The organism is Ureibacillus endophyticus, from assembly GCF_024159215.1.
GTDB lineage: Bacteria > Bacillota > Bacilli > Bacillales_A > Planococcaceae > Ureibacillus > Ureibacillus endophyticus.
On record NZ_JAMYWW010000001.1, the window covers coordinates 3,387,672 to 3,503,014 of the forward strand.

The window sequence follows — 115,343 nt, forward strand, 5'->3', positions numbered from 1 at the left end:
CCATAGAAAGAATATCAAAATTATCTTTATTAATATTAATCGTATAATTCACTTTATCAAATGTCATATTCTCAAACATTTCTTCTTCTTCACTAGGAACACCTAACATTTGATTCAGTTGCATTTGTTCCAACATATATTCTTTAAACTTATCACTTGCAGCACTTAAAGTTAAAACATACTCAGAATCTGTTTGTTCAAATTTAAATTCATCAATAAAAGATTTTAAAGCTTCTAATTGCTCAGCGGCATTTGCTTGATTCGCAGTTTGCCCCATCACCATATCAAATTGATCGGACGGAAGTTTCATCCATTGTTTCGATTCTGAATCTTGCATAAATAACCCTTGTTCAGACATGTACATTTCCATATCTACATTGATATCGTCCCCTGAATCAGGATCTTCCATTGTCATTGTACCATCCATGTACATTGCTAATGGATCGACTATCATATCCATTTTCATATTACTCTTTGTGCCCATTACAAATTTTTCTTCACCAGAACCAAAAGTAATTACTTGGTTCATTTTCATATCTGCACTAACACTTTCTAACTCATTTTGACGTTCAATAGCTTTATCATATACTTCTTGCAAGGTAAGTTCACTTTTACTTTCTTCTTTCGTTCCCGTTTTCGGTTCTGCAGTTTCACTACACGCAGCTAATACGAAAACTAATAGAGATGTAAAAAATGCGTATCCCCATTTTTTCACTACATATCCCGTCCTTTCTATTATATAAGGGTACCATTAAATAACGTATTAGTAATGGTACAGGTGTCACTTTTTATATAGAACACCTAAAATTTGTTTCTTTCTATATAAAAAAAGAGTCCGAAATGCTGATTATCATCACATTTCGGACAACAAATTAGTTTATTCCACGCATCGCTTTTGAGATAAGTGGTGTTACTATTAATAAGATAACTCCTAGTACAATGGACATGCCACCCAATGAACCAAAATACGTAATTTCTGAAACTGCTTCATATAGTCGAACAAGCTGTGCATTAATTGCTTGCGCAGCAGCACTTGTTAAGAACCATAGAGACATGGTCTGCGCAGCAAAGGCAGCTGGTGCCAGTTTTGTTGTTGCAGATAAACCTACTGGAGATAATAACAATTCCCCTACTACAACTAGGAAGAATGAAAGCACTAACCACCATGGACTTACAAGCTCCGTACCACCAGACATTTTTGCTGGAATAATCATTACTAAGAATGAAGCTCCTGCAAAGAATAAAGATATCGCAAATTTCTTAGGAGTTGATGGCTGTTTTGAACCTAGACGAAGCCAAATCCACGCAAACACTGGAGCAAACATAATAATAAATAATGGGTTTAATGATTGGAACCAAGAAGCTTTCAGTTCGAAACTACCTACAGATAAATCTGTTCTTGTATCAGCATATGTTGCTAAAATTGTTGCTCCCTGTTCTTGAATCGCCCAGAACATTACCGCTGCAATGAATAATGGAATATAAGCAAGTAAACGTGATTTTTCCTCTTTATTTGTTTTTGGACTACGATACATAACAATAAAGAAAATCGTCGGTATCGCTACACCAAGTGTCGTAATAAGCAAACTAAATACTTTCATCGTTAAATTATCTGTTACGTAGAGTATTATCCCTATTAATAAAATTGCGACAATTCCAACGACAAAATTACGAACCGCTTTCTTTTTCTCTTCTTTATTCATTGGGTTCGGTACTTCAATACCAGCTAACCCCAAATTCTTTTTCTGTGTTACATAATAAACAATTAAACCAATTAACATACCAATTGCTGCAACACCGAAACCTAGATGGAAACTATACTCTTCCCCAATTGTTCCGACGATAAATGGAGCAATAAATGCACCCATGTTGATTCCCATATAGAAAATACTGAAACCGGAATCTCGGCGGTTATCATTTTCAGCGTACATATCCCCGACAATTGTGGATACATTTGATTTTAAGAAGCCTGTCCCAACAATGATAAACAACATTGAGAATAACAATCCTGTAAATCCTAGTGGCAATGCTAAAATGATATGACCAATCATTATTAATATTCCACCGTAAAATACGGCTCTTCTTGTTCCAAAAACTCGGTCTGCAAACCATCCACCAATTACACCAGACATATATACTAAAGATCCATAAATAGCCATGATCGAGTTAGCTGTAACTTGATCTAAACCAAGACCACCTTCATGTAACTCGTAGTACATATAGAAGATTAGAATGGCACGCATTCCATAGTACGAGAAACGCTCCCAAAATTCTGTAAAGAATAATGTAAGTAAACCTTTAGGGTGTCCGAAGAAACCCTTTTGTGGAACAGATTTAACTATTTCACTTTTGCTATGCATATATAACACCCTACCTGTTTTATTTTTCATTTTTTCAGACAATTCCAACTGAAGTCAGTTGTCTGACAATTGCACTTTACAACAATAAAGTATTTTGAAAGGTTTTTCAATATATTAATAAATAGTTCGAAATTTTAATTTTTTCTTTATTTTCGTTAAAATTACTTTATTTTGCTATTACATGTAACAACTGAGCATATTCTGAAATAATTATTAAGAACCATAAAAAAAGGTAACGACATCATTCATCGTTACCATTTTTCATTATTTAATTACATATTGTTCGAATTTTTTATAGTCAATATCTTTAAGTTCTACAGTAAGCTTCGTTCCATTTTCCTCATATTCTGTAGCTTTCACTAATGCATTTCCATTTAAATACGAGACGATATCTCCTTTATCAAATGGGATAAGCATATCGCAAGTAACATAATTAGAAAAAATATGCTGACGAATCATTTCAATTAATTCATCTAATCCCTCATCTTCTTTAGCAGATAACCAAATATTGTCTCCGCTTACTAATGGATATTTTACGTTTGCTAAGTCGGACTTATTGTAGATATATATAGTAGGAATCCCTTCAATTTCAATATCTGCCAATGTTTTGTTCGTAACATCCATCATAAAACGATATTGTTCATTAGATACATCTACAACATGAAGTAAAAGATCTGCATTCTTTGCTTCTTCAAGAGTGGAACGGAATGCCTTTACTAAATGGTGGGGTAATTTACTAACAAAACCTACTGTATCAGTTAGTAGGAAGCTTTTTTTATCAGCCAACTCAATATTTCGAACTGAAGTATCCAACGTTGCAAAAAGCATGTTCTTTTCAAACACTTTTTTATTTTCTTCTTGTCCAATTTTCCGTAAGATACTGTTCATAATAGTCGATTTCCCTGCATTTGTATAACCAACAAGAGACACAACAGGTAGTTCATTTTTAATTCTTCTTTTCCGTTGCGTCTCCCGTTGTTCTTTTACATACTCTAACTCTTTTCGTAGTCTTGCAATTTGATCTTCAATTTTTCGGCGATCTAATTCTAATTTTGTTTCCCCAGCACCACGGTTTCTAAATCCTCCACCAGTGCCACCGCCTTGACGAGAAAGAGAAGCATGTAAGCCAACCAAGCGCGGCAACATGTATTGTAATTGAGCTAATTCTACTTGCATCTTAGCCTCACGTGTATTAGCACGTCGGTCAAAAATATCTAATATTAGCATTGTACGATCAATGACTTTGCATTCTAAATCATGTTCTAAATTTCGAATTTGAGAAGGCGATAATTCATCATTGAAAATAACGAGATTCGCATCAATTTCATCTATATAGTTTTTAATTTCTTCTATTTTCCCTGTGCCTACATAATGGGAAGGATTTACACGTTCTAAATTTTGCGTGACCTGCCCAACAACTTCAACTTCCAAAGCCTCAGCTAAATTCGCTAATTCTTCCATGGAATAATCAAAGTTAGGATCGCTACCTAGGTTTACTCCTACTAAAATTGCTCTTTCAGTAATTACTTCGACTTCTTTCATATTGCTCAAATATAATTCCTCCCTCGTTTATAGGGTCCATTTAAAATATCGTACCATATATTATATCCTTACAAATAAAAATAAAGACCCTTAAAACAAAATGCTTTAAGAGTCTATAATCCTATTTATTTCTTTTCTGATTGTAGAAGATTTAATGTTTCATTAAATTCTGCTTCAATTTCTTTATTTGGTTTGAATGTAATTAAACTTACGATTACAGTGATTACTAAGTTAATAATGAAACCTGGAACAATTTCATAAATCATCCCTGATAATGCATCACTTTGTCCCCAAACGAAAGCAACAACTGCACCAGCTAACATACCAGCTAGCGCTCCGATATTCGTTAACTTTCTCCAATATAAAGCAAGTAGAATTGTAGGTCCAAATGCAGCACCAAATCCAGCCCATGCAAAACCAACTAAATCTAAAATTGAACTATTTGGGTTCCAACCTAAAATTGCTGCAATTACAGCTACCACTAATACCGCAATACGACCAGCAAATACATAATGTTTATCAGATGCATCTTTCTTAAATAACGCTTTATACATATCTTCAATCAATGCAGATGAAGTAACGATTAATTGAGAAGAAATAGTACTCATAATAGCCGCTAAAATGGCTGCTAACATAATCCCCGCAATAAACGGATGGAATAGAATTTGTCCCATTACAATAAAGATTGTTTCTGGATCGTCAATTGTTTGACCGGATTGTTGGAAGTAAGCAAGACCAACTAATGCAGTACCCATTGCACCAACTAAACTTAAAATCATCCAACCAATACCAATACGACGAGCTTGCTTAGTTTCTTTAACAGATTTAATCGCCATGAAACGAACAATAATGTGAGGTTGTCCAAAGTACCCTAGTCCCCAAGCAACAGATGAAATCACACCCGCAGCAGTTGCTGTTGAAGCAAATAAACTAAAATGCTCTGGGCTCACAGATTTAATTGAGTCAATTGTTTCTCCAATACCACCAGTAAAGAAAATACCAATAATCGGCACTAACACTAGGGCTAAGAACATGATTAAACCTTGTAAAAAGTCTGTATAACTAACAGCTAAGAATCCACCAAATAATGTATATCCTACCGTTACAACAGCTACTAATAATAAACCTGTATGATAATCAAAACCAAATGAACTTTGGAAGAACTTACCGCCAGATACCATTCCAGAAGATACATAGAAAGTAAAGAATACTAAAATGACAATACCAGATAGAATACGAATTAATTTTGTATTGTCTCTTAAGCGGTTATCTAAGAAACTCGGGATTGTAATTGAGTTTTTAGAAACTTGAGTATATACACGTAAACGTGGTGCAACGAGCAACCAGTTAAGCCACGCCCCTACAGTTAAACCGATTGCAATCCATGCTTCAACTAAACCTGCTGCATAAATTGCCCCAGGTAGCCCCATTAATAACCAACCGGACATATCTGCAGCCCCAGCACTTAATGCTGTAACAGCTGGTCCTAAATCACGACCACCTAACATGTAGTCGTTTAAATTTGTTGTTCTTTTATATGCAAACCATCCAATCCCTATCATAGCGAGCATATAAATAACAATCGCTAAAAGTTGAAAACTATAATCTGACATTTCGCATCCCCCTAGATGTAAGCGTTCTATAATAGATGATATAGTGTTTAAAGCAGAATTTTTCGCACACCATATCATTTGATTATAATTTATCATACTTTTGTCACAAAGTATTCAAAAATTTTCTCTAAAATTATTTTCTATATAGTAATACTAATCTAAATAGTCAAAAAACTCAATAACTCAAGTTATTACCACTATATTTTTTCGGTATGATAAACTATTTGCATAAAAGTAGAAAAAGGCGGTTTACTATGGAATACGTTAACATGAAAGAAGAGTTATTAAACCGAATACTATCAAAGAAGCTAGTATCAGCCACTGTCAGTCAACCTAGACAAAAATCGAATGATATTAAACGAATTAAACTTAAACCAGTTGAATTAAAAGGCGTTTACCATATACAAATTGAATATCAATATGAGCGCATTTTAAAACACGAGAACATTATATTACAAGAATTTCCAAATAAACTTGAAATAATATTACAAGACTTCCGACAAATCCATGTTCAATTCATTGATGAGACGATTCAAATTCAATTATCGAAAAAAAATAAAGTACTTTGGAAAACAGAGAAATCCACATCCCCAAAACAATTAAATTTATCTCATAATCGAAAAAAACAATATTTATTAGATGACACAACACCTTATCCATTCCTTATACGTCTTGGCGTTCAAACAGAAGAAGGCAAAGTAAAAAAGCAAAAGTACGATAAATTCCGACAAATCAATCGTTTCGTAGAATTTATAGATGATTCTTTATCTTACTTACCTAAAAATCGTCAAATCCGAATTATTGATTTTGGCTCTGGTAAGTCTTACCTAACCTTTGCACTATACCATTATTTAAAAATAGAAAAAGGATTAAATATTAAAGTAACTGGTTTGGATTTAAAGAAGGAAGTCATAGAGGAATGTAATCGCATTGCTCAAGATTTGCAATATGAAGATTTAGAATTTCTAGTTGGGGATATTAACGATTATAATGATGAAACTGCAGTAGACATGGTCGTTACTTTACATGCATGTGACGTTGCAACGGATATGGCATTAGCTCGTGCTGTGAAATGGGGCGCTAAGGTAATTTTAAGTGTTCCTTGTTGCCAACATGAATTGAACAGACAATTAAATTCTCCAGCGCTTGAAGTTATGACGCAACATGGATTGATAAAAGAGCGATTTGCATCTCTTGCAACTGATTCAATACGAGCTGAACTATTATCGCTAGTTGGATACGATACGCAAATATTAGAGTTTATTGATATTGAACATACACCTAAAAACATATTAATCCGTGCATATTACACAGGGAAACAACCTTCTATTGAACAACGAAAAAATTATGATGCATTTGTACAATTTTTATCAGCTAAACCATTTTTACAAAATGAATTAAAAGATTACCTATAATATGCAAGTTAGTATCTCTTATAATTTTCATACATTAGGCAAGTATATTAGTTAGGGTCAACCCTTTTTAATAACTTGCTTTTTTATTTCCTTTAGCAAAAAATGTCGAAATAAATATTACAGCAATGTAAATTTTGTAAAAACTAATGCACTTTGTGTGTAGATTTTATAAATATTTTGTTATGATTGTCTAGGTTTTATTTTCACAATAAATTTATCCGTATATCAGGGGGCAATACCAATATGTTTAGTTCAAAAAAACCAGATCCATTTTTCTTATCTCTACATAAAATTGCAGAAAACATGAGAGAAGCTGTACATTTTGCTAGAGATTACCGGATCGAATCAATTGCTGATTTAAAAGAACTGAGTATAAAGATGAAAAAATATGAAACTGATGGCGATAAATTAATTCACGAACTAATCGTTATGTTAAACAAATCATTCATGACACCAATTGAACGTGAAGATATTTTAGCCTTAGCTAATAAAATGGACGATGTACTAGATGGGGCAGAACACTGTTTTGCACACTTTGAAATGTTCTCTTTTATCGACCTTGATGAATCGATGAATAAATTCTTAGATTACATTTCAAAAAGTGCTGATGAAATCGTATCTGCAACTGACCTTTTAAATAAAAAAGATTTAATTGCAATGCGTAAACACATCATTCTTATTAAAGATTATGAGCGCGAATGTGATGAAATCTCTCGTTCATCCATTAAACAATTATTCTTAAATGAAAAAGATCCTATCCGTTTAATTAAAATGAGAGACATTTACGATCAACTTGAAGAAATTGCTGATTCATGTCAAGACGTAGCCAACACTTTAGAAACAATTATTATGCGTAATGCTTAGAATCAGGAGATTTTAAAAAATGGATACTATATTAATTATTACAATATTAATTGTAATTTTCGCTTTAGGATTCGACTTTATTAACGGTTTCCATGATACGGCTAATGCCATCGCTACGTCTGTCTCAACACGTGCTTTACCACCGCGTGTTGCTGTCATGATGGCCGCTATTATGAATTTCGTCGGAGCGATTACATTTGTTGGTGTAGCAAAAGCAATTGCTAAAGATATCGTAGATCCCTTTTCTTTAAATGCAACAGCTGACGATACTACAGGATCTGTCGTTATTTTAGCAGCATTAATATCTGCAATTACTTGGAATTTACTAACTTGGTATTTTGGAATTCCATCAAGTTCATCCCATACATTAATCGGGTCAATTGCAGGTGCAGCTATTGCAGCAGCAGGATTTAATATTTTAAACTACAGCGGCTTTACAAGTATTTTAATCGGTTTAGTCGCATCACCATTTATCGCATTCGGGGCTGGTTTTATCGTTATGTCCCTCTTTAAGATTTTGTTTAAGAATTTAAATTTATATCGAACAAATAAAGGCTTTAGAACATTACAAATCTTTACCGCTGCCATCCAATCCTTTACACACGGTACAAATGATGCCCAAAAAGCGATGGGAATTATCACAATGGCGTTAATTGCATCTGGACTACAAACTACAGATGAAGTACAAGCATGGGTTCGTTTAGCCTGTGCCATTGCAATGGGTCTTGGTACTTCCATCGGAGGATATAAAATCATTAAAACTGTTGGTGGGAAAATTATGAAAATCCGCCCAGTTAACGGAGCGGCAGCTGATTTAGCCTCAGCATCTATCATCTTTGGTGCAACACTTGTCCATCTACCTGTTTCTACAACTCATGTTATTTCTTCTTCGATTATGGGTGTAGGATCAGCTCAACGTGTAAAAGGGGTTAAATGGGGAGTTGCTCGTAAGATTGTTATCACTTGGTTAATTACAATGCCGATTTCTGCAATAATGGCTGGAATTATTTACACCATTTTATCTATCTTTTTCTAGTATAATGAATGCTAAACGATGTTTTCGTTTAGCATTTTTATATAGGTTGAACATTCTTAGAAAGGCGGTTTAGAAGTGCAGACGTTCTCTCAATTCATAACAAAACATGTTAAATTAATTATCACAATTTGGATAATTTTGTTCGTAACATTTGCCTTTTTAGCAATCCAGTTACCAAAAAAATTAGAAGGTGACGGATTTTCAGTAGATGGCGACCATAATAGAGTCATGAATGAATTATCAGAAACCTTTGAGCTTCCAGAAAAGTCCATCATCGTCTTATTTGAGGACAAAACGAATACCGAGATAGAAGAAATACTCAAAAATCTAAAGAAAGTTAAAGAAATTCATAGTATCACTTCACCTATTGATAATACACAATTACATAAAGATGAGTATTCTTATGCTATTTTAAATTTTGGGAAAGAAGTAGAAGATTATAATTTAATAGTCGATGAAATAAGAGAACTATTAGATGGCGAACTTGGAGTTTCTATAACTGGTGAGCCTGTCATATCAAAGGATATCAATGTTGCGAGTCAAAAAGATTTAGCAAGTGCTGAAGCAATTGGATTACCAATCGCAGTTATTGTACTACTCCTCGCCTTTGGTACAATTGTTGCATCCTTATTGCCGATTATTATCGGTGCAGTAAGTGTTGTTACATCCCTTGGTATACTTACTTTGTTAGGTAACCAATTCGACTTATCAATTTTTATTTTAAATATTGTTCCAATGTTGGGCTTAGCCTTAAGTATTGATTTTGCCTTATTGTTTATTAATCGTTATCGTGAAGAACGTACCCATTCTTCAATAGAAGAATCAGTACAAATTTCCATTCAAACAGCAGGACGGTCCATCATCTTTTCAGCTGTTTGTGTCATGATTGGTTTAGGTGCAATGGCAGTGATTCAAGTTGAAATTTTCCAAAACATTGCATTAGGTGGAACGATTGCCGTTTTCTTAGCTGTTCTATCCGGAATAACATTGCTCCCTTCCCTTCTGATTGTTTTAGGAGACCATTTAAATAAAGGTCGAATTTTACGAGTAAAACCTGTTAGTACATATTGGAGAACTTTTGCTGGTTTTGTCATGAAACATCCCGTTGCAATTATCATTGTTTCATTAATTATACTTGTTGTCGGAATGCTTCCTTTAAGAGATATGGAATTAAATATTCCTTCTGCAGATTCCCTACCGACCTCTTATGAATCAAGACAAGCATATGACCAATTGCAAGAAACCTTTAATTATGGAAAGGACGCTTCTATCATACTCCTAGCCGAAAGAAAAGATGGGTGGGAAGATGAAGAAGCACTTAACCTGATTTATGATATCCAACAAAAGCTACTTGATGACCCGCTTGTTACTAAAGTGGAGGATATTTTTACAACTGCTCAAGTCGAATCAGTCGATATGTGGCAGTTAACACAACAAAATCCTCAAACTGCCGAGTTATTAAATACAGTGAAAGACAATTTTATAAAAGAAAATCAAATGTTTTTAACCATTACATTAGATGCAGAAAGCACATCCTCTGAAGCACAAGATTGGGTTCGTAAATGGAAAGATGAAGACCTTGGTGTAGACTTTGCTCTTGCCGGTCATCCAAAATTTAATCAAGAAATCTTTGATGAAATCTCAAATAAAATTTACGTTGCTGTTACAATTATCCTTATCACAACATTCATTATCTTAATGATTGCTTTCCGTTCTCTATTAATACCGCTTAAAGCAATCCTTATGAATATTATTGGCCTTGGTTCTGCTTTTGGAATTTTAGTTTACTTATTCCAGTACGGTCATTTAGGATTAGATAAAAGTACCATTGCATTAATCATACCAGTGATTGTATTTTGTTTAGTTTTTGGGTTAAGTATGGATTACGAGGTATTCTTAATTTCCCGAATTCAAGAAGAGTATCAAAAGGGATTTGATAATACAAAAGCTACGGTGGATGGTCTTGTATCAACAAGTAAAATCATTACATCAGCCGCGCTCATAATGATTGTTATTACAGGGGCGTTTGCCTTTACGGATGTTCTACCTGTAAAACAAATTGGGGTAGGTATCGCCATCGCTGTAGCAATTGATGCAACCATCATCCGCTTAATGCTAGTCCCTAGTTTAATGAAACTACTTGGCGATTGGAACTGGTGGTTACCGTTCGTTAAAAATAAGCGCTAATAAAGGAGGCGTCTGAAAAGAATTTTTGAGACGCCTCCTTTCCGCCGAGGATGGTTCAACTACCTTAGGAGCAATAGTTATTAACATTTATCTAATAAGTATTGAAAAGAATGTGCAGAAAATCTTACCTTTCTGCACATCACTTTTTCAGCGTCAAAAATGTACTATGTTCGAAACTATCATTTACTTGTACAGCGGAGGACATTTCACTTTGATTTTTCGGTTCATAGGTTGCAAAGAAAATTTGAATAGCAATTGTCACAAGTATACAAGCTAAGAGAATTACCCCTAAGAGATATAGTGCTGCTCTTTTTCCATTCATTTCAACTATCCCCTTATTTTTTTTGTGTAAAACCTTCCTCTGTTAAATATTCTACTGCTGCCTCACGAGTTCCAAATGTCTCTTCTAAATTATTTTGGTAATAGATATCCCAATTACGTTGATCGTGTACGAGTTTCAAAACAGTTCCACTTTTTGATATCCATTCTTCCTCAATTAAAACATCTACTTCTTCCGATAAATATTCAATAGCATCTCGAATGATTTCTTTTAATTGAATTTTATCAAAATCGCGAATATTGACTAATCCTTTATCGTTCGCTAACTTTTCATATTTTAGTAAATCACCAACATAAACAAATCCGTTTCCATTTGGGTGGAGCTTTTCTACAACGATTGTTTTTTCATATAAGCTGTCCTCAAAATGATAATTTAATCGTTTTAAAGAAATCTCCTTTTTAGTTAGTTCTGGAAATGATTCGATGATGGCTTGTTTTTGTTCAAATGTAAGCATTACGTGAACTCCTTTTTGATTCAATTAGTTTTAATTTACAACAAAAATTAAAACAGTACACCTGTTTTGGTATACTGCTTGTCCATTAAACGGATTTTGTTGCTGCTTCTTTTATTTTCTTACGCTCTTCATAAATATTTTTTACAATTGCTTTAATTACAGCATAAGTAGGAATAGCGATAATAATTGCGATAAACCCACCGATATTACCCGCTGCTAATACAATTGTAATAACTGTTAATGGGTGTACATCTAATGTTTTCCCCATAATATTTGGGGTAATTAAATTACTCTCTAACTGTTGTGCAACGAGAGTAATCACCCCTACCCATACTACTAAGATTGGATCTTGAATAAGCGCTATGACAACAGCCGGAGCTAATGATATCCAAGGTCCAATGAAAGGAATCATATTCATAAAGAATGCGAAAATCGAAAGCAATAATGCATACTCTAAATCGATAATTAAATACCCTATAAACATCATAGCAGCAAGTATTAAACTAATTAACACTTGTCCTTGAACGTAATTTCTTAAAACATCATCAATATCCGATAATGTTTCTTTAACCCATGTACGACGCTCGCCTGAAAATAATTTATATATGTTAGGTGCAAATTTTTCATGGTCTTTCAACATGTAGATAAAGAAGAACGGAACTAATATTAATGTAAACGTTGCCGACACTGTTCCACTTACAATAGATACAATATATTTACTACCCGTCATTGCAATATCTTGAATAGAGTTTGAGACAGTATCCACAAACGTTTCCACTTGTGGAGGTAGTTTATCTTTATTTTCCAAAATAATATCTGCAGTATCCATTATTTTATCACTAATATTTGGTGCATTTTTTACTAAGTTATTTACTTGATGACTTATCGGATTACCAATCATGAGTAGGATGCCTGTTACAATCCCTGCTAATAACAACACAATGGTTAATATACTAGCCCATCGCGGTGCACCCTTTTTCTCCATAAACCGCTGTAATGGTTCAGAAATATAGTATAATACTCCACCAAGTAATAATGGAATAAAGATCGTCTTAATAATGATAATGATTGGGTTAAAAATATCATGTATTTCAATCACATATTTTACTATTAATAATGTGAGTAAAATTCCTATAGCAACTTGGAACCAAACCTTTTTTGTCATTTTCTTTCACCCCTTTCCATATTGTCCCATAAATAATCAATTCCTATTCAATCATTATAAAACTATTTACGATTTATACTAGAAAAAGTGTCGAAATCTTTAAAAAAACCTCTCGAAATATTTTTCGAGAGGTTTAACTTTATAATTTTGTATCATCTATCGAATTTAAGTATTCTTGGATTTCATCAATTACCGATTCAACACATCCATCTTCAAATGGTGAAATTAATCCAGCTTCTTTTACGAGTTTTGTAAAGGACATGGATCCACCTAATCCACACAAGTGAAGATAGTCTTTCCATGCAGATTCAAAGTCTTCTCTCGAGCGTTTCCAAAATTGGAAGGCACATACTTGAGCTAATGTATAGTCAATATAATAGAAAGGACTAGCATAGATATGACCTTGTCGTTGCCAGAATCCCCCTGCTTCTAAGTATGGATACCCCCCATAATCACGATGAGGTAAATATTTTTCTTCAATTTGCTTCCATGCTTGCTTACGTTGGGAAGGAGTCATAGCTGGATTTTCATAAATAACATGTTGGAATTCATCGACTGCCACCCCATATGGTAAGAACAACAACGCACTACTTAAATGAGCAAATTTATATTTTTCCGTTTCCTCTTTAAAGAATAGCTCCATCCAAGGCCATGTGAAAAATTCCATACTCATCGAATGAATTTCACAAGATTCATAGGTTGGCCATAAATATTCTGGAATCCCAATATTACGACTACGATACACTTGGAATGCATGCCCTGCTTCATGCGTTAATACATCAATATCTCCTGAAGTTCCATTGAAGTTTGAGAAAATGAAAGGAGATCCATAATTATCAATGAATGTACAATAGCCTCCACTTTCTTTTCCTTTCTTCGCTTCTAAATCCATTAACTCTCTTTCAATCATGAAGTTAAAGAACTCACCTGTTTCTTGTGATAACTCTCCGTACATTTTCTTGCCGTTTTCAACAATCCAATTCGGTTCACCTTTTGGTTTTGCGTTTCCTGTTAAGAAATTTAGACCTTCATCATAGAACTTAAAATCACTAACACCAATACGTTTTGCCTGACGTTCATAAAGCTTTGTTGCAACTGGAACGATAAGTTTTTGAACTTTATCTCGGAATGTCGCAACCATTTCTGCATCATAATCAATTCTGTTCATATTGAGATAGCCAAGCTCTACATAGTTTTTGTAACCTAATGTCGTAGCAATCTTGTGACGTAATTGAACTAACTGATCAAAAATTGAATCAAATTGTTCTTCATTCTCTTTAAAGAAATTGAAACGAGCTTCCATTGCTTCTTTACGAACTTCACGATCAATAGATTCACCATATGGAGTAAGCTGTGCAAGTGTTAGTGTTTTACCATCAAATTCAATTTGTGCTGAAGCAACAAGTTTATTATATTCAGAGACTAATTTATTTTCCTTTTGCATCAGTTCAATTATTTCAGGAGAAAATGCCTTAATTTGATTTTCTGCTAATGCAAAAAGCTGAGTCCCCCATTTTTCCTCTAATTGTTTGCGGAAAGGAGATTTCACAAGTTCTTGATAATATTCGAAAACAAGTTCTTCCACTTGAGGTGTTATCTCGTCCAAGAAGTCTCGTTCATTTTGATAAAATTCATCGTTTGTATCAATCGATGCACGAATATATACTAGATTTGATTGTGTTGAAAAATCATTACGATACTCGTTTATTTTTTCAATAAGCTGACTTTGAGCTTCCACTGAATCAGCCTCTTTAAATTGTTTGATTAATGCTCTAATTTGCTGTTGCATTTCATTGATGTCTGGTCTTTTATATTCATAATCTTTAAACGTTACCATAATCCGCGCACCTTCCTTTTTCTTCTTTATATCCTCATTATGACTATTCTGACAATTGAATACAAGAGAAAAAAGCTCAAGAAGATAATACGTTTCTTGAGCTTTTGGTTTCTAATTTTAAACTGGAACTACATTATCTAACTTTAAATTGTTGAATTGAATCTTGAAGAGCAGCTAATTCCTCGGATAAATCATTTGATGATTGAGTCACAAGTTGAATTGCTTTTTGTTGTTCTTCTACAGAAGCTGTCACTTCCTCAGCAGCGGCAGCATTATGTTCACTAATTTCAGCAATACCATCGATTGCACGTGTCATAATATTTTTAGATTCATTTAATAAATTAACACCCAATGTTACCTCTTCAATCGTTTGAACGATATTTTCTACAGCTGTCTCAATTTCTTTAAAGGAACTTTCTGTTTCTACTACAGATTTGTTCTGATCTTGAACGATTGAATAGGTTTTCGACATTTCATACGTTACAACGTCTGTTTCATTTATAATTCCTTTTAATGTATTACGAACAAGTTCTGTTGCTTCGCTTGTTTGGTCAGCTAGTTTACGTACTTCTTCTGCAACGACCGCAAACCCTTTTCCATGCTCACCTGCTCTAGCCGCCTCAATGGAAGCATTTAATGCAAGAAGATTTGTCTGGTCTGAAATTTCATTAATCGTACCAACAATTCCTTCAATTTCTCGAACTTTTAATATCAAACTTTCAATTACCGTTTGTACCTTAGTAATCAATTCATACGATTCATTTGAACGAGATTTAAGAATAGTTAAGTTTTCTATTCCTTGTTCATTTGAACTTCTCATAATTTTGGAAGATTGTAACATTGATTGGTTTTTCTCATGTAACATTTCAATCTCTTTTGCTAAAGCAATTGTTGTTCGATTTGTTTCATCTGCATCAGATGCCTGTTGTGTTGCCCCCTTCGCCACTTCTGAAACAGCTTTCACAATATCTTCACCATAGGCAGTTGTTTCTTCTGCCACAGCTGTAAGATTTACAGAGGTCGTTTGTATTTCTACAATTGTTGACTCAACTCCAGAAATGACATCTTTTAGCTGCTCCACCATATGATTAAATCCATTGTTTAATAAACCTACTTCGTCTTTTCTTTGTAACTCCTCAATTTCGACAGTCAAGTTCCCCTTCGAAACCTCACGTACTCTATTTGAAAGTTTAATTAGTGGAATTGCAAAATGCTTAGAGAATAAAATAGTTGCAATCGCTCCAACTATTAAGGCAACAACCATAGTAATAATCATTGTAGTTAATAAATCATTCGCTGGTGCATTGAAATCTTTGTTATATGTACCTGACGCAACAATCCAATTCCAATTTGGATCAAGTTTTGAATAGATTAATTTAGGTGCTACAACCGTTTGTCCCGGTAGTTCAAATTCGTAATATGTAAATCCACCGCCCTCGAATGCTCTATCCTTTACTTCACGAATAAAGTATTTTCCAGAGCTATCCTGATCATCCCATAGATTTTCCCCTTCTCTTGTTGGATGACCAAGTAGTGTTCCATCTTCACCTAAAATATAAATATATCCATTTTCCCCCAAGTCCCCTGGATACGATAAATCACGTTTCCCTTCACTATTCATCTGTCCGATTAAAGCTGTTTTCACTTGTTCCTGCGCTTCTTCTATTTCAAGCGTACCATTCTCAACTTCACGATTAACAGATTCAATCAGTTGTAAGGCAGATTCAACACTATTTTTTATTACTTGTTCCCCTAATTCATCCATACTATTTTTTGCTTTAAAATAACTTACCGCCCCAATAATCAAAATTGGGATTAATAATAGTAAGAAGGAATAAGCAAATAACTTCCCCTGTATTGAACGCTTCAACTATAACACCCCTCTTAATATACTATTTCCCACTATTATTACATATTTATGTAAGTTTACAAATGCTAAATTTCTTGTTTTTGAAATAATTTTCTACTTATAGTCGTTTTCTATTTAGTAAATAACTAATGGAAATTCAATGTTAATTTAGGAAAATTATACTTATATTAAATATAGGGGTTAAAATCAGTTATTCTATTAAAATTCTATTTGCTTGTTTAACTAACACCAATCTGATGCTAGGGAAAGATGGATGAACTTTCTATATGAAGATAACTTTAATCTAATATGAAATCAAAATTCAATAGAGTCACGAAGAAATGTATTTATCTTCCATTATAGAATTTTGCAAGAAAAAACCAGCAGCATTACGCTACTGGTTAAGTTATTTATTCACCTAAATCTGCATTATGGTAAACGCGTTGTACATCATCTAAATCTTCTAATGCATCGATCATTTTTTCGAATTTCACTTTATCTTCTTCTGATAATGTTACTTCTGTTTGTGGTAACATTGTTAATTCTGCTACTGTAAATTCTTCAATACCCGCTTGTTTAAACGCTTCTTGAGCAGCGTGGAATTGATCTGGTTCTGCATAAACAATTGTTACATCGTCTTCTTCAAAAACGTCACGAGCATCTACATCAGCTTCTAATAAAATTTCTAGTACTTCATCAGCAGATTTGCCTTCAATACCAAATACAGCTGTTGAATCAAACATATAAGTTACTGAACCACTCACACCCATGTTACCACCGTTTTTACCGAAAGCTGCACGAACGTCAGACGCAGTACGATTTACGTTATTTGTAAGAGCATCTACAATTACCATTGTGCCTCCTACACCAAAACCTTCATAACGTAACTCATCATAATCTTCGCCGCCAGCACCTTTCGCTTTATCAATAGCTTTATCAATGATGTGCTTTGGTACATTGTAAGTTTTTGCACGTTCTAATACTTGTTTTAATGCTGTGTTCGATTCTGGATCTGGTTCACCTTTTTTAGCAGCAACATAAATTTCAGTACCAAACTTCGCATAAATACGACTGGTATTTTTATCTTTTTCTGCTTTCTTATCTTTAATGTTATTCCATTTACGACCCATCCGATTTCACTCTCTTCCAATATATAATTTAGGGTATTGAATAAACTATCTACTTAAGTAAATGAGACTGTAATATTATACACCAACCTGATATCAAATAAAAAGTCCACAAATTGATAAATAAGTTCCTTAATATTATAAACTTTCTTCGATTTTCTCAAGCAAAGCCTTACAACCATCTAATACTAAATCATAAGTTTCTTGAAAATCTCCCGTATAATAAGGATCTGGCACGTCTTTTTTATGCGATGTTAAATCTAAAAAGCGGAAAATTTTCGGATGTTCAGGTTGTCCTAGCTTTTCACGAATATTACGGACATTATTGCTATCCATCCCAATGATATAATCAAATGATTCGAAGTCCTCTTTTACAAGCTGACGTCCTTTCATACCACTTGTAGAAATGCCATATTCCTTTAATTTCGATTGCGTGCCTTTATGTGGTGGTTCCCCAATATGCCAAGAACTCGTAGCAGCAGAATCAACTTTTATTTTACTGCTTAATCCTTTTTTCTCTATTAAATCACGCATTACGGCTTCTGCCATTGGAGAACGGCAGATATTTCCTAGACATACGAATAATACTCGAATCATTTTACAACCTCCAAGCTTTTTTCATATATTTTTGCTGAGTTTCCAAATGGATCATGTGTAATTCCGTTTTCTACCCAGCCTAATTTTTCATAAAATCCTTCTAAATTACTCTCTAAATAGAGCATCTTAAAACCGAGGCTCTTTGCGACACCTTCAGCATGACGCAACATTTCTGAAGCTATCCCCTTTCCTCTATGTTCCTCTTTTACATAGAGACATGCAAACCAAGGATATAAATCATGCCGACTATTAATATCGTTTCTTAATAATGCATATGTTCCAACAAATTCTCCTTCAACACTTGCAACATAGAAGCGAGGAATTCCATCTGGCCCATTCGCATTTAACATACATTGTTCATAAAAGAGTTTATTGTTTTCCTGCCCGCAATAACCCCAAAATAATTGTAATGCTTCATCAAAACGGTTTGGAATAGTTTGAACATCTAAAATCTCCATTTTTAACCTCCATTAAAAAGCACTCTCCATTAAGGAAAGTGCTTTTACCTATTTTTTAATTTTTGACTTTAACTCATCTGTTAACCTAATAAGTTCTTGCTCTAAGAAATGGGTATATTCTTCACGTGCTTCTTTTCCACTTGGTACTGTAAATGGTTTTCCGTAAATCAAATATCCCTTTTGGCGTTTTAATACTTCCCCTACATTTTTAGGTCCAACATAAGCTGCAGGAACAATTTGTGCTTTTGTTAATTGAGCAATTGTAATTGCACCTTGCTTTAATTCTGTATTTTCTGTTGTACGAGTCCCACTCGGAAATATCCCAACTACTTTTCCTTCTTTAATTAATTGACGTGGAATTTTTATAACACTTGGACCTGGGTTGTCACGATCAACAGGAAAAGCATTTAATCTTGAAACAAGTGGCCCTAATACTTTCATATCGAACAACTGCTTTTTTGCCATAAAGTGTATATTTGTTGGATGTAAAGAAACGCCTAGGTTTAAGATATCGACATACCCATTATGTGTACAAGCGACAATATACCCGCCTTCTTTTGGAATATTTTCCTTCCCATAAACCTTTGCTTTTGATCCGTTTAACGTTAAAAATACATTAACTAATCTTGCTCCAAAATCATATAACGCCACTTTGTCATTCCTACCTTTTTAATCATTTAAGAATTATATTCTCCAATTAGAATATCTAAATCAATGGTGATTTTTTGTATAGAGACCTCTTTATCTAAATGCCAGCCTAATGGAGTCATTTCAAGAAGTTTAGGTATTAGCTCTGGTTCTAACTCACATGTATACGTAATTCTCTCTTGTTGGAAATTTGTAAAGCATTCCTTAAAGCGCTCAACGGTTTGCTTATTTGAATAGGTTTCCTTTTCTGTTTGTGCAAAAGCTTGTTCCCGAATCTCTTTTAAATAGTTTGATTGAGGGACCACTTTTATAACTTTTCCATTCGGCTTTAATAAACGAATAAATTCGTCATAATTAGCCGGTGATAAAATATTCAATATAACATCAAAGGACTGTTCTTTAAATGGACTATTCGCCAAATCTCCTACGCACCATATTTTGTTTTCATAGTATTTTGCAGCGGTTTGGATGCCTTCTTTTGAAATATCTATACCTACAGCTAGAACGGAATCTAATGATGAACAAATTCTTTCTAAATGAGATCCTTCTCCACAACCCGTATCGAGTATCGTTTTGACATCTTTACCTATATAATTTGTAATAGCTTGTTGTAAAGGGTCATACAAACCACTATTTAATATATCTTTTCGGGATTCAAATAAATTTTTACTATACATGGATGTTGTAGGCTTAACCATCAAGTTAACATATCCTTGTTTAGCAATAATAAAAGAATGGTTGTTGTCGCAAATCACTTGTCCATCTTCAGTTACTTCCATGCCCTCTTTACAAATTGGACAGGAAAATACTGTTTGATGTGTCTTCATAAGTGCTATACTTGCAGCTCTTTTTGATACTTTCCCCACATGAATGCTCCTTTTTTCTTGCTGTAAGTATCATACCATTTCATCATATATAATGAAAAACTAAAACTAAACTACTTCCTTTGGGTTATGTTTCTTAATTAATAATACAAATAAACTTCCCAATAAGCAGAAACCTCCTGCAAATAAAAATGCCCACATATACGAATCAAATATTTTAAATATAACTCCCCCAGAAAATGCTGCAACACCTGCTCCTACTTGATGTGCTGCAGTAATCCAACCGTACATCATGGCACTTTTTTGAAGACCAAACTTTTGTCTGGCTAATCCAACTGTTGGAGGAACGGTTGCAATCCAATCTAAACCATAGAAAATCGAGAAAATGACGAGCCAAACGTAAGAGCCTTGTGCTAGTGCAAATGGAAGGAACAGAAGGGAAATCCCACGTAATAAGTAATACCAGAATAGTAACCAACGATTATCAAAACGATCTGATAACCACCCTGATACAGTTGTTCCAATTAAATCGAAAACCCCCATTAAAGATAATAAGGATGCTGCCGTTACTAATGGAATACCAAAACTTACACAATAAGAAATGAAATGTGTGCCAATTAATCCGCTCGTTGATAATCCACAAATAAAGAAACTTCCGGCTAACAACCAAAATTCTTTTACCTTTAAACCTTCAATTAAAGAGTTAATTGCTACTTTAAAGGGATTTCGATTGGATATAATCGGTGGTTCATTTAGTATATGTTCTTCTTGACCATATGGAGTTGTACCAACATCTTTTGGCCAACTTTTCATAAATATAGCTATTATTATGAGCATAGCAATACTTAATGCAAAAATCAGTGCAATGGCTGCACGCCATGAATAGTTTTCTACAAAACTAGCTAATACCGGTAACAATACTAACTGCCCTGTTGCAGTAGCAGCAGTTAAAAATCCAACCGCCAATCCTCTTCTTTTTACGAACCAACGATTGGCAACTTGAGTACTTAATACAGTTAAAAATAAGCCTGAGCCAATTCCTAACATTACACCCCAAATTAAAATTAGTTGCCATTCACTGTTCATTACAAAGGTTAAAGATAAACCAACTGTTAAAATGGCCATTGAATAAAGCATCATTTTTTTTAGCCCAAAAATATCAACAAATGCTGCCATAAAAGGCCCGGAAAATCCATATAAAAATAACCCCACTGCAAAGGCGAAAGAAATAGCGGGACGCCCCCATCCGAATTCTGTTTCAAATGGATCAATAAATATTCCAGATGAAGAGCGGATTATCCCAGCAACAATTATAGATATAAACGTTACCACTAAGATGACCCAGCTATAATGTAATTTTTTCATTAGCTCTCCTAAATTCCCTTTTTCTATTTATTGTACATTATGGAAGTTATATTGTTTATAAGAGTTTAATAATGATATTTTCAGATATATGAAAAACCGAGCCCTAAATAGACTCGGTTAAAAGATTTTTAATTTGTAACTCAAACTTCGCAGACTAAAATCGACAAATAAGCCTTGATATAGTTAGGCAGACCGTTAATCCACTGCTGTAGTTGACTTTTGATTAATTTTTGGATTGTTTTATTTGTCTTTTTTAGGGCATCTTCAAGAAGCTCGATTAATTGCTGTAACGCGACAGCCCAATCCAGTTCGTTGACTTCATCACATAATTCATAAAAAATGCCACCTAATGTTCGTTGATCGTTATGGCAACGATTTTGCCAGGACAAGACGATGTATCTGGAAAACACAACCGTTGTGTGGCTAATGAGTAAATCATACGATATGCCTTGAAATTCTTTCTGAAGGCGTAATAGGGATTTTGTCGTCTTGAAAAAGACTTCAATATCCCAACGCATGCCATAGATACGGACGATTTCTTGTTCAGAAAGCGTACAATCGGTGCTGAGAATCGCAAGCCATTCGCTCTTTTTATTGCGGTTTTGAATAAACACGACCTTTACTTGAATGCCATTTGCCATAGTAGTTTGAATCGATCGCATGATGCCTTTCTTGCCAGAAACAGGTGTGGCAACTTTGTATAGTTCTTTCAGAGATAGCCTTTGATCGTTCACCAAATAGCGTTGATTCGTTGCCTTCACCATGCCAATGACGTCAAGACCGAGTTCAACGATGGATTGAATAAGAGGTTGTTGCGTAAACCATGTATCCATTAACACATAATCAGCGGAAACACCTGCTTGTAATGCTCTTTCAAGCATACTGGGAATAACGGTAGGAGCAGATTCCAACGCTTCTACACGTCGTTTATAGCCGGAAGAACGCTTGTCAATATTCTCGGAAATCCCATTAATTTGTGCATTTTTTGAACTCAGTAACGTGAAGTCAAGTGGCATAAATGTAAAGCCATCCGACCAACCCAAAGTAAGCATACGAAACCCTTTATAGAAGCGTTTCGTTAAAGATGAATGATCCATACAACGCGCAAGAAGTTCTACCTTTTTACTCCGATTCCGATCAAACATAGAATCGTCAATGATCAACACTTTTGGACGCGTTACATCCGTCAGTTGATCGACCTTTTGAATGGCATGCACACTTAAATACGTTAAAAAGCGACGCCATGCAAACTTGGAATGATTCATGAAACGATAAACAGAGTCCTTTGCAGGGTAACGGTCTCCCTTCTTTGAATTTAAAAGGGTGAACCAACTCTTATGATGAAAGATTAAACAAAAAACAAGTTGAAACAAATAGGAAGTTGTAAAGCCAAACTTCTTAGTAATACCGGCTTTTCGAAGATGTTTCACGATCTCTAATTCACGAAACACAGATTTTAATTCTTTTGGTAGTTGATTATTTTGGTCATTATGCTCTATCATAATGGAAGCACCTCTTCTGTTTGGTAGTGTATTCTCGACAAATCCACTATACCAAAGAATGAGGTGTTTTTTGTATCTAAAAAAAGTATGTCAAGGTTCTTATTGAAATCGAGAAGAACCAAATAGCATCAACTATTGAACCTAATTATTTATGTGCGAAGTTTGAGTTTGTAACAACTGAATTTGCTTTTGATTTTTCAGGAGATTTTTTTAAAGTGACATATTTATTTAAATCTAAATAGATTTTCATGATTTCATCTTTTGATAAATGTTTGTCCATTGATTCATTCCAATATGCCTTTAATTCCTTAATTTTAAGAACATCTGTATTACGGGATTGAACTTCCACTTTCTTAAAGGAACAGTTATCCGAAAATACCACTAAAGAATGAATAGGCATTGAATCTGCTAACCCAAGTATCTGTTTTAGCTCTAGGATGGCTATTTTATTTTCTATTAGTGGATTATCAAACTTATTAAGTTTCTCGCGGTATTGTACCTCTGCCCACTCAGGGTCTTGCTCTCTACCATAAATCCAGCCAGTCATTCTTTTAAAATTAATAATATGTATTCCAGATTGATGAACAAAAACTACATCAGCTTTCACATTATTTGTTGGAAGTACAACATTTAATAAAACCTCGTAATCCCCTGGTACTTTTTGTAAGTTCGAAACAAGGTTATAATGGGAACGCACTTCTTTATCTTGCAAAAAATTAAAATAAGAGTAACCTGTTAATTTACTAAACTTACTATTGTCATATATGTATAATGAGATTGCAAAGAACAATCCAATCAATATGATAATTATTAACAACCAACCGATCATTTTCCCCCTCCTTAAAATGAGTTATTATTACATTCATTTTACCAAAATTAGCTTTTAGTGACTATGCAACAGAAGACATACTAGTATGACGGTAATAGTTCGAGATAGTCTATTTTTATTAATAAGATAATGAGAAATTTATTAAACCTGTTCGAAGTAAGCACAATAAAACAGGATTAGATACTTAAAAAAATTTATGATATTCCATGAGGTGATTATTATATGGGGTGGGTAGAAGCAATACAAAAATCTATCGATTATATCGAGGCAAATTTAGTGGATAATTCATTATCCATAGAGAAAATTGCAAAGGTAACCAATTCGTCGGTATATCATTTTCAGCGAACGTTTTTTCTTTTAACCAATATGACTGTTAGTGATTATATCCGAAAACGTCGATTAACGTTAGCCGCAGAGGAATTACTTACTAGTAACCATAAAATTATCGATCTTTCCTATAAGTACGGCTATGAGACACCAGAAGCATTTACGAAAGCATTTCGAAAACAACATGGAGTTACCCCTACAGATGCACGCAAGCAAAAAGGCCACTTACAATCGTATAATCGCCTCGTCATTCAAATTCACGTAAAGGGAGCGGAACCAATGCAGTATAAAATTGTTGAAAAAGATGCTTTTCAAGTTGTCGGAGTAAAAAGAACGTATAATTGTAAAACGGGAGAAAACACATTCGGAATCCCTCAATTTTGGGATGATGTTCATAAAGATGGAACGAATGATTTATTAATTAAGTTAGGTAATGGCCAAATCCCTGATATTTTAGGAGTTTGTACCGTAGAGGAACACCAAAAGGATGAAGGATTAATGGATTACTGGATTGCTGTTACTTATAATGGTGAAGTTCCTGATGGCCTACTATCATATACAGTGCCTGCATCAAAATGGGTGATTTTCGAAGTCCATGGTCCAATGCCACATGCAATGCAAGATGCATGGAAAAAAATCTACTCTGAATGGTTCCCTTCTAACACCTATAGACCAACCGGGACGGCTGAGTTAGAAGTTTATACAGATGATGACCCAACAGCACCAGACTGTTATTCAGAAATTTGGATTCCAATTAAGTAGTACTTCACAAGGCATACAAACAACTATAAACGTTTGTATGCCTATTGATTAATATGGATATTTTTTCACTTTCTCAACCGCTTCAAGTAATTTTTCTGTTACGAGGTCTGATTCTTCAATATGATTAGTAAGAACTTTTTTTGTTTCATCAAAAATCATAGTAGACCGATTAAAGTTATTTAACACTTCTAAATTAGAAGATTTTTGACTTTGAATATGAGATAACAATTCTTGAATTTCAGATTGAACATTAGAAATCATTTTTAATAATGAATAGATTTGCTCTGACGTCTCCGCACTTCTTTTAACACCTTGATTCACAATTTCCATATTATCTTTCGTATTTTCAAATACCTTTGAAATCTGAAATTGTGTTTCTTTCGTTAACTTTGCAATATCTTCTGTACTTTGTTTTGTACTTTCTGCTAACTTTCTTACTTCATCTGCCACAACAGAAAATCCTTTACCATGTTCTCCTGCTCTTGCTGCCTCAATAGATGCATTTAATGCCAATAAGTTCGTTTGATTCGAAAAGTCACTTATTACATGGACAATTGCTTCAATTTGTTTTGACTGTTCACTAAGAAGGTTCATATTTTCTGATGTTTTCCTAGATTCGTTACCTAGTTGGTCAATTAGTTGTTCAACATTTTGTACTGCTTCCCTACTAACTTGGGACAACTTCACCATATCAATTGAAGTATCAATCAACTTATTTCCCGTTTCAAGTGCTTTATCGGAAATCACATTCGATTCAATCGTACTTTCTTCAACCCGATTAAATTCAACTAAAATATCCTTTACCATATTTCCTAATGTAATATGTTGCGAATTAACTTTATCATGTTGCTCTATAGTAGAAACTAGCTCTTTATGTAAGTCGTTTAAAAATATTTGAAATGCATGTTCTTTTTCATCCAACTTTGCATTTAGTTCATCAATTCTCTGTTTAAACAGCTCGATGTCTTCTTTTTTTGATTTAAATAAAGATCCCACCATACATTTCTCTCCCTTAAGATGTATTTAAAATATATCTTTCAGAAGATTATATCATATTTTTCCATAATAAATTACTAGATATTCGAGTAAGGCATGTTTATATTTTCAGAATTTTCGATAATATTATCATTTCCTGGGAAATCGTGTCGAATCAGATTATATTATTCCCGAGATGTAGTTAATTAAAAAAGATAGCATTAGCGCTATCTTCATTTATTCCGTATATTTATTTTTCAGCTGATCGGAACCAGCTCCTCCAATTACCATTAAGGCAAGAGGTAAAATATTTGATAGTAATTTTGGTAAACCTTCTGGAATGATAATATTTGTATTAAAAAAATGATTTAAACCGTATACAATAAGTTTTGCTACTAACAAGAATGTACCAATTAAGAACAGGCAATCAAAGAATGTTTTCCAACCTGGATATGCCAACTTTTTACTATCTTGAATTACTTTTTCCTTCAATTCTTCGTCACTCCTTAACAATTCATCAATTGTGATACCGAATAAATCACTTAAATTAATGATCACTTCGATACTGGGATAGTTCTTACCCGTTTCCCACTTTGAAACTGCCTGACGACTTACATGAATTTTCTCTGCCAGATCATTTTGTGACCAACCTCTTTTTTCTCTTTCCTTTTTTAATCGTTCACTAAAGTTCATATTCGACATCACCAACTTTCCTTAATTTCATTATTGATGGAGTGTTTATCTAAAGTAAAGAGAGTTGAAGGCGCATAAGGAGCAAGCGGTTGTTGCACTTTATTATTCATGCTCGATATCTACAATGCGTATTATCCAATTAGGTTATAAGCTATTTTTATGAACCTATATTTTAAAAATGTAATAATACAAAATCAATTATGCACACTATAAAAATTAATATCGTAAAAATTATTTTTAATTAAAATTTATAATACTAGGTATATTGTTAATAATAATAGTACAGTCTTCCAAATATCTAACAACAACAACGGAGGTTTTACTGTGGACATTTATGAAGAAAATGCTATACCAGCATTTCTTGAAGCAACTCAACTAACTTTTGAGTTGGAAAGTGTTGATGTTTATAACACGTTACTATTTCCTGTTCAAGCAAAGGATTATGATTTCAATCCACAAGTAGAGGTACCTTATAATATAGAAATTGAACAACGCGACCAAAAAAGTGTCGATAAAGGACATTCCCCTTGGAGACTGGACCCACTTTTTACAACCCAAGTATTTGTCAGTTTGCAAATTTCACCTGATGGAATAAAAGGGGAGTATCCAATAGAAGAAGAGAATTTAAAACTCGTTTATAGCTCTGATGATGTTTCAATTGTTGAAGTAAACGATGAAGATACAAATATTACGACTGTTTATTTAAAACGATTAGTTCGACAAGATGAAAGCGGGATTTGGACGGTTGTTGGATACGATTATAAAGAGAAATAAAACCTCGCTATAGCACTATAGCGAGGTTCTTTTATTATTCAATTCCTTTTGTCCACTCTGCAACTTTCTCAGCATTTTCCTCTACCCATTTAGCAGCAGCTTCTTCTGGGTCAACACCACCGTGTATTTCAAGCATGACTTCTTCAATGTCTTCACTTGTCCAATGGAATGCATCGATTACTTTATAAGCTGTTGGCATCTCTTCTTCTAGTCCAACACGAGCGAATGTATTAATTGTCTCTTCTCCACCATATACACCTTTAGGATCTTCTAAGTATTTTAAATCATAAGAAGCAAACTTCCAGTGAGGTGACCAACCAGTAACAACAATTTCTTCTTCATTTTTAATTGCCTGGTCAAGTGCTACAGTCATTGCGCCAGATGAAGATTGTAATAATTCCCAATCAGCTAAGTTCTCATACTCTGTCAGTGCTTTTTCTGTTGCACCCATAATACCAGCACCTGGTTCAATACCAGTAATTTGTTTATTTGCTTGATCTGTTAAATCTTCTATAGAGTTAATATCTGTCATATAGCTTGGTACAACTAAACCTATTTTTGCACCTGCTAAATTTTCACCTAATTCATCTAAATCATCTTTATATTTTTCGTATTGTGAAGCATGTGTATGTGGTAACCATCCAGCAACCATAGCATCCGCTTCTCCTTTTGATACAGCCTCCCACATGATGGCATTATCTAGTGGAGTTAACGTCACATCATACCCTAAATCTTCTAATACTTTCCCAACAACATGAGTCGAAGCAATTTCTGTATCCCATTCAACATACGCTAAGTTAATTTTTTTAGACTCTTCTGTTGCTGTAGCATCACCAGAAGTTTCTTTCGTTGTTTCTCCTTCATCCGAACCACTACATGCTGCTAACATAGCTCCCATACCAAGAGCTAGCCCCATCATTTTTAATTTTTTAATATCCACTCATATCTCCCTTTCTATTATTTCTTTTTATTTAAACTTTGTGTTAAACGATCAATAATAATTGCAAAGATTACTAGACTAAGTCCTGCAACAAATCCATTCCCTACTTGTGCACGTTGTAATGCGGATAATACTTCTCTTCCTAAACCAGGTGCACCAATCATTGATGCGATAACAACCATCGATAAAGATAATAATACTGTTTGGTTAATACCGGCCATAATTGTTGATTTTGCTAAAGGCAACTCAACTTTTATTAACTTTTGCCATCCTGTACTTCCATAAGAATCCGCAGCCTCTACTAACTCTCTTGGCACTTGTCGAATTCCTAAGTTTGTAAAACGCACAGTTGGCGGCAATGCAAAAATTACTGATGCGAATACACCAGGAACAACACCGATACCAAAGAATGCAACTGCAGGAATTAAATATACAAAGCCAGGCATTGTTTGCATAAAGTCTAATATCGGTTTAATAATTTGTTCTGCTACCGAGCTCTTTGACATTAAAATTCCAATTGGTACACCAATGATAATGGCAATAATACTTGCAAAAATAACAAGTGTTATCGTGTTCATTAATTCTTCCCATAGGCCCTGGTTATAAATAAAGAGCAATCCAACTAGTGTAAATACTGCTAAACCAAATTTTCTTCTAGTCGCAAAAAAGGCAATTAAAGCAACTATAATGATAAATATAATTGGTGGAACGGCTATTAACATTTCCGTAATAAATTCCATTGCCGATTTTCCACCCTTTTGGAAAAAATTAAAGAGTTGCGAAAAACTATCTGTTAACCAATCCATTACGTTTTCAGTTAAATCTGCAACAGGAAGTCTTGGCATGCTATCAAGTATATTGCTCAACTAACTGCACCCCCTCCGAATTTGATGAGAGTGCTTGAATAACGACTCCTCTAATTAGTACACCGACTAACTTTCTATCCTTCACAACTGCAACAGGTGTTGGAGATTCAGAAATGATACCTAGTACATCTTGAATTAACATATCAGGTGGCACTGTAGGCATATCTACTCTTACGATATTCATTACACTTTTTTCTCCACGTTTCGAAGCTTCTAATGCATCGTCAGCAGTAATATATCCTATGTAATCACGCTTTTTATCCACAGCTAACAGCACACTGACTTTTTCATCTCGCATACGTTTCAAAGCAACTTTTGGTCCATCTAGCTCAATATTGACGCTCATTGGACGAATCATCGCATTCTCCACAGTTAACACTTTAGATCGGTCAACATCTTCTAGGAATGTTCTAACATAATCATTTGCCGGATTTGTTAGAATCTCCTCACCTGTACCAATTTGAATAATTTTTCCGTCTTTCATAAGTGCTATCCGGTCCCCAATGCGCAATGCTTCGTTTAAATCATGAGTAATGAAAATAATCGTTTTTCTAACCTTTTGTTGTAAATCTAATAATTCATCCTGCATATCTTTCCGGATTAACGGATCGAGGGCAGAAAAAGCTTCATCCATTAACAAAATATCAGGGTCATTTGCTAATGCTCTTGCTAGTCCAACACGTTGTTGCATACCACCTGAAAGTTGACTAGGATATTGATCTTTATAAGGGAGTAACCCCGCGTTTTCTAAAGCCTTTTCTGCTTTCAATCTTCTTTCTTCTTTTGGAATACCGCGCACTTCTAATCCATATTCGGTATTTTCAAGGACAGTTCGTTGTGGAAATAAACCGAAGTTTTGAAACACCATACTCATTTTTTCTCTACGGATAGTTCTGAGTTGTTGTTTATTCATTTTGGAAATATTCTCGCCATCTATGTATATATTTCCACTGGTAGGTTCGATGAGGTGATTTAATAAACGGACTAACGTAGATTTACCACTGCCCGAAAGACCCATAATGACAAAGATTTCACCTTCTTCGACAGTAAAAGAAGCATCGTAAACACCTATAGTGGCACCGGTTTGCTTTAAGATTTCAGTTTTATCTTTTTTCTGTTCAACAAGCTTAAGTGCACTATTTATATGTTTACCGAAGATTTTTGTCACGTTCTCTACTTTTATTTTTCCCATGCCATTCTCCTTTCCTAATATTCTCAAAAAAATTTCATTTGCATTACACAAGTAACAACCTAATGCTAACAAAGGGTTGTTACTATTGTCAAACTATTACCTTTTTACTCTATTTTTTCATGAAGTAGAAAGTTTTGATTTTATAGAGAAATTGATAATCAATAAACACTCATAAAGCCTTTATTAGTGCACTTTTACTTACCTTTTGAAACGGTCAAATTGCTTGTCTCAAACCCACAAGAACTACCATCGAAATAAAAAAATCTATTGGCACTGAATAGTACCAATAGATTAATTAATAAGGATATAAAAATTTTCGAACTCGTTCTAAACATTCATCATTTCCAATAAAAAAGACGATATCATTTTTTTCTATCGTTGCATATGGACCCGGCGAGATAATTAATTCGTCTCCTCTACAGATTCCTACAATTGTAGCCATCGTATTTTGCCAGAAATTAATCGTCCCAATCGATTGAGAAATGTAGGGTGTGTTTTCCATGATTTCTACTTGAAATGGGACAAATGGGTTGATTGAACGAAATCTTTCTGTTCGATTGACCAATCGTTCTGTTGTCTCTTGTAAGAGATTCAATTCATCTCTTTGTCGTTTTATACTTTCAAGCATTTCGATTTGTATTTGTTGGATCGATTGCACTTCTAAAAATTGATGGACAAATTGGGCTGCTTTTTCGTAGGATTTAATCCTAACTCCACTACCTTTTGTAGCTTCTACGATTTCTAAATCTTGTAGTACAGCTATTGCACGTCTAGCTGTTTCTGAAGATACACCGTATTGGCTTGCTAAAGACGATCTTGCATATATTTTTTCACCAACTAAATATTTTTTTTCAACAATTTTGGATGCTATATCCGCAGCTATTTTCTGATACTTCGGTTGCTTGACTTGAACCTTTCGATTTTCCATTATGGCTACACCTTTCAAACGCTGTATATCAAGGATAATATTAGCCGATTCTTTCTATATTATCTAGTTCAAACATAATAAGAACGATCAAGTTACATAATCCACCCAAATTAATCCTCATTTTAATTTTAAAAAAATTGCAATTCAGTTGTTGACCTTCTCGTTACGTCATCCTTTAACATTGAGATATCAGGAGGGGTGTTAATGGAATATACAATAAGCAAACTTGCAAAATTAGCGAATGTTAGCGCGCGAACATTACGCTATTATGATGAAATTAATTTGTTAAAACCTGCTCGAATCAACAGTTCAGGCTACCGTATCTATGGGCAAAAGGAAGTTGACCGTCTCCAACAAATATTATTCTTTAAAGAATTAGACGTAGATTTAGATACAATTCTATCCATTATGAATAATCCAAACTTTGATAAACAAGTAGCATTAGAAAATCACTATAAGCAACTTATTCAAAAACGCACCCGCCTGAACCAACTAATTGAGACGATAGAGAAAACAATAAAACATGAAAAGGGAGAGATTCAAATGAGTAATCAAGAGAAATTTGAAGCCTTTAAAGAACAATTAATAAATGAAAATGAAGAAAAATATGGTGATGAAATCCGTGAGAAATACGGAAAAGATGTAGTTGAACAATCGAATGCAAAATTCCGTGGAATGTCAAAGGAAGATTATGAAGCTATGGAGCAGTTGGGCATTGAAATTTTAGAATTACTTCCAAAAGCATTCGCTACAGGTGATCCTGCTTCAGATTTAGCTCAAGAACTTGCTGAGAAGCATAAACAATGGCTAACGTTTTCATGGCCATCCTACTCAAAGGAAGCACATGCTGGTCTTGCCGATATGTATGTTGCAGATGAACGTTTTAAAGCATATTACGACAAAGCAATTGAAGGCGGGACAGAATTTCTACGAGATGCCATTCATATTTTTACAAATAAATAATCAACACAGGTGTAAGGATATTTCTTTACACCTTTTTTATTTTGCATTGTATTTTAATTTCCATTTTTGGAAATCATAGTGTTAATACTATCTAAAAAAGTAAATTTAAATCTATTAAGCTTCATAAAGGAGATTATAATAAATATGCAAAAATACGAAACGAAGTTAAAGAAAGTCTCTTATAACTATGAGCAGCTAGCATACATAGTCATTAATAAATGCCCTCATTGTAATCTTGATATTCATCCAAAAGCTGAAGACAGTAAAGACTTAGAAAATGAAAACTTTAAAATTCGCGTGATTTCCCTCTCCTGTCCATCTTGTAAAAATTTTTATTTTATTGTAAACGATTTTGGAGATGGTTCATCGACAAATGGGAAATATCTCTTTTCTATTCCAATGTATGGTTTTAATGAGCATTCTTTAATTAAAAATACGTCTAAAAAATTTCAAAGCCTCTACACACAATCCATTAATGCTGAATTACTAGGCTATAAAGATATTTCATTTTTTGGCTATATCAAATCCCTTGAAATTTTACTAAAAGATATTGCCATTATCGAACACCCTGAAGCAGAAGATCAAATTCTCTTTTGTAGCCTTACTACATGTTTAGAACAGTTCCATGCAACAAACATCCACCTGTTTTCTAATAAGTTATTAGAAGTATTAAAATGTGATTATTTACATTATCAAAAATCAGATTCTTTCTTTTCCTATATTGAACTTGTAAAGGATTGCATCGATTATTTCCTACTTTATTTAGAGCTACTATTGAAAACAATCATGATAAATGAAAATAATAAGCTAATAAGTGAAACAAACAGGGGAACATTTAAAACCTCCTTATCAAATTAAGCTGATATAGAATGTTTAAAACATTCTTTATCAGCATTTTTTTAATTTACGCCCTCTAACATCTTTTTTTGCATATTTGAAATTTACCTGGAGAAAACTATAAAAAAGAGGAGATTTTAATTATGCCCAAAATTGTTTCCATAAGTACATATGATCCCCCGCATATTTTGAAACAATCAAATATTGAGCAATTAACGAAAGAACTTTTTCATGATAAAATTCCACAACTCGAAAGATTATTAAAGGTTTTTCAAAATGGTGAAATTGAACAACGTCAATTTTGTGTCCCATTAGATTGGCATAGAAAAGAGCACACTTTTGGTGAACGGAATGACTTATATATAAAACTTGCAACGGAATACAGTGTAGAAGTAATTAAAGCCTGTTTAGAAAATCCTCAATTTTTAAAGAAGCCAATTTCTGCAGAAGAAATTGACGCGATTATCTTCGTTTCGAGTACTGGCCTATCAACTCCAAGTATTGATGCTAGAGTAATGAATAAAATGAAATTCTCTGATCGTATTAAGAGACTTCCAATATGGGGTCTAGGTTGTGCAGGCGGTGCTTCTGGTGTTAGTAGAGCCTTTGATTATTGTCTCGCTCACCCTACAGAAAAAGTTCTTGTAGTGTGCGTTGAATTGGCTAGTCTAACTTTCCAACAAAACGATTTTTCAAAAAGTAATCTCGTAGGTGCCTCACTCTTCGCAGATGGTGTTGCATGTATTTTAGTATGTGGTGACCAAGTATTAATGAATACAAAAAAGCCTATCCCGCATATTTTGAATACTGCTTCTAAATGGATGCCTAATTCTTTGGATGTGATGGGTTGGGATATTAAAGATGATGGTCTGCATGTCGTATTTTCTAGAGATATTCCTAGTATTATTTCGACATGGCTAGGTCCCTTTATTCACGATTTCCTCAAGGAAGAAGGCATCTCTGAAAAACAAATTGATAATTTTGTTGCCCATCCAGGTGGAAAAAAAGTATTAAAAGCATATGAAGAAGCATTGCAGCTTACTGAAGAACAAACTGCTATTTCCCGTACCATATTAAAACAACACGGAAATATGTCTTCCCCTACTGTTCTATATGTTCTAGAACAATTCATGTTAAAGAAAACCGAACCAAATACTCATGGATTATTAGTCGCTCTAGGTCCCGGTTTTAGTGGAGAAGCAGTACTTTTACAATGGAGGGAATAAGCGGATGATCATAGTCGCTATCATTTCTTTTGTCATCGTTCAAAGACTAGTTGAAGTTTTCGTTGCAAAAAGAAATGAGAAAAAAATGAAATCATTAGGTGCATTTGAAGTCGGACAATCCCATTACCCATTTATGTTAGCTCTGCATATAAGTTTTTTTATAAGTTTAATTGGGGAAATTCTTATTTTTAACAGACAACTTTCCCCTCTTTTTATTTGGCTCTTTATTTTATTTTTATTAACTCAAGGGTTACGTATTTGGTGTCTAACTTCTTTAGGACAATATTGGAACACTAAAATTATTATCTTGCCAGGAGCGAATGTTGTAAAAAAGGGCCCATATTTATTTTTTAGACATCCTAACTATTTAGTTGTATGTATTGAAATTCTTGTACTCCCTCTTATGTTTCAAGCATACTTTACTGCGATATGTTTTACGCTATTAAATTTTGCAATGCTTTCAGTTCGCATTCCACTAGAAGAACAAGCATTGATGGAAGTAACAAACTATAAAGAGAAGTTTAAAAAGAACATTTCAACACACGTAGCGAAGGATAATCATAACTAATTTAGATAATTCCAAACTATACTTTAGATTAATTTTAGAATTATCATATAAATAATAGAAATGCCACTTTATTATTAGAAATACCTTTCAATAAGTCGTATAATTCAAAGTGATTATGGTACACAATATTCACAAAAAAGTAGTTTTTTGTAGCTTTTTTCCAAATTATTTTTATCCAAACAAATTTAATTGCTAGCGGTGAGACATTATTTATAATACAATGTAAATTTTTAGTGCTTTTGTAGTTTTTCATCAATACTTTTAGAAAAGGTCTATTGTTTACTATGTTTTTATATATTATGATGTTTTACGTGGGAATGGTAAAATAGCTATGTTTTATTTAACAAATGGCTATTTGTGAAATATTTTTCAAACTTTTTAGTTAAAAAGAAAACTACAATGGAAAAGGAGAATGAAAATGTCAGAAGAATTGATTCAAGCTCAGCAGGCTGTTAGCAAAGAAAAAATAGATATACTTGATCAATTATTAAAACCTGAAGTTCAAGAATCGTTAACGACTTTAGTAGAAGCATTACCAAAATTAGCTGAGGTTGTTACTCTTCTAACTAAAGCCTATGACATGGCTCAATTAGTCGCTACAGATGACGTACTTAAAAATGATACTGTAAACGCAATTAAAGAAGTTTCAGTACCAGTTATCGACTCTGTTAAAGGCTTAGCTTCAGCTGCAATTGAAGCAAAAGATCGTGCAGAAGAAACAAACGAAACAATCGGCTTATTTGGATTACTAAAATTATTAAAAGATCCAGAAGCACAAAAACTGTTCCGTTTTGCCAACGCATTTTTACAAATCCAAGCTGAACGTAAAGCTTAAAGTATAAATCAGTTCATTAATTTAATAAGGACGGAGGATAATCATGTCAAAAGAAATCGTCATCTTAGGTGCAGGTTATGGTGGATTACTTACTGCACTTAAATTACGTCAATTTGCAAGCAACGATGAAGCGAAAATTACCGTTGTAAATAAATACCCGACTCATCAAATCATTACAGAATTACACCGTTTAGCAGGTGGAACAATTAAAGAACCTGCTGTATCTTTTTCTTTAAACAAATTATTCAAAGGAAAAGATATTAACGTAGTTGTTCAAGAAGTAAAATCTTTCAACGTTGATAATAAAGAAGTTTTCCTAGCAGATGGATCAGTTTTATCCTACGATAATTTAGTTGTTGCTTTAGGTAGCCAAACAGGTTTCTTCGGTATTCCAGGACTAGAAGAAAATAGTATGGTATTAAAATCAGTTGACGATGCAAACCGTATCTATGCACATATTGAAAGCAAAATTGAAGCATATGCACAATCAAAAGATTTAGCTGATGCAACAATCGTAATCGGTGGTGGCGGTTTAACAGGTGTAGAACTTGTTGGCGAAATCGTCGATAACTTCCCTGCTATCGCTAAAAAATACGGTGTAGATTTCAATGAACTTAACATTAAGCTAATTGAAGCTGGTCCAAAAATTTTACCAGTACTTCCAGATGACTTAATTCAACGTGCTACTGAGTCATTAACTAAACGTGGTGTAGAATTCTTAACTGGCCTACCTGTAACAGGTGTAGAAGGAAACAAAATCTCATTAAAAGATGGCACTGTAATTACAGCTAACACATTCATTTGGACTGGTGGAGTTGCTGCTCTTCCAATCGTTCAAGAATCAGGTCTTGCTTGTGATCGTGGTAAAGCAACAATTAACGAATATCTTCAATCAACATCTCACCCAGATGTATTTGTTGTTGGGGATGCATCTGTTGCTCTTCCTGCTGATGGTGGTCGTCCATTATATCCACCTACTGCACAAGTTGCATGGCAAATGGGTGAAACAGCTGGATATAACATTTTCGCATTAATGCGTGGTCAAAAATTAGAACCATTCAACCCAATTAACTCAGGAACACTTGCAAGCCTTGGACGTAAAGATGGTGTAGCACTTGTTGGTGGTAACAACATTCCACTTAAAGGCCTTCCAGCTACATTAATGAAAGAAGCAAGTAATATCCGTTACTTATCACACATTAAAGCTTTATACGGTCTAGCTTATTAATACTTAAAATATAAAAAAGAAGATTCCAGGCATTCTGGAATCTTCTTTTTTTAGGCTCTGGATAATGGCTATTTGAACAATATAGTACTAATCATAATGTAGGTTATTTTCACTTACTAGTACCGAATTGTTGTTCGTAGTGGAGGCAGCGAGTGTAGCTGGCGGCATTCACCTTTCGCTACAGAGCTAAACTTTCTGCGTGAAGCGTCGGTCGGAACGGAGAACTACTCTGCAACAATGAACTATTTTACAATACACCATTAATCTCACTATGAAATTAACAATATAGGGGTATAATGGTAAATACGAATTGAAATTAGAAGGTGAGACATTATGAGTGAAACTAAAGCTACTCTTAATAATCCCATTTATCCTGTTATGATTGCTATTGGAGTAGCTCATTTAATAAATGATACAATGCAATCTGTCGTTCCAGCAATGTTCCCTTTACTTGAACGAGATTTAGGGCTAACTTTTACTGAACTCGGGATTATATCTTTTGTATTAAATATGTTTTCATCCGCCCTTCAACCAGTTGTTGGGTTTGTGAGTGATAAGAAACCAATGCCTTTTGCGTTGCCTATTGGCATGATGAGTTCTTTTGTTGGATTAACGATGCTCATACTAGCAGAGCAATATTGGTTAATATTACTTTCGGTATTATTCTTAGGATTCGGTTCGGCAGTTTTCCACCCCGAAGGATCCCGGGTCTCATTTATGTCTGCTGGGAATAAACGAGGACTAGCCCAATCCATTTATCAAGTTGGCGGAAACTCAGGACAAGCATTAGCTCCTTTGATTAGCGCATTTATTTTAGACGTTTATGGTCAACGTGGTGCAGCGATTGTATTATTACTCACAACACTTGGAATTGCGATATTATTAAAAATTTCAAGATGGTATGTTCGTCAATTACAGGCAGAAAAATTAGCAATGAAAAAGAAAAAAGTACTGGTTTCATCACTACCTCCTTTAACGAAGAAACAAGTTGGTATTGCTTTAACACTTTTAATGGTCATTATTTTTGCCCGTTCATTTTACACAACGAACATTACAAACTTTTATGTATTTTATTTAATGGATCATTATGATTTAACACTACGTCTAGGACAAGTATTTATTTTCATTTTTATGGCTTGTGGTGTCGTTGGTACATTCTTTGGGGGCTCCCTATCAGATCGAATTGGTCGAAAAAATGTCATCTTACTATCTGTTGTTGGGCCACTACCGTTCTGTTTACTACTACCATACATGCCGATATGGTTAGTTTTAATCTTTTTAATCATTATTGGCACATTGATAATGATTAGTTTTTCGGTTACAGTGGTTTATGCACAAGAACTTGTCCCAAGTAAAATTGGAACTATGGCTGGTTTAACAACAGGATTCGCCTTTGGTATGGGAGCAATCGGTGCTGTTGTTATAGGATTTTTACTTGATAAAATCGGAATCGCAAGTACGATTCAAATCATCTCCATTCTTCCAATTTTATTAATCGTAGCGTTCTTTTTACCAAAAGATAAAGTAGAAAAACCTGCATAAAAAAGCAGATCGGGCATAAACCCGATCTGCTTTATTTATTACTTTCTCAACTTCTTTTGATAGAAACGAATAACAATGACAAAAAACACAATGGCAATTGCTGCATAGGCAATATTCGAATAGATGTCCATATAATGAACAATTGTTTCCCACTGTTCTCCGACAGCTGCACCGATATTTACTAATACCATATTCCATATTAACGTCCCTAATGTTGTTAGCAAAAGGAAAATACCAAAGTGCATTTTAGCTAGTCCAGCAGGTAAAGAAATTAAACTTCGAATTAATGGTATAAAGCGGCAGAAGAAGACTGTCCAAACTTCATACTTTTCAAACCAAGCATTTGCTTTATGAATATCTCTACTTGTTAATCGTAAAATTCTCCCCCATTTATCTACAAATCGCTCAATACGATGAATTCCTACAATAGCTCCAATTCCATACAAAATAATTGCACCCGCAACAGATCCGATCGTTGAAGCAATGACAACTCCCATAACCGATAAATCGGTTTTAGTTGTCATAAATCCACCAAATGTTAAGATTACCTCTGAAGGAATTGGTGGAAATAGGTTTTCCAACATGATAAGTAGAAAAACACCTATATAACCAAAGTCCTCCATTATGGTTGTGATCCAACTTTCCATTCCTTCTCTCCTTATGTATAAATTATCTCGACACATTAACTATAATGCTACTTTATAATCTAATCCTATTCAAATAGTTTCCTTAGATTTGCATTGTTTGGTTTTTAAATATTTTAAAGTATATGTACGTGTGGAAGTATTCTTTCATTTCCTAAAGTAATTTCTACAAATTTGTATGAAAAAAATAAGCCAACGAATAGTTTTCGTTGGCTCAGACTGTAGACAAAGTCGTTTTCAACGACTTTGTCTACTATTTTTTCTTTATCAAATATTCAAGAACAAAAGCGATATTTAGAGAAAATGTTGATATAGTAATACTTTAACAATACCAACTAATTTTATAAGTAGTGAAAACCACTAAGGAAATATCAAGATTTTGATTATAAATTCCTTTTGTCGACACTCTGAGCCAACGAATAGTTTTCGTTGGCTATAATATAAGACTACTATTTAAAATGATAGGTTCCCCCATTATTTCTTCCATTTTCTAATTTGACTTTCTGAACCGTAGACAAAGTGATTTGGTAAAACTTCATGCACTTTCATTTCTTCGGTAGTTTCCTCATGATTATACGGTATTCTTTGACGTTTTCTTTCTGTTAATGGATCCGGAAGTGGAACTGCAGATAATAAAGATTTTGTATATGGATGAATTGGGTGATTATAAATTTCATCCGCAGAGCCTAACTCTACAATTTTCCCTCTATACATTACAGCAATTCGGTCACTAATATACTTTACCATTGATAAATCATGGGCAATAAATAAATATGTTAAGTTACGTTCTTTTTGTAATTTTTTCAGTAGATTTACTACTTGTGCTTGAATCGATACGTCAAGAGCAGAGATTGGTTCATCGGCAATGATAAAACTTGGGTCTAAGCTTAGCGCGCGGGCGATACCGATACGTTGACGTTGACCACCAGAAAACTCATGGGCATATCGGTTAGCATGCTCACGATTTAATCCTACAGCTTCTAGCAACTCTCCAATACGGTTACGACGCTCTTGTTTATTTTTATAAAGGCCATGAATATCAAAACCTTCTGCGATAATTTCACCCGCTGTCATACGTGGGTTTAATGATGCATATGGATCTTGGAAAATCATTTGCATTTCTCGATTGAACTGTTTCAACTCTTTGCGAGATTTACCAGCATGGATGTTTTTCCCTTTAAATAAAATTTCTCCATCTGTAATATCGTAAAGGCGAATAATAGAACGACCTGTTGTGGATTTACCACATCCAGATTCCCCTACTAGACCAAGTGTTTCTCCCTCATATACATCAAAGCTAATACCATCTACCGCTTTAATAGGATTATTCGAAGGGCCGAAATATTGTTTTAAGTTTTTTACTTCTAGCAATTTATTTGCCATTATTTTCAGCCTCCTCTAAATAGCCTTGGATTCTTTTTTGTATTGCATCTGGAATTGGAATTTGCGGTGCATCTGGGTGTAGAAGCCAAGTTTTCGCATAATGTGTATCTGATACTTTAAACATTGGTGGCTCCATTTCATAATCGATAGCAAGGGCAAATTCATTTCTTGCTGCAAAAGCATCTCCTTTTGGTGGGTGAATTAAATCCGGTGGAGATCCTGGAATTGTACGCAACTCTTCTTTTTCGTTGCTCTTCAAGTCAGGCATCGAACCTAATAGTCCCCAAGTATACGGATGTCTTGGATTATAGAAAATATCATTTACTGTACCATACTCTACAATTTGACCAGCATACATAACAGCTACGCGATCAGCTACATTTGCTACAACGCCTAAATCATGCGTAATGAAGATAATCGATGTATTTCGTTTCTTTTGAATATCCTTCATTAATTCTAGGATCTGCGCTTGAATTGTTACGTCTAGCGCAGTAGTTGGTTCATCCGCAATTAATAGCTTTGGATCTGCTGCTAATGCAATGGCAATTACAACACGTTGACGCATCCCACCACTAAATTCATGTGGATATTGACGGAAACGTTTTTCTGGCATTGGAATACCCACAAGTTCTAATAACTTAATTGCACGCTCTTTTGCTTCAGCACTAGATACATTTTTATTATGTTTTAGAATTACTTCTGTTATTTGTTTCCCTACTCGCATTGTAGGGTTAAGCGCTGTCATTGGATCTTGGAAAATCATCGCTATTTCATTACCACGTACTTTTGACATTTCTTTTTCTGTAAGTGGAACGATATCACGACCATCAAACAAGATTTCTCCACCTGCATAAATTCCTGGTGGTTGTGGAATCAGTTTCATAATTGCATTACTCGTAACACTTTTCCCTGAACCTGATTCACCAACGATTGCAAGAGTTTCTCCTTCATAAAGGTCAAAACTAACGCCACGTACAGCTTTAACAACACCTGCATATGTTTTGAAGTTAACTTGTAAATTATTAACTTCTAGCAATTTCTTTTTCATCGTTTTCACCTTCTTCTATTTACGTAATTTAGGGTCTAATGCATCTCGTAAACCATCACCAACCGCATTGAACGCGAAAATTGTTAGCGAAATAAATAATGCCGGGAAGAATAAACGCCATGGTGCAGAAGTTAAAGCTTTATTCCCTTCAGAAGCCATTGTTCCCCAGCTTGCTGTTGGTTGTGGTACTCCTAGCCCTAAATAACTTAAGAATGACTCTGTGAAAATCGCAGAAGGAATTGTTAATGTCATTGTTACTAAAATTGCTCCTAAAGCATTTGGAACTAAGTGACGCATAATTAAATGTCCTGTACCTGCTCCTAATGTTCTTGCAGCTAATACGAATTCTTGACTTTTAATCGATAGTACTTGTCCACGAACAATACGTGCCATGTTAACCCAACCTGTAATCGATAAAGCGATAATCATTGGGATTAAACCTGGTTCTAGTACAACTAGTAAAATAATAACTACTAATAGATATGGAACAGCTGATAAGATATCGGCAATACGCATCATAATGTTATCAACGCGTCCACCAGCTAAACCTGAAATACTACCCCATAATACACCGATGATTAGGTCAATAATGGCTGCAGTAATCCCGATAAATAACGAAATACGTGCCCCAACCCATACACGAACAAAAATGTCACGTCCTAGATCATCTGTCCCAAACCAATGGGCTGCAGAAGGGGGTGCATTATATATCCCTAATTGCTCACGGTAACTATATGGTGAAAATATTGGTACAAAAATCGCCATTAATACAACAATAGCTAGAATAACAATACCGAAAATCGCCAATTTATTTTGAGAGAAGCGAATCATAACTTCTTTCCAAAACGACACTGATTTATCAGCCAATTTTTCATTTTCATTTGTACGACCACCGACAACTTTAAACATGTCAGGTGAAAGCTTATCAAATTGTTGATGTTGTTGTGTCATTATTTTTTCGCTCCTTTCAATTTAATTCTAGGGTCAATTACACTGTATAAAATATCTACAATTAATACTGCAAATAAAAGGATAATTGAATAGAAAACAGTTGTACCCATGATTACTGTATAATCACGGTTTGTGATACTTGTTACGAAGTGTTTTCCTAATCCTGGGATGGCAAAAATTTGTTCAATAATGAAACTACCTGTTACTACCCCAGCTGTTAATGGGCCTAAGTATGTAACAACCGGAAGTAATGCATTTCGTAATGTATGTTTAAATACTGTAGTCCATTTACCAAGTCCTTTTGCTCTAGCCATTTTGACATAATCACTGCTACTTTGTTCTAACATGCTTGAACGAGTTAACTTAGCAATGAATCCTGCGTGTGTGATAGCGATTGCAGTGGCAGGTAATATACTATAGATAAAACCTTTCCATCCACTTACAGGGAATAAATCTAGTTTAAACGCTAAGAAATACTGCATTAAACCTGCTAAAATAAACGAAGGAATAGAAATACCTAATACTGCTATTGTAGACGACAAATAGTCTGGTAAGCGATTATGGTATAGTGCAGAAATAACTCCCATTAATATTCCTAAACCTACTGAAATTAACATTGCTTCAATCCCTAAAGTTAAAGAAATAGGGAAACTTTCAGCAATAATATCATTTGTTGAACGCCCTTTATATTTCATTGATTCTCCAAAATCTAATGTCACAGTATCGATTAAATAATCCTTGTATTGAACGTACCAAGGATTATCTAATCCATATTTAGCATTTAATTGCGCTTCTATTTGCGGTGGAAAATCACGTTCACTTGCAAAGGGACTACCAGGTGCCATTTGAATTAAGAAAAATGTTGCAGATACGATAATGTACAGAGCAATCAAAATGTATACTAATCTTTTAAAAATATACTTTAGCAAAATCGTCCCCTCCTTATTATAAAAAAATTAATAAGTACAAAAAGCTGCTCTAAATCGAGTTAACTCGATCGAAGCAGCTTTTGTACCATTACAGAGCTGTTAATTATTATTTATTAATATCAACATATTTTAAGTAAATGTTACCAAGTTGGTCTGGCGCCATGTTTTCTACATAATCTTTCTTAACTGAAAGGTTTGTGTAGTAGTAAATTGGTGCGACAGGGAATTCTGTCATAGCAATTGCTTCTGCTTGTTTTAACAGTTCAATACGTTTTGCAGGATCAGTTTCTTTTGCAGATTGTTGTAATAATGCAGCGTAATCAGCATTTTCCCAACCTGTATCATTGTTACCGTTTTCTGCAGAATCAAATTGTTCTAAGAATGAATATGCATCGTTGTAGTCAGCAATCCATCCCATACGAGCTGTATCAAAGTCTAAAGCAGTTAATTTATCTAAGTAAACTTGCCATTCTGAGTTATCAATTTTAACGTTGATACCTAAGTTTTTAACCCAGCTTTCTTGGATATGTTGAGCGATAGCTGAGTGAGCTTCACTAGTGTTAATAGAAATACCAATTTCAATTTGGCTTGGGTCAGTAATACCAAGCTCTTTCATACCAGCTTCAAGAGCAGCTTTTGCTCCTTCAATATCATTATCTTTGAAGTATCCTTCTGAATCTTCAAATCCTGCAACCCCAGTAGGAACCATACCTAGAGCTGGTGTTTGTTCACCTTTAGTAATGTTGTCAATTAAGCCTTGACGGTCCACTGCTAGAGTTAACGCTTTACGGATGTTAACATTTGAAGTGTATTTACCAGTTGTGTTGAACTTGTACCAGTAAATTGCAGAATAAGGTTCGATATTCAAAATACCTTCTTCGTTATAACGATCGATTGCATCAAGTGCAACTGTTCCGAATGGAGCTCCTAAGAAATCAATTTCTCCAGCGTCAAACATTGTAACAGTTGTTGTTTCAGACTCAACCATTGAGATATTTACTTTGTTTAGAGCAACATTTTCAGCATCCCAATAATTTTCGTTTTTCTCTAAAGTAACTGAACCACCATGTTGCCATTCAGTTAATTTGAAAGGACCATTTGTTACATAAGTTTCACCAACTTCTGCATACCAAGTATCATTTGCTTCTGCAGTTGCTTTGTGAATTGGGAAGTATGTTTTAAATGATGTTAATTCTAAGAAGTATGGAGTTGGATTTTCCAATGTAACTTCTAAAGTTTTTTCGTCAACAACTTTAATACCTAAATCCTCTTCTGATCCTTCACCTAAATTATAAGCTTGAGCGCCTTTAATTGGATAAAGAATAGAAGCATACTCTGATGCATTAGCAGGGTTTAATGCCCATTTCCATGCATATTCAAAATCGGAAGCGGTTACAGAATCACCATTTGACCATTTAGCATCACGTAAAGTGAATGTATAAGTTAATTGATCATCACTAATTTTTACATCTTCTGCAGCGGCGTTTACAACTTCACCGTCTTTTACAGTTGTTAAACCTTCAAATACGTTTTGTAAAATAACGCCTGATGTACTATCAGTAGCTAATCCAGGATGAAGTGATGGTGGTTCAGAAGCAATAACTAAGTTAATTTCTTTTGAGCCTTCTCCACCTTTATCCTCTGAAGCACTCTTATCTTCTTCTTTCCCTCCAAAGTTACATGCAGTTAACACTACTGATAAAGCAAGTAACAGAGTAAGAAGGAGAATGTTCTTTTTCTTCATAAAAATTCCCCCTAAATTTTTCGTTAATATATATTTCCCATTTTTCAGAAAACTTTTCTTGGCAAAAATCAACTTTCAGAAAAGTGGACAATTAACATTTATTATATTAACAAAAAGTTTGCAATAAATAAACAAAAAAGAAATTTTTCTGATATATTAATATTTTCCGAATATTATAGGGTTTTTACTTGTAAATAAATTACATCTAAAATACATTTTATGTAAATTATTATACTATTTCAACACTAATAATTATACTTAAAAAATAATTAACAATTTTCTTATTATTCAGAAATATGAGGTATAAAATCGCTCCGTAAAAAAACTGCACCTCCCATGTTAGTAGCCTAACAATTGAGGTGCAGTTTAAAATGATTTTAAGCATTATTTATTCCACTTTTTAATTTGTTCTTCAGTACCATATACAAAATGACCCGGTCTTACTTCATGTAATTTCGCTGTTTGATCCGATTCTTCATGAGAATACGGAATTCGTTGACGCACTTTCTCCGTAAGAGGATCTGGTAATGGAACCGCTGATAAAAGCGATTTTGTATATGGATGAATTGGTTCGTTATAAATTTCATCGGATGTACCTAATTCCACAACTTTTCCTCGATACATTACCGCGATACGATCACTAATATATTTCACCATCGATAAATCGTGGGCAATGAATAAATAAGTTAAATTTCTTTCCTTTTGTAATTTCTTCAAAAGATTAACAACTTGAGCTTGAATCGATACGTCTAAAGCAGAAATCGGTTCATCCGCAATAATGAAGCTAGGTTCTAAACTTAATGCTCGCGCAATTCCAATACGTTGACGTTGACCACCAGAAAACTCATGGGCATAACGGTTTGCATGTTCACGGTTTAAACCAACCGCTTCTAATAATTCCGCAATTCGTTCTTGTCTTTCTTTTTTATTTTTATAAAGACCGTGAATATCAAAACCTTCTGCGATAATTTCTCCTGCTGTCATACGTGGGTTTAATGATGCATATGGATCTTGGAAAATCATTTGCATTTCACGGTTAAACTCTTTTATTTCTTTGCGAGATTTAGATGCATGAATATTTTTCCCTTTAAACAGGATTTCACCATCTGTTATGTCGTATAGACGGATAATTGATCTACCTGTTGTAGATTTTCCACAACCAGATTCACCTACTAAACCTAGCGTTTCACCCTCATAAACATCAAAACTTATTCCATCAACTGCCTTGATTGGATTATTAGAAGTACCAAAGTATTGTTTTAAGTTCTTTACTTCAAGTAATTTTTTAGCCATTTCTTTGTGCCTCCTTCAAATAACCTTCAATTCTACGTGAAATTGATTCAGGCACTTCCACTTTCGGGGCATCTGGATGTAGTAACCATGTTTTTGCAAAGTGTGTTTCTGACACTTGAAACATTGGTGGTTCCATTTCGTAATCAATAGCTAAAGCAAATTCATTTCTTGGAGCAAAGGCATCCCCTTTTGGTGGTTGAGTTAAATCCGGTGGTGAACCAGGGATAGTTCTTAATGCTTCTTTTACATTATTTTTTAAATCTGGCATGGAACCAAGTAGTCCCCATGTATATGGATGTTTTGGATTATAGAAAATATCATTCACTGTACCATACTCTACAATTTGACCCGCATACATAACCGCTACGCGATCAGCTACATTTGCTACAACACCTAAATCATGCGTAATGAAGATAATCGATGTATTTCGTTTCTTTTGAATATCCTTCATTAATTCTAAGATCTGCGCTTGAATTGTTACGTCTAGCGCAGTAGTTGGTTCATCCGCAATTAATAGCTTTGGATCTGCTGCTAATGCAATGGCAATTACTACACGTTGACGCATCCCACCACTAAATTCATGTGGATATTGACGGAAACGTTTTTCTGGCATTGGAATACCAACAAGTTCTAATAATTTTATTGCTCTCGCTTTTGCTTCTTCTTTTGATACTTTTGTATGTTTTAAAATTACTTCCGTTATTTGCTTCCCTACGCGCATTGTTGGATTTAATGCAGTCATTGGGTCCTGGAATATCATTGAGATGTCGTTACCACGTACTTTTGACATTTCCTTTTCACTTAATGGAACTAAATCTTTTCCATCAAATAAAATTTGACCCTCCGCATAAATACCAGGTGGCTGTGGTATCAGTTTCATAATCGCATTACTCGTAACACTTTTTCCTGAACCAGACTCCCCTACAATTGCTAAGGTTTCGCCTTCATATAAATCAAAGTTCACTCCACGAACAGCTTGTACAATGCCTGCATATGTTTTAAAGTTTATCTTCAAATCTTTTACTTCTAGCAATTTTTTACGCATTTTATTCACCTCTTTTATTTACGTAATTTCGGATCAAGTGCATCTCGTAAGCCATCACCAACCGCATTAAATGCGAATATCGTTAGTGAAATAAACAATGCTGGGAATAATAAACGCCAAGGTGCTGACGTTAAGGCTTTGTTCCCTTCAGAAGCCATTGTTCCCCAACTTGCTGTAGGTTGTGGTACCCCTAAACCTAAGTAACTTAAAAACGACTCTGTGAAAATCGCTGAAGGAATCGTTAATGTCATCGTTACTAAAATTGCACCCAATGCATTTGGAATAAGATGCTTTTTAATTAAATGCCATGTATTTGCACCAAGAGTTCTAGCAGCTAATACATACTCTTGGTTTTTAATCGATAAAACTTCCCCACGAACAATTCGAGCCATATTAATCCATCCTGTAATAGATAAAGCAATAATCATTGGTAATAAACCTGGCTCTAATACTACAAGTAGAATAATAACAACAAGTAAATACGGTACTGCAGAAAGAACATCCGCGATACGCATCATAATGTTATCTACACGTCCACCCGCAAGACCTGAGATACTTCCCCAAAGAACACCGATGATTAAATCAATAACGGCAGCTGTTATACCAATAAATAAAGAAATACGCGCCCCTACCCATACACGCACAAAAATGTCACGTCCTAGATCATCTGTACCAAACCAGTGACTAGCAGAAGGTGGTGCATTATATATCCCTAACTGTTCTCGATAACTGTAAGGTGATAAGAAAGGAACAAAGATGGCCATTAACGCAATGATTGCTAAAATGACTATTCCAACTATCGCAAGTTTATTTTGTCGGAATCGTAGAAACACTTCTTTCCAAAACGATACAGATTTAGCAGCAAGTTTTTCATTTTCTTCGGTGCGAGTTCCTACAATTTCAAACATTTCAGGTGAAATCTTATCATGTTGTTTTGTTACCATCATTTTTTCGCTCCTTTCAATTTAATACGTGGATCAATGACACTATATAAAATATCTACGATTAGTACTGCAAATAAAAGAATAATTGAATAAAAGACTGTAGTTCCCATAATAACAGTGTAATCACGGTTAGTGATACTAGTAACGAAATGCTTACCTAAACCAGGAATTGCAAAGATTTGCTCGATGATGAAACTTCCTGTTACAACTCCAGCTGATAGTGGTCCTAAATATGTAACAACCGGTAATAATGCATTTCGCAATGTATGTCGGAATACTACTGTCCACTTACCAAGTCCTTTCGCCCTTGCCATCTTGACATAATCACTATTCTTTTGCTCTAACATACTTGCTCTTGTTAATTTTGCAATAAACCCTGCATGTGTGATAGCGATTGCAAAAGCAGGTAGAATACTATAAATAAAGCCTTTCCATCCACTAACCGGGAATAAACCTAATTTAAAGGCTAAAAAGTATTGCATCAGTCCTGCTAAAATAAATGAAGGTACCGATATCCCTAGTACTGCAATAGTAGATGAAATATAATCTATAGCACGATTATGGTAAAGTGCCGCAATTACACCCAATAAAATACCCATTCCAATAGATAAAATCATGGCTTCAATACCTAAACTTAAGGAAATTGGGAAACTTTCTGAAATAATATCATTTGTTGAACGTCCTTTGTATTTCATGGACTCACCAAAATCAAAGCTGATTGTGTCAATTAAATAATCCTTATATTGGATATACCACGGATTATCCAATCCATATTTCGCATTCAATTGTTCTTCTATTTGCGGTGGAAAAGCACGTTCACTTGCAAAGGGACTACCAGGTGCTAACTTCATTAAAAAGAATGTAGCAGTGACAATAATATAGAGAGCAATGAGAATATAAACTAATCTTTTAAAAATATACTTAAGCATACTTTAGACCCCTCCTCTTTCTATTAATATTAATCGTAAAAAAGGCTGCGATAGATCGATTTACTCGATATATGCAGCCTTAAGATCATAACCTTTTTTTAGTTAATAGATTACTTTTTAATGTCTACATATTTTAAGTAGATATGACCAAGGATATCTTGTTCCATACCTTCAACGTAATCTTTCTTAACAGATAGGTTTGTATAGTAATAGATAGGTGCTACAGGAAATTCTGTCATTAAAATTGCCTCTGCTTGTTTTAATAAATCTAAACGTTTAGCAGGGTCTGTTTCCTTATTTGATTGCTCAATAAGAGATTTGTATTCTGGGTTTTCCCAACCTGTATCGTTGTTACCGTTATCAGCAGTTGCATACATTTCTAAGAATGTGTAAGCATCGTTGTAGTCTGCAATCCAACCTAAACGACCGATTTGGTAATCTAATGTACTTAGTTTATCAAGGTATACTTGCCATTCTGAGTTATCAAGTGTTACTTCGATACCTAAGTTTGTGCGCCAGCCCTCTTGGATAAATTGAGCGATAGCTGAGTGAGCTTCAGATGTATTGAATGATAATTTGATATTTAATTCTTTTGGATCAGAAAGACCAAGTTCTTTTAATCCAGCTTCTAAAGCTTTTTTCGCTTCTTCGATGTCATTATCTTTGAAGTAGCCACGGTCTTCTTCAAAACCAGAAACCGCAGTTGGAACCATACCTAATGCAGGTGATTGTTCACCTTTTGTTACGTTGTCAATTAAGCCTTGACGGTCAATTGCAAGTGTTAATGCTTTACGAATGTTAGCATTAGACATAACTTTATCTGTTGTATTGAACTTGTACATGTAAATTGCTGCATAGTCTTTAATGCTTAAAACGCCTTCTTGTTGGTAGCGCTCAATAGAATCTAATGCTACAGTTTGGAATGGTGTACCTAAGAAATCAATTTCACCTGCATCAAACATAGTTGCAGCAGTTGTTTCAGATTCAACCATACCAATGTTTACTTTATCTAAAGCAACATTTTCAGCATCCCAGTAGTTAGCATTTTTCTCTAAAGTCATTGAACCGCCATGTTGCCATTCAGATAAAACGAATGGTCCGTTTGAAACATATGTTTCACCTGCTTCAGCAAACCAGTTTTCGTTTGCTTCTGCTGTTGCTTTGTGAATTGGATAGTATGTTTTAAATGCTGTTAATTCTAAGAAGTATGGAGTTGGGTTTTCTAAAGTAACTTCTAAAGTTTTTTCGTCTACTACTTTAATTCCTACATCTTCTGCAGAACCTTTACCTTCATTGAAAGCTTGTGCGCCTTTAATTGGGTAAAGAATTGATGCATATTCAGATGCATTTTCTGGAGTTAATGCAAAAATCCATGCATATTTGAAGTCTTCTGCTGTTACAGTATCACCATTTGACCATTTAGCATCACGTAAAGTGAATGTATAAGTCAGTTGGTCATCGCTGATTTTTACATCTTCAGCAGCAGCGTTAGTAACTTCACCGTTTTTATAAGTTGTTAATCCTTCAAAGATATTTTTTAATACACCGTTTGAAGTACTGTCTGTTGCAAGTTGTGGGTGCATTGATGGTGGCTCTGAAGTTACAACTAAATTTAGTTCTTTTGGACCTGAAGATGTTTCTGTAGATTCATTTCCATCTTTTGAGTCTTCTTTAGCAGGCTCTTCTTTGTCGCCGCTACAAGCTGCTAATACTAGAGTTAAAGTTAGTAACATTAGCATTAAAAGCCAGTTCTTTTTCTTCATGTTTTTCCCCCTCTTTCTTTGTTTCCCTATTTTCTGAAAATAGGATTAACAACATCATCATAGCAAAAAAAATTTCACAAATAAACTAAAAATTTACTTTTCTACGAAAATTTTTAGTATTCTCTATATTAATATAATTCCTTGATATAGTAGCATTTTATCTAACTATCGATTTAAATTGCTAATATACTAAAGCGATTAAATACTATATTTTAAGTAGTTATTATTATATCAATATCTCATAAATTATCAGAAAATTGTATAAATTAGTATAAAAGTATTATTGATTTTTAATCTCATTTATGGGAATAAATGTTACTTAAAATTTGAATAATAAATTTTTTTATCTTTTATTACAAAAATATTACACCCTCTAATTGATTTAGAAACTTATTTACTTTATCCCACTTTTTCGATAAGATTTGTCTGTTCATCCTAGAAAGAGGGTCATAATAAATGCCACTTGATTTAGATTTATCAATCATTCTCATATTATTTCTTTTTGGATTTTTAGCAGCATTTATAGATTCCGTTGTTGGAGGGGGCGGGTTAATCGCTTTACCAGCATTACTATTTACGGGTTTAAGTCCTTCTGCAGCAGTCGCAACAAATAAACTTGCTGGCTCAATGGGTTCTTTAACAAGTACCATCACTTTTTATAAATCGGGGAAGATAGATTTAAAACCGATTGCAAAACTATTTCCTATTGTTTTTATCGCTTCTATGATTGGGGCGTGGATTGTGCATTTAATGGACCCTACTTTATTAAAACCATTAATGCTCATCATGCTTGCTCTTGTTGCAGTCTATACAATTTTCAAGAAAGATTGGGGCAATATTTCAACCTATAAAAAGTTAACAAAGAAAAAATATATAGGTTTTATTTTCTTAGTTTCTGCTATTGGATTTTATGACGGATTCTTAGGTCCCGGAACAGGATCGTTTTTGATTTTTTCCTTTTTGCTGATTGGTTTTGACTTTTTAAAAGCTGCTGGAAACGCAAAATTTTTAAACTTCGCCAGCAATATTGGGGCTCTTGTCATGTTCCTTATGTTAGGACAAATCAATTTTATTTACGGATTTACGATGGGAGTAGCACAAATTATTGGGGCAATTGTTGGTTCTAAGTTTGCAATCAAACGAGGAACGAACTATGTTAGAGTACTATTCATTGTTGTGACAATCTCATTATTAGCAAAAAATACTTACGATTATTTCACTAACAATTAATTATGATCAGGGAAACGATTCCCTGATCATTTTAAGTTTCCTACAAATTCATAAAACTTCTCAATTTCTGTTAATGCTTCGTTACAAGTCGAACTATCTTCACAAATATAATTTCCACGTTTCGTATAAGTTCCTAGAGTCGTACCCGATTTAGATACCATTAACATACCGACTTTAGAATGTCTGTTGCACACGCTACAAATACCCATTTTCTCCGAAGTACTATAAACGCCACGCACACCTTTTAAAACTCCTTCTTCACGATATACGATATATTTTCGATTTGTACCCGAATCGAACCAGCTTAAATAAGTGATTTCTTTCCAATCGATATTCTCAAACTTAGGCAGTTTTAATTTCTTATCTTTCGGAAATAGCTTTTTTATTTCGCTGTCTGTCGGTCGTTCAAAAGGTTTAACGTAAACTTTTATGTCGTTAAAAAAATGTTCCATCTGTTCTTTTGTTTTTAACTCAAACATGGGTTGTAAAATTAATTGCTGTTCAATATCTGCAAAAGTTAACTGACTATTAATTTCTTCTTGAGCAAGACCTTGAACAGCTTGGATAACGTTTGGATCTTTCGATGATGTATGGGCATTAAATATTTTTTTTGCTTGTTTTTTCACGATTTGATATTGCACTGTAGACAAAAATTCCATAAAAAACAACTCCTTCTGCTCTAGAGTATAGAAAACAAGGGATAATCGCAATTGGATACATTTTTTTAAATTAAACTATACCTAAAGTTAGTTTTGATATAGTTAGGTTAAGTATTTGGATTTTAATACAACTAACCGAAAATGAAATGGTGAACTTGTATATTTCTTCTACCGTTTTTATGAAAGTCACTACTTGCCGCTTTCCTCATCGTTTTATCCTTCATTCCTATCACAAAGTGCTCTGTCATACGAATAGCAACTCAACTTCTCGCTACTATATAAAATCCAATAAAAAAATCGCCTCATTTTACATGAGACGAGCATATGTTAAACGCATTTTTTGTAAACTATCTTTTTAATCGTTTCTACAGATAAGTGATAGTTTTCAGCTAATGTTTGAAGGGACTCTCCTTGTTGGTAAAGCTGCTTGATATGTGCGTTTCTTTCTTGCAATCTTTGCCTTTCACCAGTTAACGAGCCCCACTGGATTCGCTTCTTTTCTGGTTTAGGGATGTAAATTAAATCCCCTTGAACATATTGTTGAATTTGTTCTAAAAGTTCTTTTGGTAACACCTCATGTGCATTCACGTAACGCATTGTCATTCTCCTTTTACTTTTGTGTTTTAAAAGTTAAAGGGCAAAGCGTTATGAATAACATGACGATGTAAGGCGATGAAGCTATATTACCTCACGCAAAGTATCGCCATATTATTCACTGGCTTTGCATGAGTTGTTGCATAAGGCGACAAACGTCTTGTCATTCTTATCACATCCTTAAATTGGTATATACCTTAGTATATCGCGTAACGAAAAAAAATCGAGAGAAAACTCATTCCAGTTTTCCTTCTATTAAATAATAGGTCCTAAAAAATCTCTTCTTATCTATATTCCATACCCGTCCGAATAATTTCACATCGAACCTTTACTTCCATGTTTAGTTGTTTATAAATCTCGTACCATCTATCTATCGTCTTGACCTCTTCACTCCAATATTTTGGAAACTTTGCACGGACTCTTGCACCAATCCCAAGAACATCTGATTCATTTTCTTGCCACTTTTTAATAACCTGATTGTATTTTTTAGTGGCGATATTCGATGCAAGTTCTTCTATTTCTTCTACCCTATTATTCGTTATATTTTTCACATTGGATCTTTCTGCTATATTTGAATCGATCTTTACATTTATTTTTATACTTGGTACATTTTCTTCAATTTTTATATCGATATCCGAATCTCGCTTGTAAGATTCAAGAATATACATTCCACCGTCATCAGAAGAAACTGCTAAACCATAACCACCACGATTCTCTCCCTTCATTCCTAAATAAACCCCTATTTCGAAAGGAGACATTGTTCCAACCATCTTATCATCTTTAAAATAAGCTAGACCATCTACTAATATTCGTTCTTGTTCAATCAACCTTACATAGGGGAGTGCACCATCCACCCCAACGTCAGCTTCGTCTATCCAAAACTTACCCAAATACTCCCTAGGTAATTTCCCAAAACGCATGGCATTCTCTAATGTGTCTGATAAATATAATGCGGGGACGGTTTCAATTGGTGGAGCCGCTCTTAACACATCTTCCGCTTTACCCGTTGACACAACCATCCACGATGTTCTTCTTACTTCATATTCACGTTTTAAAAAATCATTAATATCATCTATTCCTTTTTTGGCAACATCTTCATTTACGATGGTAATTTGAAGATGACCTAAATATAATTTTTCAGCAAGTTGTTGCTGTAAATTTGCCATTCCATCTTTCATTGAAAAGCCAGTTGTTTGTACTACCCATGACGTTTCATCAGAAGTACTTTCTCCTCCGCCTTCTGGACCTAGCTTTATTTTTCCTGGAACAGCCAATTGAGCAGTTATCTTATAAATACTTTTCTGTTCACCAGCATGTGTATCTTGGTCTCGATAGGTAATTTCAGGAATAGTAAAACCTTCAGCTTCTTCATCAATAACATCTATTGCTAGCCCTAGAATATTCGCCCGTTCTTCAAGGTCATAACGATCCCAACAACCGGATAAAAAAAGAGAAGCCATGAGGAGAAAAATAAACTTTTTCGTTTTATTCACTTTTCAAATACTTCCCTTCATGCGTCTGAATTTCGCAATTGCTAATAAGAAAAATACATACACAAAATAAAACATTACACTGCCTGTCCAGAAGTAACTCAGAAACGTATAAACATCGTAAATATCTTTAGGAAATAAAGCGATAAAAAAGGAGATCATTAATGTTACAAAAGAAATGAAGCGATACTTAGTTGTATTTAAGATTTCTGCTACTCCACGTACAACGATAAAATAATAGGAAAGAAGCGTTGTAAAAACAGCGAAGATCCACGAAATAATAAAAATTGCATCAATACGCGCAAGAATCTCCCCTGGCACCTCTACCATTCTCGCTAAGATAAGTGTTGACCAAAGCATTTCTTGTATTTTTATTTCACCAAAAATACCTAGAGAGACTATGACTAACAACAAAACAAAAAAAATGCTCAGTAGAAATCCCCAAATACCAGCAGAAACACATTTTTTAGGATTTTTTAAGTACGGAATCACCATGGATAGGATGTAATAATTTGACACAGCTGCCATTATTACGACCGCTCCTGACATAAATTGTGATAACGTTACCTCATTACCTGTTATTGGTAATAAATGATAGTACTCGATATCTTTAAATGAAGGTAAAAGCACCGATAACAACGGACTAACAATCATAGGGAAATAAAATAAGTGAATATATGCAAAGGACGATACATTACCAAAATTTATAATTGCGCATAGAAATAACATTGCAAAGATAGAAAAATGAATTGGAGTATCCGGTAGCAATCCCCCGACTAGAACTTCTGCAAATTGCCTTGTTTCTAGTCCTATTAAAATTAGTGCAGCAATTAAAAACACTACCATAATAAAAGTCCCAAACACTTTCCCTATTAACACCTTACTGTACCCAACAAAAGTGTGATTTGGAAATCGTCTCCCTAAATAAAGAAGCCCTATCAAACCAATAAGAGTGATTAGAATACCTACAAGACTTGCTAATGGAGCCGCATTACCAGCTTTTTCAACTACAAATCTTGGTAATGCTAACATCGAAACCCCTAAGATCGTGCCTGCGATAATAATTGCAAATTGTACAGAGGTAATGGAATCACTATGCTTCATCTTTTTTACCTCCATCATCTTTTAAGAAATTATGTGATGCTTTATCCTTTACTCGTCCTCCAACTCGTTTTTTATTTTTTGGATTTATTTCTTTTGGACGTTCTTTCAACCAATTTAACGGTGCTCTCACGATTGAATCTTTTGCTGTCGATAAGTTTCCTGGCGAAAAAGGTATCATATATGGCACACCTAGTGAACGCAAACTAATCATATGGTTAAGTATCAAAATAATACCTACAGCTAATCCTAATAAGCCAAATGTCCCCGCTAAAATGATTAAAGGAAAACGTAACATACGAAACGCAGTAGCGACATTGTAAGAAGGAGTCGCAAATGAACCAATTGTGGATAACGCGATAATTACTACCGTAATTGGACTAACAAAACCAGCTTGAACCGCAGCTTGCCCTACAACTAAAACCCCAACGATAGAGAGTGCTCCACCAACTTGTTGCGGCATACGAATCGTTGCTTCACGTAAAATCTCCATCGCAATTTCCATTAATAATACCTCCACAAAAACTGGAAATGGTACACCATGCCTACCGCTCGATGCTGCAACGACAAATCCAGAAGGAATTAGCTCTGGATGGAAAGATAAAACCGTTACATAAAAAGAAGAAAAAGTAAGTGAGAAAAAGAGTGCTAATATCCGAATTGCTCGAATAGCAGAAGTGATTAACCATCGATCATAATAATCCTCACTCGTTTGATAAAATTGGTTAAATGTTGCAGGTGCTATTAATGCAAAGGGGCTACCTTCTACTAATATTGCCACACGACCTTCTAAAAGGTTCCCGACCACTTTATCTGGACGTTCTGTATTTAGTATTTGTGGAAATGGCGACCACGGATTATCTTGAACAAACTGTTCGATATACCCTGCATCCAAAACACCGTCAATTTGAATAGCATCAATTCTCTTTTTTATTTCTTCTATTAACTTTTCATTTGCAATATCTTCTAAGTAACAAACTGCCACTTTTGTCCTTGTTCTTGCTCCCACTTCTGTTTCTTCTATACGAAATTCAGGAACCGGCAAACGATATCTTAACAAAGCAACATTTGTAGAAATCTGCTCTATAAATCCATCTTTCGGACCCCGAACAACTCGCTCTGTTTCTGGTTGGTCAATCGCTCTTTTCTCTTGTTTAATTGCATCAAAAAGAATTGCTTGTTCAACACCTTCTATTAGTACAATAACTTTTCCAATTGTGATTGATTGAATTAAAGTTGATACATTGGTTTCTTTTTCGACATCGGCATGATAGATTATTTCTTTTTCTAATATTGCAGGTATTAAATCAGCATTCGTTAGTCCTATATTTGAGTTTTGAAGTGGTTGAATAATATCTCTTTCAACTTCTTCCCTTTCTACTAGAGAAGCCAGACAAAGAAGTGCAGCTGATTTCCCCCCAACATTAAACTCTCGTAGAAGAAAATCCATATCATTTTTAAAAATTTTGTAAAAATACTCTATATTACTTTTTAAGTTTGATGAAATTCTTTTATCTTCGTTTTCAATCATAATTTCACTTTTGGGAATCGTTTGCTTGGGTTGTTCTGATTTCGTTCTTTTTCTAAAGAACGGTGACATAGTATCACCTACTTTCATGTTGTTAGAACAAATCAGGAATAGTATGTTTCGTGAAAAATTTCCCATACATAAATAAAAGGCAATCATGATTTTTTACATCATAATTGCCTTTCCTATAAGTTGTTTTCCGTTACAGACGAAGGCTGGTGCTACTCCCGCAGAAATACACGTTCACTAACGAACAACTAAATGGTTCTTATATTCATTTGTAAGTTTAACAACTGAAATTCTAAAGCTTATTTATTTTCCAATGCGATTTTTATATGTGCTAGATGGTGACGAATATGCCAAGCACAAAAACCAATTGTTGTAGGAATGGTTTGTTTCCCTGTTACTGGATGAGAAAAAATTTTGTTAAGTTGCTCTTCCGTTAGATTTTTTAGTAAATACGAAAAACGCTCATGAATTCCTTCTATTATTTTAATAGATGCAGATAATGGAACCTCTGAATCCACCAATGAGCCCACTCATTTTCCTCGAAAGGTTTAATGATTGGAATATCCTCCGTTAAAGCTAATTTAATTCTCGTGTAATAATTAATTTGACCATCTGCTATGTGGTGAACTAATTGTTTAATCGTCCACGCACCTTCGCGATAAGTTAATTTTTGCTCTTCCTCATTTAAGTTCCCGACAACTTCATTTAGAAGTGTAGGAAATACTGTTATTTCATCAATCCACTGATTGAGTTCATTTTTTGAAATTTCTTCAGTTACTTCAAAATGACCAATTGGATATTTAATGTTGTCCACTATGTTCACTCTCTTCTTGTAAGTTATGAAGTGCTTAATACTTTTTCAATTTGTTCAAAGTGATGTTCATCATGCTCTTTAAAACCTAATAAATAGGTATACAGAGTTAATGATGAAGTCCCTATATTAAACTCCTTTTCCCACATTTCAACAGGAATGTTATTAACAGCAATAATCAACTTTCTTCTATTTAATATAAAATCCTCAATAATTTCATCCTTTGTTTTCATTTGGCTCAAAGTAGCAGCTTGTTGATTGATTTCATTTTCATCAGGACTCTTTGGTAACGCCTTATCTTGGAATAAAAAGGGCAATCTTTGCTCTATTAAAAATTGATCCCACGGTGTTAAATGACCGATAATTTCAGCGATTGTCCATTTACCTTCTGCAATTGGTGTTCTCCATTGATTTTCTGTAAGTTCTTTTAATCTTTTCACCCAATCAATAGAATTCTCAAAGTGGATTAATAAGTTTTCTTTATTTTTTAACAAGAATTTCAACTCCTAAACTTTTCCCTTTGATTACTTGTTCGATGTATAAGTTGAATTTCCTTTTGTTTGTCGAAACAAAAATAAGCAGACATTGATGATTTACCAATGTCTGCTTTACTTTATTGGGCACTTACTCTTCGAATATTTTTTAAAATAATTTTACTTTTCGGTATGCTTGGAATATCGTCCAATTCTAAATTCAGGTCTTGTTCAGGAACTTCATATTCCATTTTATTAACGAGATAGTCTAACCCTATTTTCATTAATTTAATTGTAATGCCTTCCCCCGCGCAACGGTGACCTAAATAATAATCTCCCCCACCTTGAGGAATAAAGCTAAATGGTGTCCCTTCCCAGTGAGCAAACCGTTCAGGATTAAACTCATCGGGATTATCCCAAATTTTCGGGTCGTGATTGGTACCATATAGATCTAATAGGGTTAGCGTCCCCTCTTTAAAATGATAGCCATTCCAAACGAAGTCTTTCTTTACTTTTGCCGCTACAAAAGGAAAGAATGGGTAAAAACGTCTAACTTCTTGAACAAACATTTTTGCATAATCCCTATACATTTTCAGTTTTTGTTTTTGATCTGGATATTGAAGTAATGCAAGCACCGTAAAGTTAATATAAATAGAAATTGCCACAATTGGTCGAAGCATATTAATTACTTCAACTGTTGCTGTTTCAACATCTAATAACTCTCCGTTTTTATCTTTATAAAGGGAGAATTTATGCATGACAGAGTCTTTTGGAAAACTTACCTTTCCTTCACGCGTATCTTGGATATGTTGTTGGATGATTTTCTCGATTACATTACGCAACGTTCTTCCCATCCAATGGGCAGGGCCAATTGCAGCTGGTGATTCAAACATTGCCGCAAGTTCTTTAGTCATTGTTTTTACTTCTTCTTCATGTAGAGGCGCACCAATCCATTTAAATGCTACTTTACATAAAAGCTCTTTTACCTCTTCATATAACTCTATTTTGTCCATCTTCACCCATTTATCTAGTGACTTCTCCCACTGTAATTCTGTTATATCAAGCAATTTATTGATTTGCTCAGTTGTCATGACAGACATTAATAATTCTTTTCTAGTTCGATGTTCTTCCCCATCTAATGTTTGTACACTGTTCTTACCAAATAAAGTTTGAACAATTCGATTTGGAGCAGCATCACTTCTTTGGAATTTGTCCTCATCATAAAAGAGTTCTGCTGCTTCGCTTCCTACCAAACAAATTGCTTTCTTTCCCAATAATCTTGTTTCAAAAATATCAGATTTTAATTGTTCTCTACGATTTACAATAAATCGATATCCTTCTTTTAAAAGGCTTAGACTATGATCAAGTCCTTCTTCACGTGGCATTTGATTGTCCACCATTTTCACCTCTTTTTTTATTCTACTTCTATTCTTTCTATAGAGTTTTTACTTTATTCTAAAATCCATATTTGTTAAAAATAAAAAACCACCATATTCTATGGTGGCTCAGCTATACTACCATTGAGTATTCTTTTGCGGAATCAGCAAATAAATCAGCTAATAGACCTTCATACTCTAATGTTAAGTTTTCGATATTTTGTAAATCAGACGGTGAAATTAAAGACAATGGTTTTTCGAAGTCGATTAATTCTCCCTCTTTTAAAACTCTCGCAACAAATTCTGAGCAAAAATATGCATTTTTGCGATGAAGTGGCTTATTGATGATAAACGAAATAATTCCTAATAAGTTATATCTATATAAATCCTTTTCCTTCTCAATTTTATTAATAAACGATCGCATTTTTCCAAGTTGCTCTTCCGTTACATTACAACTATAAATCGCACATCGAGCATTAAGAAAAAGTCCTTGACGTACATCTTCATATACAAAGCCACCAACGAAAGGATTGCGAGGTTTTTTACGTCCAAAACTATATACTTCCATCATCTGCTCATCAAACACAATAGAAGCATGATTATATGGCTTTTTTGTATATAGCTTAATCATCTTCGTAAACATAGTGCCAGTGTCTGTAAATAATAAGTATATTTTTTTCCTCTCCATAATAATTCCTTTCAACTTAGTCTTTTAATAAAAATATAAAAGATTCGTAAGTCTTTGGTAACCAACTAGGGGTAGAGTTTTCTATCGGTCTAGAGGCTTAGATTAACCCCAAAATATAAATTGAATAAGGACAGTTTTAATTGATAGTTGAATAGGAACTTTAACATAAAGAAAGGGAATATACTAGGTTAAACGATAAAATTTAATTTTTCTTAACATATTTGTAAATAAAATTTCTTATTCTTCCATTGCCTATATATTCCTTATAGGACTTTTTTCTTTTATAATTAAAAATTTAATTAGTAATATTTTCTAAAGATTGGAGGAAAATACTTATGAAAATCGACCGTGACATAATTTCTCTAGAAAAGGCCATTGGAAAAAGTGATTATTTACAAGCTCGTAAAATAATCGAACTAAATGAGAGCAAATTTAAAAAGCCACATATCCGTTCTAAATTAAGTATGGAAGCATTAACTTTAGTTAATTGCGTTCATGATTTTAACAATGAAAAAAATGATGAATTATATTCGAGGGAAACACAACTAATCATCCGTCATATTAATAAACTAGCTTATAATTGCGAGTTTTCAGAGATAAAACGATTCACATTTTTACAAAAGGATCTATTATCTAATCCTAAAATCTATAATGCTTTAAGTTCGGATGCCAAAGCATTAATAGCACCGCCTACTAGTGAAATGGAACAAAATTATTCAGTGTTGAACTAATTTATGGATAGGAGCTTATAGATAGTTAATATGGAACTGGATATCGAACATTAAAATCGCGGCTTTACATATTGTAAGCCGCGTAAATAATATATGTGATATTAACAAAAAAACCCGGAAAGCTCCGGGTCATGATTCACTGAAATCTTCATGATGCATTACCACTGTCTAGCTTTAGATTCACATCTCAAAATTTGGTTTTGGAATGATACTTCCATTAGACCATTTCGAGACTTTTGAAACTTCTGCTTACCCCAGTTTCGGTGATTCTTCAGAGAATTTGAGCCAAAAGGACCCTTCTTACCCATTCGATAACACCCCTGTTCATCATGTTTGATTCCATTGTGAAATCTTTTTTAGTATTAATCATCTCATTCATTTTATGCATAAAATAACCCGGAAAATTCATTCCGGGCATGCGCTTCACTGAACCACCATGATGTACTAAAGCTGTCTAGCGTCAAAATCACCTTTTCTCAAACGTTCATTATGCGGTGTTATTTTCGTTTCACCGTTCATTTGAGATTTTTGAAATTTCGGCTTTTCCCAGTTTTTGTGAGTCTTATCTGAATTCGGATCAAGGATTCCCTTTTTACTACCCATTGATAACACCCCTTAATTCATCATGTTTGATTCCATTTGTGAAATCTTTTTTAGTATCAAACAATAAAACTGTTCTATACTTAATTTTTTTCATACTTAAATTGGCCAACCATCGTTTCTAGTTGTTCAGACATTTCACGTAATTGTTCTATTGATGCATAAACTTCCTCAGTTAACGCCAATTGTTCTTCAGTAAGTTCCGCAAAATCGTTTGTTTTGTTAGTGGATTGTTGGGCAATCTCATGGACTTCATGGATAATTTCTACGATTTTCACACTACCTTGAGAAAGCTGGGCAATGGTCTTATTTACCTCTTCAATTTGCTCTGTAACAACATGAATTGCATTATTAATCTTATCGAAAACCTCACTGGTATTGACCATTACGATTGTGCCTTTATCAACTTCCTGATTACTGTTAACCATTGTTTCCATGGCATCTTTTGTTTTCATTTGTATTTCTTGAATTAAACTTGCAATACGGCTTGCAGCATCACCTGATTGTTCCGCAAGTTTTCGAACTTCTTCTGATACGACAGCAAATCCTTTACCATATTCACCTGCACGTGCAGCTTCAATGGCTGCGTTTAATGCAAGAAGATTTGTTTGGTCCGCAATATCTGTAATCATGACAACAATTTCATTAATTTCATTGGATTTTTCACCAAGATCTTTAATTACTTCAGATGAGTGATATTGTGTACTTTTAATCTGTTCCATCTGTTTGATTGCATGTTCAAGCTGTTCTCTTCCATTAATGGACGTTTTAGTTGCAAATTCCGAAGAGGATGAAACTTCTTCTATATTTTTTGAAATTTGTAAAATCTCATTTGACATTTCTTTAATCGTATCTGCTGCATTGGAAATGATATCAACTTGTCGATTAGCACCATACATGATTCCTTGTATTGCTTCTGTTAAGGTTTCGGTCATATTAGTGTTATGCTCAGCTGTCATAGACATTTCCTCAGAGGATAGCGTTAATTTTTGGGAACTATCATCAATTGTTCGAATCATATTTTTTACATTGTTCACCATATCATTAAATGTATTTGTAAGTTCGCCTATTTCATCTTTTCGTTTTGTTTCCAAATGAACAGTAAAGTCCCCTGTTTTAACTTTACGCATTTCTAAAGTTAATCGTTTTAATGGGCGGTTAATCATTCTAACAACGAAATAAATGACACAGATAATCACTAGAAGTACAACAATCGTATAAATCATTAATTCACGTTTCTTATCATTCATCAATTCATAAATATGGTCAGCATTATAATCGGCACCAATTAAACCAATCATCTCTCCATTAGAGTTTCTAATTGGAACATATGCAGATACGTTTGCCCCATATTCTTTATCATACGTGAGTTCTCCTACTTGCGTTTCACCAGTTTTAAACGTATTGATTAATGCCTCATATTCATTTTGCTCAACTTCACCGAGACTCGATGCATCATCTGAGTCTAATGGTAATCCATCAACAACATAATAGTATTCGGAAGAACCATCGTCATTCTTTTTACTTTTCATAGTATAAAGGTAATTTAAACCATTCATTTTTCTAATTTCATTTAGTTCTTCACGTAGTTCATAGTAGTACTCGGTTTCTTCAGTTGTAATTTGCTCAAACTGGTTTACATCAATTTTAGAAACAACATTTTCAGCTATAATTTTTGCTTGTGAACTAATAGAATCTACTACAAGTTTTGTAGAAGATTCATAAATTGAATAACTTATAATTAGTGTAGAAATAATAAAGATTGATGAAAAAATCACAAGCATTTTTGTTTGTAAACTTTTCATAGATACCTCTTTTTCTGTAGACTTTTTTTCCTAAAACCTTTTCTTCACAATCAGACTTTAATATTATTATGAATCTAACAGTAAGAAAATTCCATAAATAAATTCATAAAAATGTATCGTTTTTTTAAATCTCTATACTAGTCTAAATTCATTAAAACCCCCAGTAAGTTAACGTATCGAAAAAGCCTATCGTCACAAGTAATACCCCAGAAAGTCTATGAACAACTGCCCCGATTCCTTTACTTCTTTTTAGGATAAGTCCTTTCGCATCGAACGCTTCAATAAGTGCAAAAATGACTAGTAATGGAATAGATGTTGCTAACCCAAAAACTGCTGGTAAAACAAAGCCATAGGATGTAGTGACCACTGTTGGCATAAGCCAGACGAAAAATAATACAAACATTGTTGGACAAAAGGCAATAGAAAAACTAGCACCTAATAGAAAAGATCCTAGTTTCCCTTCTTTCATGACGAGCGGAATTTTCGTAGTTAAACGATCTATGAATGTAAACTTAAAAACCCCTAATAACATTAAACCCGTCATAATTAACAGTGGTCCAATAATTTTGCGGAATATTGGAAAATAATTTGTCATTTCACGCTCAAAAACTTGTCCAAAAATCCACGCAAACCACCCAATCAAACTAAATACAAAAACTTTTCCTAAAATAAATGAAGCTAATTCTTTCCAAACATTTTCGCTTCGAATTGTTCGATATCCATAAAAGGTAATTGCACTTATATTACCCGTTAACTGACATGGCGCAAATGCACCAATTAATCCCAATAGAATGGCTATAATTAAAGGAGAATGCTCATAAGAATTTAAAAATGTAGAAATTGGTTCACTAAAAAAATTGCTTATCTTTGAAAGCAAATTGTACATAAAATTAACCCCTTCCCACACTAACAATACTAGCTTGCAAATAATTTTAAAAGTGTAACCGGGAACACTTTTCGCCTAATTCCATATTTTATATTGAGGAAAGGAGCGGAAAGAATGGTTACAATTGAACCGATTGAATTGAACGGACACATGTTTACTGCCGTTACTGTGCATTTACCTAAGACAACATTATTAACGGTTTCAAATGAGAACGGGTATATTATGTGCGGTGCTTTAGATGTCAGTCTTTTAAACAGTAAATTAGCAGATCGGAAAATTATTGCAGGTCGTGCGGTTGGAGTCAAAACAATTGAACAGTTACTAAAAGCTCCACTAGAGTCAGTTACGTATGAAGCAGAAAAGCTGGGGATTGTTAAAGGAATGATTGGTGAGGATGCACTACTTAAGATGATTTAACTAGATAGGACATGTACTAAAATCATTAAATATAAAAGGATGATGACAGTAATCATTGTTAATTTTTTCAATAATTCAATATCAAAACTTCCAAGAACGTTGGAAGGCGATCGATTTGATATTGATCGGTGGGAAGATGACGGTGGTCGAAGTTTAGATGCAAATGAGGATAGCCCATTACAACGAAATTAAAACCGCTACGCAAGAATGTTGTTAGTGGCATTCTTGCGTGTTTTTTAATTTCTCTACTTCACTGTTTTTAAGTATTCTTTCCAGGCTGTAACTCCACCTTCTAAAACGACAACATCGTATTCTTTTTTCGCAAGGATATTTGCACATTTTGTTGCAGAATTTCCTGTCGTGCACGTAACAATAATTTGTTCATTCTTTGGCAAAGATTTAACACTATTTTCATCATTTGTTTCTAATGCGAAAATTTTAGATTTATTTATGTTAAGGGACTCGATATGTTTTCCTTCAATATGATAGTCGTTATATTTTTCTTCAGCTCTGACATCTAGAAGTATTAACTTTTCCCCTTCATTCATTTTTTGAAGTAATTTTTCTGGTGTAATCTTACTCGTCATAATACTTTCCTCCCTCATTTTACTATGTTCTTGAACACTCTTCATGAACAATTACAATTCGCCATATACGATGTTGTATCGGAAATATAAGAAGCAATGTACCTAATAAAGATAACAAAGTGAGAGTCACTTCGATAACGATTATGTTTTGTTTTCAGGTAAACGATTGAATTAATAATAAGTTCCCCTATATCATTGCGGTAAATAAATAGTATTGCAAATAATGTTGCAGTATTTGTTAAAATGGCAAATGTAAATACTTGTTCACCTAAACCTAATATTTCACTTGCAATCATAACATGACCACTAGATGAAACTAGAATAGGTTAAGAATCTCTGAACTAGTCCAATAATAATCCTTTATATCATAAATTATATCGAAATTTTCAATTTACATCCTCCATAAAAAAAACACCCTTACATAATTATGTAAGAGTGTTATTAATGCTTAAATTAGGAAGCCGCCTTGCCGTTAGTTTAAATAGAAAGTTTTAAACCACCACTCCTCAAAGTGGGTGTTCGCAAAAGATTTCCTGTCTATCATCAGTCACAAAGTGTGATGCTCGCCATTCCACCTTCAATCTAAAACTCCCTTTTACAGCTTAAAGGTTAAAACTTAATATCGTACGTACAACGCAGCTTATAATTATATTATACTTTAGCAATTACTTAATCAAGTAAGTATGTTTTAAGAGAAATGTCAAAGGATTATTATTGGTTATAAGAGATATTTTTTACTTTTACCGCTTATGCTTCAGCAATCGATTTCACTGTGACTAACTTTCTCTTAAACAACCCTGTATATAATAATATACTTCCAGCTAATATTATAATTCCCATGTAAATTGACATTTGAGAAGGCATTAAAAATACCCCCATAATAATACTAAAACGTGCAATTAAATCTCCACCTGTATAACCTAAATTTGCAAATGCAGCATAGGAGCCTCTTTGATCCTTTGGCATCATATTTGCCTGTTCTGCATTGACTATTGGAGAATAGATTAGTTCACCCATCGTTGCTATAAAGTTAAAGAAAATCAATACATACCAAACATTCCCCGATGTAATAATCGTATAGCCGATACCGTAAAGTATAAAACCAAAAATAAGCATCTTTTTCGTACTGAAGCGATCTGTTATTTTCGTAACGATAAATGTAAGGATGACGACAATCAACATATTTTCTACATTTAGTAAACTTAACATCCTGACGCCACTAATTTCAAAGCTCCCTAAAAAAATAGAATCGAAAGACTCTACTAATCGAACTCCAATATAATTATTTAACGTTAATTCGGCTCCAATGATCAACATTGATCCAACAACAACTTTTACAAATGGACCATCTTGAAGAGCAATTTTATAATTATTCAAAACATCCACTAATACATTTTGATGTTTTTGCTTAAGTAGTACTCTATCTGTTTCATTCAACCAAAGCATAAAGGCTATCGAAATACATATTAATGTAACGGTTAAAATGACAAACAATAGAAGTTGATGATTTACATATAAAAGTCCACCCGCTGCTGTTCCAATCGCCATTGAAAGATTCACAAGCCAGTAATCCGCAGCATAAATTAATTTACGGTTTTCCGGAGTAGTTGAATCGATTATAAGTGCGTCCATCGTTGGGTATTCCATACTACTCGTTATCGTAAAGGCAATATATGCGATTGCAAATAAGCCAATAATCTTGGTTTCAGGTATTAAACTGATGGTCATTAACAAAAACATTAGTGCACTCAAAGATGAAGTAATCAATAGAATTTTCTTTCGGTTAAACCGATCTGAAATATAGCCTCCTATTAAATTGAAAATGAAACTAATAATTACAGTTATAACTAAAAATATTCCTGCCCAAACTTTATTTAAATTTTGAGCAAAAAATAACGCCATAAAAGGCATGATTGCTGATGATGTTAGACGATTAAAAAATGATGTAATAAGCCTGACTTTTACGTTCTGCGGAAAGTTTCTCCATTTCATAAATTTCCCTCCTACTCCCTTTATAACAGAGAGTTACGGTGGAAAATAGTGCTTAGTTAATTATAATTATTTAATACCTAAATTGTTGTATTGAAAATGTGTAACCGAAGCAAAATACCTTATTAATGACAGGTTAAGAGGTGTTAGTAGGTTGCAAAAAATATTAATCGGATTCATTTTTTTCACATCCATATTTTCTGTAATCCCTTCACAAGCTCAAGAATCAGATATATTACCTTCAACAAATATTACAATTACAGGTATTGCCGATTCAGATTTGATGAATCAATTTACAACCATCTTAAAAGAGAAAGAAGAAAAGAATTATGCGGACATAGAAAAGGATTCTGGTGAGCCTCAATACATCAATATGAACCAGTTTAAAACGTTTTTGAACCTTCCTTATGCCAATACAAAAAATCCACGACAACAACTAGATATTATCTACCCATCAGTCGGAAATGCTCCTTATAAAGTTATTGTAAATTTCCATGGGGGTGGTTGGATTTCAGGAAGTCGAAAATCGGCAAACCATGCAGCAGTAATGCTTGCAACTCAGCAAGGCTATGCTGTAGTCAATGTAGGATATCGTTTAGCTACTGAGGCAGTTTGGCCAGCACAACTTCATGATGCAAAGGCTGCAATAAGATTTATTAGAGCTCATGCAAGAAAATATCGCTTAAATACAAACAATATTGTGGTATGGGGAAATTCTGCCGGTGGTCATATTGCAAGTATGTTAGCCGCTACAAATGGAATGAAAGAAATGGAAGACCTTTCAATGGGTTATGAAAAGTATTCATCAGATGTCCAAGGTGTTGTTTCTTTTTATGGCATTTCAGACGTGACAGATATGCGAAATGAGGGTGTAAAATACGCTAATGCATTATTAGGTTTTAATGTACAAGATAATCCTGAAAAAGCACGCACGGCAAGTCCAATTGAATACGTATCAGAAGATTTTCCTCCAATCTTTTTAATTCACGGTACAAATGATCAAATCGTACCCTTTGAACAATCTGTAAAGTTTGCTGAAAAAATTAATCGAATTACCGGTAGAAATCAAGCACAACTAAAACTAATGATTAAAGCAAAGCATGGAGATAAAAACATAAAAAGCGTGGAAAATATTGATGAAAGTTTAAATTTTGTAGATAAAATTATGTATCCGGATCGAAAAAATCCATATCGCACAAAAAGATATAAAGAAATTAAAATCACTACTGAAGTAGATTAAAAAATAGCACCTTGTAAAGAAATCTTACAAGGTGCTATTTTTAGGCAATCTTAATGCCCCATTGCATCACTATATTTTCCTGTGATTTTTTCAATTTCTACTTCGAATAGTTCTGTTTTAGGAAGGGCAGGATACCCACCTTTTTCAAAAGTCCAATTAGGATCGCCGTATTTTTTCCATAGACAATCATAAAACCATACTTTTTTCTCATCATCTTCTATATGTTTAATCGTTCCAAAAATGACTGCACTTGTATAGCCTAGTGCAGATTGACACGCATATTTTTTTCCAGGTACGATTTCGCCCATTTCACTTATTTCGATACTAACGCGAGGATTGTTTTTTACGTTTGACCAGAAATGGCTTTCACGTAAATTTCCTATATGTACATATAGTTTTGTGCCTTCCTCATACACAAACACAAAAGGAATCACATATGGATAACCATCTTCACTAACCGTAGCTACGTGCGCTACTTTTGCATGTTTAATAAAGTGATATGCTTCTTGCTCTGAAATTTCGCGTCTTTTATTGTTTATTGTTCCTCTCATTAATAACACTCTCCCTTCTATAATATATATTCTAAATACTTCTTTTATTTCCTCTATTTTTGTAAACTTTTTTCTAGATTCTTAAAGGATTTATCATTATATTTAAAACATATTCTTAGCTTTATTTATAAAAAACGAAGAATGTGATAGAATTAATATAGTAAACAAACTAGGGGGTAAATGTAATGGCTAGCAATGCATTGAAAAAAGATGCTAAAATCTCTCCAGAACGTGTAGATGAAGCATTATCAATTCGTGACCGCTTAATTATCGAATTATTAGTAAGCGTACTTGATGAAAAGTTAGTTATTGAACGTCATATCTTAAAAGAACGTTTAGCAAACCTTGTTGAACTTGCAGATTATGACGGAGAGTTAAAAGAAACTCTTCACGGTATTGTAGCTAAAATGTAATAATTAAAGGAGGCTTATTTTTTTAGCCTCCTTTTTTTGGTCATATTACTTGTGGACAAACATACACTTTCAACATACATACTACTAGAGGAGGATGTTATGTTAGAAAGTGCACTTTTATATATGGTTATTCTAAGAATTATCTCCGGAAGCATTGAAATTACGGCAGCTGGTCTCATGTATAAGTTTCAATCATTAGAAAAAGCGCTTGCGATCAACTCGATGCTCGCCCTTGTTGGACCAACAATTTTAATTATTACAACTGGTATTGGCATTGCAGGAATAAGTGAGAAAATTTCCTTTTTAAAAATGATTTGTTTGTTTAGTGGGGTTGTATTAATCTTGATTAGCCTAAAAATAAAATAATTATTTAAACCAGCCTTGCCGTCTAAAATAAAGTAACATTGCAACTCCAATAATAAACATCAATGTAAGGGATAAAAAATACCCATATTTCCATTCTAGTTCGGGAATATTTTCAAAGTTCATCCCATATATCCCAGCAATGAACGTTAGTGGTGCAAATATGGATGTAATAATGGTTAATAGTTTCATGACATTATTTGTCTGATGTGAGTTTAATGATAAATAACTATCTCGAATGTCTGAGGTAACTTCTCGGTTAGTCATGACCATCTCAGATAATTTCAACAGATGGTCATAGATATCCGAAAAGTATTCCCTTCTTTCACCCACACGATTTAAGTTTAAATGGTGGGAATTTAACATTCGATACAGTAAATCACGCATAGGATTGATTGTATGCAATAAATTTAATAACATATTACGGGTTTCAAATAATTCATTCATTAGATGATTCATTGACTTCGAATTTTCAATCATTTTTTCTAACTCGTCTTCAATTTTATAAATAATAGGGAAATAATTGTCCACGATTTTATCTAAAATCTCATAAAAAACATAATAGGTATCACAATCAGCTACATACTCCATAGACAACAGATGATTCCAAACTTTTGATACTTCAAGGGATGGGACTTTGTGGAATGTAACAATACAGCTTTCACCTATAAAAAAATCCAGCTCATCTTTAATAATCGTCTTATCTTCTTCCCGTACGATATGTGTTACATAATAAGTATAGTTTTTATAATAATCGAGCTTTGGCCTTTGAAATTCCTGCACACAATCCTCCACCGCTAAAGGATGAAAGTGAAAAGTATCTGTAAGATGTTTAATCTCCTCTTCTGTAGGTTCACTAAAATCCACCCAAAACCATTTATAATCAGATAACACCGCATTATCAATTGACGTATTTTTATCTAAACGATTATCTTTAGTTATTCCAATAAAATTTATCATCGCCTAATATCCTTCTTAGTCGTTATATCATAAAAGGATTATCCATTTAATAAGCATGAATAAACCGGTGAATCGCCTCATGTAATTTATGTGGCGCTTTTGTAGGTATTTGGTGTCGTTCATGTTCAAAAAGGACCAGTTCTTTATTCGGTAATTTACCGTTTAAAATTGATACATAAAGTTATGTATCTGACAAAAGAGCGGATATATAAGAATATCGGCTCTCCCTTCCCCTTTACTTCATTATTTAGTTCGACACCATCACCCATTATTTTTGGACTTATACTTGCCACTTCAATTATCTCAACTAGTTATACAAACCCTAATACTACTACAAAGTTTTAGCCAAATTGATTATTTTTAAGCATTGGTAGATTTCGTCATTTAATCTCTAGAATAATTTACACTTTTAAAGCAATACTTTTTGGGAAGGGAGGAGTATTAATGTATTTTTATAAAGAAGATTTAATCAACATGATTGTTCCAGATAAACCCGATCCAGCAGCTGCAAAAGTATTACAAGAAGCATTGGGTGGTCGCTTTGGCGAAATGCGCACAATGATGCAGTTCTCATTCCAAAGTGCAAACTTTAGAGGAAAAGCAAAACAATATCGTGATTTAATTCGTGGGGTCTTTTTAGAAGAAATAAGCCATGTAGAGCTTGTCCAAACAACAATTAACCAATTATTAAATGGTGCAGGCGATTATGGTGTTGGAAGTGCTGGTGTAGACCAAGCCCCACTAGATGAAGCGATCAAACATGCAAACCCTCACCACTTCATCATGGGTGCACAAAGTTCGTTACCAGTTGATGCAGCAGGTAATCCGTGGATGGGGAATTATGTATATAGCCACGGAAATTTAGTGGCTGATTTACTCGATAACCTTGTACTCGAATCGACTGGAGTTCTTCAAAAAACAAGAATTTATGAAATGAGCTCTAATAAAACATTTAGGGAAACATTAGCTTTTTTAATCGTACGTGACAATGCGCACCAAAATGCTTTTGCTAAAGCTTTAGAGACGCTAGGTGTAGACTGGGCAAAATTATTCCCTGTTCCTAACTATGACATTAATAAATATCCTGAATGCCGTAAATATGTAGATATGGGCTTCCATAACGCATTCTTCAACTTCCGTTTGGATCCTACTAGTGTGGGAGAAATCTTTAACGGTGTATCTCCAAGTCGAAACGGCGGACAATTACAAGTAGTCGATCCACCAACACCACATCCAATTCCTGACCTACCTGAAATGCCAAATGAACATAGCCCTGGATTATGGGATTTAAATAATTAGGTAGAAAAAGTGCTAGCCAAATGTAAATTTGACTAGCACTTTTTAAGATTAAGAAATCGGTTGGATTAACTTTTTCTGATTTCTTTTAACTGGATCTAACCGTCTCTCTATGATGCCTAGTATAATGTCAGCTAAAATAGCCATTAGAGCTGTTGGTAGTGCACCTGCTAAAATAATAGCCGTTCCATCCGTTGCATTCGTACCTCGAATGATGATGTCACCAAGGCCACCTGCTCCAATAAAGGCACCGATTGCTGTAATACCTATCGCCACAACTAGCGCAATACGTATACCAGTTATGATAACCGATAGTGAAAGTGGAAGTTCCACCATATATAACACTTGAGCTTTCGTCATCCCCATACCGCGCCCAGCATCCGTAACACTTTTATTAATGTTTTTAATGCCAACATACGTATTTTTAATTACTGGTAATAGAGAATACAAAAACACCGTTGCAATAACAGTAGACTTTCCTAGCCCTAGTACGAGCATAATGATTGCCATTAAAGCTAGCGCAGGTATCGTTTGTATAATATTTGCAATCGTCATTACTACTTTAGATAGTTTGCCATATTTAGCAATTAATATCCCCAGTGGAATACCGACAAGAGCTGCCAATAATACACCGTAAATTGAAATTAAAAAGTGATCAAAAAATTGACTAAAGACATATAAACTATTTTCTTTCATATAGAAGAAAAATTGTTCAACTGTCGACATTTGCGTCATATCTTGCATTACTTTTCACCTCCAGAAAAGTAATTATGTTCAACTAAAAATTGTTCAGCAACTACGGCTGGTTCAATTAAGTTATTATCCGCTAAAAAATTCAACTTTTGCATTGTTTCTGTGGAAATTTGACCAACAAGACGATTAATTGCTTCACGTACTTCTGGTTTTTCTTCCAATAAAGCCGTATCAGCAAAAGGACTTGCATCATATGGAGGGAAGAAATTTAAATCATCTTCCAACACGACTAAATCATATGAGGCAATACGGCCATCTGTTGTATACCCTAACACAACATCCAACTCTCCAGAATTGACGGCTTCATAAACTAAACCGATTTGCATCGGATATGTTCTAGCAAAGTCAAATCCATATGCTTCTACAAATGCTTTATAGCCATCCCCTTCACGATTCATCCAAGAAGTATCCACTCCTGCTTCAAGTTCACTTGCAACATCCGCTAAATCACTAACTTTTTTCAAGTTATATTTATTCGCTGTTTCTCTCGACACCATAAACGCATATGTGTTTTCAAATCCGTACGAATCAAAGAACGTTTGTTGGAAACGGTCAGCAAAAGCCTGTTGGACGAATGCTAATGCTTTTTCGGGGTCTTTGATTGGTTCTGCTTGTAGTGCCCCTGTTAAATCAGTTCCTGTATAACGAACCGCAGAAATGTTGGCATCCCCATTAACCATTGCTTGATGAACTACTGTACTAGAACCAAGGTTATTGATAATCTCTACCTTTTCGTCTGAATAATGTTCAATCATATACTTCATCATATAAGCTAAAATTTGCCCTTCTGTTGTTACAACAGACGCAATTTTTAGTTCATCGCTATTTTTACTTGTTGTTAAGTTACATGCACTAACTAGTAGTGTCATAACAAGAACAATTACAATTAAAAGTTTCTTTCTCATGATGTACGCCCTCCTTCTAAACGAAGACCTTTTGGCGTTACAAATTTTTCTAGCTTCCCTAAAATAAAGTCTGCTAAAAGTGCAAGTAATGTAACAATAATTGCTCCACCTAAAATTAACTCTGTTTGATATAAGTTAAGACCGTTAAATATAAAGTCTCCTAATCCACCCGCTCCAATATAAGAAGCTAATGTTGCCCATGAAATGACATAGACAGCAGATAAACGAATTCCTGACATAATAACTGGTATTGCAAGAGGCAATTCTACTAGAATAATAGATTGCAAGTTCGTCATCCCCATCGCAATGCCGGCACCTTTTGTATTTTCATTTACAGAACGCATACCAATAAACGTATTATTTAATATTGGTAGCAGTGAATATATACATAACGCAATCACTGCCGGTACTTTACCTACACCAAAGAATGGGATCATGAGCGCTAATAAAGCAAGCGAAGGAACGGTTTGTAAAACACTAGTAATATTCAACACAATTTTTGATAACCACTTTGTTTTCGATAATATAATCCCAAGTGGGACGGCACAAAGTACACCTAATAAAAGAGCAATCATTGAGATATAAAAGTGTTCCCATGTTTTTAGTAGTATTTCAGAGCTATTTTCAATGAAAAATGCGATCATTGCGCAATCAGCTCCTCTATTACTGCGATACCAGCTGCCTCTTCTTTTGTTGCTGCAGCAGGTTCTTCATCTCCCCAAATTGTGTCATAGACGATATCAACAATATTGGCACGTGTAACTAAACCGACTAATCGGTGCTCCTCATCAACCACAGGGATATTTTTTAAGTTACGCTTTAAAATTCTACGAACAGAATCTTGCAATTTCGAACCTGTCTTCACGTAGAATACATCTTTCTCATAAACTTCAGAAATACTCTTCATCGTTCTACGTGCACCAGTAAAGCCTTCTACATCTAAATATCCTTGTAGTCGATTGTCGCCATCTGTTACAAATAACGTGTCAACGCGCTTTTCAACCATTAATCGAATGGCTTCATCAATACTCTTTTCAATCGTAATGGAGATTGGTTTTATCATTACTTCATCAACGGTTTTCACATTTGGCTTTTGTTGAATAAGTCGATGTGATCCGATAAATTCTTTAACAAAATCATTAGCTGGATTTGCTAGTATATTATCCGGTGTATCAAATTGAATGAGTTTTCCTTCATGCATAATCGCAATTCGATCAGCTAATTTGATCGCCTCATCCATATCGTGGGTAACGAAAATAATCGTTTTATTTAAACGTAGTTGAATGTCTTTGATAAGATCTTGTAGGGTATCACGGGTAATCGGGTCAAGAGCACCAAAAGGTTCATCCATTAAAATAATGTCTTGATTCGCTGCAAGAGCTCGTAAAACACCAATTCTTTGCTGCTGACCACCTGAAAGTTGTGATGGGTAAAAGTCTAAATAGGATGGTGGTAAATTGACAAGTTCGATTAAACGGCGGGCCGTCTCATCTTTCTTTTCTTTTGACCATTTTAATAAATGTGGAACGAGCGTAATATTATCACGAATCGTCATATGTGGCATTAAACCTATTTGTTGAATTACATAACCGATACTCCTTCGTAAAGTAACAGCATTCATTTTTGTGATATCTTTACCATTTAGCATCATTTTTCCGCTTGTAGGCTCTACCATGCGATTAATCATACGAAGTGCTGTGGTTTTCCCACTACCACTTGTACCGATAAAAGCAATAAATTCACCTTGTTGTATTTCGAGATTTAATTGATCAACTGCAACTTTTCCACCTCGATATATCTTTGTTAAATTTTCAATCTGTAACATGCTTCTCACTCCTCCCTTATAATTTTATCTGGATTCTACATCCAATTTAAAGGGAAAATCATTTTGCAATATGTAAATGTGACAATTTAATGAACTTTTAGTGTAATTTTTATGGCAAACCTCCTATCTTTTTTATTAAATTTATCCATTGTTAACCCTTGGGAATACAGTCTTTAATGAAGAAGTGAAAAACAGTTTTACCGACTTAATTATCAGAAAATTTAAACTTTTATTGACTTGACATAAAAATCACCGTTTTAAAGCGAAAAGTAAGCAAAATGTAGAAGTATATTAGGTAAATAAAGAAACAAAAGGGTACCCAAAAATCTTTGGATACCCTTAGAAATACTTTTTGAAAGAATTGTTATGTTGAAGCACAATCACCAGTATTTTCTCAAAATAGGTTTTCAAATGGACTCATTACTTTGTGATATTACTCTCAACGATAAATTTTAATCTGTTTAAATTATTGTGCCAGAACTGTTCGTAATATGCTAACCAATCTTTTAACTCTTCTAATGGTTCAGGTTGTAAATGGTAGATTTTCTCTCGCCCATTTTTTTCTCCGCGCACAAGTCCTGCTTCAGATAAAACATTTAAATGCTTCACCACAGCAGTTCTAGTTATGTCAAAATGCGACGATATTTCAGCAATGGATTGTTTTCGTAATGATAATAAATAGAGGATATCTCTACGGTTTGGATCTGCTATTGCTTGAAACACGTCATACTTTGCCAATTTTTCAGTCATTATCCTTCAACCAGATTTTTTAGTTTTTGAATAATGCCACTCCAACCTAAATCCATTGTTTTACGAATTTCAGTGTTTGGTCGGCCAGCTTTAGGAACAATTGCTCCGTTTTCTTTCCAGCCACCGTGAACTAATGTAAATTCCGTTTCTCCGTCAATTTCTTCTAGTAAAAACGAAACGATCCAACCATCAGTATCCCATTGGAATACCAATTTTTTTGGTTCATCAATTTCAATTACTTTACATGGTGAAGGCCCGAAAGGAGATTGAATTGTGAACTCATGTCCCTCTTCTAATTTAAAGTCACTAGGCATAAACCATTGTGAGATTGCTTCAGCAGTCGATACGTATTCCCAAACTTTTTGAATTGGTGCTTGAATCATCACCTTTTGAATAATGTCTGGTAATACTTTTTGTTCGTTTGTCATTATAGTTGCTCCTTAATAGTTGCTTGATTACCTCGATATTATATATAACCAAATGGTGTTATGTCAAACATAAGAAAAGCGGAGATCGCTCTTCCTTTTATCATGTAGATTAAACGTAGTATGTGCTATAAAAAATAATTGTATATTTATTAGTAATCTTCATAAGCATCGTTCAATCTCTGCATGCATTCCTTATATCACAAAAATAATGATTGCATATATCAACGGAAATAACGTCAATATATAGCCATATTTACTTAAACTTCTTATGAATAAAAATACGACTCCTATTAACCAAAGCGCGATGAAAATAAGATCAATATAATATTCAACCTCTAAACTTCCATGTTCCAATAAAGGGATTGAAATGAAAAAGGCGAAAACCCCGGTCCATAAAATGTGGATAATTCTGTATATTTTAAGTATCATGAGTACCTCCTTTTTAATTACTGACGTATAAATCAGAATAAAGATTCATAAAAACATTATTCCCTAATAATGTAATTCAATCAGTAATTGGAGATACTTTTGCTTTGTACTTTTCTACTAATCTACCAAATTGGGAAGCTAAAATTTGTTGGAATAGCATACCGAATACAACTGGCATAACAACTTTCGCAGGAAAGTAAGTGCTTGCAATGACCACTCCTACTGCGATATTTCGCATCCCACCCGTGAAAACGACCGTTGTGACAATACTTGGGTCCTTAAAAAGAAAATGACCAATTACAAAACACATGGCGTAGCCTGATGCTGCTAAAAATAATACAACCATTATAATCCCGAAGATATCCCATGTTATGTTTTTTAAAAATGGAGCAATTGCACTACTATTAATCATAACAATTAAAAATAAACTTAATTTCTGGAATGGGGCTAATGGTTTTCCTACCGTTGTATTTATTTTGCCTTTTGTCCATTCATTTAGTAATACAGCAGCAAAAGACGGTAAAACAATCATCCACAATAAATCTAGCATGATAGATATTGTATCAATTTCAATCGTTTGTCCTACAACTACTTTAGATAATAATGGAATAACAATTGGTGAAAGCATTGTATCGATTAAAATAATGGATAAACATAATGGCAAATGCCCTTTACAAATACTTACCCAAATAAAACTTGTTACTCCAGTTGGTACTGCTACAGATAATACAAATCCGATTGTTAATAGATGGTCATGAAATAATACAGATGAAACAAGATACGCCCAAATCGGCATTAAGATATGTAAAAAAGCAATGGTAATTAAAATAACCCAAGGATATTTTGTAAAGCTTCTTAATCCTTGAAAATTCATACTTAAACTACCGGCAAATGTCATAAATGCAAAAAGCCAAGGTACTAAAAAAAGTAAATGTCCGCCTAAATCCTCAAGAAATACCCCTATAACTAAACTAAGCGGTGTTAATATTGGCATCATTCTTTGAAGATATTGGTTTATTTTATCTAGCATTAGAAGCCTTCTTTCTGTTCTTTCTATTTACACTATACACCGAATTTTACTCATTGTTGTAGTGTAAATAAAAAAAGAGTCTTTTGAAGACTCTAATCAACTTTCCTGTTTTTCAGGATATCTTGAATAATTTCAATATGTGATGCAGCCCAGGCTTTTTCTCGGAAGTGTAAATACAAGCTAAAGGTTATACCAATAATATAAATTAAAATGAAAATCATCCAATTCCTACTCCCACTTTCAAAAAGAATTGCCTGCAGATTTTGAGAGAAGATTAAAAATAAAAACGGAATGGAGGAAACATATATTGGAATCATACCCGAACCGTTACTTTCTTTAATAAGTCGATAATAAATCAGCTTTAATATGTCACTATCAATCGATTCATAAAATTGCTGAATCTCTTGAATATCCCTTAAATATTTATGGTTCTTAATATTTTGAGGGTCTTTTTTTAAATGACGGTATATTTTATGAGCGTCACCACGTAGAAAATTCATTAATACCAACATCCTTTGTAATTCTAGCGAGGAGTTCAAGTCAGTATTTAATAATTTGTGACATTCCAAAAATATTATACTTATAAAAGAGAATATGGAACCTTATTAATTTTGTTTAGTAAGAATAATCTCTTCAGTTTGATTGTTCCATTCAATCGTTAAAGTAGCTTGTTCTGGGTATTTACCTTCGACTAGGAATCCACTTGTTTCTGTTGCAGTATGGAAGTTGCCAATTCCTTTTAATGGCTGTGGCGAATTGCTCTTTAATTTTGAGGAACCTGCATCGAGTACATATTCAATTTCTCCCACATCTCCTATAAGAGTTGGCTCATTTTCACGATCAATAATACGCTGAATATAGAGCGATTCAAAAAAGGATGAATGTACTTTGGAAATTGTATAGGTTCCAAACCAGTCTTCTCCTTCCCCAAAATACATTACATTTTTTTCTTCTTCATATTTATCTTTTGAACAGCCTGAAACAATACTAAGTAGTGCTATTATCGACAAGAGCTTTTTCAACTGATTTCCTACTTTCTCTTTTAATAAAAGATTCCCTCTAATGAAAAGCCCTTTCAACAATTATACGATGTATTTTACATAGGTATTCTCACACGGAGAGCCTTTTGTAATATACATAACTCCATCTTCAGGAAGCATTATAAATGAAGCTACAGTAGTCATTTCCCAAGCGGCTGGCTTTTCTATATCACTATGACGACATATACTATATGGTGGGTTTCCATGATCTGTAAGAATTCCTTTAACTGTATCTATCGTGATGTTACCAAAAGCTTCTTTTATTAGTGCTGATACTCTCTCTCTTCTTAATAATGCATCAGGTAAAATAATTGGCGCTAGATCCTCCTGTTGAAAACGTTCCGTACAATAGCAGTTCGAGTGAGAAAGTACATCGTTAATTGGTGAGATAACCTCTACATCCTCAAAAGTACTCTCAATCCCAAACATTGTTCCCCTATTGTCTGCTAGATGGAAATATCCTACTCCCCTTGCAACCTCTTTCAATAGATTCATTGCATCATTTATCGAAGATTGCCTCATTACTTTTGGTAAATAGCATCCTAATGGCAACGAAAAACGGTAGGAATCACCTTTCGTAAATAATGAGTTTGCGCAATTTCCAAACCCATATGAACTTAGTGAGTACTCCACCATACCACTTAGTGAAAGTGCAAGTATTCGTGTTCCATCTTCATAATGCATGTGCAGTAAATACGGTTCATAACTATTTAGCCAATCAATGTTTTGTGCTAATATTGTTTTTCCATCAGCTGTTGCCTTTCCTGTAACGGCAATCGATGTACAGAGACCTTGTATTTGCTTATAGTAGTAAGACATTTCAAATACACAGCGTAAAGTAAACATTTTTTCAAAAGGTATATTCAATGCATCTGCTTGCCCTTGTAATTGGTCGATAATGAGTGGGTCATATTGACGAACTGGTTCTATAAATTTACTTGCAGTTCGGATAACATCTTCAACGGTAGTTTGATGGCCACGACTTAATATACCAAGTGTTGTATCAATACTTTTTGACAATACATCTCCACAAGCTTCACCTATTTGTTTTCCCATTTCATAAGCAGTACCACTACAATGAACAACTCTCATCTACTATTCTCCTTTCTTTAATCCATGCCAGTACGTTTTCCAAATTTCCTTTATTTTATTTCGCTCAAGATGTGGGTTTATTAGGTAAGTCATCAGCAATCCTTCTCGTAAACTTCGAAAAGCTATTAAAGCTGATTCATCCGAGATATCCCGAATGATATTTTGCACAATTAAATCTTTTATTAAAGTGGATTCTTTTTCGATAAAAGTAGATTCTACCTCCGAAATCTTCCCAAGGATTTCTTCTTTTAAATCTAAAGGGGGGAATAAGAATACACGATTCCAAAATAATGATTTGATTGGCTCATCTGCAAATGCAACGACATACTTTTCAAATAGGATAAAAAGTTTCTCTTCCTCAATTGCACTGTCTACTTCTTCAATAATTTGTTCCATACGCATTTTATACTCTTCAAGTAATTCCTCAAAAATCGTTAGAAACAGCTCTTGTTTACTGGAGAAGTAAACGTATAAAGAAGGCTTTTTAATTCCAACTTTTGTAGCAATTTCGTTGAGTGTCGTTGCTTCATATCCTTTTTGTGAAAATAGTGTAATTGCTGCATCTTTTATGTTTGTTAAGGAAGACATATTGATTCACCTCTCTCATGTTATTACCTAACGTTAGGTAGGTTAATTTAATTCAATAATATTATCTCTCTAAATAACTGTCAACATTTTCTAAGTTAAAATTTAGGATTTTTTGAAAACAAAAAATCACCCCTAAAGTTAGAGGTGATTCGTATTTTTAACATTTCACGATATTATCTGTTAATACTTTCATAGCATCCTTTACATCTTCAGCAAAATGGACCGGGTTGTCTACTTTTATAAAATGGATATACATTAACCTCGGATCATCAAATAACCAATGATTGTGGAAAGCTGTTACCAAAATACCCCTTTCGCGAAGTTTACTAATAAAAGGATTTATCTCTTCTTCAAGAATGACCGTTTCCCCACTACATAGAGCTTTTCCGTCTTCTGTTAGTGATTCAAAGACAAACATTTGAGGAAGTAATAAAAATGATCTTCCTTTTCTCCCCATTACACGTGGTTTAATATTTAAACGAGAGTCCATTACTGTACAAACTCCATCTTCAAATGTATGCATTCCTCCAAGGATGTCATGAAATTTCTCGCAAAATTTTTCTGCCATGCCCATTGTATTATCACAATCTTTATGGGACTTCCCTACATCTTTTTTAGTTAATACCCTTAACGCTCTTCTTGTTTTCCGCGCAAAGGAAAGCGGTTCATCAATCGATTGGAAGTGAATGTACATGAGTCGAGGTTCTTCAAATAACCAGTGATTGTGTAATGCCGTAACAATTATCCCGTTCTCTCTTAAACACGAAATAAATGGGTTAATCTCTTCTTCAAGTACTACTGTCTCCCCTAAGCACAATGCTTTTCCCGTAGCATCCAAATTTTCAAAGGAAAAGGCTTGCGGTACAAACATAAATGACTGCGCATTCCTTCCTAAAACTGTTGGATGAATATTCGTTCTAGATCGTGTTGCTGTACAAACTCCATTAATGATAGAAGGCGTAGATTCTAAAATTCGTGCAAATTCTTGGCAAAGCTCATTAGGCAGTTCCATGTTCATCTTATTCATGAATGCATAATTCCTTTCCAACTATATTTACTCATACTGAGATTGTATTCTAGTAAATAATCATTGGTTAGGCATCTTCACCAAAAAGCTCCTGGACCACCCACTCTAAATTAGTTTTAAATACAGCGCTATCATCCCAAACCCCATTAATGCAAAGAAAACGATCTTGATTGCAGAAGAATTTTTTAATGATACAAAAAGAATTTCACTAATGGTAACCATGAAAATCATTCCAATTGTAAAGCTCATAATAAAAGATGAAATTAGAATAAACTCTTGATCGATATATTTACCGATATAAACCCCCGCTGCAACAGGGATAGATACAAGAAATGAAAAAAATATCCAAAGATAGTGATTGCGCTTTACAAGCATTAATGGCGTAAATAATATGACACCTTCTGGGATACTATGAAAGAAAAGAGCCTGCAATAATGTATTTTTCAGATCAGAGTCTAAGTTGGTTCCGAACATAATCCCCATCGGAAAATTATGTATCGATATACTTAGCATTAATAGTAAGCTAGTTTGAATATGTAAACTTTTCTTTAATGATATTTCCTCTGTTTGATTGAAGTGAAATATGCTGTGTAACCCTCTAAAGAGAATTATTCCTAAAAATACCCCTAGTAAACTATTAAACCATCCACTCATTTCAATCATTTCTGGAATCATTTCGATACTGATTAGCCCTAATATTAGCCCTGCACAAATAGCATAAATGACATCTATTTTTTGTTGGAACCCTTTTAAAAGTAACGCGATACTACCACCGATGAATATTCCAAAAAAAGTACTTAGAAAAGCAGAAAGCCACATGCGTTCACACCTTTTTTGATGGTTTATTAACGTATATGGCTTATCCAATGTAAATATGTAGTTCTAAACATAAAAAACATACTAACATTAGTAGTACAAACCAAGGCCATGGTTTGTGCTACTATTTTTTTATAGTAGAAGTGAAGGAAAGTCGAACAGCTCCAGGGACGTATGAGAGTCCGTAAAAAAAACCGGCTAACTTCACATCCTTATATGAATCAGTTTAGTATGTTGGGTCCAAGAGATCGTGTATAAGAAAGTGGAATCGATAAGGCAATGTGAGGACTTCTATGATTGGCTAAAAAGGAGAATAGAATGATGAATCATGTCATTGCGTTAGATGTGAGTAAAGGGAAAAGTTCGGTAGTTATGTATAATCAATATCGACAATGTGAATATGAAGGTGAACTAAATCATACCCGAGTTGATTTTGAACGATTACATAATCGTATTGAAGAAATAACGAAGTTTGATGGACAAGCACCTGAAATTGTCTTTGAAGCAACTGGTGTCTATTCGAAATCGGTAGAAGCATTTTTAAAAAATCATGGTTATACATATAGTCGGATGAACCCGCTTGAAGCGAACCTACAAATGGCAAAAATGCGACGTCATAAGACGGATGTAAGTGATGCACACGAATTAGCGAAAACACACTTTAAAATGGAGCGTGAAACGACATACGTTCAAGAGGATTATTATGAACAGATGCGAGCTCTCACACGTTATTACGATGAAGTGGATGAAGAAATAATTTTACTTAAAAGTCGGATGCATGCGATTTTGCATATGAGCTTCCCAGAGCTTGAAAAACTCATTACACCAAGTTCTGCTTTATTCTTAAATATCGTGCAGCTGTATCCACATCCAGCACTTGTATTAGCCCATTCAAAAACAGTAATTAAAAATCATTTAAAGGCAAATACAAAAAAGAACCTTTCACTTACTCGTGCAGAGAAAAAAGCAATTGAGCTAATCGAAGCAGCGCAAAATAGTTATCCAGCCATTAAACCGACAGATGTTCGATGTGATCAAGTAAAGGATTACGCCATACGGATTGCAGAATTGAAAGATAAAAAAGAAGCGCTTGTCCAACAGATGAAGACGTTATCAAAAGAACGTCAAGAATATCTTGTATTACGTTCTATTCCTGGTGTGGGCGATTCAACCGCTTGTCGTCTGATAGGTGAAATCGGTGATATTCGCCGTTTTAAAAATGCGAAACAATTAAATGCATACGCAGGAATTGATATTATGCGTTATCAATCTGGCAACACACAATATCGGGACCGAATCAATAAGCGTGGGAATAAACATTTGCGAAAAATTTTATATTTCATGATACAAGGGATGCTTATGTTAAAAGAAAAACCCAATCATTTTGCGGATTACTATTATAAATTAAAAAAGCAACCTCAGAGAAAGCCTCATAAGGTTGCGATGATAGCTTGTGTTAATAAATTTTTGAAAGTGACCTTTCAGTTATTAACACGAGGAATCCTATACGATTATGAGTCCGCACTACCAGCTCAGAAATCGTAATAAAACGTAATACAACTATATCATATAGACCTTTCGAAAAAAATAAAAATCGTTAGGTTTTTTCGGCATGAAAAAATTAGTTTTAGAAGGGAGGGGTACCCCTCCCTTCTAAAACTAATTCATTAAAATAAAAGAAATAACTTAAATATACTTGACTAATCGTAAGAAAGGAGTTGTCTGAAAAGCCATTTTGAGACAACTTCTTTGTAACTGACGCTACCGCTTTCGTCACAGATAAATTGCGACGAGGATGGTGACAACCACCGCAGGAACAATAATTCATAAGAGATATTTATCAAGAAAGAAAAGAGGTGTCCAAAAAATTATTCTTTTTGGACACCTCCTTCAAAAATATAAATCTATTAACTTGGAATAAACATAATTGGGCATGTTGCCATTGTAAGAGTTGCCTGACTAACGCTTCCTAATTTGCGGCTAGAATCGGCATTCATTCCTCTTGAACCCATCACAACACAACGCACAGAATCTCCATTCGCTTCTGATATAATTTCAATGGCAGGAGTGCCAATACGAATTTTTGAAGAGTATATAACTCCTTCGTTTTCTAACAGTGCTTCGGCTTCTTTTATTATCCCTTCACCCAATATCGCAATGCTCGGTTGAATGTTAATGACTCTAATTTCATCGCCGTATGCTTTTGCCATGGTAATTGCAAATTTCAACGCATTTTGTGCAATTCTTGATCCATCCACTGGTACAACAATTGTATTATTCATCTCATCACTCTCTCCTAGACACTCTACTTACATTTCATTATCCCAGTTTTTGTAATTTATTAATAGATACTCATTTGCTAAAAACCAATTGGTCTTTTTTACCATGTAGTAAATAATAGAGTGCGGATGATGCTAGAACAACAAATGCTAAAATAATATATAACGTGCTATAGTTTAATGCTGGTATAAAGAACCCTAGTAAATAAGGGCCGAATCCAAGACCTGCATCTAAAAAGATAAAGAAGGTTGATGTTGCTAATCCCATACGGTGTGGCGGAGTGAGTTTGATAGCGATAGCTTGAGTACAAGATTGCATATTACCAAAACCAAGGCCAATCAGAACTCCCCCTAGCAATAACATAAAACTATTGTGTGCAAACCCTAAAATTAACATCCCAACAGCAAAGAAGACAAAGGCAGGGTACATAATAGTGTTTGCCCCTTTTTCATCCATTAATCGCCCAGTAAATGGACGTGAAATGAACACCGCTAAAGAATACACTAAAAAGAAGAAACTTGCTGTATTTACTAAATCAATTTCAATTGCATAAAAGTTAATAAACGATAAAACACTTGAATAACAAAAGGCAACGATTAGCGTAATTACTGCAATAGGAACGGCTTTTGGTTCAATAAATTGAGAAAGTTTTACACCTTTTTGTACAGTTGCTTCCTTAGTAACTTCCAACTCAGGTACACGCACAAATAAAGCCGTAATAAAGCTAATGATACCTAGAGCAAGGCAAAGGATAAAAATCCATTGGGAGCTCGTATGTTGTGTCATATATAACCCAATGAATGGTCCAATCGCAGTAGCCAATGTTGTACTCATACTATAGTAGCCTATTCCTTCGCCCTTTCTACTATTAGGAATGACTTGAGCAAAAATTGTTCCAGTAGCTGTACTTGCGATTCCTAAAGTAACCCCATGTAACAATCGAGTAATAATTAAGAAAGCAATGCCTAAATGAACAAAGTATAAAAGAGTTGTTGTTATAAATAAGATTAACCCTATAAATAATGTCCTTTTACGACCTATCGTATTGATATATCGTCCAATAAACAAACGTCCGATTAACGTTCCAACAATAAATATCCCTGTAACAAGTCCTGCTTGACTAGTTGATGCATGATATTCATTTACTGCATATACACCAATAATGACAACTAATAAATAAAAGACTAATGTTAATAAAAAATTGACGCCAGATACAATAAGAAAATCCTTTGTCCATAATTTCTCTTTATTCAATCTTATTTCCCTCACGTTTCATAATATTGTGTTGAATTTTAGGGAGTGTTAGATAAGTGATGTGTTGGTCTTCCTTAGAGATGCCTTCCATCACGTTTTTTTCTAAGTTAATAATTTCCAATCTACATTCTTTATAAATTTGTTCCCCTAATTCTGTTAACTGAATAATTTTTTCACGCCGATCCTTCCCTGGAATTTGAACAACAATCTGCAATTCTTCTAAGCGATGGACCCTTCTTGTAATCGTGGGTTTTTCGACATTGTAATAATTCGAAATGTCCACAAGTGTTGAAGGTCCGTAATTTTTTATATAATACATAACTTGCCATAAAGAATAAGAAAGATGATAGTTACTCATTAATTCATTTAAGGAAGTGATTAACGAACGGTACAATCTTAAATAATTTTGAAAAAAGCCTTCCATTATACTCCCTCCTAATCAATATAGTTACTCTAGGTAACAATTATCTTAGATAACTATAAGTTCTTTAATTTGATTTATCAAGTACTTCATTAGGTACATTAGATTTAGAAAATATAAAAGGCATAGAGAACAAAAATTCTCTATGCCTTGTTTCTATTTATGAATTTACATTTTCCGCTAATACTCTTTGTCTAGCATGTAACTTTTTCATTGCAAATCTAGCAATTGGTTGTGCAATTAATAACTCAATCCAAAATGCTACTCCAAAATTTCTTGGCCATATGTGTAAGAAGTTTTGGAAAGGCTGGATGCTGATTTGTCTTGTGCCTACCCAAGTTCCAATAATCGTTAGTAGAACGGATAGAACTGTTACATTCAATAACGTATTTAGTAAAATTCTAGCGTTAAACCCATCAGTTTGACCTACGAATTTAGGCATTATTTTACCAACAAGAGGACCTGCTACTAACCTTACTAATAACACTACGATTACCCACATAAATGGAATAATCTTTAGCGTTTCAAAATAGTTTTCTAGTGAAAAGCCGCGCTCTAACCCCATAATAATTGGAGCAATCGTGTTTACTGAGATAATTGAAATAATCAATAAAAACAATATACCTTCTTTTGCATTTTGCGGTAGTCTATCTTATTTGTACATATTTCCCTCCGAAATAAATATTCCAGATGGTAGACGTATCACGTATAATGCGACATATATTTTTGGTAAGTAACTCGTACTAATACCAATATCTCTACACACTGCTGTTATTATTATAGCAACTTTTAATTAGGATTCAATTTTAATTTCAACACATATTAGAAATTAATTCAAAATTAGTTTAAACACCTAAATAAATGTACTTGCATATGATGCATATGTATTTACTTTAAACGAGGTGAGAAAACTTATGGCTTTAAATATGGATTATACCTCTACATCAACCCAGTACACTTTCGACCTGAATAAGAACCCTTTATTCGTTAAAGATAACAGAAACTACATTAACCTATTAGGAAAAAGTAATTTGAATACTCTTGATAATGTATCGTTATTGGATATTTTCTTGAGTAAAAGTAACGTTGTTGAGCCGCACTATCATCAAAATGCAGCAGAATTGGTTTATTGTATTTCTGGGGCTGCAACTGTTTCGATATTAAATCCATTTACGAAGGAACTACTTAATTTTCCTATTACCCCTGGCCAGGTAGCAAATGTACCACAAGGTTGGTGGCATTATGAAATGGCGACCGCTGATAACACACATCTATTAGCGATATTTAATGCATCCACACCAGAAGTTATTTTAGGATCTGACCTTTTAAAATTTACTCCTGCTAATATTATGGCGCATACTTACTGTCTGAACGAAAACCAATGGAAGCAAGTTATTTCACCAGTTAAGCCTTCAACGTATATCGGCCCTTATAGAGATTGTAACAGAGAGCACAAATCAATCACGCAACAAAATATCTATCAACAGTATCAGCAACCCCAGTACATTCAACAATCCCCATCGTACGTTCCTCAACATTGGCACTTTTGGGGTTAATACCAATTGGCATGGATTATTCCATGTCTTTTTTTAAAAATTAAAATTATCTGGGTCTGGGCCAATACGAACATTTTCATTCAACCCATCGATAATCGTCATATCTTCATTAGTTAATTCAAAATCAAAAATAGTAGCATTTTCAACAATTCGATGTTCTTTCGTTGATTTAGGAATCGTCACAACCCCATTTTGTAAATCCCAACGTAAAATAATTTGCGCTACGGTTTTGTTATATTTATTTGCGATTTCCTTTAACGTTTCATTTTCTAACAAGTGACCTTGCATTAAAGGCGACCATGCTTCTAGTTGAATATTATGTTCTTTACAAAATGCATGTAGTTCTTTTTGCGTTAATTTCGGGTGGTATTCCACTTGATTAATCATTGGCCTAATTTCTGCATCTTGGAATAAATCTTCAAGATGATGAATTTGGAAATTACTTACGCCTATCGCTTTTACTTTACCCTCTTTATAAAGTGTTTCCATCGCACGCCAAGCTTCTTTGTATTTTCCTTCCACCGGCCAGTGAATAAGGTATAAATCTAAATAATCTAAGTTGAGTCTTTTTAAGCTTTCTTCATATGCAGCAATTGTCGATTCATATCCTAAATCTGTATTCCAAACTTTTGAAGTGACAAACAATTGCTCTCTAGAAATTCCCGCTTCTTTTAAGCCTTCTTCAATTCCTTTGCCAACACCTTGTTCATTTTGGTAAATTGCTGCTGTATCAATACTACGGTAACCATGTTTAATTGCAGTTTTTACAGCATTCACGAGCTCAGGGCCTTCTGCTACTTTAAAAACACCTAGTCCAAACCAAGGCATTTTTATACCATTACTTAAAGTTGTTGTGTCTTGTAAATTGTTAATACTCAACGTAAATCCTCCATTTTTAAACTCGATTTTTTTGTTTGAATAAAATAGACATTCCTATAATTAGACAAACAATCCCCAAAACAATGTTCAATGCAACTTCCAAGAAGTACCTGTGAATAAATTGGAGATACCTCCTATAATAAATAAGAATCCTAAAATAATCCAAAATGATAACTTGTATTTTTTGTAAAGTATGTTAAACATGGTTGGTTCTCCTTACTTCGTTTCTATTAGAGAGCATTGCTGTAGCTTTCGATAAAATCATCTACTTGTTTACTCATTTCCTTAAATTGTGTCCAATGTAAATAATGGTGCCCTTCCAAAGTGATGAGATACTTATCTTTTGATTTTTTAACTGATCTTGATAAAAGGTAATATTTGTTTTCCATTCTTCATTAACCTTATCTTCTTTCGTCGTAAACATCATGACAGGCAAAGTTGAAGGGAAGGTCATATTCTTTGTCTTTTCAATATTGTTGCCTAGTTGCTGTGCTTCTTCTATAACATTACGATTATATGCCTTCCATGCAGATATACTTTTTGTCATCTCTAAATTTTTATTATCGTAAATTCCTTTTTCAGCAATAGGAAGGAGGTGTCCAAAAAGTAATAATTTTTTGGACACCTCTTTTCTTTCTTGATAAATATCTCTTATGAATTATTGCTCCTGCGGTAGTCGAAATAAATTTCCACTATCCTCGTCGCAAAGGAGCTGTCTCAAAATGACTTTTCAGACAACTCCACTGCAATACTAGCAATCCCTGTCTGTGCTACAAATTTTAAAAACCCTGGCAAACTAGGCAAGGGCTTGCCTTTGAAGCAGCAAAAGCAACTCAACAATTCGGTTTTGAAGTAATTGGACTTAAGAAGATTATTGCCTTTGTTCATTATGAAAATGAGCCTTCAAAAGCTCTATTGAACAGACAGGGAATGAATTATCACTTTAAAATTGGGAACTTATTAGAAGAATTTAAGGATTTTAATGACCAGTGCTATTACACATTATTAGCAGACGACTATCTTCATAAAAGAGATAATATATGTACTAAATCTATTCCAAATTAAACATAAGAAAAAAGTTGGAACTAATTAATGTTCCAACTTTTCTTATGCTATCTATGTTGATCTACAAGGATTGGATTACCGTCTGGATCTTCAATAATAAAGTGTGCAGGGCCCTCTGTTGATTCATCTGCTTCCTTAATCATTTTAATTCCACTTGCTTTTAGTTCTTTTTGAATGTCTCGAATGTCTGTAAAATGCTCGAGGTTTTCAGCATTTTGATTCCACCCTGGGTTAAAAGTTAATAGATTCTTTTCAAACATCCCTTGGAAAAGTCCAATAACAGTGTCTTCATTCTTCAGGATAAGCCAGTTTTGATTAATGTCTCCTCCAAGAACTTGAAAACCTAGTTTTTCGTAAAAATCTTTTGATTGATGAATATCTTTCACATTTAAACTTACAGAAAAGGCACCTAGTTTCATATATCCTCCTAGAAAATCATTTTTTCAATAATTCTAAATATATTAACGCCAATTATAAATAAAATCTTATAAATACATAACTTTTACTATTTTTACTCATTTAACCACTTAATGGTAATATTTTATATATCACGATTTCGAAAGCCAACAAAGCTACTGACCATTTATCCTACTGCAATAATATTCAATGAAAATAATGGCATAAAAGTTGCATCCTCTATAGGTATTTCTGGAACATGGCCAAATGGAGAAAGTTGGCCAACTCAATTTGGAAATTGCATCAAGTTCCCTAAATACAAGACGAAGAATGAATAAAGAAAATACATCCAAACCAAATGGGTTAACCTTGGTAGAAATCCATTAAGAAATGCAGCGATACCAATCATAACAAGCATTGCTGGGAAAAATGCTAAAACTGCACTGAAGATCATTCTAAATTCAAGACCTTCCTCCATTACTGAATTTGCAGCAGACCATAGACCAAGAGCACTAAGGGAAATCATTACAAAACCATTCACAATCGCTAAAATTAAATATGATGTGATTAGCCGTGTTCTAGATACAGCTCTAGCTTGCTAACCTCAAGCATATTTTGCACAAAGGTAAGCATTATCCCAGTACCATTAACTTATTTTAAGAGGGAGCTTTTATTCCCATCAATCTAATAGCAGAGACATTTTTACTTATCTAATTTGAAAGTAATTTCTCCAATACCCATTTCTGTATTAACCGTTAAAATTACGTCAGCGTCTTCATATGCTTCATTTACATAAACGCCTTCACCTTGAGATATAAAGCCTTCTACATGAGAAGTTCCAATCCCTTTTTCAGATTTTATTTTCACCCCTACTTCTGAAGGTAAAATAATAGTCACTGGACCCACCCCAGTCTCGATATTTGTTTCAAAGCTATTTTCCCAATTTCCACCTAAATCAATACGAAGCTCCCCAACACCCGCATCAACATCTAATTTTTCAAGCTTTAAACCCTTTAAATCAAGCTCTGTACTTGATGCGCCTGAGTTAACTGAAAGATTCATAGGAACATCCTCTGAAAGCTCTAGATTCCATTCGTTTTTTATCTCTGAAAGATTAAGATTATTTAAATTTCCCTGTTCAATAATAACCTCGCCTTTTTTACCTTTTGAATTATAAATAACTTCTGGCTCTAATTTCTTTTTATTATATTCAATACTACCTTCAACCCATTCCTCCGCACCTTTAGAAACCATTAATTCTCCTACTGGTAAATTAAGCTCTACGTCCAATTGTTTTACTTCGTCTTTTTTAATAGAAATAGACGTCTCTCCTTTTACATCTCCACTCACGATTGTATTACAACCAGCTGTCGCGAAAACGACCGCACCGATAACTATACCCATAAAAAATGTTTTCTTCATTCTTATTACCTCCAGTAATATGTCTTTCTGTAATTACATTTTATAGTAAAAAACAATAACCAGTAACAACCCTTAGCTTTAAATTAAACTACGACCTTAGATGTAGATGACCGTAATCCTTCAAGAACCCTATCATTGTTCAAATAAAAAAACAACCTACTGTGGAAATAATATCCAAGTAGGTTGTTTTTATCAATTTTAATTTTTAAATGGTTTATAATTCTTATTCTACTGTTACCGACTTCGCTAAATTACGTGGTTTATCCACATCACAACGGCGGTGAAGAGCAGCATAATAACTAATTAATTGTAAAGGTACGACTGATACAAGTGGTGTTAGTAGTGGGTGCACTTTTGGAATCACTAATCGGTCGCCTTCTTCGTTTAAGCCTTCCATTGAAATAATACATGCGTTTGCTCCACGCGCAACGACTTCTTTCACATTACCACGAATATTTAAAGCTACTTGCTCTTGAGTAGCAAGGGCAAAGACAGGTGTTCCTTCTTCAATTAAGGCAATTGTTCCGTGCTTCAACTCTCCGCCTGCAAAACCTTCAGCCTGAATATACGAAATTTCTTTTAGCTTTAATGCGCCTTCTACACTTACACAGAAGTCTAGGTTACGTCCAATGAAGAATGCATTACGAGCGATTTTCAAATAATCTTCCGCAACTTGCTCTAATTCATTCTTAGAGTCAACAATTGTTTGAATACCATTTGCTACAATTCCTAACTCGTGTTTCAGATCAAAATCTTCACCTTTTCCAAGGGACTTCCCAGTAACATAAGCAGCAATTGCAAGAACTGCAACTTGAGCAACGTAAGCTTTAGTAGAAGCAACAGCAATCTCAGGACCTGCATGTAATAATAATGTATAATCTGCTTCACGAGATAATGTTGAACCAGGTACATTTGTAATCGTTAATGCAGGATAGTTCAATTCTTTTACTTTTACTAACACTTGACGGCTATCTGCAGTTTCTCCTGATTGTGTGATAAAGATGAATAATGGTTTTTCAGATAACAGTGGCATGTTATAACCAAATTCACTTGAAATATGCACCTCAACAGGAATTCTAGCAAGTTTTTCGAAATATTGTTTACCAACTAATCCAGCATGATAACTAGTACCTGCAGCAATAATATAGATACGATCTGCTTCTTTAATCGCCTCTAAAATATTGTCATCAATTTTTAACTCTCCAAGACTATTACTATATTCTTGGACGATTTTACGAACGACACCTGGTTGCTCATCCATTTCTTTTAACATGTAGTGAGGATATGTTCCTTTTTCAATGTCACTAGCATCTAGTTCTGCTTTAAATGGTTTACGTTCAACCGGGCGTCCATCTAGTGTTGTGATTTCAACATTGTCTTTATGAACAAGAACAACTTCTTTATCGCGTAGTTCGATAAATTGGTCTGTAACTTGTAACATTGCCATCGCGTCAGATGCTACAACATTAAATCCAGCACCTACACCAACTAATAGTGGTGATTTGTTTTTAGCAACATAAATTGTATCTTCATCTTCTTGATCTAAAAGTGCAAGGGCATAAGAACCATGTAATAAAGATAACGTTTTGCGGAATGCTTCAACTGTTGATAATCCTTCTTTAGCAAATAAATCAACAAGCTGAACGATTACTTCTGTATCCGTATCAGATTGCATTTGAATACCTTTTAAATATGCTTTTTGTAGTAAATGATAGTTTTCAATAACCCCATTGTGTACTAGTGTAAAACGACCAGAAGTACTTTGATGAGGGTGTGCATTTAATTTGTTCGGCACCCCGTGAGTAGCCCAACGTGTATGACCAATACCAATATCAGCAGAAACATTTAAATCCACTGAACCACGTAAATCTGCAATACGACCTTTTTCTTTAAAAACCGTAACTCCTTCTTCGTTACGAACGGCAATACCTGCTGAATCATATCCACGATATTCTAGTTTTTCTAATCCTTTTAGTAAAATTTCCTTTGCGTCTAATTCTCCGTTATATCCTACGATTCCACACATTTGATTTTCCTCCGAATAAGCAATATCAATAAAAAAGCCAATGCAAAATAACTGCTTAATTATTGAATAGGATTCTGCCTAATTACATCCTTTATCCAAAATAAGCATTGATTCATTAATATTGCTTTTTTATATTTGCCTTTTCGTTTTGCTGTCCAAAAAATTGCTTTTTTGTTTTAAAAACGAAATTAACAATCGGGCATGCGATCGGGAGGTATCCGCCGAAATTTCGATAATCCTCCACCTCGTCAACTAAGGATTTGCTATACGTCCGATTTCCTTAGCTCTGGCGCTATTATTGTTTTCCTTTTATTTTTATAGCGCGTTCCTAACCTCCTATTGTGCGCTCACTTGAAAATTGGAAGATGTTTCTAATCCCATTTTTCAAGCACCTTCATCATACAGAATATGCTCCATTCCGTCAATCAAACACTCATTTTGTCTATATAAAAAAATATCCACTAGGGTGCAACACCCTAGTGGATTACTATTTTTACAGTCCTTTTTCTTTCAATAAGTTCACAATTTCACGGTTAAATGCTGGAAGGTCTTTTGGAGTTCGACTCGTTACAAGTTGTTTTTGGCAAACAAATACTTCTTGATCATGGAAGTTTGCCCCTGCATTTTCTAAATCGACTCTTATTGATTTATAACCTGTAACATCTCGCCCTTCTAAAGAACGTGCCGTAATTAATAGTTGTGGTCCATGACATATTGCAAAAACAGGCTTCATGTCACTCATAAATTTTTTCGCAAATGCCACGACTCGATCATCATCACGTAATAAATCAGGTGAGAAACCTCCAGGAATAAATAGTGCATCAAACTCACTTGGATTTACATCCTCAATGCCATAATCTATTTCAACTCGTGCTTCACCTTGTTTTCCTCGTACTGCTTTATTCCCTTCTTTATCAATCGTTATAACTTCATGCCCAGCTTCTTCTAACGCTTCTTTTGGACTAATATATTCAATATCCTCAAAAAGGTCTGTAATTAATGTTGCTACTTTAGCCATTTTTAACACTCCTCAAAACAATTTATCAACATTACTATGTGCTTTTTGAATGGGAAATAAACGCTTTGAGCCATGATGAATTAAAAAATCCAGCTACTTATTTTGTAGCTGGACTTTACGTCTTTATTCAGTTATTCCTAATTCTGTACGAACAACATTGGCAATACGGTTAACATAGCTTTCACATTCTTCTTCTGTGGCTGCTTCAACCATTACACGAACAAGTTGTTCAGTTCCTGAAGGACGTACTAAAACGCGTCCATTGCTACCCATAGCATCTTCTACTTCTTTTATGGCTGTTGCAACTTTTTCATTTTGAGTTACAGCATTTTTATCTGTTACGCGTACGTTGACTAATTTTTGTGGGAAAATCGTCATTTCTGAAGCTAATTCAGATAATCTTTTACCCGTTGCTTTCATGATGTTTACTAACTGGATTCCTGTTAATAAGCCATCACCTGTTGTATTAAAATCAAGGAATACGATATGGCCAGATTGTTCACCACCAAGATTATAATCGTTGGCACGCATCTCTTCTACAACATATCGGTCTCCAACTGCAGTTTTCACACTTGTCATTCCGTTATCTTCTAGTGCTTTATAAAAGCCGATATTACTCATCACTGTAGAAACAATCGTATTTTTCTTTAATCGGCCTTTGCTATTTAAATATTTACCGATGATGAACATGATTTGATCACCATCTACAATTTGTCCTTTTTCATCTACAGCAATCAGACGGTCACCATCACCATCGAAGGCTAGTCCAACATCGGCGCCACGTTCTAAGACAAAGGCTGCTAACTTCTCAGGATGTGTTGAACCTACACCCTCATTGATATTTAGGCCATCTGGTGATGAACCCATGGATGAAATATCTGCTTCTAAATCTGCGAATAGATGTGTAGCAAGTTGAGAAGTTGCACCATGCGCACAATCTAGAGCAACATGAATACCTAAGAAGTCTTCTTCAACTGTTTGTTTTAAATAAGATAGATACTTTTGACCACCTTCGAAGTAATCGCTCACACTACCTAATTCTCCACCAATTGGACGTGGCAATGTATCCACTTCCACATCGATTAAATTTTCTATTTCTGCTTCCTGTGCATCCGTTAATTTAAACCCATCTGGACCGAAAAACTTAATCCCGTTATCAGCAACAGGATTATGTGATGCAGAAATCATAACACCTGCATCAGCATTCATGACACGTGTTAAATATGCTACACCCGGTGTGCTAATAATGCCTAGTCGCATTACTTCTACACCAATTGAAAGTAAACCTGCAACAAGTGCACCTTCTAACATATGTCCTGAAATACGTGTATCTCGTCCAATTATCACTTTTGGGCGTTCTTTAGTATGTTTTGTCAGCACATATCCACCGATACGTCCAAGTTTAAATGCAAACTCTGGGGTCAACTCTGAATTCGCGACACCACGGACGCCATCAGTTCCGAAATATTTTCCCATATACTTTTCTCTCCTTCAATGCTAGACAATCCATGCTTCGAATTTGATTACTTAAACAACTCAAAATTATTGTGTTGTAATTTCATCTTCAATGGCTGGATTTTCTGAATCCGTTTCTTCTACGTTTCCCTCTTCTGGTTCCTCTACAGGCTCGTTCGTTTCTGTATCATTATTGGTTTTCGTTACATCAGCATTTATTTTAATCTTCTTAGTAGAAAGCTTTGTGGTTCCATTCGGCGCTACTACATCAACAGTGTAACTACCTGAACTCTCTATTTCTGATATGTCAAATTCTACGACTAGTTCAGATAATGAGTCAATAATAGATTTTGGACCATAGACTTTTATCCTCTCTATATCTGGCCTCAAACTGTTTATGGTAATGCCTTCTGGAGGTTTACCTACTTCTTTTAGAGTAATTGGAATTTCACGGCTGTATTCTCGAATATCGACTATTACATTAACTGTTGCTGGTTCAATTGTCACATCAAGTTTATTTAGATTGCTATCTAAAACTTTCACAGCGGCTTCTTGTTCAAAAGAAGCTTTTATTCCTTTTTCTCCTGTCACTGTTGCTTTCACATAACTAATATCTTCAATAACGCTTTTTGCACCAGTTACAAATACGGTGGATGGCTCGGGAGTCATTCCAATTAATTCATATCCTTCTGCAATTAAACCATTATTCATTTCAGGATCTATACGCAGTTCTTTCGTCACCTTTTCTTCTATGACAATATCAACAACTTTAGGATCAATTGACACTTCTAGCTTTTCAGAGAAGTTTTCGTGTTGCAATGTAACACGATGTCGTCCAATTGGCAGTGAATTTAAGTCTAAAAACACTTTAAAATCCCTTTTTAATTTCGTTTGTAAAACGATTGCCATTGGTCCCTCAACCGTTACATCTACGGTTTTTGGCAAACCTGAAACAATCAAGTTTTCAGAATCATAATATACTTCTAATGGTACAGCAGTGATAATATCCATTTGCGAATTTGTACTAGTCGTTTGATCACTAGTATCCATCTGTGCTTTTACATAAAAGAAAAGCAAAATTGCTAATATTAATGCTGTAATTCTTAATACCCAATAACTATCGAAGAGTTTATCCATTCTTTTTCCCCCTCCAATTCCACTTAGGGGTAATTTCCGAATCTTGTTCCGGGCCAAACCACATTTTTCTTAATTGTGCCTCAAATTCATCAATTGTTAAGTTACGGTGAAGATTACCATTCTTCGTTAAACTAACTGCTCCGGTTTCTTCAGAGACAACAATCGTTACAGCATCTGTAACCTCACTTAATCCAACAGCAGCCCTATGTCGAGTACCTAGTTCTTTAGAAATAAACGTACTTTCTGACAAAGGTAAGTAGCATGCAGCTGCGGAAATTTTATCTTTCTGTACAATTACAGCTCCATCATGTAGAGGAGTATTTGGAATAAAGATATTAATCAACAATTCGCTTGTAATTTCTGCATTTAACTTAATTCCTGTTTCAATATACTCATTCAACCCTGTTTCTTTTTCAAGAGATATTAATGCACCAATTCGTCTTTTTGCCATATAGCTTACGGCTTTTTTCATCGCTTCGATTAACCTTGTTTGTTCATCCTCTAATTGACCAGTTGAACGTTGAAATATTTTACCACGCCCTAATTGTTCAAGAGCGCGCCTAATTTCAGGAGTAAAGATGATGATGATGGCTAAAAATCCCCAATCGATTACTTCTTGGAGTAGCCAGCCGAGGGTATCCAGACCAAAGATTACTGTAGCAAATCTTGCAAAGATAATAACAAAGAGACCTTTTAATAACTGAACAGCCTTTGTCCCTTTAATGAGGGTTAATAATTTATATATTACGTACCATACAAGCAGTACATCTAAAAAGCTAAATACAACATTTACAGGTGTTAAGTCTGTAAACTGCTCAATCATTTGCACGTGGCATCCCCCACTTTTTCCTAGCTAATTCATTTATATCTAATACAACTTCATGTTATTACGTAAAGTTCCTTAATTAAGTAAATTAATTTTTAAGAACAGTATTTACATTAAAATTCACCTTAATTTATATCATTTTAATGTAAAAATAGTATACCATATTTTGCACAATATAGCCTTTTCCAAGAAAAAAGTCCACTCTTTTGAGTAGACTTAGATCTGTTTCTTATTATAGTTTTATTAACATGTTTTATTTATTCAAACAGTGCCATAAAATCATTCGCCATTCTTTTCATTTCATACCATAACCATTCGAATGTTTCATCGATTTCTTCGATTTGTCCAGTTACTACCGCTGTAGAGGCCATATATTGACCATTAATAACTGTAACATTTCCATCGACTTCTCCTTCAATAACAAGATCGCCATTTTTCACGACTATGTCACCTTTTACAACTTCCCCTTCAGGTACAATTACTGTTTGACCATCAACAACTAAATTTGGTTGTTTTGTCACAGAGAACTCATCATTTGGATAGTTATTTAGTAAGGTAGCACTCATAAAAAATAGGAACACTGCTGCTGCTACAATGATTGGGTGCCTTCTTAACCATTTTTGCACGCCTAACCGTTGTTTTGGTTTCGGCAGACGCTTCATTACTTGTTCCTCAAAATTAGGAGGTGCTGTAATATGCGCTGCACTCTTTACAAAAGCAATCGTGTCACTTAACTGGTGCATATGTTGTTGACAATCTGAGCAATCTTGCAAATGTTTCTTAAGCTGTTGTTCATGTTCACGACTTATATCGCCATCTAAATATTCATGCATATAGTCAACAATGTATTGTGGACACGTACTCATATTCTTCCCTCCTATAGATTGTTTAATTGCTTTCTTAGAGCTTCTCGACCTCTATGAATTCTCGTTTTTACAGTCCCCAGGGGCATATCTAGAATTTCACTAATTTCTTGAAGAGATAATTCCTCTATATATTTTAATACAATAACTGAACGATATTTATCAGGCAATCTGCTAATTTCATATTGAATCCGATCTTGAAGGTCCATTTGCTCTACTGCATCTTCCGGGAGTTGGTCGGTTGCAGCAATATGCGAATACATATCTAATCCATCTGTACCAGGAACTTCGGCATCTAAATAATAATCTGGTTTCTTTTTTCTAATTCGGTCAATGCAAAGGTTCGTTGCAATCCGATAAAGCCATGTTGAAAATTTCCTTTTTTGATCGTATGAATGTAAGTTTATGTATGCTCGAACAAAGGCTTCTTGTGCAATATCTTCAGCCTCCTGTTTATTTCCTAGCATACGATAGCATAATTGGTAAAGCTTGTGCTGGTAGAGAGTCACTACATCTGTAAATGCGTTTTGATCACCTTTTAGCACTTGCTTTATTCTTTTATTCAATAACGCATCCATTTGTGTTTCCTCTCCTACTCAGCTTACTATCTATTTACGTAACAAGTTCGTAAAAGTTTCGTTATTTTTAATATTATATCAAAATTTTTTCATTACTAATAAAGGCTTTTTTAGTATTTTTATCCAGAATTCAAAATTAAGCCTTAAACACTATACTAACTTCTCACCAAACAATGAACCCATTAAAGCAACAGCTACCTCAGCTGTTTTATTCCGTTCATCTAATATAGGATTAACTTCAACAAATTCAGCTGATGTGATAAAACCGGATTCCTCTAACATTTCCATTGCTAAGTGGCTCTCACGATAAGTTATTCCCCCTGGTACAGGTGTACCTACTCCAGGTGTATATAATGGGTCTAGGCCATCTAAGTCTAATGATAAATGCACTCCATCTACATTTCGCTTCTTTAAATATTCGATAGATTCTTCAATTACTTTTGTCATACCCATTCGATCGATTTCATGCATTGAGTAAACTTTTATACCATGCTTTTTAATTAACTCTTTCTCACCTGGATCTACCGAACGTGCGCCAATGATTATGATATTTTCAGGTTTAATCTTCGGAGCATATCCAGCTATATTAACAAGTCGCTCATCTCCTAGTCCACAGCTAACAGCTAAAGGCATACCATGGATATTTCCTGATGGAGAAGTTTCGGGTGTATTCAAATCTGCATGGGCATCGTACCAAATTACACCTAGGTTTTTATACTTTGTTCCTAAACCAGTAAGTGTACCAATTGCAATACTATGATCCCCACCTAGGATAAGGGGGAATCTCCCTTTACCTAAAACATCTTGTATCTTATCTGATAGTTGTGAACTAACCTCAATTACTTCATCTAAATTTTTCAGTTGCTCATCTTGTACTTTTTTCACTTTGTCATGTTTGAGTAGAATATCGCCTTCATCAAGTACTTCATATCCAATTCGATCTAATCTTTCTACAACACCTGCATAACGTATTGCACTCGGTCCCATATCTACCCCACGTCGATGTTGACCATAATCTGAAGGTACCCCAATAATTGAAATCTTGTTATTCTTCATGTAAACATCCTCCTTGTGTCCTCTATTTTATATATAAAGTAATAAATTTTCCAACAGTTCACCGTTAAAGAGGAAAAGGTATGAAATATAAAATTAAACTAAAAAAAATCCCCTACTCGACTGAGTAAAGGATTGAATTAATAATGTATGTATTTTAAATAAAAATGGCTGGGGTACTAGGATTCGAACCTAGGCATGACGGAATCAAAATCCGTTGCCTTACCGCTTGGCTATACCCCAGCAATAAAATGGTGGAGGGGGACGGATTCGAACCGCCGAACCCGAAGGAGCGGATTTACAGTCCGCCGCGTTTAGCCACTTCGCTACCCCTCCGTAATAACACTATGGTGGAGGATGACGGGCTCGAACCGCCGACCCCCTGCTTGTAAGGCAGGTGCTCTCCCAGCTGAGCTAATCCTCCATGATATATAGATTAGTGTTATTGTAATTATTGGTGACCCGTACGAGATTCGAACTCGTGTTACCGCCGTGAAAGGGCGGTGTCTTAACCACTTGACCAACGGGCCAAACTATTTATTTATCTTAACGACAAAAACTATTATAGCAAACTTGTTAGCAATACGCAACTACTATTTTATAATATATAATAATTTTCTCAAAAAAAATGGCTCCGAAGGTAGGATTCGAACCTACGACCAACCGGTTAACAGCCGGTTGCTCTACCACTGAGCTACTTCGGAACGTTTATAACAATTTCTATTAAATTAACTACAATTATTATTATATCCAGGTTCATATTTTTTTCAAGCACTTTTTCTAATATTTTTTGTAATATTAAAACACTTTTTCTCTTAAAAAGTGAGATGGAAATTCTATTAAAAATAAAAAAAGCCACTACTGATTTTATCAGCAACGACTTTTTGAGCCTAGCAATGTCCTACTCTCACAGGGGGAAGCCCCCAACTACCATCGGCGCTAAAGAGCTTAACTTCCGTGTTCGGTATGGGAACGGGTGTGACCTCTTTGCCATCATCACTAGACTCGTACATGGATGTACTGGCTTCGCCGTTGCAACATGGATGTTGCGCTCTTAGGCGAAGTTCCTATTCATTGTAGAGAGCTTGTTCTCTCAAAACTGGATAAAGACATTGACTAACGACCATTCAAGTTAGTGGTTAAGTCCTCGATCGATTAGTATTCGTCAGCTCCATGTGTCGCCACACTTCCACCTCGAACCTATCTACCTCATCGTCTTTGAGGGATCTTACTTACTTACGTAATGGGAAATCTCATCTTGAGGGGGGCTTCATGCTTAGATGCTTTCAGCACTTATCCCGTCCATACATAGCTACCCAGCGATGCCTTTGGCAAGACAACTGGTACACCAGCGGTATGTCCATCCCGGTCCTCTCGTACTAAGGACAGCTCCTCTCAAATTTCCTACGCCCACGACGGATAGGGACCGAACTGTCTCACGACGTTCTGAACCCAGCTCGCGTACCGCTTTAATGGGCGAACAGCCCAACCCTTGGGACCGACTACAGCCCCAGGATGCGATGAGCCGACATCGAGGTGCCAAACCTCCCCGTCGATGTGGACTCTTGGGGGAGATAAGCCTGTTATCCCCGGGGTAGCTTTTATCCGTTGAGCGATGGCCCTTCCATGCGGAACCACCGGATCACTAAGCCCGTCTTTCGACCCTGCTCGACTTGTAGGTCTCGCAGTCAAGCTCCCTTGTGCCTTTACACTCTACGAATGATTTCCAACCATTCTGAGGGAACCTTTGGGCGCCTCCGTTACCTTTTAGGAGGCGACCGCCCCAGTCAAACTGTCCACCTGACACTGTCTCCTACCCCGATAAGGGGTACGGGTTAGAATTTCAACACAACCAGGGTAGTATCCCACCGACGCCTCCCTCGAAGCTGGCGCTCCGAGTTCTCTGGCTCCTACCTATCCTGTACAAGTTGTGCCAAAATTCAATATCAGGCTACAGTAAAGCTCCACGGGGTCTTTCCGTCCTGTCGCGGGTAACCTGCATCTTCACAGGTACTATAATTTCACCGAGTCTCTCGTTGAGACAGTGCCCAGATCGTTACGCCTTTCGTGCGGGTCGGAACTTACCCGACAAGGAATTTCGCTACCTTAGGACCGTTATAGTTACGGCCGCCGTTTACTGGGGCTTCAATTCAGAGCTTCGCTTACGCTAACCCCTCCTCTTAACCTTCCAGCACCGGGCAGGCGTCAGCCCCTATACGTCACCTTACGGTTTTGCAGAGACCTGTGTTTTTGCTAAACAGTCGCCTGGGCCTATTCACTGCGGCTCTCTTTCGAGAGCACCCCTTCTCCCGAAGTTACGGGGTCATTTTGCCGAGTTCCTTAACGAGAGTTCTCTCGCACACCTTAGGATTCTCTCCTCGACTACCTGTGTCGGTTTGCGGTACGGGCACCTCCCGCCTCGCTAGAGGCTTTTCTTGGCAGTGTGAAATCAGGTACTTCGCTCTTAAAGAGCTCCCCATTACAGCTCAACGTTACAGGAAGCGGATTTGCCTACTTCCACGCCTTACTGCTTGGGCGTGCACAACCAATCGCACGCTTACCCTATCCTACTGCGTCCCCCCATTACTCAAACGGCGGGGAGGTGGTACAGGAATATCAACCTGTTGTCCATCGTCTACGCCTGTCGGCCTCGACTTAGGTCCCGACTAACCCTGAGCGGACGAGCCTTCCTCAGGAAACCTTAGTCATACGGTGGATGGGATTCTCACCCATCTTTCGCTACTCATACCGGCATTCTCACTTCTAAGCGCTCCACCAGTCCTTCCGGTCTGACTTCAACGCCCTTAGAACGCTCTCCTACCACGTGCATCTTAGATGCACATCCACAGCTTCGGTGAATCGTTTAGCCCCGATACATTTTCGGCGCAGCGTCACTCGACCAGTGAGCTATTACGCACTCTTTAAATGATGGCTGCTTCTAAGCCAACATCCTGGTTGTCTAAGCAACGCCACATCCTTTTCCACTTAACGATTACTTTGGGACCTTAGCTGGTGGTCTGGGCTGTTTCCCTTTTGACTACGGATCTTATCACTCGCAGTCTGACTCCCGTGTATAAATATCTGGCATTCGGAGTTTGTCTGAATTCGGTAAAGCGAGATGCCCCCCTAGTCCAAACAGTGCTCTACCTCCAGTATTCTCATCACGAGGCTAGCCCTAAAGCTATTTCGGAGAGAACCAGCTATCTCCAAGTTCGATTGGAATTTCTCCGCTACCCACACCTCATCCCCGCACTTTTCAACGTGCGTGGGTTCGGGCCTCCAGTGAGTGTTACCTCACCTTCACCCTGGACATGGGTAGATCACCTGGTTTCGGGTCTACGACCACGTACTCTTTCGCCCTATTCAGACTCGCTTTCGCTGCGGCTCCGTCTTCTCAACTTAACCTTGCACGTAATCGTAACTCGCCGGTTCATTCTACAAAAGGCACGCTATCACCCATTAACGGGCTCTAACTACTTGTAGGCACACGGTTTCAGGTTCTATTTCACTCCCCTCCCGGGGTGCTTTTCACCTTTCCCTCACGGTACTGGTTCACTATCGGTCACTAGGGAGTATTTAGCCTTGGGAGATGGTCCTCCCGGATTCCGACGGAATTTCACGTGTTCCGCCGTACTCAGGATACACTCAAGAGAGAATGGACTTTCGATTACAGGGCTTTTACCTTCTATGGCGGATCTTTCCAAATCGCTTCGCCTAATCCATTCTTTTGTAACTCCATATAGAGTGTCCTACAACCCCAAGAGGCAAGCCTCTTGGTTTGGGCTATTCCCGTTTCGCTCGCCGCTACTCAGGGAATCGAATATTTTCTTTCTCTTCCTCCAGGTACTTAGATGTTTCAGTTCCCTGGGTGTGCCATCATGACGCTATGAATTCACGTCAAGATACTGCTCCATTACGAGCAGTGGGTTCCCCCATTCGGAAATCTCCGGATCAAAGCTTACTTACAGCTCCCCGAAGCATATCGGTGTTAGTACCGTCCTTCATCGGCTCCTAGTGCCAAGGCATTCACCGTGCGCCCTTAATAACTTAACCTAAAAGTTAGTTACACTTCTCAAACAGAGAAGATTTTAAGAACTTACACTCAATCAATTTTGTCTCGACAAAATTGCCGTCTAGATTTTGAATTTTATAAATGTCTGCTATGCAGATTTTTATAAAATTAACTCCTCTCAAAATCTGTGACAACCGTCGGAGACTAATCATATTTAGCGTTAGCTAAATATTGAATGCTTGAATTTTGTTTGTTGCTATCAATGTCGTTTTATCCAGTTTTCAAAGAACAATATAAAGAAAGTTCTATTAATGTCTAGCTCCAAACACCAGCTGACGCGTCTACTTCAGTCTTTCGTGCGAAATGCAAGCATTTCTACTCAAGACTTCCAGTATCCGGTTCAGCTAAGCGGTGTTTTCCGCTTTTCTAATGAACCTTCAAAACTGAACACAAAACGTTAATGGTATAAGCCCTAGGCTTATATTCCGTTAATATCCTTAGAAAGGAGGTGATCCAGCCGCACCTTCCGATACGGCTACCTTGTTACGACTTCACCCCAATCATCTGTCCCACCTTCGGCGGCTGGCTCCAAAAGGTTACCTCACCGACTTCGGGTGTTACAAACTCTCGTGGTGTGACGGGCGGTGTGTACAAGGCCCGGGAACGTATTCACCGCGGCATGCTGATCCGCGATTACTAGCGATTCCGGCTTCATGTAGGCGAGTTGCAGCCTACAATCCGAACTGAGAACGGTTTTATCGGATTAGCTCCCCCTCGCGGGTTGGCAACCGTTTGTACCGTCCATTGTAGCACGTGTGTAGCCCAGGTCATAAGGGGCATGATGATTTGACGTCATCCCCACCTTCCTCCGGTTTGTCACCGGCAGTCTCCTTAGAGTGCCCAACTAAATGATGGCAACTAAGAACAAGGGTTGCGCTCGTTGCGGGACTTAACCCAACATCTCACGACACGAGCTGACGACAACCATGCACCACCTGTCACCACTGTCCCCGAAGGGAAAGCTATGTCTCCATAGCGGTCAATGGGATGTCAAGACCTGGTAAGGTTCTTCGCGTTGCTTCGAATTAAACCACATGCTCCACCGCTTGTGCGGGCCCCCGTCAATTCCTTTGAGTTTCAGTCTTGCGACCGTACTCCCCAGGCGGAGTGCTTAATGCGTTAGCTGCAGCACTAAGGGGCGGAAACCCCCTAACACTTAGCACTCATCGTTTACGGCGTGGACTACCAGGGTATCTAATCCTGTTTGCTCCCCACGCTTTCGCGCCTCAGCGTCAGTTACAGACCAGAAAGTCGCCTTCGCCACTGGTGTTCCTCCAAATCTCTACGCATTTCACCGCTACACTTGGAATTCCACTTTCCTCTTCTGCACTCAAGTCCTCCAGTTTCCAATGACCCTCCACGGTTGAGCCGTGGGCTTTCACATCAGACTTAAAGGACCGCCTGCGCGCGCTTTACGCCCAATAATTCCGGACAACGCTTGCCACCTACGTATTACCGCGGCTGCTGGCACGTAGTTAGCCGTGGCTTTCTAATAAGGTACCGTCAAGGTACAGCCAGTTACTACTGTACTTGTTCTTCCCTTACAACAGAGTTTTACGATCCGAAAACCTTCTTCACTCACGCGGCGTTGCTCCATCAGACTTCCGTCCATTGTGGAAGATTCCCTACTGCTGCCTCCCGTAGGAGTCTGGGCCGTGTCTCAGTCCCAGTGTGGCCGATCACCCTCTCAGGTCGGCTACGCATCGTCGCCTTGGTGAGCCGTTACCTCACCAACTAGCTAATGCGCCGCGGGCCCATCCTATAGCGATAGCAGAACCATCTTTCATCATTTCAACATGTGATGAAATGAATTATTCGGTATTAGCCCCGGTTTCCCGGAGTTATCCCCAACTATAGGGCAGGTTGCCCACGTGTTACTCACCCGTCCGCCGCTAACCTTCAGAAGCAAGCTTCTAAAGGTCCGCTCGACTTGCATGTATTAGGCACGCCGCCAGCGTTCGTCCTGAGCCAGGATCAAACTCTCCATAAAAGAATTTGATAAAGCTCAAAAAATTGCTGGCATCAAAATTGATGTCCAAAATTTCATTTCTCAATTTAATGAGAAACTATATTCATTAACGTTTTGTTGTTCAGTTTTCAAAGTTCATCAATCAACATTACTTTCAGTCGAAAGCAACTTTTATTAGTATAGCCATTGCATCATTTGTTGTCAACAACATTTTTTATATTTTTTCAAAAAACAACTTCATTAATTTAAAGAAGTACTATATATAAAAAATCAATAGAATAAATAACAACTTAAATATAATACAATAAAAAAATCATGAAAGTCAATATAAATTCATAAGGTTTTTATGAAGCACTATTTTATATATGAAACTTAGTAAAAAAGGAGAAGATACATGTTTCGTAAATTGTTGCTAACTATAACAGTAATGTTATTAGTAACATTGTTTGTTGTTTTTCCACAAAAAGAATCATTAGTCTCTGTATTCCGGATGACGGAAGATCCTATTGTTATCTCTAAAGGTCATTATGGACAATCTCTTATTGTGGAAATATCCTTCTCCCATGAAGGATTAGAAGAATGGTTACAAACAGTGAACAAGCCATATCCATTATTAATGTTAGATGCAGCTTGGATTGATCGTTCTCCTAAACTTGTTGAAATCATAAAAAATCGAAATATCCCAACTGGACTTTTAGGCGGAAAAGGGGCTGTAGATGAGGATAATGATACAATTAATAAATTTAATAAAGATTTGGCAATTTATCAGAAACATTTTGAAAACAAGCCTTTATGGTATATGACTTCGGATTATGAATTTAACCCTAAACTAATGCAAACGGTGTTTAAAGAAGAGGTGAACTTATTGTCCCCTTCTGTTATTTATACTAAAAATTATAAAACAACGAACGGCGCAATCGTCTCTTTCCCAATTCATGAAAAATCTACTTTTACATTTGAGGATATTTCAAAGTTACTTGAAAGGGAAAAGTTTATTTCTATTGAAGAAAATGTCTTTGGTTATTCGATTAAAACAAAAAAGATGCCATAAAAACAAAGGGCTACTACCAATTGGTAATAGCCTTTTTTATTGTGGAGTTTTATTTTATGCGTTTGAAATTTTCCTTTACTTACCTTCGCTTGCAAGTGTTCGAGCTTTTCGACGTTGTTCTAATTTTTTTCGATCTTCATCTGATTTTTGATTATATTTCGGTAAAGCTAATAATTGGTAGGCATTTACCGCAATTAATGGGAACAATAATAATGCAACATATGTATCAATATTTTCTTGGCGCCCCATTAAAGCAATAATCCATTCTAATGAGGTAATTACAATCATGAAGAACATAGAAGAAATTAATACATGTTTTTTTCCAGTTAACTGCACTTTCTTCATGGCTGTAGCTAACGCACCAAAAATTAAAAAAATTAAAAGGCCGATATAAAAGACCCAATCGCCGAAATTATCAGCACTTGGCGCAAAACGGAACACGACTAAATCAAAAATAACAATAATCATTAGTAGAACTTGTACCCAGTTCCAAAGCGTTAACGTTTTAAAAATACCAATGCCCACTTGATGTAATGTTAAATACGCAAAAAAGCCAGCTTGTGCGATAACGCTCATAGTAAATCCTAGTACTATCATCCACACAAAGGCAGCTAAAAATTCACCAATTTGCCCCTCCGCTAGATAGGGTTGGAAGAAGTTCCAACGTATGATGATTCCTGCAATCGCTGTAACACCACCGCCAACAACTAAACACATAAAGAAAAACTTAACCCAATTTCGTATTGTCACGACAAAACGTCCTCCATCTTTTCACAATATACCTTTATATTTTATCAATGCAATTGTAAAAAAGCTATTGAAGTCATAAATGCATACATATTATACGCAAGAATGTGAACAATAAATGAAAGAGAGTCTTTAAGAAAGGACTGATACTTGTGCTAAACCGTATATTCTCCCTTTTGTTTGTCGTACTACTGCTTGCTAGCTGTTCCGAAAATACAAATAACAACCTTTCATATGATGAGGTTAAAAAGATGGTAATTGACGCTGTTCAAACAGAAGACGGCAAAAAAGCCATTCGTCAACTATTAGAAGATCCAAGTTTCCGAGAACTAATTATTCTGGAACATGATCAAATAGAAACTGCCATCAATACTACATTACTTTCAAAAGATGCAGAAGATTTTTGGAAGAAAACATATGAAGATCCAAAATTCAAAGAAGCTATGGCAAAAAGTTTGAAAGAACAACAAACCGATATTATGAAGGATCTTATAAAAAATGCTTCCTATCAAGAAGATTTAGTCAAGTTTTTCGGACAAGCAGATATGCAAAAGGAGCTTGAATCCATCTTAAAAGGCGCTACATTACGAAAACAAATGGAAGAAGTCGTTATGGAAACTCTCCAAGACCCACTTTTACAAACACAATGGATAGAAATTATTAAAAAGAGCGGAGAAACTTCCGGTGGTGGAGAAGGTGGCGGTAAAGAAGGTGGCAGTGGTGGTAAAGAAGGCGGTGGCGGTAAAGAAGAAGGCGGTGGTGGTTCGTAAATGAACCCTATTACATTGCTTTCAACCTCCCATACCTAAAGAAAAGAGGTGTCCCAACTGTAGGGAAACACCTCTTTTTTATTAAGATAATTTATCGATTACTTTTTGTGCAATACTTAAATAAATTTGACCTGTTGGATGGTCTTCTTCATAAATCGAAGGTGCAAAATCTTCATTTGTCCAATCAGGTTGTCCTAGAGGAACTTGTCCTAATAAATCAGTTCTTAATTCATCAGCAAGTTTAGGGCCGCCTCCTTGTCCGAAGACAAACTCTTTTTCCCCTGTTAATTTAGACTCAAACCAAGACATATTTTCAACTACACCTAAAATATCGTGATTTGTTTGTAGTGCCATCGCACCCGCGCGAGCAGCAACAAAAGCAGCAGTTGGGTGTGGTGTGGTTACAATAACTTCTTTTGAAGATGGTAACATTTGATGAATATCAAGGGCAACGTCACCTGTTCCAGGAGGTAAGTCTAGCAATAGGTAATCAATATCTCCCCATTCAACATCACGGAAGAATTGGTCTAACACTTTACCTAGCATTGGCCCACGCCAAACGATTGGTGCGTTATTTTCCACAAAGAATCCCATCGAAATAACTTTTACCCCTTTACGTTCTACAGGGTAAATTCTTTCTCCTCTAACGACGGGCATATCTTGAATACCCATCATATCCGGAACACTAAATCCATAAATATCAGCATCAATTAAGCCCACTTTTTTACCAAGGCGAGCAAGTGCTACTGCTAAATTGACAGATACTGTTGATTTACCAACGCCACCTTTACCAGAAGCAATCGCTATAAATTGAACTGTTGAAAGTGGAGATAGTAAATCATGAACTTCTGATTCTGTAGCTTGGCCACGGAAGCTTTCTAGAACTTCTGGTGCTAGTTCTTCAAAGCGAATCCCTACTGTTGAGGCACCAGCTTCTTTTAACAATTCAACGATTTTCATTTGTAATTGCATTTGTTCTGGTGTGTTTGTTTTAGCAATTGCTATTTTAACACTAACGTGATTTTTTTCTTCTTTAATGGATACGTTTGTAATCGCATTCGTTTCAGCAAACGATCTATGTAAAAAAGGATCTTCTAATTGACTTAAAGCGTCGCGGACTTTTTGTTCGTTTATCACTTGAAACACTCCCCATTATTTACTTCCAACTTTAGTATAACACAGTGGTAATTGAATGCTTTAATGAAAGATTTCATTACTATATAGTTTAAATATTATCTTATTAAACGCTAATTTCATATTACCTCATGTAATTATTCTATATACATGTAAAACTAATCATCAAAAAATAAGACCATAGATTTTTCCGAAAATATCGGATTAATCTATAGTCGTTGTTAAGTTAAATAAAAAATTATGTGAATAATTTCAAACTTAATTATTGAAACTCTAAATTTACATAGCTTTCAATTCCATCAACAATGGCTTTTGCCATTTTTTCCTGATAGTCTTTGCTTGATAAAAGCTCACGTTCTTCCGGATTACTTAAAAATCCAGTTTCAACTAAAATAGCAGGTACTTCCGTTTTCTTTAAAAGGTAAATTTGCTTAATTGCCATCGCTTCACGATTAGTATTTTGCAATGTATCTTTAATGGAAGCTTGTACTGATTTCGCTAACAATTCACTATTTGCATGTCCATCTTTATGATAAAAAACTTGCGCACCACGCCATTTCTCTTCAGGGATTGCATTCGCATGGATTGTGACAAAAATATCCGGTTCTTTCGATTTCACAAGATTTGCTCTCAAGAAAATGTCTTCCTTTTTTCTTTCCCTTAATGTAGCGAATTCTTCACTTGGAGCATGCTCTTCTAATACATCACCATCCGTAGTACGTGTCATGATAACTTCTGCACCCATACGTTTCAGTTGACGTTCGACTTTTTGTGCAATCGCTAAAGTAACGTCTTTTTCAATGACATTACCAGATGAAGCACCACCATCAATTCCACCATGACCAGCATCCAACACGATTTTTACCCCACCCAATGGTTCAGGTAAAAAGAAACTTCGATCGGAAGCGCTTGTCTCATAAACAACAACAAGTAAACAACATAACAAAATAACCCCTAGAGCGATCCATCGCTTCAAAACTATTACACCGCCTTTAGCAACCTTTTGCACTACTATACGCAAAATAGTGGACTAGTATGCGTAATGTAAAAACAAATATATGAAACTAAACTTAATATCCTATATTGGATAAAACTATGAACAATATAAAACTGTCCACTCAATTAAGAATGGACAGTTCCAAATATTTTATACCACATGCAATTGATTTTGAAGGTTGGCATAAAATCCGTTTTTGCTCATTAAACTACCATGATTACCTTGTTCAAGAATTTCACCGTCTTTAATGACTAAAATTTGATCGGCGTTTTCAATTGTTTTTAGACGATGGGCAATAACAAAGCTAGTTCGCCCTTTCATTAGGTTATTAAGCCCTTTTTGTATGTGTACTTCCGTCATTGTATCTACACTAGATGTCGCTTCATCTAATATTAAAATATCTGGGTCTTCTAGGATCGCCCGCGCAATGGCAATTAACTGACGCTGACCTTGACTTAGATTCATCCCACCTGAAACTAACATTGTGTCATATCCTTGAGGTAAATATTTAATAAAATTATGGGCATAAGCAATTTTTGCCGCTTGTTCTACTTGCTCATCTGTTGCACTCAATTTTCCATACCGTATATTTTCACGTACTGTACCTGAGAATAAATAGGTGTCTTGTAAAACAACACCGATATGATTTCGTAAATTTTCTAACTGATAAGATGTGATATTTTCACCATCAATTAGTATTTCACCTTGCTTTGCATCATAAAATCGGTTTAGTAATTGGATAATCGTTGTTTTACCCGAACCAGTTGGCCCAACTAGCGCAACAGTCTCCCCAGCTTTCGCATGGAATGAAATATCTTTCAGAACTGGCTTATTTTCGTTGTAGTAAAAACCAACCGAACGAAATGCAACATCACCATCGTATCGATCTTTTACAATTGCATTCGGTACGTCTTTTACTTCTTCTTGTTCATCTAATATTTCAAATACACGTTCAGCACCCGCGATGGCTGATTGGAATGTATTAAGCAAGTTAGCCAACTGGTTAATTGGGCGGAAAAATTGTCTTGAATAGGTGACAAATGAAGCGATAACGCCTACCGTTACTAGACCGTTTACAGATAACAATGCCCCACTCCCAATAATGAACCCAATACCTATATTATTCATAAAGTTATTGATGGGAGGTAAGTAACCTGAAACCATCTCTGCCTTTAAAGCAGAAGTGCGCAATCGTTCATTGGTTTCTTTAAATTTCGCAATTGTCTCCTCTTCTTTACCGAATAACGTAATGATGTTGGCATTTGAAATGGTTTCCTCTATATATCCGTTTAACTCACCTAGATCACGTTGTCTTGCTTTGTAGTTCACGCTACTTCTTTTAATAATTTTTTTCGTTGCATAAACAACAAGAGGGATGATGATAAGTGACACAATAGCCAATATCCAATTTAAATAAAACATCGCAATAGCAGTCCCGATAATTGTAAAAAGGGATGTCACAATTTGAATGACACTTTGAGAAAGCGCTAAATGTAAATTATCAACATCGTTTGTCATACGGCTCATTAAATCCCCTTGTTGACGTTTATCAAAAACAAAAAGAGGAAGTATATGAATTTTCTCAAAAAGCTCTTTTCGTAGTCGTTGAATCGTTTTTAATGAAACACGCACCATCACAAATGTCTGTAACCATGAAAAGAGGGACGACCCTAAATAAATAGCCGCAAGTATGATAAGCATCCTTACTGTACCGGATAAATCCCCCGGAATGATATATTCATCAATAATAACCCCTATAAACAATGGACCTAACAAGTTGAGAACGGAAGAGACTATAACAAATAATGTCGCAAATATGATGCCTGTTCGTTGCATTCGGAGGTAACTCCAAATGCGACTTAACGTTGCTTTTTGATTTTTCGGTTTTACAACAGGGCCGCTAAAACCATGTCCACGTTCTAAGCCTGTTCTTGCAGACTTTGCTTCATTACTCATTGAGTACTCCTCCTTTCTCCATTTGCGTTTCAACCATTTCTTTATAGTGTTCGGAAGTTTTAAGTAATTGTTGGTGTGTTCCAGATGCAATTAAATACCCATCATCAATGACAAGGATTTGATCGGCATCTTTAATAGATGATACTTTTGATGAAATGATAAACTTTGTACTATTCGGAAAATTTGTTGCAATTGCTTGTTGAATTTTCTTTTCAGAAATCGCATCTACTGCTGAAGTGGTATCATCTAAAATTAAAATGGATGGCTTTCTAACAAAAGCTCTCGCCATGGCTAATCGTTGCTTTTGACCACCTGATAAATTTGTTGCTCCTTGCGTTAACACATGTTGCTCTTTATCAGGTAATTTCTCTACAAATTCCGCAGCACATGAAGCTTCAAGTGCCTCGATGATTTCATTCAAACTCGCATCTGATTTTCCATACTTTAAGTTTTCTTCAATTGACATAGAGAATAAAGCAGCTTTTTGTGGTGCATAACCAATGGATTGTCTTAAATTTCGCAAATCAATATGTTTAATTGATTGGTTATCAACTAAAATTTCTCCTGCATCCACATCAAAAATCCGAGGAAGCAATT

112 protein-coding genes, 5 tRNA genes, 3 rRNA genes, 1 other RNA gene and 1 pseudogene (2 of these 122 cut by a window edge) are annotated in these 115,343 nt (G+C 35.1%); 26 read left to right on the forward strand and 96 right to left on the reverse strand.

Features of this window, described 5'->3' with window-relative positions; all coding sequences use genetic code 11:
* The 4 genes from NKR20_RS16730 to putP all read right to left on the reverse strand — a co-directional run.
* On the reverse strand, positions 1 to 715 hold the 5' portion of the coding sequence (locus NKR20_RS16730; protein ID WP_253427723.1) for a DUF6612 family protein. 149 nt of this gene lie to the left of the window's left edge; the window shows 715 of its 864 coding nt (coding positions 1–715); its start codon is at positions 713 to 715; its stop codon lies off the left edge, out of view.
* A 157-nt stretch (positions 716 to 872) separates the two neighbouring features.
* Complete coding sequence (locus NKR20_RS16735) at positions 873 to 2,360, reverse strand: peptide MFS transporter (RefSeq protein ID WP_253427725.1); 1,488 nt, start codon at positions 2,358 to 2,360, stop codon at positions 873 to 875.
* Between the two features lie 264 nt (positions 2,361 to 2,624).
* Positions 2,625 to 3,902 (reverse strand): GTPase HflX, encoded by a 1,278-nt coding sequence (hflX, locus tag NKR20_RS16740; RefSeq protein WP_121213162.1) that lies wholly within the window; start codon positions 3,900 to 3,902, stop codon positions 2,625 to 2,627.
* Between the two features lie 125 nt (positions 3,903 to 4,027).
* Positions 4,028 to 5,515 carry a sodium/proline symporter PutP gene (gene putP, locus NKR20_RS16745; RefSeq protein ID WP_121213100.1) on the reverse strand — a complete coding sequence of 496 codons (1,488 nt, stop codon included), beginning with the start codon at positions 5,513 to 5,515 and terminating at the stop codon, positions 4,028 to 4,030.
* 254 nt (positions 5,516 to 5,769) lie between these two features.
* On the opposite strand from putP, the gene NKR20_RS16750 reads away from it, so the two are divergent.
* The 4 genes from NKR20_RS16750 (at position 5,770) to NKR20_RS16765 (ending at position 11,017) form a co-directional block, all read left to right on the forward strand.
* Entirely contained in the window at positions 5,770 to 6,930 is a 1,161-nt protein-coding gene (locus NKR20_RS16750) for a class I SAM-dependent methyltransferase (protein WP_121213099.1), read from the forward strand.
* A gap of 243 nt (positions 6,931 to 7,173) precedes the next feature.
* Complete coding sequence (locus NKR20_RS16755) at positions 7,174 to 7,794, forward strand: DUF47 domain-containing protein (RefSeq protein WP_121213098.1); 621 nt, start codon at positions 7,174 to 7,176, stop codon at positions 7,792 to 7,794.
* Between the two features lie 19 nt (positions 7,795 to 7,813).
* On the forward strand, positions 7,814 to 8,830 hold the full coding sequence (locus NKR20_RS16760) for an inorganic phosphate transporter (protein ID WP_253427727.1): 1,017 nt from the start codon (positions 7,814 to 7,816) through the stop codon (positions 8,828 to 8,830).
* Between the two features lie 75 nt (positions 8,831 to 8,905).
* Complete coding sequence (locus NKR20_RS16765) at positions 8,906 to 11,017, forward strand: MMPL family transporter (RefSeq protein ID WP_253427729.1); 2,112 nt, start codon at positions 8,906 to 8,908, stop codon at positions 11,015 to 11,017.
* A gap of 139 nt (positions 11,018 to 11,156) precedes the next feature.
* Here NKR20_RS16765 and NKR20_RS16770 read toward each other — a convergent pair whose 3' ends face one another.
* The 13 genes from NKR20_RS16770 to NKR20_RS16830 all read right to left on the reverse strand — a co-directional run bounded on the left by NKR20_RS16770 (position 11,157) and on the right by NKR20_RS16830 (position 24,012).
* Positions 11,157 to 11,339, reverse strand: coding sequence for a hypothetical protein (locus tag NKR20_RS16770; protein WP_253427731.1), 183 nt, complete (start codon positions 11,337 to 11,339; stop codon positions 11,157 to 11,159).
* 13 nt (positions 11,340 to 11,352) lie between these two features.
* Positions 11,353 to 11,811: a hypothetical protein gene (locus NKR20_RS16775; RefSeq protein WP_253427732.1), complete on the reverse strand. Its 459-nt coding sequence runs from the start codon at positions 11,809 to 11,811 to the stop codon at positions 11,353 to 11,355.
* A gap of 85 nt (positions 11,812 to 11,896) precedes the next feature.
* A complete protein-coding gene (locus NKR20_RS16780) occupies positions 11,897 to 12,976 on the reverse strand; it encodes an AI-2E family transporter (protein ID WP_121213093.1) in 1,080 nt (359 codons plus the stop codon).
* 139 nt (positions 12,977 to 13,115) lie between these two features.
* The gene (locus NKR20_RS16785) at positions 13,116 to 14,813 is read right to left on the reverse strand and encodes a M3 family oligoendopeptidase (protein WP_253427734.1); all 1,698 of its coding nucleotides are present in this window, start codon (positions 14,811 to 14,813) and stop codon (positions 13,116 to 13,118) included.
* 133 nt (positions 14,814 to 14,946) lie between these two features.
* Positions 14,947 to 16,683: a methyl-accepting chemotaxis protein gene (locus NKR20_RS16790; RefSeq protein ID WP_245987429.1), complete on the reverse strand. Its 1,737-nt coding sequence runs from the start codon at positions 16,681 to 16,683 to the stop codon at positions 14,947 to 14,949.
* 389 nt (positions 16,684 to 17,072) lie between these two features.
* Entirely contained in the window at positions 17,073 to 17,792 is a 720-nt protein-coding gene (locus NKR20_RS16795; RefSeq protein ID WP_253427736.1) for a YebC/PmpR family DNA-binding transcriptional regulator, read from the reverse strand.
* Positions 17,793 to 17,927: 135 nt separating this feature from the next.
* Positions 17,928 to 18,386 (reverse strand): low molecular weight protein-tyrosine-phosphatase, encoded by a 459-nt coding sequence (locus NKR20_RS16800; RefSeq protein WP_253427738.1) that lies wholly within the window; start codon positions 18,384 to 18,386, stop codon positions 17,928 to 17,930.
* Positions 18,383 to 18,844 carry a GNAT family N-acetyltransferase gene (locus NKR20_RS16805; protein ID WP_253427740.1) on the reverse strand — a complete coding sequence of 154 codons (462 nt, stop codon included), beginning with the start codon at positions 18,842 to 18,844 and terminating at the stop codon, positions 18,383 to 18,385. Before NKR20_RS16805 ends, NKR20_RS16800 begins: the two co-directional genes overlap by 4 nt.
* Before the next feature lie 48 nt (positions 18,845 to 18,892).
* A complete protein-coding gene (locus NKR20_RS16810) occupies positions 18,893 to 19,495 on the reverse strand; it encodes a lysophospholipid acyltransferase family protein (protein ID WP_253427742.1) in 603 nt (200 codons plus the stop codon).
* Positions 19,496 to 19,521: 26 nt separating this feature from the next.
* Positions 19,522 to 20,358 (reverse strand): methyltransferase domain-containing protein, encoded by an 837-nt coding sequence (locus NKR20_RS16815; RefSeq protein ID WP_121213087.1) that lies wholly within the window; start codon positions 20,356 to 20,358, stop codon positions 19,522 to 19,524.
* A gap of 66 nt (positions 20,359 to 20,424) precedes the next feature.
* Positions 20,425 to 21,681, reverse strand: a complete 1,257-nt coding sequence (locus NKR20_RS16820; RefSeq protein WP_253427745.1) for an MFS transporter — start codon at positions 21,679 to 21,681, stop codon at positions 20,425 to 20,427.
* A gap of 140 nt (positions 21,682 to 21,821) precedes the next feature.
* A complete protein-coding gene (locus NKR20_RS16825) occupies positions 21,822 to 23,183 on the reverse strand; it encodes an IS4 family transposase (protein WP_121215386.1) in 1,362 nt (453 codons plus the stop codon).
* Positions 23,184 to 23,328: 145 nt separating this feature from the next.
* Positions 23,329 to 24,012, reverse strand: a complete 684-nt coding sequence (locus tag NKR20_RS16830; protein ID WP_253427747.1) for a nuclease-related domain-containing protein — start codon at positions 24,010 to 24,012, stop codon at positions 23,329 to 23,331.
* Positions 24,013 to 24,234: 222 nt separating this feature from the next.
* Between NKR20_RS16830 and NKR20_RS16835 the strand changes: the two genes are divergently transcribed.
* Positions 24,235 to 25,101, forward strand: coding sequence for an AraC family transcriptional regulator (locus NKR20_RS16835; RefSeq protein WP_253427749.1), 867 nt, complete (start codon positions 24,235 to 24,237; stop codon positions 25,099 to 25,101).
* Positions 25,102 to 25,149: 48 nt separating this feature from the next.
* Here the strand turns inward: NKR20_RS16835 and NKR20_RS16840 are convergent, their stop codons facing one another.
* Positions 25,150 to 26,100: a methyl-accepting chemotaxis protein gene (locus NKR20_RS16840; protein WP_147404809.1), complete on the reverse strand. Its 951-nt coding sequence runs from the start codon at positions 26,098 to 26,100 to the stop codon at positions 25,150 to 25,152.
* Between the two features lie 213 nt (positions 26,101 to 26,313).
* Complete coding sequence (locus NKR20_RS16845) at positions 26,314 to 26,769, reverse strand: helix-turn-helix domain-containing protein (protein ID WP_253428182.1); 456 nt, start codon at positions 26,767 to 26,769, stop codon at positions 26,314 to 26,316.
* Between the two features lie 324 nt (positions 26,770 to 27,093).
* Here NKR20_RS16845 and NKR20_RS16850 point away from each other — a divergent pair, with 324 nt between their 5' ends.
* On the forward strand, positions 27,094 to 27,543 hold the full coding sequence (locus tag NKR20_RS16850; RefSeq protein ID WP_121213082.1) for a hypothetical protein: 450 nt from the start codon (positions 27,094 to 27,096) through the stop codon (positions 27,541 to 27,543).
* Between the two features lie 34 nt (positions 27,544 to 27,577).
* On the opposite strand, the gene NKR20_RS16855 is transcribed toward NKR20_RS16850, so the two are convergent.
* From NKR20_RS16855 to NKR20_RS16870, 4 genes are all read right to left on the reverse strand, one after another.
* Positions 27,578 to 28,483, reverse strand: coding sequence for a glycine betaine ABC transporter substrate-binding protein (locus NKR20_RS16855; RefSeq protein ID WP_211330852.1), 906 nt, complete (start codon positions 28,481 to 28,483; stop codon positions 27,578 to 27,580).
* 17 nt (positions 28,484 to 28,500) lie between these two features.
* Positions 28,501 to 29,349, reverse strand: coding sequence for an ABC transporter permease (locus tag NKR20_RS16860; protein ID WP_301285951.1), 849 nt, complete (start codon positions 29,347 to 29,349; stop codon positions 28,501 to 28,503).
* Positions 29,333 to 30,541 carry a quaternary amine ABC transporter ATP-binding protein gene (locus NKR20_RS16865; protein WP_253427751.1) on the reverse strand — a complete coding sequence of 403 codons (1,209 nt, stop codon included), beginning with the start codon at positions 30,539 to 30,541 and terminating at the stop codon, positions 29,333 to 29,335. The genes NKR20_RS16860 and NKR20_RS16865 overlap by 17 nt, the downstream gene beginning before the upstream one ends.
* A 295-nt stretch (positions 30,542 to 30,836) precedes the next feature.
* Positions 30,837 to 31,469, reverse strand: a complete 633-nt coding sequence (locus NKR20_RS16870) for a GntR family transcriptional regulator (protein ID WP_253427757.1) — start codon at positions 31,467 to 31,469, stop codon at positions 30,837 to 30,839.
* Positions 31,470 to 31,673: 204 nt separating this feature from the next.
* Here NKR20_RS16870 and NKR20_RS16875 point away from each other — a divergent pair, with 204 nt between their 5' ends.
* From NKR20_RS16875 to NKR20_RS16905, 7 genes are all read left to right on the forward strand, one after another.
* Positions 31,674 to 32,432, forward strand: a complete 759-nt coding sequence (locus tag NKR20_RS16875) for a MerR family transcriptional regulator (RefSeq protein ID WP_121213078.1) — start codon at positions 31,674 to 31,676, stop codon at positions 32,430 to 32,432.
* A gap of 144 nt (positions 32,433 to 32,576) precedes the next feature.
* The gene (locus NKR20_RS16880; protein WP_253427759.1) at positions 32,577 to 33,290 is read left to right on the forward strand and encodes a hypothetical protein; all 714 of its coding nucleotides are present in this window, start codon (positions 32,577 to 32,579) and stop codon (positions 33,288 to 33,290) included.
* A 122-nt stretch (positions 33,291 to 33,412) separates the two neighbouring features.
* Positions 33,413 to 34,495, forward strand: coding sequence for a type III polyketide synthase (locus tag NKR20_RS16885; RefSeq protein WP_253427761.1), 1,083 nt, complete (start codon positions 33,413 to 33,415; stop codon positions 34,493 to 34,495).
* Positions 34,496 to 34,499: 4 nt separating this feature from the next.
* Positions 34,500 to 35,063, forward strand: a complete 564-nt coding sequence (locus NKR20_RS16890; RefSeq protein WP_245987428.1) for an isoprenylcysteine carboxyl methyltransferase family protein — start codon at positions 34,500 to 34,502, stop codon at positions 35,061 to 35,063.
* 412 nt (positions 35,064 to 35,475) lie between these two features.
* The gene (locus NKR20_RS16895; RefSeq protein WP_414674141.1) at positions 35,476 to 35,898 is read left to right on the forward strand and encodes a DUF1641 domain-containing protein; all 423 of its coding nucleotides are present in this window, start codon (positions 35,476 to 35,478) and stop codon (positions 35,896 to 35,898) included.
* Between the two features lie 43 nt (positions 35,899 to 35,941).
* Positions 35,942 to 37,126 carry an NAD(P)/FAD-dependent oxidoreductase gene (locus NKR20_RS16900; RefSeq protein ID WP_121213074.1) on the forward strand — a complete coding sequence of 395 codons (1,185 nt, stop codon included), beginning with the start codon at positions 35,942 to 35,944 and terminating at the stop codon, positions 37,124 to 37,126.
* Positions 37,127 to 37,459: 333 nt separating this feature from the next.
* Complete coding sequence (locus NKR20_RS16905; RefSeq protein WP_253427763.1) at positions 37,460 to 38,668, forward strand: MFS transporter; 1,209 nt, start codon at positions 37,460 to 37,462, stop codon at positions 38,666 to 38,668.
* A 38-nt stretch (positions 38,669 to 38,706) separates the two neighbouring features.
* On the opposite strand, the gene NKR20_RS16910 is transcribed toward NKR20_RS16905, so the two are convergent.
* The 11 genes from NKR20_RS16910 to NKR20_RS16960 form a co-directional block, all read right to left on the reverse strand.
* Positions 38,707 to 39,315: a DedA family protein gene (locus NKR20_RS16910; RefSeq protein WP_121213072.1), complete on the reverse strand. Its 609-nt coding sequence runs from the start codon at positions 39,313 to 39,315 to the stop codon at positions 38,707 to 38,709.
* Between the two features lie 471 nt (positions 39,316 to 39,786).
* Positions 39,787 to 40,695 (reverse strand): ABC transporter ATP-binding protein, encoded by a 909-nt coding sequence (locus NKR20_RS16915; protein ID WP_121213071.1) that lies wholly within the window; start codon positions 40,693 to 40,695, stop codon positions 39,787 to 39,789.
* Positions 40,685 to 41,743 carry an ABC transporter ATP-binding protein gene (locus tag NKR20_RS16920; protein WP_121213070.1) on the reverse strand — a complete coding sequence of 353 codons (1,059 nt, stop codon included), beginning with the start codon at positions 41,741 to 41,743 and terminating at the stop codon, positions 40,685 to 40,687. The genes NKR20_RS16915 and NKR20_RS16920 overlap by 11 nt, the downstream gene beginning before the upstream one ends.
* A gap of 15 nt (positions 41,744 to 41,758) precedes the next feature.
* Positions 41,759 to 42,694: an ABC transporter permease gene (locus tag NKR20_RS16925; protein ID WP_121213069.1), complete on the reverse strand. Its 936-nt coding sequence runs from the start codon at positions 42,692 to 42,694 to the stop codon at positions 41,759 to 41,761.
* Positions 42,694 to 43,623 (reverse strand): ABC transporter permease, encoded by a 930-nt coding sequence (locus NKR20_RS16930; RefSeq protein ID WP_121213068.1) that lies wholly within the window; start codon positions 43,621 to 43,623, stop codon positions 42,694 to 42,696. Before NKR20_RS16930 ends, NKR20_RS16925 begins: the two co-directional genes overlap by 1 nt.
* Positions 43,624 to 43,729: 106 nt before the next feature.
* Positions 43,730 to 45,367, reverse strand: coding sequence for a peptide ABC transporter substrate-binding protein (locus NKR20_RS16935; protein ID WP_253427765.1), 1,638 nt, complete (start codon positions 45,365 to 45,367; stop codon positions 43,730 to 43,732).
* A 384-nt stretch (positions 45,368 to 45,751) separates the two neighbouring features.
* The gene (locus NKR20_RS16940) at positions 45,752 to 46,660 is read right to left on the reverse strand and encodes an ABC transporter ATP-binding protein (protein ID WP_253427774.1); all 909 of its coding nucleotides are present in this window, start codon (positions 46,658 to 46,660) and stop codon (positions 45,752 to 45,754) included.
* Complete coding sequence (locus NKR20_RS16945) at positions 46,653 to 47,705, reverse strand: ABC transporter ATP-binding protein (RefSeq protein WP_253427777.1); 1,053 nt, start codon at positions 47,703 to 47,705, stop codon at positions 46,653 to 46,655. Before NKR20_RS16945 ends, NKR20_RS16940 begins: the two co-directional genes overlap by 8 nt.
* A 14-nt stretch (positions 47,706 to 47,719) precedes the next feature.
* Positions 47,720 to 48,652, reverse strand: a complete 933-nt coding sequence (locus tag NKR20_RS16950) for an ABC transporter permease (protein WP_281272144.1) — start codon at positions 48,650 to 48,652, stop codon at positions 47,720 to 47,722.
* Positions 48,649 to 49,578 (reverse strand): ABC transporter permease, encoded by a 930-nt coding sequence (locus NKR20_RS16955; protein WP_121213064.1) that lies wholly within the window; start codon positions 49,576 to 49,578, stop codon positions 48,649 to 48,651. The genes NKR20_RS16950 and NKR20_RS16955 overlap by 4 nt, the downstream gene beginning before the upstream one ends.
* 110 nt (positions 49,579 to 49,688) lie before the next feature.
* On the reverse strand, positions 49,689 to 51,341 hold the full coding sequence (locus tag NKR20_RS16960; protein ID WP_253427779.1) for a peptide ABC transporter substrate-binding protein: 1,653 nt from the start codon (positions 51,339 to 51,341) through the stop codon (positions 49,689 to 49,691).
* A gap of 456 nt (positions 51,342 to 51,797) precedes the next feature.
* Here NKR20_RS16960 and NKR20_RS16965 point away from each other — a divergent pair, with 456 nt between their 5' ends.
* Positions 51,798 to 52,571 (forward strand): TSUP family transporter, encoded by a 774-nt coding sequence (locus NKR20_RS16965; RefSeq protein WP_253427781.1) that lies wholly within the window; start codon positions 51,798 to 51,800, stop codon positions 52,569 to 52,571.
* A 26-nt stretch (positions 52,572 to 52,597) separates the two neighbouring features.
* Here NKR20_RS16965 and NKR20_RS16970 read toward each other — a convergent pair whose 3' ends face one another.
* The 10 genes from NKR20_RS16970 to NKR20_RS17015 form a co-directional block, all read right to left on the reverse strand.
* Entirely contained in the window at positions 52,598 to 53,230 is a 633-nt protein-coding gene (locus NKR20_RS16970; protein WP_253427783.1) for a FusB/FusC family EF-G-binding protein, read from the reverse strand.
* Between the two features lie 327 nt (positions 53,231 to 53,557).
* Positions 53,558 to 53,827, reverse strand: a complete 270-nt coding sequence (locus tag NKR20_RS16975; RefSeq protein ID WP_121213060.1) for a CD3324 family protein — start codon at positions 53,825 to 53,827, stop codon at positions 53,558 to 53,560.
* A gap of 281 nt (positions 53,828 to 54,108) precedes the next feature.
* A complete protein-coding gene (locus tag NKR20_RS16980) occupies positions 54,109 to 55,317 on the reverse strand; it encodes a Ger(x)C family spore germination protein (protein ID WP_366519760.1) in 1,209 nt (402 codons plus the stop codon).
* A gap of 3 nt (positions 55,318 to 55,320) precedes the next feature.
* Complete coding sequence (locus tag NKR20_RS16985; RefSeq protein ID WP_170148367.1) at positions 55,321 to 56,418, reverse strand: GerAB/ArcD/ProY family transporter; 1,098 nt, start codon at positions 56,416 to 56,418, stop codon at positions 55,321 to 55,323.
* The gene (locus NKR20_RS16990; RefSeq protein ID WP_253427787.1) at positions 56,408 to 58,033 is read right to left on the reverse strand and encodes a spore germination protein; all 1,626 of its coding nucleotides are present in this window, start codon (positions 58,031 to 58,033) and stop codon (positions 56,408 to 56,410) included. The genes NKR20_RS16985 and NKR20_RS16990 overlap by 11 nt, the downstream gene beginning before the upstream one ends.
* A gap of 218 nt (positions 58,034 to 58,251) precedes the next feature.
* Positions 58,252 to 58,470: a DinB family protein gene (locus NKR20_RS16995; protein ID WP_170148366.1), complete on the reverse strand. Its 219-nt coding sequence runs from the start codon at positions 58,468 to 58,470 to the stop codon at positions 58,252 to 58,254.
* Positions 58,431 to 58,766, reverse strand: coding sequence for a DinB family protein (locus NKR20_RS17000; protein WP_121213056.1), 336 nt, complete (start codon positions 58,764 to 58,766; stop codon positions 58,431 to 58,433). The genes NKR20_RS16995 and NKR20_RS17000 overlap by 40 nt, the downstream gene beginning before the upstream one ends.
* A gap of 23 nt (positions 58,767 to 58,789) precedes the next feature.
* The gene (locus NKR20_RS17005) at positions 58,790 to 59,257 is read right to left on the reverse strand and encodes a DinB family protein (protein ID WP_253427789.1); all 468 of its coding nucleotides are present in this window, start codon (positions 59,255 to 59,257) and stop codon (positions 58,790 to 58,792) included.
* A 119-nt stretch (positions 59,258 to 59,376) separates the two neighbouring features.
* Positions 59,377 to 60,636, reverse strand: a complete 1,260-nt coding sequence (locus NKR20_RS17010) for a CYP152 family fatty-acid peroxygenase CypC (protein ID WP_253427791.1) — start codon at positions 60,634 to 60,636, stop codon at positions 59,377 to 59,379.
* Positions 60,637 to 60,745: 109 nt separating this feature from the next.
* On the reverse strand, positions 60,746 to 61,243 hold the full coding sequence (locus NKR20_RS17015) for a hypothetical protein (protein ID WP_253427793.1): 498 nt from the start codon (positions 61,241 to 61,243) through the stop codon (positions 60,746 to 60,748).
* Positions 61,244 to 61,635: 392 nt separating this feature from the next.
* Here NKR20_RS17015 and NKR20_RS17020 point away from each other — a divergent pair, with 392 nt between their 5' ends.
* Positions 61,636 to 62,031 carry a hypothetical protein gene (locus NKR20_RS17020; protein ID WP_253427795.1) on the forward strand — a complete coding sequence of 132 codons (396 nt, stop codon included), beginning with the start codon at positions 61,636 to 61,638 and terminating at the stop codon, positions 62,029 to 62,031.
* 444 nt (positions 62,032 to 62,475) lie between these two features.
* On the opposite strand, the gene NKR20_RS17025 is transcribed toward NKR20_RS17020, so the two are convergent.
* From NKR20_RS17025 to NKR20_RS17035, 3 genes are all read right to left on the reverse strand, one after another.
* Entirely contained in the window at positions 62,476 to 62,634 is a 159-nt protein-coding gene (locus NKR20_RS17025) for a YpzG family protein (RefSeq protein ID WP_121213052.1), read from the reverse strand.
* Between the two features lie 80 nt (positions 62,635 to 62,714).
* A complete protein-coding gene (locus tag NKR20_RS17030; RefSeq protein ID WP_253427797.1) occupies positions 62,715 to 64,436 on the reverse strand; it encodes a methyl-accepting chemotaxis protein in 1,722 nt (573 codons plus the stop codon).
* 151 nt (positions 64,437 to 64,587) lie between these two features.
* Positions 64,588 to 65,322 (reverse strand): urease accessory protein UreH domain-containing protein, encoded by a 735-nt coding sequence (locus tag NKR20_RS17035; RefSeq protein ID WP_253427799.1) that lies wholly within the window; start codon positions 65,320 to 65,322, stop codon positions 64,588 to 64,590.
* 114 nt (positions 65,323 to 65,436) lie between these two features.
* Between NKR20_RS17035 and NKR20_RS17040 the strand changes: the two genes are divergently transcribed.
* On the forward strand, positions 65,437 to 65,739 hold the full coding sequence (locus tag NKR20_RS17040; RefSeq protein WP_121213049.1) for a YunC family protein: 303 nt from the start codon (positions 65,437 to 65,439) through the stop codon (positions 65,737 to 65,739).
* 39 nt (positions 65,740 to 65,778) lie between these two features.
* Positions 65,779 to 65,931 carry a hypothetical protein gene (locus tag NKR20_RS17045; protein ID WP_253427801.1) on the forward strand — a complete coding sequence of 51 codons (153 nt, stop codon included), beginning with the start codon at positions 65,779 to 65,781 and terminating at the stop codon, positions 65,929 to 65,931.
* Between the two features lie 53 nt (positions 65,932 to 65,984).
* Here NKR20_RS17045 and NKR20_RS17050 read toward each other — a convergent pair whose 3' ends face one another.
* From NKR20_RS17050 to NKR20_RS17065, 4 genes are all read right to left on the reverse strand, one after another.
* Positions 65,985 to 66,326 (reverse strand): rhodanese-like domain-containing protein, encoded by a 342-nt coding sequence (locus tag NKR20_RS17050; protein ID WP_245987426.1) that lies wholly within the window; start codon positions 66,324 to 66,326, stop codon positions 65,985 to 65,987.
* A 41-nt stretch (positions 66,327 to 66,367) separates the two neighbouring features.
* On the reverse strand, positions 66,368 to 66,622 hold the full coding sequence (locus NKR20_RS17055) for a hypothetical protein (protein WP_245987419.1): 255 nt from the start codon (positions 66,620 to 66,622) through the stop codon (positions 66,368 to 66,370).
* 158 nt (positions 66,623 to 66,780) lie between these two features.
* Positions 66,781 to 66,971, reverse strand: a non-coding RNA gene (gene ssrS / locus NKR20_RS17060) — 6S RNA.
* A gap of 102 nt (positions 66,972 to 67,073) precedes the next feature.
* Positions 67,074 to 68,318 carry an MDR family MFS transporter gene (locus NKR20_RS17065; RefSeq protein ID WP_253427803.1) on the reverse strand — a complete coding sequence of 415 codons (1,245 nt, stop codon included), beginning with the start codon at positions 68,316 to 68,318 and terminating at the stop codon, positions 67,074 to 67,076.
* A 151-nt stretch (positions 68,319 to 68,469) separates the two neighbouring features.
* Here NKR20_RS17065 and NKR20_RS17070 point away from each other — a divergent pair, with 151 nt between their 5' ends.
* Positions 68,470 to 69,555 carry an alpha/beta hydrolase gene (locus NKR20_RS17070; RefSeq protein ID WP_253427805.1) on the forward strand — a complete coding sequence of 362 codons (1,086 nt, stop codon included), beginning with the start codon at positions 68,470 to 68,472 and terminating at the stop codon, positions 69,553 to 69,555.
* A gap of 50 nt (positions 69,556 to 69,605) precedes the next feature.
* Here the strand turns inward: NKR20_RS17070 and NKR20_RS17075 are convergent, their stop codons facing one another.
* Entirely contained in the window at positions 69,606 to 70,106 is a 501-nt protein-coding gene (locus NKR20_RS17075) for a pyridoxamine 5'-phosphate oxidase family protein (protein ID WP_253427807.1), read from the reverse strand.
* 185 nt (positions 70,107 to 70,291) lie between these two features.
* Between NKR20_RS17075 and NKR20_RS17080 the strand changes: the two genes are divergently transcribed.
* Both NKR20_RS17080 and NKR20_RS17085 read left to right on the forward strand, forming a co-directional pair.
* On the forward strand, positions 70,292 to 70,519 hold the full coding sequence (locus tag NKR20_RS17080) for a phosphate-starvation-inducible protein PsiE (RefSeq protein WP_121215894.1): 228 nt from the start codon (positions 70,292 to 70,294) through the stop codon (positions 70,517 to 70,519).
* Positions 70,520 to 70,618: 99 nt separating this feature from the next.
* Entirely contained in the window at positions 70,619 to 70,885 is a 267-nt protein-coding gene (locus NKR20_RS17085) for a YqhV family protein (RefSeq protein WP_245987662.1), read from the forward strand.
* Here NKR20_RS17085 and corA read toward each other — a convergent pair whose 3' ends face one another.
* A complete protein-coding gene (gene corA, locus NKR20_RS17090; protein ID WP_253427809.1) occupies positions 70,886 to 71,842 on the reverse strand; it encodes a magnesium/cobalt transporter CorA in 957 nt (318 codons plus the stop codon).
* A 444-nt stretch (positions 71,843 to 72,286) separates the two neighbouring features.
* Here corA and NKR20_RS17095 point away from each other — a divergent pair, with 444 nt between their 5' ends.
* Entirely contained in the window at positions 72,287 to 73,141 is an 855-nt protein-coding gene (locus NKR20_RS17095) for a manganese catalase family protein (RefSeq protein WP_253427811.1), read from the forward strand.
* Positions 73,142 to 73,189: 48 nt separating this feature from the next.
* Here the strand turns inward: NKR20_RS17095 and NKR20_RS17100 are convergent, their stop codons facing one another.
* The 13 genes from NKR20_RS17100 to NKR20_RS17160 form a co-directional block, all read right to left on the reverse strand.
* Positions 73,190 to 73,882: an ABC transporter permease gene (locus tag NKR20_RS17100; protein ID WP_472926696.1), complete on the reverse strand. Its 693-nt coding sequence runs from the start codon at positions 73,880 to 73,882 to the stop codon at positions 73,190 to 73,192.
* Positions 73,882 to 74,796 carry an osmoprotectant ABC transporter substrate-binding protein gene (locus tag NKR20_RS17105; RefSeq protein ID WP_253427813.1) on the reverse strand — a complete coding sequence of 305 codons (915 nt, stop codon included), beginning with the start codon at positions 74,794 to 74,796 and terminating at the stop codon, positions 73,882 to 73,884. Before NKR20_RS17105 ends, NKR20_RS17100 begins: the two co-directional genes overlap by 1 nt.
* Positions 74,793 to 75,440 (reverse strand): ABC transporter permease, encoded by a 648-nt coding sequence (locus tag NKR20_RS17110; RefSeq protein ID WP_121215899.1) that lies wholly within the window; start codon positions 75,438 to 75,440, stop codon positions 74,793 to 74,795. The genes NKR20_RS17105 and NKR20_RS17110 overlap by 4 nt, the downstream gene beginning before the upstream one ends.
* Positions 75,437 to 76,621 (reverse strand): betaine/proline/choline family ABC transporter ATP-binding protein, encoded by a 1,185-nt coding sequence (locus tag NKR20_RS17115; protein ID WP_121215900.1) that lies wholly within the window; start codon positions 76,619 to 76,621, stop codon positions 75,437 to 75,439. Before NKR20_RS17115 ends, NKR20_RS17110 begins: the two co-directional genes overlap by 4 nt.
* A gap of 420 nt (positions 76,622 to 77,041) precedes the next feature.
* Positions 77,042 to 77,371 carry an ArsR/SmtB family transcription factor gene (locus NKR20_RS17120; protein ID WP_121215901.1) on the reverse strand — a complete coding sequence of 110 codons (330 nt, stop codon included), beginning with the start codon at positions 77,369 to 77,371 and terminating at the stop codon, positions 77,042 to 77,044.
* On the reverse strand, positions 77,371 to 77,799 hold the full coding sequence (locus NKR20_RS17125; RefSeq protein WP_121215902.1) for an SRPBCC family protein: 429 nt from the start codon (positions 77,797 to 77,799) through the stop codon (positions 77,371 to 77,373). Before NKR20_RS17125 ends, NKR20_RS17120 begins: the two co-directional genes overlap by 1 nt.
* 505 nt (positions 77,800 to 78,304) lie before the next feature.
* Positions 78,305 to 79,258 carry a bile acid:sodium symporter family protein gene (locus NKR20_RS17130; protein WP_253427815.1) on the reverse strand — a complete coding sequence of 318 codons (954 nt, stop codon included), beginning with the start codon at positions 79,256 to 79,258 and terminating at the stop codon, positions 78,305 to 78,307.
* 92 nt (positions 79,259 to 79,350) lie between these two features.
* Positions 79,351 to 79,758, reverse strand: a complete 408-nt coding sequence (locus NKR20_RS17135; protein WP_121215988.1) for a hypothetical protein — start codon at positions 79,756 to 79,758, stop codon at positions 79,351 to 79,353.
* A gap of 105 nt (positions 79,759 to 79,863) precedes the next feature.
* Positions 79,864 to 80,280 (reverse strand): hypothetical protein, encoded by a 417-nt coding sequence (locus NKR20_RS17140; protein ID WP_253427817.1) that lies wholly within the window; start codon positions 80,278 to 80,280, stop codon positions 79,864 to 79,866.
* A gap of 60 nt (positions 80,281 to 80,340) precedes the next feature.
* Positions 80,341 to 81,390, reverse strand: coding sequence for a C45 family autoproteolytic acyltransferase/hydrolase (locus NKR20_RS17145; RefSeq protein WP_253427825.1), 1,050 nt, complete (start codon positions 81,388 to 81,390; stop codon positions 80,341 to 80,343).
* 3 nt (positions 81,391 to 81,393) lie between these two features.
* Positions 81,394 to 81,978, reverse strand: a complete 585-nt coding sequence (locus NKR20_RS17150) for a TetR/AcrR family transcriptional regulator (protein ID WP_253427827.1) — start codon at positions 81,976 to 81,978, stop codon at positions 81,394 to 81,396.
* 157 nt (positions 81,979 to 82,135) lie between these two features.
* Positions 82,136 to 83,005, reverse strand: a complete 870-nt coding sequence (locus NKR20_RS17155) for a DUF1259 domain-containing protein (protein WP_253427829.1) — start codon at positions 83,003 to 83,005, stop codon at positions 82,136 to 82,138.
* A 105-nt stretch (positions 83,006 to 83,110) separates the two neighbouring features.
* The gene (locus NKR20_RS17160; RefSeq protein WP_253427831.1) at positions 83,111 to 83,824 is read right to left on the reverse strand and encodes a ZIP family metal transporter; all 714 of its coding nucleotides are present in this window, start codon (positions 83,822 to 83,824) and stop codon (positions 83,111 to 83,113) included.
* Positions 83,825 to 84,142: 318 nt separating this feature from the next.
* On the opposite strand from NKR20_RS17160, the gene NKR20_RS17165 reads away from it, so the two are divergent.
* Positions 84,143 to 85,366, forward strand: coding sequence for an IS110 family RNA-guided transposase (locus NKR20_RS17165; protein ID WP_121216054.1), 1,224 nt, complete (start codon positions 84,143 to 84,145; stop codon positions 85,364 to 85,366).
* A 362-nt stretch (positions 85,367 to 85,728) separates the two neighbouring features.
* Here the strand turns inward: NKR20_RS17165 and NKR20_RS17170 are convergent, their stop codons facing one another.
* The 4 genes from NKR20_RS17170 to NKR20_RS17185 all read right to left on the reverse strand — a co-directional run bounded on the left by NKR20_RS17170 (position 85,729) and on the right by NKR20_RS17185 (position 88,395).
* A complete protein-coding gene (locus NKR20_RS17170) occupies positions 85,729 to 86,103 on the reverse strand; it encodes a universal stress protein (RefSeq protein WP_121215604.1) in 375 nt (124 codons plus the stop codon).
* 70 nt (positions 86,104 to 86,173) lie between these two features.
* Complete coding sequence (locus NKR20_RS17175) at positions 86,174 to 87,361, reverse strand: MFS transporter (RefSeq protein ID WP_253428188.1); 1,188 nt, start codon at positions 87,359 to 87,361, stop codon at positions 86,174 to 86,176.
* The gene (locus tag NKR20_RS17180) at positions 87,348 to 87,779 is read right to left on the reverse strand and encodes a MarR family winged helix-turn-helix transcriptional regulator (RefSeq protein ID WP_121215605.1); all 432 of its coding nucleotides are present in this window, start codon (positions 87,777 to 87,779) and stop codon (positions 87,348 to 87,350) included. Before NKR20_RS17180 ends, NKR20_RS17175 begins: the two co-directional genes overlap by 14 nt.
* A gap of 157 nt (positions 87,780 to 87,936) precedes the next feature.
* A complete protein-coding gene (locus tag NKR20_RS17185) occupies positions 87,937 to 88,395 on the reverse strand; it encodes a DUF2798 domain-containing protein (RefSeq protein WP_301285954.1) in 459 nt (152 codons plus the stop codon).
* 295 nt (positions 88,396 to 88,690) lie between these two features.
* Here NKR20_RS17185 and NKR20_RS17190 point away from each other — a divergent pair, with 295 nt between their 5' ends.
* Positions 88,691 to 89,332 (forward strand): cupin domain-containing protein, encoded by a 642-nt coding sequence (locus NKR20_RS17190; RefSeq protein WP_121215606.1) that lies wholly within the window; start codon positions 88,691 to 88,693, stop codon positions 89,330 to 89,332.
* A gap of 33 nt (positions 89,333 to 89,365) precedes the next feature.
* Here NKR20_RS17190 and NKR20_RS17195 read toward each other — a convergent pair whose 3' ends face one another.
* The gene (locus tag NKR20_RS17195) at positions 89,366 to 90,160 is read right to left on the reverse strand and encodes an aldo/keto reductase (RefSeq protein WP_121215624.1); all 795 of its coding nucleotides are present in this window, start codon (positions 90,158 to 90,160) and stop codon (positions 89,366 to 89,368) included.
* A 328-nt stretch (positions 90,161 to 90,488) separates the two neighbouring features.
* Entirely contained in the window at positions 90,489 to 90,836 is a 348-nt protein-coding gene (locus tag NKR20_RS17200; RefSeq protein ID WP_253427833.1) for a hypothetical protein, read from the reverse strand.
* 182 nt (positions 90,837 to 91,018) lie between these two features.
* Here NKR20_RS17200 and NKR20_RS19560 point away from each other — a divergent pair.
* Positions 91,019 to 91,276: pseudogene (locus NKR20_RS19560) on the forward strand (GNAT family N-acetyltransferase); the annotation flags it as partial.
* Positions 91,277 to 91,323: 47 nt separating this feature from the next.
* Here NKR20_RS19560 and NKR20_RS17205 read toward each other — a convergent pair.
* The 19 genes from NKR20_RS17205 to NKR20_RS17295 all read right to left on the reverse strand — a co-directional run bounded on the left by NKR20_RS17205 (position 91,324) and on the right by NKR20_RS17295 (position 108,112).
* Positions 91,324 to 91,695 (reverse strand): VOC family protein, encoded by a 372-nt coding sequence (locus tag NKR20_RS17205; protein WP_121215610.1) that lies wholly within the window; start codon positions 91,693 to 91,695, stop codon positions 91,324 to 91,326.
* Between the two features lie 263 nt (positions 91,696 to 91,958).
* Positions 91,959 to 92,213 carry a hypothetical protein gene (locus NKR20_RS17210; RefSeq protein WP_253427835.1) on the reverse strand — a complete coding sequence of 85 codons (255 nt, stop codon included), beginning with the start codon at positions 92,211 to 92,213 and terminating at the stop codon, positions 91,959 to 91,961.
* A 161-nt stretch (positions 92,214 to 92,374) separates the two neighbouring features.
* On the reverse strand, positions 92,375 to 93,094 hold the full coding sequence (locus tag NKR20_RS17215; RefSeq protein ID WP_253427837.1) for a toast rack family protein: 720 nt from the start codon (positions 93,092 to 93,094) through the stop codon (positions 92,375 to 92,377).
* A gap of 223 nt (positions 93,095 to 93,317) precedes the next feature.
* The gene (glmS, locus tag NKR20_RS17220) at positions 93,318 to 95,120 is read right to left on the reverse strand and encodes a glutamine--fructose-6-phosphate transaminase (isomerizing) (RefSeq protein WP_253427839.1); all 1,803 of its coding nucleotides are present in this window, start codon (positions 95,118 to 95,120) and stop codon (positions 93,318 to 93,320) included.
* A gap of 493 nt (positions 95,121 to 95,613) precedes the next feature.
* Complete coding sequence (locus tag NKR20_RS17225; RefSeq protein WP_121215616.1) at positions 95,614 to 96,138, reverse strand: type 1 glutamine amidotransferase domain-containing protein; 525 nt, start codon at positions 96,136 to 96,138, stop codon at positions 95,614 to 95,616.
* A 123-nt stretch (positions 96,139 to 96,261) separates the two neighbouring features.
* Positions 96,262 to 97,614 carry a phosphoglucosamine mutase gene (glmM, locus tag NKR20_RS17230; RefSeq protein WP_253427842.1) on the reverse strand — a complete coding sequence of 451 codons (1,353 nt, stop codon included), beginning with the start codon at positions 97,612 to 97,614 and terminating at the stop codon, positions 96,262 to 96,264.
* 66 nt (positions 97,615 to 97,680) lie between these two features.
* Positions 97,681 to 98,730 (reverse strand): CdaR family protein, encoded by a 1,050-nt coding sequence (locus tag NKR20_RS17235; RefSeq protein WP_253427850.1) that lies wholly within the window; start codon positions 98,728 to 98,730, stop codon positions 97,681 to 97,683.
* Complete coding sequence (gene cdaA / locus NKR20_RS17240; protein ID WP_366519762.1) at positions 98,723 to 99,559, reverse strand: diadenylate cyclase CdaA; 837 nt, start codon at positions 99,557 to 99,559, stop codon at positions 98,723 to 98,725. The genes NKR20_RS17235 and cdaA overlap by 8 nt, the downstream gene beginning before the upstream one ends.
* A 254-nt stretch (positions 99,560 to 99,813) precedes the next feature.
* Complete coding sequence (locus tag NKR20_RS17245) at positions 99,814 to 100,422, reverse strand: anti-sigma factor family protein (RefSeq protein WP_121215620.1); 609 nt, start codon at positions 100,420 to 100,422, stop codon at positions 99,814 to 99,816.
* 11 nt (positions 100,423 to 100,433) lie between these two features.
* Positions 100,434 to 100,997: an RNA polymerase sigma factor SigW gene (sigW, locus tag NKR20_RS17250; RefSeq protein WP_121215621.1), complete on the reverse strand. Its 564-nt coding sequence runs from the start codon at positions 100,995 to 100,997 to the stop codon at positions 100,434 to 100,436.
* A gap of 150 nt (positions 100,998 to 101,147) precedes the next feature.
* The gene (rocF, locus tag NKR20_RS17255) at positions 101,148 to 102,053 is read right to left on the reverse strand and encodes an arginase (RefSeq protein ID WP_121215622.1); all 906 of its coding nucleotides are present in this window, start codon (positions 102,051 to 102,053) and stop codon (positions 101,148 to 101,150) included.
* A 165-nt stretch (positions 102,054 to 102,218) separates the two neighbouring features.
* Positions 102,219 to 102,293: transfer RNA gene (locus tag NKR20_RS17260), tRNA-Gln, on the reverse strand.
* 9 nt (positions 102,294 to 102,302) lie between these two features.
* Positions 102,303 to 102,386, reverse strand: a tRNA-Tyr gene (locus NKR20_RS17265).
* A gap of 12 nt (positions 102,387 to 102,398) precedes the next feature.
* A tRNA-Val gene (locus NKR20_RS17270) sits at positions 102,399 to 102,474 on the reverse strand.
* Between the two features lie 31 nt (positions 102,475 to 102,505).
* Positions 102,506 to 102,580: transfer RNA gene (locus NKR20_RS17275), tRNA-Glu, on the reverse strand.
* Positions 102,581 to 102,679: 99 nt separating this feature from the next.
* Positions 102,680 to 102,754 (reverse strand) — tRNA-Asn (locus NKR20_RS17280).
* 184 nt (positions 102,755 to 102,938) lie between these two features.
* Positions 102,939 to 103,054 (reverse strand): 5S ribosomal RNA (gene rrf / locus NKR20_RS17285).
* A 131-nt stretch (positions 103,055 to 103,185) separates the two neighbouring features.
* Positions 103,186 to 106,103 (reverse strand): 23S ribosomal RNA (locus tag NKR20_RS17290).
* 460 nt (positions 106,104 to 106,563) lie between these two features.
* A 16S ribosomal RNA gene (locus tag NKR20_RS17295) occupies positions 106,564 to 108,112 on the reverse strand.
* Together the 16S, 23S and 5S rRNA genes with 5 tRNA genes alongside form the textbook arrangement of a ribosomal RNA operon.
* Positions 108,113 to 108,485: 373 nt before the next feature.
* Here NKR20_RS17295 and NKR20_RS17300 point away from each other — a divergent pair.
* A complete protein-coding gene (locus NKR20_RS17300; protein ID WP_121216035.1) occupies positions 108,486 to 109,142 on the forward strand; it encodes a hypothetical protein in 657 nt (218 codons plus the stop codon).
* Between the two features lie 75 nt (positions 109,143 to 109,217).
* On the opposite strand, the gene NKR20_RS17305 is transcribed toward NKR20_RS17300, so the two are convergent.
* Positions 109,218 to 109,892, reverse strand: a complete 675-nt coding sequence (locus tag NKR20_RS17305; RefSeq protein ID WP_121216036.1) for a KinB-signaling pathway activation protein — start codon at positions 109,890 to 109,892, stop codon at positions 109,218 to 109,220.
* A 149-nt stretch (positions 109,893 to 110,041) separates the two neighbouring features.
* On the opposite strand from NKR20_RS17305, the gene gerD reads away from it, so the two are divergent.
* Entirely contained in the window at positions 110,042 to 110,659 is a 618-nt protein-coding gene (gene gerD / locus NKR20_RS17310) for a spore germination lipoprotein GerD (protein ID WP_253427860.1), read from the forward strand.
* Between the two features lie 81 nt (positions 110,660 to 110,740).
* On the opposite strand, the gene NKR20_RS17315 is transcribed toward gerD, so the two are convergent.
* The 4 genes from NKR20_RS17315 to NKR20_RS17330 form a co-directional block, all read right to left on the reverse strand.
* Positions 110,741 to 111,796, reverse strand: a complete 1,056-nt coding sequence (locus tag NKR20_RS17315) for an Mrp/NBP35 family ATP-binding protein (RefSeq protein WP_121215843.1) — start codon at positions 111,794 to 111,796, stop codon at positions 110,741 to 110,743.
* 259 nt (positions 111,797 to 112,055) lie between these two features.
* The gene (gene cwlD, locus NKR20_RS17320) at positions 112,056 to 112,769 is read right to left on the reverse strand and encodes an N-acetylmuramoyl-L-alanine amidase CwlD (RefSeq protein WP_121215842.1); all 714 of its coding nucleotides are present in this window, start codon (positions 112,767 to 112,769) and stop codon (positions 112,056 to 112,058) included.
* A 171-nt stretch (positions 112,770 to 112,940) separates the two neighbouring features.
* Entirely contained in the window at positions 112,941 to 114,746 is a 1,806-nt protein-coding gene (locus NKR20_RS17325) for an ABC transporter ATP-binding protein (RefSeq protein ID WP_253427862.1), read from the reverse strand.
* Positions 114,739 to 115,343, reverse strand: the end of a protein-coding gene (locus NKR20_RS17330) for an ABC transporter ATP-binding protein (protein ID WP_253427863.1). Its footprint extends 1,135 nt past the window's final position; 605 of the gene's 1,740 nt are visible here — the last part of the coding sequence; the start codon falls outside the window, past its right edge; its stop codon occupies positions 114,739 to 114,741. Before NKR20_RS17330 ends, NKR20_RS17325 begins: the two co-directional genes overlap by 8 nt.

What these genes read in the sequence shown, in the direction of transcription:
- NKR20_RS16735 (WP_253427725.1), bottom strand. Translation starts at nt 2,360, where the DNA reads ATGCATAGCAAAAGTGAAATAGTTAAATCTGTTCCACAAAAGGGTTTC.
- hflX (WP_121213162.1), bottom strand. Translation starts at nt 3,902, where the DNA reads ATGAAAGAAGTCGAAGTAATTACTGAAAGAGCAATTTTAGTAGGAGTA.
- putP (WP_121213100.1), bottom strand. Translation starts at nt 5,515, where the DNA reads ATGTCAGATTATAGTTTTCAACTTTTAGCGATTGTTATTTATATGCTC.
- NKR20_RS16750 (WP_121213099.1), top strand. Translation starts at nt 5,770, where the DNA reads ATGGAATACGTTAACATGAAAGAAGAGTTATTAAACCGAATACTATCA.
- NKR20_RS16755 (WP_121213098.1), top strand. Translation starts at nt 7,174, where the DNA reads ATGTTTAGTTCAAAAAAACCAGATCCATTTTTCTTATCTCTACATAAA.
- NKR20_RS16760 (WP_253427727.1), top strand. Translation starts at nt 7,814, where the DNA reads ATGGATACTATATTAATTATTACAATATTAATTGTAATTTTCGCTTTA.
- NKR20_RS16770 (WP_253427731.1), bottom strand. Translation starts at nt 11,339, where the DNA reads ATGAATGGAAAAAGAGCAGCACTATATCTCTTAGGGGTAATTCTCTTA.
- NKR20_RS16775 (WP_253427732.1), bottom strand. Translation starts at nt 11,811, where the DNA reads ATGCTTACATTTGAACAAAAACAAGCCATCATCGAATCATTTCCAGAA.
- NKR20_RS16780 (WP_121213093.1), bottom strand. Translation starts at nt 12,976, where the DNA reads ATGACAAAAAAGGTTTGGTTCCAAGTTGCTATAGGAATTTTACTCACA.
- NKR20_RS16785 (WP_253427734.1), bottom strand. Translation starts at nt 14,813, where the DNA reads ATGGTAACGTTTAAAGATTATGAATATAAAAGACCAGACATCAATGAA.
- NKR20_RS16795 (WP_253427736.1), bottom strand. Translation starts at nt 17,792, where the DNA reads ATGGGTCGTAAATGGAATAACATTAAAGATAAGAAAGCAGAAAAAGAT.
- NKR20_RS16800 (WP_253427738.1), bottom strand. Translation starts at nt 18,386, where the DNA reads ATGATTCGAGTATTATTCGTATGTCTAGGAAATATCTGCCGTTCTCCA.
- NKR20_RS16805 (WP_253427740.1), bottom strand. Translation starts at nt 18,844, where the DNA reads ATGGAGATTTTAGATGTTCAAACTATTCCAAACCGTTTTGATGAAGCA.
- NKR20_RS16820 (WP_253427745.1), bottom strand. Translation starts at nt 21,681, where the DNA reads ATGAAAAAATTACATTATAGCTGGGTCATCTTAGTGGTAACGTTTATA.
- NKR20_RS16825 (WP_121215386.1), bottom strand. Translation starts at nt 23,183, where the DNA reads ATGATAGAGCATAATGACCAAAATAATCAACTACCAAAAGAATTAAAA.
- NKR20_RS16830 (WP_253427747.1), bottom strand. Translation starts at nt 24,012, where the DNA reads ATGATCGGTTGGTTGTTAATAATTATCATATTGATTGGATTGTTCTTT.
- NKR20_RS16835 (WP_253427749.1), top strand. Translation starts at nt 24,235, where the DNA reads ATGGGGTGGGTAGAAGCAATACAAAAATCTATCGATTATATCGAGGCA.
- NKR20_RS16840 (WP_147404809.1), bottom strand. Translation starts at nt 26,100, where the DNA reads ATGGTGGGATCTTTATTTAAATCAAAAAAAGAAGACATCGAGCTGTTT.
- NKR20_RS16845 (WP_253428182.1), bottom strand. Translation starts at nt 26,769, where the DNA reads ATGAACTTTAGTGAACGATTAAAAAAGGAAAGAGAAAAAAGAGGTTGG.
- NKR20_RS16865 (WP_253427751.1), bottom strand. Translation starts at nt 30,541, where the DNA reads ATGGGAAAAATAAAAGTAGAGAACGTGACAAAAATCTTCGGTAAACAT.
- NKR20_RS16870 (WP_253427757.1), bottom strand. Translation starts at nt 31,469, where the DNA reads ATGGAAAATCGAAAGGTTCAAGTCAAGCAACCGAAGTATCAGAAAATA.
- NKR20_RS16875 (WP_121213078.1), top strand. Translation starts at nt 31,674, where the DNA reads ATGGAATATACAATAAGCAAACTTGCAAAATTAGCGAATGTTAGCGCG.
- NKR20_RS16880 (WP_253427759.1), top strand. Translation starts at nt 32,577, where the DNA reads ATGCAAAAATACGAAACGAAGTTAAAGAAAGTCTCTTATAACTATGAG.
- NKR20_RS16885 (WP_253427761.1), top strand. Translation starts at nt 33,413, where the DNA reads ATGCCCAAAATTGTTTCCATAAGTACATATGATCCCCCGCATATTTTG.
- NKR20_RS16890 (WP_245987428.1), top strand. Translation starts at nt 34,500, where the DNA reads ATGATCATAGTCGCTATCATTTCTTTTGTCATCGTTCAAAGACTAGTT.
- NKR20_RS16895 (WP_414674141.1), top strand. Translation starts at nt 35,476, where the DNA reads ATGAAAATGTCAGAAGAATTGATTCAAGCTCAGCAGGCTGTTAGCAAA.
- NKR20_RS16900 (WP_121213074.1), top strand. Translation starts at nt 35,942, where the DNA reads ATGTCAAAAGAAATCGTCATCTTAGGTGCAGGTTATGGTGGATTACTT.
- NKR20_RS16905 (WP_253427763.1), top strand. Translation starts at nt 37,460, where the DNA reads ATGAGTGAAACTAAAGCTACTCTTAATAATCCCATTTATCCTGTTATG.
- NKR20_RS16910 (WP_121213072.1), bottom strand. Translation starts at nt 39,315, where the DNA reads ATGGAAAGTTGGATCACAACCATAATGGAGGACTTTGGTTATATAGGT.
- NKR20_RS16915 (WP_121213071.1), bottom strand. Translation starts at nt 40,695, where the DNA reads ATGGCAAATAAATTGCTAGAAGTAAAAAACTTAAAACAATATTTCGGC.
- NKR20_RS16920 (WP_121213070.1), bottom strand. Translation starts at nt 41,743, where the DNA reads ATGAAAAAGAAATTGCTAGAAGTTAATAATTTACAAGTTAACTTCAAA.
- NKR20_RS16925 (WP_121213069.1), bottom strand. Translation starts at nt 42,694, where the DNA reads ATGACACAACAACATCAACAATTTGATAAGCTTTCACCTGACATGTTT.
- NKR20_RS16935 (WP_253427765.1), bottom strand. Translation starts at nt 45,367, where the DNA reads ATGAAGAAAAAGAACATTCTCCTTCTTACTCTGTTACTTGCTTTATCA.
- NKR20_RS16940 (WP_253427774.1), bottom strand. Translation starts at nt 46,660, where the DNA reads ATGGCTAAAAAATTACTTGAAGTAAAGAACTTAAAACAATACTTTGGT.
- NKR20_RS16945 (WP_253427777.1), bottom strand. Translation starts at nt 47,705, where the DNA reads ATGCGTAAAAAATTGCTAGAAGTAAAAGATTTGAAGATAAACTTTAAA.
- NKR20_RS16950 (WP_281272144.1), bottom strand. Translation starts at nt 48,652, where the DNA reads ATGATGGTAACAAAACAACATGATAAGATTTCACCTGAAATGTTTGAA.
- NKR20_RS16955 (WP_121213064.1), bottom strand. Translation starts at nt 49,578, where the DNA reads ATGCTTAAGTATATTTTTAAAAGATTAGTTTATATTCTCATTGCTCTC.
- NKR20_RS16960 (WP_253427779.1), bottom strand. Translation starts at nt 51,341, where the DNA reads ATGAAGAAAAAGAACTGGCTTTTAATGCTAATGTTACTAACTTTAACT.
- NKR20_RS16965 (WP_253427781.1), top strand. Translation starts at nt 51,798, where the DNA reads ATGCCACTTGATTTAGATTTATCAATCATTCTCATATTATTTCTTTTT.
- NKR20_RS16970 (WP_253427783.1), bottom strand. Translation starts at nt 53,230, where the DNA reads ATGGAATTTTTGTCTACAGTGCAATATCAAATCGTGAAAAAACAAGCA.
- NKR20_RS16975 (WP_121213060.1), bottom strand. Translation starts at nt 53,827, where the DNA reads ATGCGTTACGTGAATGCACATGAGGTGTTACCAAAAGAACTTTTAGAA.
- NKR20_RS16985 (WP_170148367.1), bottom strand. Translation starts at nt 56,418, where the DNA reads ATGAAGCATAGTGATTCCATTACCTCTGTACAATTTGCAATTATTATC.
- NKR20_RS16990 (WP_253427787.1), bottom strand. Translation starts at nt 58,033, where the DNA reads ATGAAAGTAGGTGATACTATGTCACCGTTCTTTAGAAAAAGAACGAAA.
- NKR20_RS17010 (WP_253427791.1), bottom strand. Translation starts at nt 60,636, where the DNA reads ATGGTGGACAATCAAATGCCACGTGAAGAAGGACTTGATCATAGTCTA.
- NKR20_RS17015 (WP_253427793.1), bottom strand. Translation starts at nt 61,243, where the DNA reads ATGATTAAGCTATATACAAAAAAGCCATATAATCATGCTTCTATTGTG.
- NKR20_RS17020 (WP_253427795.1), top strand. Translation starts at nt 61,636, where the DNA reads ATGAAAATCGACCGTGACATAATTTCTCTAGAAAAGGCCATTGGAAAA.
- NKR20_RS17025 (WP_121213052.1), bottom strand. Translation starts at nt 62,634, where the DNA reads ATGGGTAGTAAAAAGGGAATCCTTGATCCGAATTCAGATAAGACTCAC.
- NKR20_RS17030 (WP_253427797.1), bottom strand. Translation starts at nt 64,436, where the DNA reads ATGAAAAGTTTACAAACAAAAATGCTTGTGATTTTTTCATCAATCTTT.
- NKR20_RS17035 (WP_253427799.1), bottom strand. Translation starts at nt 65,322, where the DNA reads ATGTACAATTTGCTTTCAAAGATAAGCAATTTTTTTAGTGAACCAATT.
- NKR20_RS17040 (WP_121213049.1), top strand. Translation starts at nt 65,437, where the DNA reads ATGGTTACAATTGAACCGATTGAATTGAACGGACACATGTTTACTGCC.
- NKR20_RS17045 (WP_253427801.1), top strand. Translation starts at nt 65,779, where the DNA reads ATGATGACAGTAATCATTGTTAATTTTTTCAATAATTCAATATCAAAA.
- NKR20_RS17050 (WP_245987426.1), bottom strand. Translation starts at nt 66,326, where the DNA reads ATGACGAGTAAGATTACACCAGAAAAATTACTTCAAAAAATGAATGAA.
- NKR20_RS17055 (WP_245987419.1), bottom strand. Translation starts at nt 66,622, where the DNA reads ATGATTGCAAGTGAAATATTAGGTTTAGGTGAACAAGTATTTACATTT.
- NKR20_RS17065 (WP_253427803.1), bottom strand. Translation starts at nt 68,318, where the DNA reads ATGAAATGGAGAAACTTTCCGCAGAACGTAAAAGTCAGGCTTATTACA.
- NKR20_RS17075 (WP_253427807.1), bottom strand. Translation starts at nt 70,106, where the DNA reads ATGAGAGGAACAATAAACAATAAAAGACGCGAAATTTCAGAGCAAGAA.
- NKR20_RS17080 (WP_121215894.1), top strand. Translation starts at nt 70,292, where the DNA reads ATGGCTAGCAATGCATTGAAAAAAGATGCTAAAATCTCTCCAGAACGT.
- NKR20_RS17085 (WP_245987662.1), top strand. Translation starts at nt 70,619, where the DNA reads ATGTTAGAAAGTGCACTTTTATATATGGTTATTCTAAGAATTATCTCC.
- corA (WP_253427809.1), bottom strand. Translation starts at nt 71,842, where the DNA reads ATGATAAATTTTATTGGAATAACTAAAGATAATCGTTTAGATAAAAAT.
- NKR20_RS17095 (WP_253427811.1), top strand. Translation starts at nt 72,287, where the DNA reads ATGTATTTTTATAAAGAAGATTTAATCAACATGATTGTTCCAGATAAA.
- NKR20_RS17100 (WP_472926696.1), bottom strand. Translation starts at nt 73,882, where the DNA reads ATGCAAGATATGACGCAAATGTCGACAGTTGAACAATTTTTCTTCTAT.
- NKR20_RS17105 (WP_253427813.1), bottom strand. Translation starts at nt 74,796, where the DNA reads ATGAGAAAGAAACTTTTAATTGTAATTGTTCTTGTTATGACACTACTA.
- NKR20_RS17110 (WP_121215899.1), bottom strand. Translation starts at nt 75,440, where the DNA reads ATGATCGCATTTTTCATTGAAAATAGCTCTGAAATACTACTAAAAACA.
- NKR20_RS17115 (WP_121215900.1), bottom strand. Translation starts at nt 76,621, where the DNA reads ATGTTACAGATTGAAAATTTAACAAAGATATATCGAGGTGGAAAAGTT.
- NKR20_RS17120 (WP_121215901.1), bottom strand. Translation starts at nt 77,371, where the DNA reads ATGACTGAAAAATTGGCAAAGTATGACGTGTTTCAAGCAATAGCAGAT.
- NKR20_RS17125 (WP_121215902.1), bottom strand. Translation starts at nt 77,799, where the DNA reads ATGACAAACGAACAAAAAGTATTACCAGACATTATTCAAAAGGTGATG.
- NKR20_RS17130 (WP_253427815.1), bottom strand. Translation starts at nt 79,258, where the DNA reads ATGCTAGATAAAATAAACCAATATCTTCAAAGAATGATGCCAATATTA.
- NKR20_RS17135 (WP_121215988.1), bottom strand. Translation starts at nt 79,758, where the DNA reads ATGAATTTTCTACGTGGTGACGCTCATAAAATATACCGTCATTTAAAA.
- NKR20_RS17145 (WP_253427825.1), bottom strand. Translation starts at nt 81,390, where the DNA reads ATGAGAGTTGTTCATTGTAGTGGTACTGCTTATGAAATGGGAAAACAA.
- NKR20_RS17150 (WP_253427827.1), bottom strand. Translation starts at nt 81,978, where the DNA reads ATGTCTTCCTTAACAAACATAAAAGATGCAGCAATTACACTATTTTCA.
- NKR20_RS17155 (WP_253427829.1), bottom strand. Translation starts at nt 83,005, where the DNA reads ATGAATAAGATGAACATGGAACTGCCTAATGAGCTTTGCCAAGAATTT.
- NKR20_RS17160 (WP_253427831.1), bottom strand. Translation starts at nt 83,824, where the DNA reads ATGTGGCTTTCTGCTTTTCTAAGTACTTTTTTTGGAATATTCATCGGT.
- NKR20_RS17165 (WP_121216054.1), top strand. Translation starts at nt 84,143, where the DNA reads ATGAATCATGTCATTGCGTTAGATGTGAGTAAAGGGAAAAGTTCGGTA.
- NKR20_RS17170 (WP_121215604.1), bottom strand. Translation starts at nt 86,103, where the DNA reads ATGAATAATACAATTGTTGTACCAGTGGATGGATCAAGAATTGCACAA.
- NKR20_RS17180 (WP_121215605.1), bottom strand. Translation starts at nt 87,779, where the DNA reads ATGGAAGGCTTTTTTCAAAATTATTTAAGATTGTACCGTTCGTTAATC.
- NKR20_RS17190 (WP_121215606.1), top strand. Translation starts at nt 88,691, where the DNA reads ATGGCTTTAAATATGGATTATACCTCTACATCAACCCAGTACACTTTC.
- NKR20_RS17195 (WP_121215624.1), bottom strand. Translation starts at nt 90,160, where the DNA reads ATGCCTTGGTTTGGACTAGGTGTTTTTAAAGTAGCAGAAGGCCCTGAG.
- NKR20_RS17205 (WP_121215610.1), bottom strand. Translation starts at nt 91,695, where the DNA reads ATGAAACTAGGTGCCTTTTCTGTAAGTTTAAATGTGAAAGATATTCAT.
- NKR20_RS17215 (WP_253427837.1), bottom strand. Translation starts at nt 93,094, where the DNA reads ATGAAGAAAACATTTTTTATGGGTATAGTTATCGGTGCGGTCGTTTTC.
- glmS (WP_253427839.1), bottom strand. Translation starts at nt 95,120, where the DNA reads ATGTGTGGAATCGTAGGATATAACGGAGAATTAGACGCAAAGGAAATT.
- NKR20_RS17225 (WP_121215616.1), bottom strand. Translation starts at nt 96,138, where the DNA reads ATGGCTAAAGTAGCAACATTAATTACAGACCTTTTTGAGGATATTGAA.
- glmM (WP_253427842.1), bottom strand. Translation starts at nt 97,614, where the DNA reads ATGGGAAAATATTTCGGAACTGATGGCGTCCGTGGTGTCGCGAATTCA.
- NKR20_RS17235 (WP_253427850.1), bottom strand. Translation starts at nt 98,730, where the DNA reads ATGGATAAACTCTTCGATAGTTATTGGGTATTAAGAATTACAGCATTA.
- NKR20_RS17245 (WP_121215620.1), bottom strand. Translation starts at nt 100,422, where the DNA reads ATGAGTACGTGTCCACAATACATTGTTGACTATATGCATGAATATTTA.
- sigW (WP_121215621.1), bottom strand. Translation starts at nt 100,997, where the DNA reads ATGGATGCGTTATTGAATAAAAGAATAAAGCAAGTGCTAAAAGGTGAT.
- rocF (WP_121215622.1), bottom strand. Translation starts at nt 102,053, where the DNA reads ATGAAGAATAACAAGATTTCAATTATTGGGGTACCTTCAGATTATGGT.
- NKR20_RS17300 (WP_121216035.1), top strand. Translation starts at nt 108,486, where the DNA reads ATGTTTCGTAAATTGTTGCTAACTATAACAGTAATGTTATTAGTAACA.
- NKR20_RS17325 (WP_253427862.1), bottom strand. Translation starts at nt 114,746, where the DNA reads ATGAGTAATGAAGCAAAGTCTGCAAGAACAGGCTTAGAACGTGGACAT.